The sequence below is a fragment of the Streptomyces lichenis genome (genome assembly GCF_023218175.1).
GTDB classification, from domain to species: domain Bacteria; phylum Actinomycetota; class Actinomycetes; order Streptomycetales; family Streptomycetaceae; genus Streptomyces; species Streptomyces lichenis.
This window is the reverse complement of record NZ_JALPTH010000010.1, coordinates 1-114,585: the sequence shown is the minus strand read 5'-3', so window position 1 is coordinate 114,585 and position 114,585 is coordinate 1. Positions and strand designations below refer to the sequence as shown.

General features: G+C 75.8%; 95 protein-coding genes (1 of these 95 only partly in view). 59 read left to right on the top strand and 36 right to left on the bottom strand.

What is annotated here, in order from left to right; genetic code table 11:
* Positions 1-1,178, bottom strand: the 5' portion of a protein-coding gene (locus M1O15_RS12775) for an aldehyde dehydrogenase (NADP(+)) (RefSeq protein WP_248633844.1). The gene continues 391 nt to the left of window position 1, outside the view; only the first 1,178 of its 1,569 coding nucleotides appear in the window; the start codon lies at positions 1,176-1,178; its stop codon lies off the left edge, out of view.
* 136 nt (positions 1,179-1,314) lie between these two features.
* Between M1O15_RS12775 and M1O15_RS12770 the strand changes: the two genes are divergently transcribed.
* From M1O15_RS12770 to M1O15_RS12750, 5 genes are read left to right on the top strand one after another with little or no spacing between them, the layout of a single operon-like run.
* On the top strand, positions 1,315-2,475 hold the full coding sequence (locus M1O15_RS12770; protein ID WP_248633919.1) for an NAD(P)/FAD-dependent oxidoreductase: 1,161 nt from the start codon (positions 1,315-1,317) through the stop codon (positions 2,473-2,475).
* Positions 2,476-2,480: 5 nt separating this feature from the next.
* Complete coding sequence (locus tag M1O15_RS12765) at positions 2,481-2,735, top strand: (2Fe-2S)-binding protein (protein WP_248633918.1); 255 nt, start codon at positions 2,481-2,483, stop codon at positions 2,733-2,735.
* On the top strand, positions 2,728-4,185 hold the full coding sequence (locus M1O15_RS12760; protein ID WP_248633843.1) for an NAD(P)/FAD-dependent oxidoreductase: 1,458 nt from the start codon (positions 2,728-2,730) through the stop codon (positions 4,183-4,185). The genes M1O15_RS12765 and M1O15_RS12760 overlap by 8 nt, the downstream gene beginning before the upstream one ends.
* Before the next feature lie 33 nt (positions 4,186-4,218).
* Positions 4,219-5,124, top strand: a complete 906-nt coding sequence (locus tag M1O15_RS12755; RefSeq protein ID WP_248633842.1) for a dihydrodipicolinate synthase family protein — start codon at positions 4,219-4,221, stop codon at positions 5,122-5,124.
* Between the two features lie 2 nt (positions 5,125-5,126).
* A complete protein-coding gene (locus tag M1O15_RS12750; protein WP_248633916.1) occupies positions 5,127-6,128 on the top strand; it encodes a proline racemase family protein in 1,002 nt (333 codons plus the stop codon).
* Positions 6,129-6,206: 78 nt separating this feature from the next.
* Here M1O15_RS12750 and M1O15_RS12745 read toward each other — a convergent pair whose 3' ends face one another.
* The 3 genes from M1O15_RS12745 to M1O15_RS12735 all read right to left on the bottom strand — a co-directional run bounded on the left by M1O15_RS12745 (position 6,207) and on the right by M1O15_RS12735 (position 11,114).
* Positions 6,207-8,516 carry a M9 family metallopeptidase gene (locus M1O15_RS12745; protein WP_248633841.1) on the bottom strand — a complete coding sequence of 770 codons (2,310 nt, stop codon included), beginning with the start codon at positions 8,514-8,516 and terminating at the stop codon, positions 6,207-6,209.
* Between the two features lie 347 nt (positions 8,517-8,863).
* A complete protein-coding gene (locus M1O15_RS12740; RefSeq protein ID WP_248633840.1) occupies positions 8,864-9,535 on the bottom strand; it encodes a GntR family transcriptional regulator in 672 nt (223 codons plus the stop codon).
* Positions 9,536-9,677: 142 nt separating this feature from the next.
* The gene (locus tag M1O15_RS12735) at positions 9,678-11,114 is read right to left on the bottom strand and encodes an aminopeptidase P family protein (RefSeq protein WP_248633839.1); all 1,437 of its coding nucleotides are present in this window, start codon (positions 11,112-11,114) and stop codon (positions 9,678-9,680) included.
* Positions 11,115-11,327: 213 nt separating this feature from the next.
* Between M1O15_RS12735 and M1O15_RS12730 the strand changes: the two genes are divergently transcribed.
* Positions 11,328-12,281 carry a LysR family transcriptional regulator gene (locus M1O15_RS12730; protein ID WP_248633838.1) on the top strand — a complete coding sequence of 318 codons (954 nt, stop codon included), beginning with the start codon at positions 11,328-11,330 and terminating at the stop codon, positions 12,279-12,281.
* Positions 12,282-12,294: 13 nt separating this feature from the next.
* Here the strand turns inward: M1O15_RS12730 and M1O15_RS12725 are convergent, their stop codons facing one another.
* Positions 12,295-12,867: an NUDIX domain-containing protein gene (locus tag M1O15_RS12725; RefSeq protein ID WP_248633837.1), complete on the bottom strand. Its 573-nt coding sequence runs from the start codon at positions 12,865-12,867 to the stop codon at positions 12,295-12,297.
* A 530-nt stretch (positions 12,868-13,397) separates the two neighbouring features.
* Here M1O15_RS12725 and M1O15_RS12720 point away from each other — a divergent pair.
* Complete coding sequence (locus M1O15_RS12720) at positions 13,398-14,045, top strand: RNA polymerase sigma factor (protein WP_372499464.1); 648 nt, start codon at positions 13,398-13,400, stop codon at positions 14,043-14,045.
* Positions 14,042-14,407, top strand: a complete 366-nt coding sequence (locus tag M1O15_RS12715; RefSeq protein WP_248633836.1) for a hypothetical protein — start codon at positions 14,042-14,044, stop codon at positions 14,405-14,407. Before M1O15_RS12720 ends, M1O15_RS12715 begins: the two co-directional genes overlap by 4 nt.
* Here the strand turns inward: M1O15_RS12715 and M1O15_RS12710 are convergent.
* Both M1O15_RS12710 and M1O15_RS12705 read right to left on the bottom strand, forming a co-directional pair.
* Positions 14,394-14,726 carry an STAS domain-containing protein gene (locus M1O15_RS12710; RefSeq protein WP_248633835.1) on the bottom strand — a complete coding sequence of 111 codons (333 nt, stop codon included), beginning with the start codon at positions 14,724-14,726 and terminating at the stop codon, positions 14,394-14,396. The genes M1O15_RS12715 and M1O15_RS12710 overlap by 14 nt on opposite strands.
* Positions 14,726-15,994: a PP2C family protein-serine/threonine phosphatase gene (locus M1O15_RS12705; protein WP_248633912.1), complete on the bottom strand. Its 1,269-nt coding sequence runs from the start codon at positions 15,992-15,994 to the stop codon at positions 14,726-14,728. The genes M1O15_RS12710 and M1O15_RS12705 overlap by 1 nt, the downstream gene beginning before the upstream one ends.
* A gap of 260 nt (positions 15,995-16,254) precedes the next feature.
* On the opposite strand from M1O15_RS12705, the gene M1O15_RS12700 reads away from it, so the two are divergent.
* Both M1O15_RS12700 and M1O15_RS12695 read left to right on the top strand, forming a co-directional pair.
* The gene (locus M1O15_RS12700) at positions 16,255-17,577 is read left to right on the top strand and encodes a PP2C family protein-serine/threonine phosphatase (protein ID WP_248633834.1); all 1,323 of its coding nucleotides are present in this window, start codon (positions 16,255-16,257) and stop codon (positions 17,575-17,577) included.
* 88 nt (positions 17,578-17,665) lie between these two features.
* The gene (locus M1O15_RS12695; protein ID WP_248633833.1) at positions 17,666-19,057 is read left to right on the top strand and encodes a M20/M25/M40 family metallo-hydrolase; all 1,392 of its coding nucleotides are present in this window, start codon (positions 17,666-17,668) and stop codon (positions 19,055-19,057) included.
* 22 nt (positions 19,058-19,079) lie between these two features.
* Here M1O15_RS12695 and M1O15_RS12690 read toward each other — a convergent pair whose 3' ends face one another.
* The 5 genes from M1O15_RS12690 to M1O15_RS12670 all read right to left on the bottom strand — a co-directional run bounded on the left by M1O15_RS12690 (position 19,080) and on the right by M1O15_RS12670 (position 23,177).
* Complete coding sequence (locus M1O15_RS12690; protein ID WP_248633832.1) at positions 19,080-20,360, bottom strand: preATP grasp domain-containing protein; 1,281 nt, start codon at positions 20,358-20,360, stop codon at positions 19,080-19,082.
* A 65-nt stretch (positions 20,361-20,425) separates the two neighbouring features.
* A complete protein-coding gene (locus M1O15_RS12685; protein WP_248633831.1) occupies positions 20,426-20,944 on the bottom strand; it encodes a DUF1360 domain-containing protein in 519 nt (172 codons plus the stop codon).
* A 38-nt stretch (positions 20,945-20,982) separates the two neighbouring features.
* Positions 20,983-21,135: a hypothetical protein gene (locus tag M1O15_RS12680; protein ID WP_248633830.1), complete on the bottom strand. Its 153-nt coding sequence runs from the start codon at positions 21,133-21,135 to the stop codon at positions 20,983-20,985.
* 163 nt (positions 21,136-21,298) lie between these two features.
* On the bottom strand, positions 21,299-22,210 hold the full coding sequence (locus tag M1O15_RS12675; RefSeq protein WP_248633829.1) for a Rieske (2Fe-2S) protein: 912 nt from the start codon (positions 22,208-22,210) through the stop codon (positions 21,299-21,301).
* A 130-nt stretch (positions 22,211-22,340) separates the two neighbouring features.
* Positions 22,341-23,177 (bottom strand): MBL fold metallo-hydrolase, encoded by an 837-nt coding sequence (locus tag M1O15_RS12670; protein WP_248633828.1) that lies wholly within the window; start codon positions 23,175-23,177, stop codon positions 22,341-22,343.
* 438 nt (positions 23,178-23,615) lie between these two features.
* On the opposite strand from M1O15_RS12670, the gene M1O15_RS12665 reads away from it, so the two are divergent.
* From M1O15_RS12665 to M1O15_RS12635, 7 genes are all read left to right on the top strand, one after another.
* Positions 23,616-23,789, top strand: a complete 174-nt coding sequence (locus M1O15_RS12665) for a hypothetical protein (protein WP_248633827.1) — start codon at positions 23,616-23,618, stop codon at positions 23,787-23,789.
* Between the two features lie 170 nt (positions 23,790-23,959).
* A complete protein-coding gene (locus M1O15_RS12660; RefSeq protein ID WP_248633826.1) occupies positions 23,960-24,670 on the top strand; it encodes a HemK2/MTQ2 family protein methyltransferase in 711 nt (236 codons plus the stop codon).
* 203 nt (positions 24,671-24,873) lie between these two features.
* Positions 24,874-25,146, top strand: a complete 273-nt coding sequence (locus tag M1O15_RS12655; protein ID WP_372499463.1) for a CBS domain-containing protein — start codon at positions 24,874-24,876, stop codon at positions 25,144-25,146.
* Positions 25,147-25,278: 132 nt separating this feature from the next.
* Complete coding sequence (locus M1O15_RS12650) at positions 25,279-26,391, top strand: glycosyltransferase (RefSeq protein ID WP_248633825.1); 1,113 nt, start codon at positions 25,279-25,281, stop codon at positions 26,389-26,391.
* Positions 26,388-27,458 (top strand): glycosyltransferase, encoded by a 1,071-nt coding sequence (locus M1O15_RS12645; protein ID WP_248633824.1) that lies wholly within the window; start codon positions 26,388-26,390, stop codon positions 27,456-27,458. Before M1O15_RS12650 ends, M1O15_RS12645 begins: the two co-directional genes overlap by 4 nt.
* Positions 27,455-28,507 (top strand): glycosyltransferase, encoded by a 1,053-nt coding sequence (locus M1O15_RS12640; RefSeq protein ID WP_248633823.1) that lies wholly within the window; start codon positions 27,455-27,457, stop codon positions 28,505-28,507. Before M1O15_RS12645 ends, M1O15_RS12640 begins: the two co-directional genes overlap by 4 nt.
* On the top strand, positions 28,492-29,334 hold the full coding sequence (locus M1O15_RS12635) for a glycosyltransferase family 2 protein (RefSeq protein ID WP_248633822.1): 843 nt from the start codon (positions 28,492-28,494) through the stop codon (positions 29,332-29,334). Before M1O15_RS12640 ends, M1O15_RS12635 begins: the two co-directional genes overlap by 16 nt.
* A gap of 456 nt (positions 29,335-29,790) precedes the next feature.
* On the opposite strand, the gene M1O15_RS12630 is transcribed toward M1O15_RS12635, so the two are convergent.
* The 6 genes from M1O15_RS12630 to M1O15_RS12600 all read right to left on the bottom strand — a co-directional run bounded on the left by M1O15_RS12630 (position 29,791) and on the right by M1O15_RS12600 (position 35,596).
* The gene (locus tag M1O15_RS12630; protein ID WP_248633821.1) at positions 29,791-30,291 is read right to left on the bottom strand and encodes a peptidase inhibitor family I36 protein; all 501 of its coding nucleotides are present in this window, start codon (positions 30,289-30,291) and stop codon (positions 29,791-29,793) included.
* A gap of 174 nt (positions 30,292-30,465) precedes the next feature.
* Positions 30,466-31,494: an SCO0930 family lipoprotein gene (locus M1O15_RS12625; RefSeq protein ID WP_248633820.1), complete on the bottom strand. Its 1,029-nt coding sequence runs from the start codon at positions 31,492-31,494 to the stop codon at positions 30,466-30,468.
* Positions 31,495-31,827: 333 nt separating this feature from the next.
* The gene (locus tag M1O15_RS12620) at positions 31,828-32,355 is read right to left on the bottom strand and encodes a hypothetical protein (RefSeq protein WP_248633819.1); all 528 of its coding nucleotides are present in this window, start codon (positions 32,353-32,355) and stop codon (positions 31,828-31,830) included.
* Between the two features lie 86 nt (positions 32,356-32,441).
* A complete protein-coding gene (locus M1O15_RS12615; protein WP_248633818.1) occupies positions 32,442-33,500 on the bottom strand; it encodes a hypothetical protein in 1,059 nt (352 codons plus the stop codon).
* A gap of 67 nt (positions 33,501-33,567) precedes the next feature.
* Positions 33,568-34,623 carry a M23 family metallopeptidase gene (locus tag M1O15_RS31375; RefSeq protein WP_282576672.1) on the bottom strand — a complete coding sequence of 352 codons (1,056 nt, stop codon included), beginning with the start codon at positions 34,621-34,623 and terminating at the stop codon, positions 33,568-33,570.
* Positions 34,624-34,729: 106 nt separating this feature from the next.
* Complete coding sequence (locus M1O15_RS12600) at positions 34,730-35,596, bottom strand: lytic transglycosylase domain-containing protein (RefSeq protein ID WP_248633817.1); 867 nt, start codon at positions 35,594-35,596, stop codon at positions 34,730-34,732.
* Positions 35,597-35,826: 230 nt separating this feature from the next.
* On the opposite strand from M1O15_RS12600, the gene M1O15_RS12595 reads away from it, so the two are divergent.
* From M1O15_RS12595 to M1O15_RS12515, 16 genes are all read left to right on the top strand, one after another.
* Positions 35,827-36,543: a hypothetical protein gene (locus tag M1O15_RS12595; RefSeq protein ID WP_248633816.1), complete on the top strand. Its 717-nt coding sequence runs from the start codon at positions 35,827-35,829 to the stop codon at positions 36,541-36,543.
* 136 nt (positions 36,544-36,679) lie between these two features.
* On the top strand, positions 36,680-39,622 hold the full coding sequence (locus M1O15_RS12590) for an AfsR/SARP family transcriptional regulator (RefSeq protein ID WP_248633815.1): 2,943 nt from the start codon (positions 36,680-36,682) through the stop codon (positions 39,620-39,622).
* 199 nt (positions 39,623-39,821) lie between these two features.
* Positions 39,822-41,090 carry a DUF6668 family protein gene (locus M1O15_RS12585; protein WP_248633814.1) on the top strand — a complete coding sequence of 423 codons (1,269 nt, stop codon included), beginning with the start codon at positions 39,822-39,824 and terminating at the stop codon, positions 41,088-41,090.
* A 4-nt stretch (positions 41,091-41,094) separates the two neighbouring features.
* Positions 41,095-41,370 carry a hypothetical protein gene (locus M1O15_RS12580; RefSeq protein WP_248633813.1) on the top strand — a complete coding sequence of 92 codons (276 nt, stop codon included), beginning with the start codon at positions 41,095-41,097 and terminating at the stop codon, positions 41,368-41,370.
* Between the two features lie 110 nt (positions 41,371-41,480).
* Positions 41,481-41,774 carry a hypothetical protein gene (locus M1O15_RS12575; RefSeq protein ID WP_248633812.1) on the top strand — a complete coding sequence of 98 codons (294 nt, stop codon included), beginning with the start codon at positions 41,481-41,483 and terminating at the stop codon, positions 41,772-41,774.
* Positions 41,771-42,559: a DUF8175 domain-containg protein gene (locus M1O15_RS12570; protein ID WP_248633811.1), complete on the top strand. Its 789-nt coding sequence runs from the start codon at positions 41,771-41,773 to the stop codon at positions 42,557-42,559. The genes M1O15_RS12575 and M1O15_RS12570 overlap by 4 nt, the downstream gene beginning before the upstream one ends.
* A gap of 1 nt (position 42,560) precedes the next feature.
* On the top strand, positions 42,561-43,709 hold the full coding sequence (locus M1O15_RS12565) for a hypothetical protein (RefSeq protein ID WP_248633810.1): 1,149 nt from the start codon (positions 42,561-42,563) through the stop codon (positions 43,707-43,709).
* Positions 43,710-43,797: 88 nt separating this feature from the next.
* On the top strand, positions 43,798-45,297 hold the full coding sequence (locus M1O15_RS12560) for an SCO6880 family protein (RefSeq protein WP_248633809.1): 1,500 nt from the start codon (positions 43,798-43,800) through the stop codon (positions 45,295-45,297).
* A gap of 101 nt (positions 45,298-45,398) precedes the next feature.
* On the top strand, positions 45,399-46,790 hold the full coding sequence (locus M1O15_RS12555; protein WP_248633909.1) for a putative type IV secretion/conjugal transfer ATPase: 1,392 nt from the start codon (positions 45,399-45,401) through the stop codon (positions 46,788-46,790).
* 10 nt (positions 46,791-46,800) lie between these two features.
* Positions 46,801-48,612 carry a type IV secretory system conjugative DNA transfer family protein gene (locus M1O15_RS12550; RefSeq protein WP_248633808.1) on the top strand — a complete coding sequence of 604 codons (1,812 nt, stop codon included), beginning with the start codon at positions 46,801-46,803 and terminating at the stop codon, positions 48,610-48,612.
* Between the two features lie 52 nt (positions 48,613-48,664).
* A complete protein-coding gene (locus M1O15_RS12545) occupies positions 48,665-49,192 on the top strand; it encodes a DUF4913 domain-containing protein (RefSeq protein WP_372499462.1) in 528 nt (175 codons plus the stop codon).
* A gap of 614 nt (positions 49,193-49,806) precedes the next feature.
* On the top strand, positions 49,807-52,914 hold the full coding sequence (locus M1O15_RS31370; RefSeq protein WP_282576671.1) for an AfsR/SARP family transcriptional regulator: 3,108 nt from the start codon (positions 49,807-49,809) through the stop codon (positions 52,912-52,914).
* Between the two features lie 131 nt (positions 52,915-53,045).
* Positions 53,046-53,963 carry a TIGR03619 family F420-dependent LLM class oxidoreductase gene (locus tag M1O15_RS12530; protein ID WP_248633807.1) on the top strand — a complete coding sequence of 306 codons (918 nt, stop codon included), beginning with the start codon at positions 53,046-53,048 and terminating at the stop codon, positions 53,961-53,963.
* Between the two features lie 131 nt (positions 53,964-54,094).
* Entirely contained in the window at positions 54,095-54,763 is a 669-nt protein-coding gene (locus tag M1O15_RS12525) for a COG4315 family predicted lipoprotein (protein ID WP_248633806.1), read from the top strand.
* Entirely contained in the window at positions 54,760-55,848 is a 1,089-nt protein-coding gene (locus M1O15_RS12520; RefSeq protein ID WP_248633805.1) for a trypsin-like serine peptidase, read from the top strand. Before M1O15_RS12525 ends, M1O15_RS12520 begins: the two co-directional genes overlap by 4 nt.
* Positions 55,849-56,911: 1,063 nt before the next feature.
* On the top strand, positions 56,912-60,022 hold the full coding sequence (locus M1O15_RS12515) for an ATP-binding protein (RefSeq protein WP_248633804.1): 3,111 nt from the start codon (positions 56,912-56,914) through the stop codon (positions 60,020-60,022).
* 94 nt (positions 60,023-60,116) lie between these two features.
* Here M1O15_RS12515 and M1O15_RS12510 read toward each other — a convergent pair whose 3' ends face one another.
* Positions 60,117-61,121 (bottom strand): hypothetical protein, encoded by a 1,005-nt coding sequence (locus tag M1O15_RS12510; protein ID WP_248633803.1) that lies wholly within the window; start codon positions 61,119-61,121, stop codon positions 60,117-60,119.
* A gap of 359 nt (positions 61,122-61,480) precedes the next feature.
* Here M1O15_RS12510 and M1O15_RS12505 point away from each other — a divergent pair, with 359 nt between their 5' ends.
* The 7 genes from M1O15_RS12505 to panD all read left to right on the top strand — a co-directional run bounded on the left by M1O15_RS12505 (position 61,481) and on the right by panD (position 68,986).
* On the top strand, positions 61,481-62,884 hold the full coding sequence (locus M1O15_RS12505; protein ID WP_248633802.1) for an FAD-binding oxidoreductase: 1,404 nt from the start codon (positions 61,481-61,483) through the stop codon (positions 62,882-62,884).
* Between the two features lie 381 nt (positions 62,885-63,265).
* Positions 63,266-64,096, top strand: a complete 831-nt coding sequence (locus M1O15_RS12500; protein ID WP_248633801.1) for an anti-sigma factor — start codon at positions 63,266-63,268, stop codon at positions 64,094-64,096.
* Positions 64,097-64,381: 285 nt separating this feature from the next.
* Positions 64,382-64,954, top strand: coding sequence for a sigma-70 family RNA polymerase sigma factor (locus M1O15_RS12495; RefSeq protein ID WP_248633800.1), 573 nt, complete (start codon positions 64,382-64,384; stop codon positions 64,952-64,954).
* Positions 64,951-66,105, top strand: coding sequence for a peptidoglycan recognition protein family protein (locus M1O15_RS12490; protein WP_248633799.1), 1,155 nt, complete (start codon positions 64,951-64,953; stop codon positions 66,103-66,105). The genes M1O15_RS12495 and M1O15_RS12490 overlap by 4 nt, the downstream gene beginning before the upstream one ends.
* A gap of 80 nt (positions 66,106-66,185) precedes the next feature.
* Positions 66,186-67,382, top strand: a complete 1,197-nt coding sequence (locus M1O15_RS31635; protein ID WP_248633798.1) for a DUF418 domain-containing protein — start codon at positions 66,186-66,188, stop codon at positions 67,380-67,382.
* Between the two features lie 72 nt (positions 67,383-67,454).
* Positions 67,455-68,270: a hypothetical protein gene (locus tag M1O15_RS12480; protein ID WP_248633797.1), complete on the top strand. Its 816-nt coding sequence runs from the start codon at positions 67,455-67,457 to the stop codon at positions 68,268-68,270.
* A 287-nt stretch (positions 68,271-68,557) separates the two neighbouring features.
* Positions 68,558-68,986 (top strand): aspartate 1-decarboxylase, encoded by a 429-nt coding sequence (gene panD, locus M1O15_RS12475; RefSeq protein WP_248633796.1) that lies wholly within the window; start codon positions 68,558-68,560, stop codon positions 68,984-68,986.
* Between the two features lie 592 nt (positions 68,987-69,578).
* Here the strand turns inward: panD and gnd are convergent.
* Complete coding sequence (gene gnd, locus M1O15_RS12470) at positions 69,579-71,021, bottom strand: NADP-dependent phosphogluconate dehydrogenase (protein ID WP_248633795.1); 1,443 nt, start codon at positions 71,019-71,021, stop codon at positions 69,579-69,581.
* Positions 71,022-71,361: 340 nt separating this feature from the next.
* Here gnd and M1O15_RS12465 point away from each other — a divergent pair, with 340 nt between their 5' ends.
* Entirely contained in the window at positions 71,362-72,693 is a 1,332-nt protein-coding gene (locus tag M1O15_RS12465) for a transglycosylase family protein (RefSeq protein WP_248633794.1), read from the top strand.
* 63 nt (positions 72,694-72,756) lie between these two features.
* Here M1O15_RS12465 and M1O15_RS12460 read toward each other — a convergent pair whose 3' ends face one another.
* Positions 72,757-74,577 carry an amidohydrolase gene (locus tag M1O15_RS12460; RefSeq protein ID WP_248633793.1) on the bottom strand — a complete coding sequence of 607 codons (1,821 nt, stop codon included), beginning with the start codon at positions 74,575-74,577 and terminating at the stop codon, positions 72,757-72,759.
* A gap of 439 nt (positions 74,578-75,016) precedes the next feature.
* Between M1O15_RS12460 and M1O15_RS12455 the strand changes: the two genes are divergently transcribed.
* Positions 75,017-76,498 carry an SDR family NAD(P)-dependent oxidoreductase gene (locus M1O15_RS12455; protein WP_248633792.1) on the top strand — a complete coding sequence of 494 codons (1,482 nt, stop codon included), beginning with the start codon at positions 75,017-75,019 and terminating at the stop codon, positions 76,496-76,498.
* A 368-nt stretch (positions 76,499-76,866) separates the two neighbouring features.
* Positions 76,867-77,031, top strand: coding sequence for a hypothetical protein (locus tag M1O15_RS12450; protein WP_248633791.1), 165 nt, complete (start codon positions 76,867-76,869; stop codon positions 77,029-77,031).
* Between the two features lie 129 nt (positions 77,032-77,160).
* Here the strand turns inward: M1O15_RS12450 and M1O15_RS12445 are convergent, their stop codons facing one another.
* From M1O15_RS12445 to M1O15_RS12435, 3 genes are all read right to left on the bottom strand, one after another.
* The gene (locus M1O15_RS12445) at positions 77,161-78,573 is read right to left on the bottom strand and encodes a lipase maturation factor family protein (protein ID WP_248633790.1); all 1,413 of its coding nucleotides are present in this window, start codon (positions 78,571-78,573) and stop codon (positions 77,161-77,163) included.
* 84 nt (positions 78,574-78,657) lie between these two features.
* Positions 78,658-79,164 (bottom strand): DUF1990 domain-containing protein, encoded by a 507-nt coding sequence (locus M1O15_RS12440; protein WP_248633905.1) that lies wholly within the window; start codon positions 79,162-79,164, stop codon positions 78,658-78,660.
* Positions 79,165-79,317: 153 nt separating this feature from the next.
* Positions 79,318-80,238, bottom strand: a complete 921-nt coding sequence (locus tag M1O15_RS12435) for a YndJ family protein (RefSeq protein WP_248633903.1) — start codon at positions 80,236-80,238, stop codon at positions 79,318-79,320.
* A gap of 243 nt (positions 80,239-80,481) precedes the next feature.
* Between M1O15_RS12435 and M1O15_RS12430 the strand changes: the two genes are divergently transcribed.
* The 3 genes from M1O15_RS12430 to M1O15_RS12420 all read left to right on the top strand — a co-directional run bounded on the left by M1O15_RS12430 (position 80,482) and on the right by M1O15_RS12420 (position 85,078).
* Positions 80,482-81,819, top strand: coding sequence for a DUF6777 domain-containing protein (locus tag M1O15_RS12430; RefSeq protein ID WP_248633789.1), 1,338 nt, complete (start codon positions 80,482-80,484; stop codon positions 81,817-81,819).
* Positions 81,820-81,968: 149 nt separating this feature from the next.
* Positions 81,969-84,146 carry a SpoIIE family protein phosphatase gene (locus M1O15_RS12425; protein ID WP_248633788.1) on the top strand — a complete coding sequence of 726 codons (2,178 nt, stop codon included), beginning with the start codon at positions 81,969-81,971 and terminating at the stop codon, positions 84,144-84,146.
* A 47-nt stretch (positions 84,147-84,193) separates the two neighbouring features.
* Entirely contained in the window at positions 84,194-85,078 is an 885-nt protein-coding gene (locus M1O15_RS12420; protein ID WP_248633787.1) for an Fpg/Nei family DNA glycosylase, read from the top strand.
* Positions 85,079-85,092: 14 nt separating this feature from the next.
* Here M1O15_RS12420 and M1O15_RS12415 read toward each other — a convergent pair whose 3' ends face one another.
* Positions 85,093-85,767, bottom strand: coding sequence for an anti-sigma factor family protein (locus tag M1O15_RS12415; protein WP_248633786.1), 675 nt, complete (start codon positions 85,765-85,767; stop codon positions 85,093-85,095).
* A 217-nt stretch (positions 85,768-85,984) separates the two neighbouring features.
* On the opposite strand from M1O15_RS12415, the gene M1O15_RS12410 reads away from it, so the two are divergent.
* Together M1O15_RS12410 and M1O15_RS12405 are read left to right on the top strand one after the other, a co-directional pair.
* Positions 85,985-86,746 (top strand): LytR/AlgR family response regulator transcription factor, encoded by a 762-nt coding sequence (locus M1O15_RS12410; RefSeq protein ID WP_248633785.1) that lies wholly within the window; start codon positions 85,985-85,987, stop codon positions 86,744-86,746.
* Between the two features lie 403 nt (positions 86,747-87,149).
* Positions 87,150-88,907, top strand: coding sequence for an NAD+ synthase (locus M1O15_RS12405; protein WP_248633784.1), 1,758 nt, complete (start codon positions 87,150-87,152; stop codon positions 88,905-88,907).
* Positions 88,908-89,043: 136 nt separating this feature from the next.
* On the opposite strand, the gene M1O15_RS12400 is transcribed toward M1O15_RS12405, so the two are convergent.
* Positions 89,044-90,273 carry an MFS transporter gene (locus tag M1O15_RS12400; RefSeq protein WP_248633783.1) on the bottom strand — a complete coding sequence of 410 codons (1,230 nt, stop codon included), beginning with the start codon at positions 90,271-90,273 and terminating at the stop codon, positions 89,044-89,046.
* 103 nt (positions 90,274-90,376) lie between these two features.
* Positions 90,377-91,399 carry an endonuclease/exonuclease/phosphatase family protein gene (locus M1O15_RS12395; RefSeq protein ID WP_248633782.1) on the bottom strand — a complete coding sequence of 341 codons (1,023 nt, stop codon included), beginning with the start codon at positions 91,397-91,399 and terminating at the stop codon, positions 90,377-90,379.
* A 272-nt stretch (positions 91,400-91,671) separates the two neighbouring features.
* Here M1O15_RS12395 and panB point away from each other — a divergent pair, with 272 nt between their 5' ends.
* The 3 genes from panB to M1O15_RS12380 all read left to right on the top strand — a co-directional run bounded on the left by panB (position 91,672) and on the right by M1O15_RS12380 (position 94,565).
* Positions 91,672-92,535: a 3-methyl-2-oxobutanoate hydroxymethyltransferase gene (panB, locus tag M1O15_RS12390; protein ID WP_248633781.1), complete on the top strand. Its 864-nt coding sequence runs from the start codon at positions 91,672-91,674 to the stop codon at positions 92,533-92,535.
* Between the two features lie 171 nt (positions 92,536-92,706).
* Positions 92,707-93,723 (top strand): ATP-binding cassette domain-containing protein, encoded by a 1,017-nt coding sequence (locus M1O15_RS12385; RefSeq protein ID WP_248633780.1) that lies wholly within the window; start codon positions 92,707-92,709, stop codon positions 93,721-93,723.
* The gene (locus M1O15_RS12380) at positions 93,720-94,565 is read left to right on the top strand and encodes an ABC transporter permease (RefSeq protein ID WP_248633779.1); all 846 of its coding nucleotides are present in this window, start codon (positions 93,720-93,722) and stop codon (positions 94,563-94,565) included. Before M1O15_RS12385 ends, M1O15_RS12380 begins: the two co-directional genes overlap by 4 nt.
* Here the strand turns inward: M1O15_RS12380 and M1O15_RS12375 are convergent.
* Positions 94,513-98,400, bottom strand: coding sequence for an AfsR/SARP family transcriptional regulator (locus M1O15_RS12375; RefSeq protein WP_248633778.1), 3,888 nt, complete (start codon positions 98,398-98,400; stop codon positions 94,513-94,515). The genes M1O15_RS12380 and M1O15_RS12375 overlap by 53 nt on opposite strands.
* A gap of 206 nt (positions 98,401-98,606) precedes the next feature.
* On the opposite strand from M1O15_RS12375, the gene M1O15_RS12370 reads away from it, so the two are divergent.
* On the top strand, positions 98,607-99,410 hold the full coding sequence (locus M1O15_RS12370) for a site-2 protease family protein (RefSeq protein WP_248633777.1): 804 nt from the start codon (positions 98,607-98,609) through the stop codon (positions 99,408-99,410).
* Between the two features lie 6 nt (positions 99,411-99,416).
* Here M1O15_RS12370 and M1O15_RS12365 read toward each other — a convergent pair whose 3' ends face one another.
* Together M1O15_RS12365 and npdG are read right to left on the bottom strand one after the other, a co-directional pair.
* Positions 99,417-99,596: a hypothetical protein gene (locus M1O15_RS12365; protein ID WP_248633776.1), complete on the bottom strand. Its 180-nt coding sequence runs from the start codon at positions 99,594-99,596 to the stop codon at positions 99,417-99,419.
* Positions 99,597-99,742: 146 nt separating this feature from the next.
* Positions 99,743-100,438, bottom strand: coding sequence for an NADPH-dependent F420 reductase (gene npdG / locus M1O15_RS12360; RefSeq protein ID WP_248633775.1), 696 nt, complete (start codon positions 100,436-100,438; stop codon positions 99,743-99,745).
* Between the two features lie 172 nt (positions 100,439-100,610).
* Here npdG and M1O15_RS12355 point away from each other — a divergent pair, with 172 nt between their 5' ends.
* Positions 100,611-101,942 carry an MFS transporter gene (locus tag M1O15_RS12355; protein ID WP_248633774.1) on the top strand — a complete coding sequence of 444 codons (1,332 nt, stop codon included), beginning with the start codon at positions 100,611-100,613 and terminating at the stop codon, positions 101,940-101,942.
* A 17-nt stretch (positions 101,943-101,959) separates the two neighbouring features.
* Here M1O15_RS12355 and M1O15_RS12350 read toward each other — a convergent pair whose 3' ends face one another.
* A complete protein-coding gene (locus M1O15_RS12350) occupies positions 101,960-103,165 on the bottom strand; it encodes an FAD-dependent monooxygenase (protein WP_308282289.1) in 1,206 nt (401 codons plus the stop codon).
* A gap of 245 nt (positions 103,166-103,410) precedes the next feature.
* Positions 103,411-103,662: a hypothetical protein gene (locus M1O15_RS12345; RefSeq protein WP_248633773.1), complete on the bottom strand. Its 252-nt coding sequence runs from the start codon at positions 103,660-103,662 to the stop codon at positions 103,411-103,413.
* Between the two features lie 106 nt (positions 103,663-103,768).
* Here M1O15_RS12345 and map point away from each other — a divergent pair, with 106 nt between their 5' ends.
* Positions 103,769-104,626 carry a type I methionyl aminopeptidase gene (map, locus tag M1O15_RS12340; protein WP_248633772.1) on the top strand — a complete coding sequence of 286 codons (858 nt, stop codon included), beginning with the start codon at positions 103,769-103,771 and terminating at the stop codon, positions 104,624-104,626.
* A gap of 211 nt (positions 104,627-104,837) precedes the next feature.
* Positions 104,838-105,506: a biliverdin-producing heme oxygenase gene (locus M1O15_RS12335; protein WP_248633771.1), complete on the top strand. Its 669-nt coding sequence runs from the start codon at positions 104,838-104,840 to the stop codon at positions 105,504-105,506.
* A gap of 23 nt (positions 105,507-105,529) precedes the next feature.
* On the opposite strand, the gene M1O15_RS12330 is transcribed toward M1O15_RS12335, so the two are convergent.
* The gene (locus tag M1O15_RS12330; RefSeq protein WP_248633770.1) at positions 105,530-106,216 is read right to left on the bottom strand and encodes a PhzF family phenazine biosynthesis protein; all 687 of its coding nucleotides are present in this window, start codon (positions 106,214-106,216) and stop codon (positions 105,530-105,532) included.
* Between the two features lie 204 nt (positions 106,217-106,420).
* Between M1O15_RS12330 and M1O15_RS12325 the strand changes: the two genes are divergently transcribed.
* The 3 genes from M1O15_RS12325 to M1O15_RS12315 all read left to right on the top strand — a co-directional run bounded on the left by M1O15_RS12325 (position 106,421) and on the right by M1O15_RS12315 (position 110,139).
* Positions 106,421-107,539, top strand: a complete 1,119-nt coding sequence (locus tag M1O15_RS12325; protein ID WP_248633769.1) for a FecCD family ABC transporter permease — start codon at positions 106,421-106,423, stop codon at positions 107,537-107,539.
* Complete coding sequence (locus tag M1O15_RS12320; RefSeq protein WP_248633768.1) at positions 107,536-108,528, top strand: heme ABC transporter ATP-binding protein; 993 nt, start codon at positions 107,536-107,538, stop codon at positions 108,526-108,528. The genes M1O15_RS12325 and M1O15_RS12320 overlap by 4 nt, the downstream gene beginning before the upstream one ends.
* Positions 108,529-109,140: 612 nt before the next feature.
* On the top strand, positions 109,141-110,139 hold the full coding sequence (locus M1O15_RS12315) for an SCO2278 family lipoprotein (protein ID WP_248633767.1): 999 nt from the start codon (positions 109,141-109,143) through the stop codon (positions 110,137-110,139).
* A gap of 87 nt (positions 110,140-110,226) precedes the next feature.
* Here M1O15_RS12315 and M1O15_RS12310 read toward each other — a convergent pair whose 3' ends face one another.
* Both M1O15_RS12310 and M1O15_RS12305 read right to left on the bottom strand, forming a co-directional pair.
* Positions 110,227-110,967, bottom strand: coding sequence for a bifunctional DNA primase/polymerase (locus M1O15_RS12310; protein ID WP_248633766.1), 741 nt, complete (start codon positions 110,965-110,967; stop codon positions 110,227-110,229).
* A gap of 272 nt (positions 110,968-111,239) precedes the next feature.
* A complete protein-coding gene (locus M1O15_RS12305; RefSeq protein WP_248633765.1) occupies positions 111,240-111,941 on the bottom strand; it encodes a TetR/AcrR family transcriptional regulator in 702 nt (233 codons plus the stop codon).
* Positions 111,942-112,183: 242 nt separating this feature from the next.
* Between M1O15_RS12305 and ddaH the strand changes: the two genes are divergently transcribed.
* Positions 112,184-113,014: a dimethylargininase gene (gene ddaH, locus M1O15_RS12300; RefSeq protein WP_248633764.1), complete on the top strand. Its 831-nt coding sequence runs from the start codon at positions 112,184-112,186 to the stop codon at positions 113,012-113,014.
* 29 nt (positions 113,015-113,043) lie between these two features.
* Here ddaH and M1O15_RS12295 read toward each other — a convergent pair whose 3' ends face one another.
* Positions 113,044-114,075 carry a small ribosomal subunit Rsm22 family protein gene (locus M1O15_RS12295; protein ID WP_248633763.1) on the bottom strand — a complete coding sequence of 344 codons (1,032 nt, stop codon included), beginning with the start codon at positions 114,073-114,075 and terminating at the stop codon, positions 113,044-113,046.
* Positions 114,076-114,585: the final 510 nt, after the last annotated feature.

Genomic DNA, 114,585 nt, shown 5'->3' with positions numbered 1-114,585 from the left:
GCCGCGTAGCTCCCTGCCTCGCACTCCAGCACCACCGGCTCCGGAGCGTACGGGCCCGGGCCGGGCAGACCCCGGCCCACCACCGCGACCCCGTCGGCGGCCGCCCACCGCCGTACCCCCTCGGTGAAGGCGCCGGTGATGTCCGGGGTGAGCATCACCTGCCCGGTCGCACCGGCGAGCGCCTTCGCCAGTGAGGTGCGGAAGGCGTCCCCCTCGGGTCCGGCCGGCACCAGCAGCAGCCCGGGACTGGTGCACAACTGGCCCGCGCCGGTGGTGAGGGAGGCCGTGTACGCCTCGGCCAGCGCCACCGGATCGGCCAGTGCCCCGGGCAGCAGCACCACCGGGTTGACGGCCGACATCTCCGCGTACACCGGGATCGGCACCGGCCGTTCGGCGGCGGCCGCCAGCAGGGCCAGCCCGCCGGAACGGGAGCCGGTGAACCCCACGGCCGTGATCCGCGGATCGCGCACCAGGGCCTGACCGGTCTCCGTACCCCGGCCCACCAGCAGGGAGAAGACCCCCGCGGGCATCCCGGTCCGCCGGGCCGCGGCGGTGACCGCGCGGGCCACCAGCTCACCGGTGCCGGGGTGTGCCGGATGCGCCTTGAACACCACCGGGCACCCCGCCGCCAGGGCGGACGCCGTGTCACCGCCCGCCACCGAGAAGGCCAGCGGGAAGTTGCCCGCCCCGAAGACGGCGACCGGACCGACGGGCACCCGGCGCAGCCGCAGATCGGGCCGGGGGAGTGGCCGCCGCTCGGGGAGCGCCGAGGTGAACCGGGCCCCGGCCACCTCCCCGCTCCGCACCAGGTCGGCGAACATCCGCAACTGGGCGCAGGTACGGGCCCGTTCGCCGGTCAGCCGGGGCAGGGGCAGCCCGGTCTCGACCGCCGCCGGCTCCAGCAGCCCGTCCCCGAGTGCCTCGATCTCCTCCGCGCAGGCGTCCAGGAAGGCGGCCCGCCGCTCCGGCGGCAGGGCGCGGTACGGGCGCGCGGCCGAGGCGGCCAGGGCGGCGGCCTCCGCGACCTGCTCCGCCGAGGCGTCCCGCAGCTGCGGGCCCCAGGCCTCCCCGGTGGCCGCCCTGACACCCCGCCAGACCGGGCCGGTGCCGGGCGCGTCCCGCCCGGCCAGGATCGAGTGACCGGTGTGCGGGGCGACGGTTCCGCCGGGCATCTCCATCACAGGTGCTCCGCTCTCTTGTCGATGGTCTCTCGTTGCCGCGCTCTTGTGAGCACCGGAGGACGGCTATAGCGTACGCACTGGCATGTGACATTGCACAGAGGTCGTGAAAGCGCGGAGAGAGGGGGCGGTGGTCCTGAAGGTCGTCATCGTGGGCGCCGGAATCATCGGCGCCGCCTGCGCCTTCCACGCCGCCTCGGCGGGGCTGGACGTCACCGTCCTGGACCGCGGCCCGGTCGGCGCGGGCACCACCAGCCGCGGTGAGGGCAATGTCCTGCTCTCCGACAAGGAGCCGGGTCCCGAGCTGGAACTCGCCCGGCTGAGCCGGACCCTCTGGGACGAGGCGGGCGCGGAGCTCGGGCCGGAGACCTTCGAACTCCAGGCCAAGGGCGGCCTGGTCGTGGCGAGCACCCTCGAAGGCCTCACCGCGCTCGGCGCCTTCGCCGCCCGGCAGAGGGCGGCCGGGGTACGGGCCGAACCGGTCGACGAGGTCGCGGAGTGGGAGCCGCATATCGCGCCCGGGCTGCCCGGTGGCGTCTCCTACCCGCAGGACGCCCAGGTGCAGCCGGTCCTCGCCGCGGCCGCGCTGCTGCGGGCCGCCGTACGGCACGGGGCGCGGCTGCTCACCGGGGAGGCCGCCGCCGCGGTCACCGGCCGGGGCGGACGGCTCACCGGGGTGCGCACGGCGGACGGGCGGGTACTGCCCGCCGAGGCCGTCGTCAACGCCGCCGGGACCTGGGGCGGCGAGTTGGGCCGCCGGCTCGGCGCACCCCTCACCGTCCTCCCGCGCCGGGGCTTCGTCCTGGTCACCCAACCCCTGCCGCGGATGATCCGGCACAAGGTCTACTCGGCCGACTACGTCGCCAATGTGGCCTCCTCCGGCGCGGGCCTGGAGACCTCCTGCGTGGTGGAGGGCACCCCCGGCGGGACCGTCCTCATCGGCGCCAGCCGCGAACGCGTCGGCTTCGACCCGGCGTTGGACCCGGCGGTGGTCGCCCGGCTCGCCGCCGGGGCCTGCGGGCTCTTCCCCTTCCTCCGGGACGTCCAGCTGATCCGCGCCTACCGCGGCTTCCGCCCGTACTGCCCGGACCATCTGCCGGTCATCGGCCCGGACCCGCGCGCCCCGGGGGTGGTGCACGCCTGCGGCCACGAGGGCGCCGGCATCGGGCTCGCCCCCGCCACCGGCGCCCTGGTGACGGCCCAGCTGCTCGGCCGCCCCTGGCGGGGCGCCGACCCCGCCGGGTACCCCGCACTGCTGCCCGACCGCTTCCTCACCTCCGGAGGTGCACCCCGGTGAACCCGGTGAACCGCATCCTCGTCGACGGCGAACCCCTGGGCTTCGCCGAGGGCCAGACCGTCGCCGCCGCCCTGGTGGCCGCCGGCCGGGTCGCCTGGCGCACCACCCGCACCGGCGGCCGCCCACGCGGGATCTTCTGCGGGATCGGCGTCTGCTTCGACTGCCTGGTCACCGTCGACGGAGCCACCGGCCGGCGCGCCTGCCTGGTGCCCGCCCGCCCCGGGATGACCGTCACCACCCGGGAGGACGGCGATGGGTGAGAGCGTGGACCTGATCGTGGTGGGGGCGGGCCCGGCCGGGATGGCCGCGGGCGCCACCGCGCTCGCCGGAGGGCTGCGGGTGGCGCTGGTGGACGCGGGCACCACCGTCGGCGGCCAGTTCTGGCGGCCCCCGCCCGAGCACGCCCGGACCCCGATCCCGGACGCGGACCCGCACCAGGGGGCGCGTGCCCACCGCGCGCTGCGCCGGGCCCTGGCGGAGGGCCGCGAGCGGGGCCGGCTCCTCCTCCACCTGGCGCATCCGGTGTGGTCGGTGACCCGGGACGGCGAGGGCTTCGCGGTGCACGCCGTGGACCGGAGCCGGGACGGGGCGGAGCGCGCGGTCACCCTGCGCGCGCCGCGGCTGCTGGTGGCGACCGGGGCGTACGACCGCCAGCTGCCGTTCCCCGGCTGGGAGCTGCCCGGAGTGCTCACCGCCGGTGGGCTCCAGGCGCTGCTGAAGGGCGGCGGGGTGGCGGCGGGCAGCCGGGTGGTGCTGGGCGGCACCGGACCGTTCCTGCTGCCGGTCGCCACCGGCCTGGCGGCCCATGGCGTCAAGGTCGTCGCGGTCTGCGAGGCCGCCGGTCCGCTCGGCTGGCTGCGGCACCCCGGGCCACTGCTGCGCAACCCCGCCAAACTGGCCGAAGGCGTCCGCTACGGCGCCGCGCTCGCCCGGCACCGTATCCCCGTCCACCCGCGCACCGCGATCACCGCCGCCGAGGGCGCCGACCGCGTCACCTCGGTCACCCTCGCCGCCCTGGCACCCGACGGCAGCCCCCGCCCGGGCACCGAACGGCGGATCGAGGCCGACGCCGTGGGCGTGGGCTGGGGCTTCGCCCCCCAGCTCGACCTGCTGATCCCGCTCGGCTGCGACCTGGTCCCCGCCCCGGACGGCAACGCGGTCGCCGCCGTGGACGAGGGCCAGCGCACCAGCGTCCCCGGGCTCTACGCGGCCGGTGAGGTGTGCGGCGTCGGCGGGGCCCCGCTCGCGGTGGCCGAGGGCCACCTCGCCGCCGCCTCCGTCCTCACCGACATCGCCAAGGCCACCGGGCGTCCGGCGGCCCCCGCCCCCGCCGCCCGCCGCCTCGCCGCCCTGCGGGCCCGGGTGCGGGCCCACCGCGGCTTCGCCCGGGCGATGGCCCTCGTCCACCCCCTCCCGCCCGCCTGGGGGTCCTGGCTCACCGACCGGACCGTGGTGTGCCGCTGCGAGGAGGTGACGGCCGGTCAGGTGCTCGCCGCCCGCACCGAGCACGGCGCGCACGACCACCGGCAGGTCAAGCAGCTCACCCGGGCCGGCATGGGGTGGTGCCAGGGCCGGATCTGCGGGCCCGCGGTGCACTGCCTGGCCGCCGCCCCCGGCCCGTACACCCCGGCGGAGCGGCTGATCGCCACCCCCGTCACCCTCGGCGCGCTCGCCGACCTGGACACGGACCGCGAGGCAGCGGACCGCTGAGAAACGACCCTCATCCGACACAAGGAGCCGTATATGCCGCCCACGAGCGACAGCCGCAAGCCCTGGCACGGGGTCGTCGTCGCGACCAGCCTGCCGTTCCACGCCGACCTGAGCATCGACTACGCCGCCTACGGGGAGAACGTGGCCCGGCTCGCCGAGCAGGGGGTGGACGGCGTCGCCCCGAACGGCTCGCTCGGCGAGTACCAGACCCTGACCTACGAGGAGCGCGACCGGGTCGTGGAGACGGCCGTCGCCCACGCGCCCGAGGGCTTCTCCGTGATGCCGGGCGTCGGGGCGTACGGGGCGCGGGAGGCCAGGCGGCATGCCGAGTTCGCCCGGGACGCGGGCTGCGGGGCGGTGATGTGCCTGCCGCCCACCGCCTACCGGGCCGACGACCGCGCGGTGCTGGAGCACTACGAGCTGGTCGCCTCGGCGGGCCTGCCGGTCACCGCGTACAACAACCCCGTCGACACCAAGGTGGACCTGCGCCCGGAGCTGCTGGCCAAGCTGCACGCCGAGGGTTTCATCGTCGGCGTCAAGGAGTTCTCCGGCGACGTCCGGCGGGCGTACGAGATCGCCGAACGGGCGCCCGGGCTCGACCTGTTGGTCGGCACCGACGACACCGTCCTGGAGGTCGGCCTGGCCGGCGCCAAGGGCTGGGTCGCGGGCTACCCCCAGGTCTTCCCCCGCGCCTGCCGCGCCCTGTTCGACGCGGTGCTCGCCGGGGACCTGGCCACCGCCCTGCCGCTCTACCGCCGGCTCCATCCGGTGCTGCGCTGGGACAGCAGGACCGAGTTCGTCCAGGCCGTCAAGCTCGGCCAGGACATGACCGGCCGGCACGGCGGACGCTGCCGCCCGCCCAGGCAGTCCCTCCACCCGGAGACCGAGGCCGCCGTGCGCAGCGCCACTCAGGCCCTCGTCGACGCCGGGACCGAGTGACCGTGCGCTCCACCGTCTGCTACCACGCCGTCGACTCGCACACCGAGGGGATGCCCACCCGGGTGATCACCGGCGGGGTCGGGGTGCTGCCCGGGGCGACCATGTCCGAGCGGCGGCAGCGCTTCGTGGCCGAACGCGACGACCTGCGCACCCTGCTGGTGTGCGAGCCGCGCGGGCACGCCTCGATGTCCGGGGCGATCCTCCAGCCCCCGACCCGCCCGGACGCCGACTACGGGGTGCTGTTCATCGAGGTGTCCGGCTGCCTGCCGATGTGCGGGCACGGCACCATCGGGGTCGCCACGGTCCTGGTCGAGACCGGGATGGTGCCGGCCGCCGAACCGGAGACCGTGGTCCGGCTGGACACCCCGGCGGGCCTGGTCACCGCCCGGGTACGGGTCTCCGGGGGCCGCGCCGAGTCGGTCACCCTGGAGAACGTCCCCTCCTACTGCCACGCGCTCGACCAGGTGGTGGAGGTCGACGGGTACGGGCCGGTCCGCTACGACCTCGCCTACGGGGGCAACTTCGTGGCCTTCGTCCGGCTGGCGGACCTGGGCATCCCCTTCGCCCGGTCCGAGAAGCAGCGGATGCTGGACGCGGGGCTGGCGATCATGGAGGCCATCAACGGCAAGAACCCGGTGGTGCACCCCGAGGACCCCGCCATCGACGTCTGCCACCACGTCTATCTGGAGGCGCCCGGGTCCACCCCCGAGCACTCCCGGCACGCGATGGCCATCCACCCGGGCTGGTTCGACCGCTCGCCGTGCGGCACCGGCACCAGCGCACGGCTGGCCCAACTGCACGCCCAGGGGCTGCTGCCGGTCGGCCGCGAGATGGTCAACGAGTCGTTCATCGGCTCCCGGTTCACCGCGCGGATCCTCGGCGAGACCGAGGTCGGCGGCCGTCCGGCGATCCGGCCCTCGGTCACCGGACGCGCCTGGATCACCGGGACCGCGCAGTACCTGCTGGACCCGGCCGACCCCTATCCGGCGGGCTTCGCCCTCTGACCGAGGCCGACCGCACACCGGGGCCGCTCGCCGTCTTCACGGTGAGCGGCCCCGGTTCGCGTGGCGCGCGCGGGGCGGTCAGTACCGCGCGGTCACGCCGACCCCGGCGAAGTCCCGCACCCCGTGCAGGGTGACGAAGTGGACGCCGGCCGGGGGGTCGGTGACGGTCAGGGTGTGGACATTGCCCGCGCCGGTCGCCCGCTGGCTGTGGCGGGTGCTGGTGGCCCACTCGGTGGCGCTGTAGTAGAGGTCGGCGTCACCGGTGCCGCCGGAGGTGGTGAGCGTCAGCCGGGACACCCCGGGCGGCACCACCAGATAGAGGTGGTCATGCGCCCCGGCGGCCCCGGAGCGGCCGGAGCGCCGGCAGTCCCGGTCCAGCTGCCGGGTGTCCGCCCCGGTGCAATCGGGCGCCCCGGCGCCCTCGCAGTCACCGGCCGCGCAACCGGCCAGCCAGCCGTACCAGTCGGCGTCGTAGCGGTTGCCGATGGTGCCGGTGAGCAGGGCCCGGGCGGCGTTCCACTCGCCCGCGCGGTAGTGGCCCAGCACCCGCGCCACGTCCTCGGGGTGCCGCTCCACCATGTACCGGACGGCGAGATAGCCCCAGCGGTAGACCCGGGTGGTGTCATGGTCGTACGTCGTGTCGAACAGGGTGCTCAGGGCGTAGGTCCGCTTCCCGGCCTCGGCCGTCGCCTCCGGGTAGGGGAGTGCGCGGTAGGAGTAGGAGACGTACTCGGCCAGGCCCTCGATCCACCAGACCGTCGGGGTGGTCATCCCCGCCTCGAAGTCGCCGTACAGGTCGAACCGGCCGTCGAGGTAGTGGGTGTACTCGTGGTGGAGGTTCCAGATCTGGAAGGCGGGACGCAGCCACTCGGCCTCGTAGGCGATGAACCGGGCCTGGTTGCCGGCGGCCGCCGGATCGCCCTCCAGATACATCCCGCCGTTGTCGGTGCTGATGCCGTACATGGCCCCGGCGTAGGTCCGGTAGTCGTTGCCGGAGTCGAAGACCACCACCTCCAGGGTCTCGTTGCGGTCGTCGGCCACCGGGCCGCCGTCCCCGGCGATCCGGTGGAAGTGGGCGTCCTGCCCGCGCAGCCCGGTGCAGGTGGCGGCGAGCTGCCCGGCGTCCACCGCCTGCGCCCGGATGGTGAGGCCCGGGCCGCAGGAGTGGGTCACCGGCAGTACGGCGGCCGCCAGTCTGGCCTGGAGGTCGCAGATGCCGTACGAGGAGCAGGCGGCCCGGTCGTAGGAGTCGGCCATCTCGGCGACCCCCACCCACAGCGGTGCGGTGGGGCCGGTGATGGAGCTCGCCTTCAGCAGCCCGGCCGCCAGCGGGCGCACCGTGGGCCGCAGGGCCGGGTGCTGGAGGAAGCGGCCGAGTTCGCGTCCGGCGTTGGCGGTGAGGTAGGACCGCTCGGTGCCGAGCAGTGCCCGGTTCCGTACGGCGAAGGAGTGCAGCGACTCGACCAGCCCCGGGTCCGACCGCACGGCGGCGACGAACGCGGTCAGCTGGTGGCCGCGGAAGGTCACGGTGTAGACGTTGTTGACCGCGTTCACCATCCACCAGGAGGTGTTCCACGCGGGGGTGTAGTCGGCCAGCAGCCGCCGCAGCACCGGTATGTAGCGGGCGTTCTCCTCGGCGCTGTCGATCAGCGTCACGGCCTCGGCGAGCGTCTGGCCGTTGGCGTCGCTGACGTCCCGTGAGCGCGGGCTGGCGAAGAAGGCGTCCAGCCCGGAGCGGATCGCGGTCCGCAGGGCACTGCCGTAGGACCCCACGGTGTCCGGGGCGTAGAACCGCACGTAGTAGCCGGCGCGCAGATAGAGCACCAACTGCGGCATCCCGGTGCCGGGATGCCCGGGGTAGGCCGCCGACCCGTCCCGCAGCGCCTGGGCGACCGTGACCATCTGGGCTTCCCGGAACGCCAGTCGGGCGTGGTCACCGGTGAGGCCGAAGAGCGTGTTGACGCAGTCGATCGGGGACGCCTTGATCTGGCGGACCAGCTCGGCGCCGGTCCGGCCGCTGAAGTCGCCCGGGTCGCAGGCGCCCGCCGCCCCCTTCGCGGCCGGGGGCCGGGCGGTGGCGGTGCCTCCGTACGTCTGCCGGAGCGCGTCCGTGCTCGCCGTCAACGGCGGTATCCGGGACGGGTCCAGCCGCTCCCGGCCCGTGTGCGCGGTGTCGGCGGCGCCGGTCCGCCCGGTGGGCGCGGGGTCGGCGGTCGCCGGATCGGCCGGCTCGGCGGCGGGCGCGGCCGGCCGGGTGTCCGGGGCGTCGGCCGCCCGCGCGGGGCCGCCCGCGCCCAGGGACCAGGCCAGCGCCAGGGGCAGCACCAGCCCCAGACCTCTCCGTGCCGGTCCTCTTCGGACCAGTGGGTTTCTCACTGCGCCTCCCATGAGGGGGTGGGGTCACGCGGCGCGTGACCGATGGGATGTGCGGGACCGTGCGAACCGTCATGTCGGGGGATCGGCCGTGCCCTTGAGCGGACGGGCACGCGGGCGGAGAGAGCACGCCCAGCGGTCCGCCGATACCGTCATTGGCATGACCACGACCTGACCAGTGACATGTACCATTGCACACGTGACATGGCTTGGGAAGCCATCGGACACCGCCGCCGCGCAGACCGCTGTCACGCAGACCGCCGTCACGCACGACGACCGTCACGCATGAAGGCCGTGGGGCACCAGAGAAGGCCGCCACCCCACCGGGGTAGCGGCCTCAACTCACCGAAGCGGCCTGGGAGTCAGCGGTCCTCCGTCCCGCCCGCCCAGAGCGTGCGGATATGCGCGAGATGGCGGCGCATGCACTCCTCCGCCTCCGCGCCCCGGCCGGCCACCAGCAGGTCCAGCAGCTCGACATGCTCCCGGGCCGAGGCGACCAGCTGTCCGGACACGTTGAGATGGCCCAGCCCGTACAGCCGCGACCGCTTGCGCAGATCGGCCACCACCTCCACCAGATGGCGGTTGCCGCCCAGCGCCAGCAGCTCCAGATGGAAGCGGTGGTCGGCCTCCAGATAGGCCAGGATGTCGCGCTCCTGCGCCGCCGTCACGATCCGCTCGGCCAGCGGGCGCAGGGCCTGAAGCTCCTCGGTGGACGCCGTCCCCGCCACCCGGCCCACCGTGGGCACCTCGATCAGGGTGCGCAGCTCGGTGAACTCGTCCAGATCGCGGTCGGTCAGCTCGGTGATCCGGAAGCCCTTGTTGCGCACCGCCTCGACCAGGCCCTCCCGGGCCAGGTCGAGCATCGCCTCCCGTACCGGAGTGGCCGAGACACCGAGCTCCGCCGCCAGGGTGGGGGCCGAGTAGACGGTGCCGGGGCGCAGTTCACCGGCGATCAGCGCGGCCCGGAGCGCGTCCGCCACCTGGTCGCGCAGATGCGTCTGCACCGAGATGGCCCGCGATTGGAGATGGGGCATCCGTGCTCCTCCGAGCCGTCGTCCGGGTCGGCCCCACCATACAATGTCACGTTGTCTCACCAGGCGGACGGCCCCGCGACCGGCGGCCGGACGCCCCGTGGTCCGCCGCAGGCAGCCGCGGTCCCGGCCGCCGTACCCGCCCTCACCCACGCAGCCGCGCCATCCACGCCTCCACCTCGTCGGCCCGCCGGGGCAGAGCGGCCGACAGGTTCTCGTTCCCGTCCTCGGTGACCAGCAGGTCGTCCTCGATCCGTACGCCGATCCCGCGCAGCTCCTCGGGCACGGTCACGTCGTCGGGCTGGAAGTAGAGGCCCGGCTCGACGGTGAGGACCATGCCCGCCTCCAGGGTGCCGTCCACATAGGTGTCGGTACGGGCCTTGGCGCAGTCGTGCACATCCAGCCCGAGCATGTGCCCGGTGCCCGACAGCGTCCAGCGCCGTTGCAGCCCCAGCCGGTACGCCTCCTCGGCCGACCGCTCGCCGAACAGCCCCCAGGCGGCCAGGTGTTCGGCCAGCACCCACTGGGCGGCATCATGGAAGTCCCGGTACGCGGCCCCGGCCTTCACCGCGGCGATCCCGGCCTCCTGCGCCGCGTACACCGCCTCGTACACCCGGCGCTGCACCGGGGTGAAGCGGCCGTCGACCGGCAGGGTGCGGGTGATGTCGGCGGTGTAGAGCCGACGGGTTTCCACCCCGGCGTCCAGCAGCAGCAGTTCACCGGGGCGGGCCTCGCCGTCGTTGCGCACCCAGTGCAGCGTGGTGGCGTGCGGGCCGGCGGCGCAGATCGACGCGTACCCCACGTCGTTCCCCTCCACCCGGGCGCGGGTGAAGAACGTCCCCTCGACCAGGCGCTCCGAGGTCGGTTCGCCCCCCGCCAGGATCCGCACCACGTCCTCGAACCCCCGCGCCGTGGCCTCGCAGGCGAAACGCAGCTCGGCGATCTCGAAGGAGTCCTTGACCAGGCGCAGTTCCGCCAGCGCGGTACGGAAGTCCTCGTCCCCCTCCTCCGTCGCCCGCCCGTCCAGCGCGGTGTCCACCTCCGGGTCGTGGCCGCGCAGCAGCCGGACCGGACCGCCCACCGCGCCGAGCCGTTCGGCCAGCGTCCGCACGTCGCGGCAGGCCAGGGCGAGCAGCCGCTCGTTCTCGGTGAGGCTGTTGCGCCGGCCGTCCCACAGCTCCCCGTGGTAGTCGAGCCAGAACTCGCCGTTCTCCCGGTCGGAGCGCGGACGCAGATACAGCACCGCCCGGTGCCCGCCCCGCTCCTCCGGCTCCAGCACCAGCACTCCGCCCTCGGACTGGTCACCGGTCAGATAGGCGTAGTCCGAGGAGGGCCGGAACGGGTACGAGGTGTCGTTGGCGCGCACCTTCGGCAGCCCCGAGGGGACCACCAGCAGCTCCCCGGGGAAGCGCGCGGACAGCTCCGCCCGCCGCCGCGCGGTGTACGCCGACTGCGCTGCGGGCGCCAGATCGCGGCGCTCGGTGTCGGCCCAGCCCTGCCGCATGTTCTCGGCGAGCTCGGGGCTCACCTCCCGGTACAGGCCGTTCCTCCGCTGCCTGTTCTCGTCCGGCTCCTCGGCCACGGCTGTCTCCTCTGCGACGGGTACGGGTTCCTGGCGGCGCGCGCGAGCCGCGGCGGCGCCCCGCGAAGCGCAGGGCCGGGCCGGCGGCCCTCGGAGACTTCCATGCCGCCCAAGACCGCCACAACGGCCCAGGCCATAAGAGAAGCCGTGCCGGGGCCATAACGCCGGCCCGGCGCATAATGGTCCGGTTTCCCGACCAGCGAGGGGTGTGCCGTGGAACTGGAGCTGCGCCATCTGCGGGTGCTGTGCGCCATCGCGGACTGCGGCAGCGTCGGACGGGCCGCCGCCGCGCTGGGCTACACCCAGCCCGCCCTGAGCACCCAGCTGCGCCGGATCGAGAAGCTGCTCGGCGAGGGGCTGTTCCTGCGCGGCAGCACCGGAGTGGAGCTGACCGCCTACGGAGTCGAGGTGGTCAGCCGGGCCCGGGACGTGCTGGCCCGCGCCGACGCCCTCGCCCGGCGGCCCCACGAGGCCCCGTCGCCCGGGCGCACCCTGCGCCTGGGGGCCACCAACACCCCCGTACTGCCGTCCCTGCTGGACCGGCTCCGCGAGGGCCGCCCGGACCTGACGGTCGCCGTCTCCGGGGTGTACGCCACCGGGGAGCTCCTCGCCCTCGTCGAGAGCGGGGCGCTCGACGCGGCGCTCGCCGTCGACTACCCCGGTCTTCCCCTGCGCCACTCCCCGGCCCTGGCCCACCGGGCGATCAACACCGTGCCGGTCTTCGTGGCCATGCCCGCCGCCCATCCGCTGGCCCACCGGGTCGAGGTCCCGCTGGAGGAGCTGTCCGAGGACCGCTGGTTCGTCGCCGCCGACGACGGGGCGGGCTGGCCCGGCGCCTTCTACGACGCCTGCGAGGCGGCCGGCTTCCACCCCACCGGCGTCCATGAGTTCCACCTGCTGGAACAGCTCCAGTCGATGATCGCTCTGGGCCTGGGGGTGACCCTGGTGCAGCCCACCCTCCGCCCGGTGGATGGCGTCCTGGTCAAACCCCTGGCCGGCGACCCCCTCTGGCAGCGCCATCTGCTCCTGTGGCGCCGCGACACCGTCGAGCCCCCGGTGGCCGAGGCCCTGCACCACCACGCCGTCCGCGTCCACCGCCACCTCCTGGCCCAGGCCCCGCACATGCGGAACTGGGTGACCCGGGCCTACACCACCCACGGCCGCTGAACCGGGCGCACCGTCAGCCGCCCCCGCCGCCCACCACCGTGTCCGCCCAGTCCCAGCTGTCGAAGTAGCCGGCCACCCCGGTACGGCGGGCCTCCGCCACCACCCGCAGCCGCACGAAGTCCGTACGCGGCATCAGCGGCTCCCACGCGTCCAGCGGCAGCACCCGGGCCTCGTCGTGCTCCAGGGGATCCAGCACGATGCCCCGGAGCTGCGCCCCGCTGAGCCGGCCGCCGTCGAACACCAGGCCCGTGGTGCTGTACGGCCATCCGGCCCCCGGCTGCCCGAACACCGCCGCCAGCAGCCGGGGCGGCCCGGCCGGCACCAGCCCGGTCTCCTCGCGGCACTCGCGCACGGCCGTCTGCCAGGGGCGCTCACCCGGGTCCATGGTGCCGCCGGCCAACTGCCAGGGATGCTCGGAAGAGTAGACCGAGCGCAACTGGAGCGGCCGATCGTCCTCGTCGGTGAAGTACACACAGGCGAAGGCCGTCGCCTTCAGCACCGTCTCGGCGTACTGCTCGGGCGGCAGCCAGCCCGGCCGGTCCGCCTCGGGCGCACTCGTCGGGCCGGGCAGCGGGGCACGGTTCATTCCAGGTCTCCCTGTGGACGCGTCGGGTGGTCACCCGCGTGGGGTGTCACCCGGCCCAACGAGCCACCGGGCCGTGCGCACACGTCACTTTCGGACGGCGTACGAGATGGCCGAGGCTCCTCGACCGGTCGCGCATTCATCCGCGAACCGCTCACCGCCACCTGCAACCTCGGCGCGGGCCATGCGTCTGTCAGGGCGAAGGGCCGAGTGCGGAGCGCCGCCTCCGGGCCTGCCCGATCGACCGAGAGACACGAGGAAGAGATGCCAGACAGCAGGAACCCGGCCGCGTCCCGGCCGTCGCGCGCACGGACCCGGATGACCGTGCCCCTCTCCGCCGCCGCGGCGGCCCTCGCCCTCGGCGGGACCGCGGCCGTCTCCCACGCCGGCAGCCCCACCCCCGTACCGTCGCTGTCCGCCGCGCCGGTGCCCGCCCCCGCTAGCGCGTCGCCCTCCCCGCCCGCGCCCGGCACGGGCGACCCGCGGCCCGTGCCGGCGTCCCCCGCTCCCGCCGGCCGCTGACGGCCGCCTGAGTGTTCGCGATACCCGCCGGCACCCCCGTACACCTCCCGCACGGCGTACGGGGGCTGCTGCGACGCCTCCGCGACGGCGATCCGGGCCTCCTCCCCGGGCCCGCCGTGACGGACCGCACCGGTCCCGCCCGCCCCGCCGGCCGCGGCCACCGCACCGGTCCCGCGCCGGACATCGACCTGCTCTACCACCACCGCAGGCTGGCACTCGTGCGGCTGGCCGTCCTGCTGGTGGACGACGTGCCCACCGCCGAGGACGTGGTGCAGGACGCCTTCACCGCCCTCTACCGGCGCCACGGAGCCGGTCTCTCGGGCCTGGACGACCCGGAGGCGTACGTACGGCGCAGCGTGGTCAACGGGGCCCGGTCGGTGCTGCGCCGACGCCGCACCGTACGCGCCTACGTCCCACCGCGGGTGTCACCCGCCCCGCCGCCGGAGGAGGACGTCCTGCTGCGCGAGGAGCACCGGGAGGTGCTGCGCGCCCTGCGCCGGCTCACCCCACGTCAACGGGAGGTCCTTGTGCTCCGATACTGGTCGGACATGTCGGAGGTCGAGATCGCGGGCACCCTCGGCCTGTCCCGCGGCGCGGTGAAGTCCACCGCGAGCCGCGCGCTGGCCGCCCTGGCCCGGCGACTGGAGGAGGCTTCGTGACCGGCCCGGAGGACCGGCTGCGCGAGGCGCTGGGCGCCAAGGCCGCCTCGATCGCCGCCGAGGACCTGTCCCGCCCCCGCCCGCCGTCCGCCGCCCCGCGACCCGGCCGGATACTCCGCCACGCCCCCCGCACCGGTGCGCTCCTCGCCCTGGCCGCGGTGCTCGCCGCCGTACTGCTCCTGCTCCCCGAGACCCCGGCGCGCCCCCCGTCCCCCGTCCCCGCCGGCCCCTCGCGCCCCACTCTCCCGGGTGCGTCCCCCTCGCCTGACCCGTCGAGGCCGTCGAGCCCGTCCACACCGGCAGACACCGTCGTCCCGAGCCCGGGGCAGGATCGGTCCCCGGCGGGGCTCAGAGCTCGGTGAGGTTGTCGCGGAGGGTCAGTACGGTGTCCGTGCCGGTGATCCTCAGCAGCCGTCGCAGCTGGTCGGGGACGGCCACCAGGGTGAGCGCGGTGCCGTCGGCCCCGGTGTGGCGGTTCAGCCGCAGCAGGGCGTTGAGGCCGGAGGAGTCGCAGAAGGTGATCCCGGACAGGTCCAGCGCCAGGCTGCGGTGGGTGCTCGTGGCGGTGGCGGCCTGTTCGAGCAGGGCGCCGGAGGTTCCATAGTCCAGGGCGCCGGCGGCGGTGATCACCACCAGGCGGTCGTCCCGGTCGTGGACGGTGACCGTGAGGTCGGTGCTCATCAGAGGGTGCTCCCGCTGTCGTGGGGCGGAGGGACGGGCTCCTCGGGCGGCAGGCCGGCCAGCTGGGCGGCCCGGTCGCCGGGGGCCGCCTCGGGGCCGATCCATTCGCAGAACAGGACGGTGGCGTCGTCCTGCAGACGGCCGTCATGGTGGTCCAGGACGGCGTGGATGAGGCGGCGCAGGGTCTCGGGGACCGGCAGGTCCTCGGCGTGCTGGCGGTCCAGGAAGTCGGTGAAGCGCTCCAGGCCGAACTCCTGGTCGTCGGCGCCGCGGGCCTCGATGATGCCGTCGGTGTACAGGACGATCCGGTCGCCGGGTTCGAGCTGCTCGCGGCAGACGGTGGTGGGCAGGCCCAGGCCGGTGCCCATCGGATGCGTGGGCCGGCAGTCCAGATGGCTGTGCCAGCGGCCCCGGCGCATCAGGACCGGCGGGTGGTGGCCCCGGTTGACCCAGCTCAGCAGGCCGGTGCGGGTGTCGAGCTCGGCGATGACGCCGGTGGCGTAGCGGCTGTGCCCGTACTGCTCGATCAGCGCCGCCTCCACCCGCTCGCTGGTCTCGGCCAGGCCCCTGCCCTGGCGGCGGGAGTTGCGGCAGGCCGCGACGGCGAGGTTGGCGGTCAGCCCGGCGGCGGTGTCATGGCCCATGGCGTCGAAGAGCGACAGGTGCACGAAGGGGCCGGCGGTGGCGTAGTCGTAGGCGTCCCCGCTGATGGTGTAGGCCGGTTCCATCGTCGCGGAGATCATCACCCGCCCGTCGGCGTAGCTGCGCGGCGGCATCAGGTTCCACTGCATCTCGGCCGCGATGTTCAGCGGCTGGGCCCGGGTCAGCCGGGCGAGCGCGTCGCTGCTGTCCTCCTTGCTGTGGAGGATCAGCGCGATCAGGGCGGCGAGCAGGGTCATCTCCTCGCGGGCCCGCAGGTCGTCGTCGGCCGTGGTGATCCGCAGGACGCCCAGGCGCTCGGTGCCGTCCAGCAGGGGCACCCACCAGGTCCTCTCCTCCGCGTCCCGCGGACCTTCGGGGAGGACCCGGCCGTACTGGTAGGCGAGCCCCGCCAGGCTGCCCTCGATCTTCAGCTCGGCCTCCTCGCCCGCCCCGTCCTGCCCGGCGTCCAGGCCCCGGCCGGTCAGCAGCCGCAGCACATCGCGCTGGAGGTCGCCCAGATAGATCAGCACCTGGGTGAAGCCGACGGCCCTGGCGTGCTCGGCCACGGTGGACGGCAGCAGCTCCAGCGGCAGCAGATGGCTCGCGGCCAGCAGCCCCGCCAGCATCCGCCGTCCGCCCGCGTCCCGGTCGTGATCAGCCACAGCAGCCGTCCCGTCCTCGTCAGGGGCCCACCCGCCGCTCGCGCGGGGAGTGCTCCCGGTTCCAGTGTCCCTCCTCGTCCACCCCTACCCCGGGACGCGGCGACCTCCCGTACGGGCGCCGCCGGGCCGCGGGCGGAGTATCCGGCGCGGTGCGCTTGTTGACACGGGTACGGGTGCAGGTGTTCCCGGTGGGCGGCGGAAGGGCGGTCGGACAGGTGGCGAGCATGGATTTCCCCGGCGGGCTGCGGGCGGACGGCCTGCCGGCCGCGCTGTCCGACCCCGCGCGCCTGGCCGCGGTGGAGGCCTCCGCCCTGCTGGACACCGGGCCCGAGGAGGTCTTCGAGGACCTCGCCGCCCTGGCCGCCAGGATCACCGGTACGGGGCGGGCGTTCGTCACCCTGGTCGACGCGGACCGCTCGTTCTGGAAGGCGTGCGTCGGGGTGGAGGCCGACGCGGTCGCCGACCGGCAGAACCCGGTGGAGCAGAGCTTCTGCTACTTCCTGGTCGGGCTGGAGGGCCAGCCGTTCATCGTGGACGACGCCGCCGCCGACCCGCGCACCGCCGACCACCCCTCGGTGGGCCCGATGGACATCGGCGCCTGGGCCGGCTACCCCCTGCTCGACCCCGACGGGCGGGTCCTGGGCAGCTTCTGCGTCATCGACGACGCGCCCCGCGCCTGGTCCCCGGCCGACCTGACGACCCTGGCCACCCTGGCCCGGTCGGTGGCGGCGGAGATCCATCTGCGCCAGAGCCTGACCGCCGCCCGGGCGGCGCACCAGCGCTCCGCCGACCTCGCCCGGAGCCTGCAGGCCGGACTGCTGCCGCCGCGGCTGCGCACGGTGCCCGGTGCGGAGGCGGCCGCCTCCTATCTGCCGGCCTCCCACCGCCACCGCACCGACATCGAGGTCGGCGGCGACTTCTACGACCTGTTCCACACCCGCGGCCCCCAGTACGCCGCCGTCCTGGGCGATGTGTGCGGCAAGGGGGTCGAGGCCGCCCAGGTCAGCTCGATGGCCCGCTACACCGTCCGCGCCGACGCCGGCGGGGCCGACTCCCCGGCCGAACTGCTCGGCCGCCTCAACACCGCCCTGCTCGCCCAGCACGCCCCCCGCTTCCTCACCGCCGTCTACGCCGCCTTCCACTCCACCCCCGACGGCCTGACCGGCACCCTCGCCCTGGCCGGGCACCCCCCGCCGCTGGTCCGCCGCGCCGACGGGCACGTCGAACGGCTCGGTGCCCCCGGCACCCTGCTGGGGATCATGGACACCGTCGACCTGACCGATGTGCCCTTCCACCTGGCCCCCGGCGATGTGCTGCTGCTCTACACCGACGGCGCCATCGAGGCCCGCCCCCGCCCCGGGACCGCACCCGAGGACGCCGGCGCCCTCTTCGGCGAGCGGGACCTCGCCGCCGCCCTGGCCGCCGGCCACGGCATGGACGCCGCCGCCACCATCGAGCACCTCACCGGCGTCCTCGACGCCCACCACGGCGGCTGGAACAGCGACGACACCGCGCTGCTCGCCCTGCGCGCCACCCCGCCGGCCTGACCGCGCGCACCCCGGCCGGGTGCACCGCGCCCCCTCCTGGGTACCCCGCAGGGCGGGCGGACCGGGCGGCACACGTGGAGGTGACCGGGTGGACGCGGACGGCGGAGTGCGTACGGCGGTGGCGGCGCTCGGCGACGGCATGCTCGAGGCACTGGCCGACTGGGTGCGCGTCCCCTCGGTGTCCGGCGACCCGGACCGCGCGGACGACGTGCGCCGCTCGGCCCACTGGCTGGCCCGCTTCCTGCGCGCCTCCGGCTGCCGGGAGGCGGATGTGTGGCCGACGGGCGGACTGCCCGCCGTCTACGGATGCGCCCCCGCCGGCGACCCCGGCGCGCCGACAGTGCTGGTCTACAGCCACCACGACGTCAACGCGGTCGTCCCCGGCGAGTGGCGCCGCGCCGCGCCGTTCTCCGGCCACCGGCGCGGCGGTCTGCTGTACGGCAGGGGCTCCTCCGACGCGAAGGGCCAGGTGGTGAGCCAGCTGTGGGCCCTGCGGGCGCATCTGGCGGCCACCGGGCGCACGGCCCCCGCGGTGACCGTGAAGTACCTGGTGGAGGGCGAGGAGGAGATCGGCTCCCCGCACCTCGGCGGGCTCCTGCGGCGGTACGGCCCCAGGCTGCGCGCCGACGTGGTGGTGCTCTCCGACACCATGGCCTGGGCCACGGACACCCCCGCCGTCTGCACCGGCTGCCGCGGCTCGGTCAGCGCGGCACTCACCCTGCGGGCCGCCCACCGGGACATCCACAACGGGGCCGTCTCCGGGGCGGCCGGCAATCCGCTGAACGAACTGTGCCGGCTGCTCGGCTCACTGCACGACGAGGACGGGCGGATCACCGTACCCGGCCTCTACGACGGGGTGGCCGAGCCCACCGAGGGGGAGCGGGCCCGGCTCGCCGCCCTCGAACCGCGGCTGTCCGACTGGCTGGACCGCACCGGGACCTTCGCCGCGCCCGGCGAAACGGGGCGCTCCCTCCTGGAGCGGATCTGGCTGCGCCCCGCGGCGGAGGTGACCAGCCTGCGGGGAGGCCGCCCCGACCTGCCCGGACTGGGCGTCATCCCGGCCACCGCCTCGGCCGGACTGGTCTTCCGCCTGGCCCCCGGCCAACGGGCCGACGACATCGCGCGGCAGGTACAGCAATGGGCGGAGCAAGGCGTCGGACCCGGCTACCGCCTCCACCTCGACCTGCCGCCGACCCGGTCCGACCCGTACACCACGCCCACCGGCCATCCGGCCTTCACCGCCCTGGAGCAGGCCGTGTCCGGCACCTTCGGGGCGCCCGCCGCCCGGATGCGCAACGGCGGCGCCGCACCGGCGGCCCAGCTCGCCCGGGAGACCGGGGCCCCGGTGCTCTTCCACGGCACCGGCCTGCTGGAGGACCGCTGGCACGCCGCCGACGAGCGGGCCGACCCGCGCGCCCTGGCCCAGGGGGCGCAGACCATGGCCCGCTGGCTCTCCCTGCTGCCCCAGGCCATCGCCTGAGGACCCTCCGTGCGGACCGCGCTCACCCCTCGAAGGCCAGGGCCGACGCCAGCCGCGCCTCCAGCTCGGCCGTCCGCTCCCGGGAGCCGCCGGCGACGGCGTACCGCCAGGAGCGGCCGTCCGCCGGCCCGCCCATGTACAGGACCACCCCCTCACCCCGCCCGGGGTCCCAGGCCAGACCGCGTTCCTCCAGCAGGCGCACCACCTCGCCGAAGGCATACGGCCGGGCCGACCGGTGCCGCCCCACCAGCCAGTCCGTCTCCTCCCGCCCGGCCTCTCGGACCAGCCGGGCGATCATGGCGTGCGGGGTCGTGGTGGCCGTGCGCCGCACATTGCTCTCGTTGGCGAAGAGGGTGCCGTCCCGGGTGACCACCGCGTCCACGCTGAACGGCCCGGCGTACCCCTCCCGGGCCAGCAGACCGCCCAGCCGCAGTCCCCACTCCTCCAGCTCGGCCCGCGCCGCGGCGGTGGGCCCGTGCAGCGGGGACTCATAGCCGGTGAACGCGCCGTGCTCGACCCGCATCTCGCCGCTGTAGACCACCGCGCACCCGCGCGGCCCGGTGTCGAGCTGCACGCTCACCGAGTGCGCGACGTCCACCCGCTCCTCGACCACCCACCCGCCCTCCAGACCGGGACCGGCGGCCGGCAGCGCCGGCGAGGCGGCCGAATGGAACACCAGCCCGTGGCCGCCGGCCGACCGGTCCGGCTTCACCACGACCTCGCCGTACGCGGCCACCATCCGCGCCGCCAGCGAGCGCAGCCCCGCCTGGTCGCACACCCCGCCCTCTGGCACCCGGATGCCGAGCTCCCGCGCCGCCTCGCGGAAACCCGACTTGGTGTTGAGCACGGAGGTCGCGCGCAGCGCCCGCGCCGTGGGGCCCGGCTCCCCGTACGGGATCACCGGCAGCCCCAGCTCACGGGCGAGGAGCACCGAGGACTCGTCCAGCGCGGTCGGCAGCAGCCCCAGACCCGGACGGTGGCGCACCAGCTCCCGTACCGTCCCCAGCAGTCCGGCCGCGCGCACCGCGTCGGCCATCGACGCCCCGGCCAGCGGCGGGACGACCACGGCGGCCAGCTCCTCCAGCGGCAGGCCCAGCAGCCGGGCCGCGTACTCCCGGAACTCCCGGTCCACCGGGACCGGGGTCAGCAGGACGTCGCCCGGCCGCAGCAGCCACACCTTGCGCGGCGCCTGCTCCGCCCACCGCTCCAGCACCTCGCCCGCTCCCAGGCCCACCGCCAGGTCGGAGACGAAGTTCGCGTAGACCAGCGCGGGCCCGCGGTCCTCCACCGTCCGGTCCGTCATCCCGCTCCTCCACCGTGCTGTGTCCCGCGCGGCAGCGCCCACCGGCCCACCGCCCTCCGCCGTCCCTACCCGCTGTTCCGCCGCACCAGGCAGTCGTACCCCAGCTGCATCGCGTCGGCGGCGGCCAGTGCGGTGAGCCCGCCGGTGACCGCGCGCGTGGCACGCGGCCACAGCAGGCCCGCGCCGACCAGCGTGGTCGTCAGCCACACGCTGAGGCAGAACGGGCAGGTCACCAACTCGCCCACGGTGTGGCGCACCGGACCGCCCCGGGGGCTCTCGTTCACCTCCGACGGCCCGCCCGCCGACTCGTATCGGGTGAACGGCGCCCGCAGCGGCCCGGTGACGGACCCCTTGGCGAGCAGCCGGCTCAGCCGGAAGACCGCCGCGCCGGTGAACACCGCGTCCCACGGCTCGGGGCGCTCGGGCAGGGCGCCCCGGCGCCGGCTCAGCACGGCCCCCCAGGCGCCCGCGTAGGCGCCGTACACCGCGATCGCCGCGGCGTGCCCGGTGAGTTCGCCCTCCCGCTGCTCCCGATGGCCCGCCAGCTGCCGGCGCAGCGCCCAGCCGCAGCAGCCCGTCGCCACCCGCCGCCCGCCGGGCGGACGGAAGCCGGGCCCGTGCCTCAGACATCCGTGTCGTCCTCCGGGTCGCGCTCGCCCTCGACCTGCGACGGCGTCGTCCGCTCCGGCTGCTCGTCCCGGTCCCGCGGCCCGTCCCCGCCGGGCTCCTCCTCGGGACGCTCACCCTCGGCCTGGGAGGGAGTGTTCTCCTGCATGGGGTCGCCTGCCTTCCGCGCTCGGTGTCGATGATCGGCGCACGCACCGCGCTCACGGCACGCCGTCCGGCCCGGAGTACCCATCCTCCGGAGTCGCAGGCACGGCGGGGGCCGCCTTCCGGCGGGGGAGTGGCGGCCAGGTCGGGCCGTGCCGCGCGCCCCGCTACCGGATCCGCGCCTGGACCCGCCCGTCGACGGTCCGGGTGTCGAAGGCGGGCTGCGGCGCGGTCGCCGGACCGCGCACGTTCCAGCCGTCGTCGAGGCGGAAGCGGCTGCCGTGCCAAGGGCACCGCACGCACCCGTCCGACAGGGTGCCCTCCGACAGCGGGCCGCCGAGATGGCTGCACCAGTCCGCCAGCACGTGCACGGTGCCGTCCGGTCGGCGTACGGCCGCCACCGGCACCTCCCCGACATGCCGCCGCACCGGCTGGTCCACCGGCAGGGCGGCGAGGTCGCCGACGTCCTGCCACCCCTCGGGTACGAGATGGGGCACCGCCTCCGCGTGGTTGGCGCCCAGCGCCTGGCGGTAGGCCAGGTGGCCGCCGATCGCACCCCCCACACCGACCACGGTCATCCCGGCGAAGCCGAGGACCTTGCCCCGCGCGGTACGGCCCCGCACCCGGGCCAGGAAGGACCCCGCGTACAGCGCGACCCCGATCAGGTTCGCCGCCGCGTGCACCAACCCGACCCGCAGCTGCGGCCGCTGCGACTCGGCCCAGTCGGCCCAGCCCGCGGCGGCCGCCGGGGCGGCCGCGGCCAGCCCGACGCCGACCAGGGCCCGCGCCGAGCGGTGCCGGTCGCCGGGCAGCAGGTCCAGCACCCCGGCGGACAGCCAGCTGCCGATCGGCACCTGCACCAGCAGGGGGTGGACGGGGTGCCCGAGCCATCGCCCGTGCAGCACGTCCCGCACCGGGCCCAACGGCAGCGCCCGCACCGCCCGCCGCACGGTGTCCACGGCACTGTCCAGCCTCTCCGACCGCTCCAGCCGGTCCATGGCGGCCAGTACCCTGCCGGGCCCCTCCGAGCGGACGGCGCGGCGGGCGGCGGTGACGGCGGTGGAACGGAGTGTGTCCATGGCGGCCGAGTAGCCCGGCCGCCGCGGGCGAAACGGATCGGGCCCGACCGGTACCGCCCGCCGCCGACCAGGCCCCGGGCCGCCCCGGGGCGTCCGGTGATCCGCTGCTCCGGCTTCCCGCCCGGGGCCATCACCCCGACGCGGCTCCGCCTGCCGTCACCGTCACCTGCTCGCCCCGGGCGCAGTGCACCAGCGAACCCGCCCATCCCCGCTCCTCCGCGCGGCGCAGGAAGTCCTCCAGCGGGGAGCGGAACACGGTGTAGTCGTCGTAGTGCACCGGCAGGGCTCGCCGGGGGCGGACGGTCTCCAGCAGTTCGACGCCCTGCCACCCGTCCATGGTGACCATCAGCCCGCCGGGCAGGGTGGTCCCGCCCAGATGCACGACGGCCAGGTCCAGGTCCGGGCAGCGCCGGGCGATCTCCCGGACGCCGTCGAAGAGGAGGGTGTCCCCGGTCAGGTAGATCCGCAGCCGCACCGGGCCGCCCAGGTCGCCGAACTCCAGCAGGCTCCCCATCACCGGCGGCAGCAGCGCGGCCGCCGGCCCCCGGGCGTGCGCACCCGGCAGCGAGGTGACCCGCACCTGCTGGCGCTCGCCCGAGACGAGGGTGTCCTCCCAGGTGCGCAGCCCCATCGCGCGGCGGAAGCCGTGCAGTCCCTGCAGGCGCCGGGCCGCGTGCGGGGTGGTCACCACGGGCAGCGAGCGGTCCAGATGGCGGCGGGTGACCCGGTCCCAGTGGTCCCCGTGCAGATGTGACAGCACCACCGCGTCCAGGTCCGGCGGCAGGTCCCGTACGTCCAGGGCCGGTTCCGTCAGCCGCTTGGAGACCAGACCGTGCCCGAGGTAGGCCCGTTGCCCGCGGTGCAGGAAGTTCGGGTCGGTGAGCAGGGTCAGATCGCCGTACCGGATCAGCAGGGTGGCGTTGCCGACGAAGTGCAGCTCGGCGGCACCGGAGGGGAGCACGGCCATGTCAGACCTCCTACGGGAGGGGAAGCGGCGGGCAGGTGCCCGGAGCCGGTACGGCAGTCGATGAACGGCACGCGACCCCGGCGGCGTACCCCGGCCGGGCCGACCGAGCCCGCGCACGCGATCGTCCCTGCGCGGTGGCCGTCTCACGCCCCGTCGCCCGCCATGGCGGGCAGCCTTCGCCGCTCCCCGCCCACGCGCGGGAGGGGACGGTCGCCAGGAGCTTCCGTGCCCCGCCCCCAGCGCGCAGGCGGCCGGGCAGCGCTGCTCCCTCCACCGTGACCGGCACCGCCCCACCCGTCAACCGGTCGGCGCACGCCCCACCCGGAGCCCCGGCCACCCCACCCGCGCTCACGTTTGACCACTGATCACCGGGCTACCCGTCGCCATCGGCGGCAGCACCCGGTGCCGCGCCGAGACGAACGCGAGGAGTGGGCGGACATGACCGTGCCCGAGGACAGGCCCAAGACCGACACCACCGACCAGGTCGTCGACCCCCGGGACGACCGCGACACCACCGAACCGGCGGCACCGCGCGGCGCCACCGGGCGCACCATGGGCGAAGCCCTGGAGGAAGCCGGCCTGCGCCCCGAGGACGTCGAGCGGGACGAGTGACACACCCCGCTCCGTCACCGACGGCCTCGGCCGCGTCCGCTCCACCCGCACGGGCGGCCGACCCGCCGCCGCTCGCCGCCCCACGCGGTAGGGCACCGGCCGCGACCGCGAACCCGAGCACCACCCCCGGCGGCGCGCCCGCCCGCCGGATGCCTCCGGAGGGCCCCGACATGGCCGTACCCGCCACCGACCCCTACCCGCCGGTCGGCCGGACCCTGGTCCTCCCCGGCGTCTACGCCCCCCAGCACGACACCCGCCTGCTGGCCGCGGCACTACGGCGCCACGGTGTCGGCCAGGGCCACGAGCTGCTGGACATCGGCACCGGCAGCGGGGCCGTCGCCCTGTACGCGGCCGCGCTCGGGGCCCGGGTGACGGCGGTCGACATCGCCCGCCGCGCCGTGCTGACGGCCCGGCTGAACGCGCTGCTCACCGGCCGCCCTCTCACCGTCCGCCGCTGCGACCCGACCGCCCCCGGCGCGCGCCTGCCCACCCGCTACGACGTGGTGGTCAGCAACCCTCCGTACGTGCCCGCCCCGGCGGCCCACCCGCCGCGCTCCGGCGCCGCCCGCGCCTGGGACGCCGGCTGGGACGGCCGCGCCGTGGTGGACCGGATCTGCGCGGCCGCCCCCCGGCTGCTGCGGCCCACCGGCCTGCTGCTCATGGTCCACTCCGCACTCTGCGGCACCGACCGCACCCTGGACCTCCTCCACCGCTCCGGGATGCGGGCCGCGGTGGACGACCGCGCCGCCATCCCCTTCGGCCCCGTGCTGGGCTCCCGACTGCCCTGGCTGCGCGCCCGCGGTCTGCTCTCCGAGGGGGCCGAGCGCGAGGAGCTGGTCGTCATCCGCGCGGTACCCGAGGACTCCGGACTCCACGTCTGACGGTGCGACCCGGCCCCCGCCCTCCCGGCCGCGAAACGAAGACCGGGGCTGCCGGGACGAAACATCGCATACGGCGCCGCGCGGATCGTTTTGCGGCCCCCCGGAAGGGGCACTCCGGTGCCTCGGAGCGGCCCCGGCATCTCACGGAGCGAAGGGCGCGGTGGCGCAGGGCCGGTTCTCACGAGCGGAAGAGGCGGAGGGCGATGACCACGGCACGCGGGATCATGACCGGTGGCGCCCAGTGCGTACAGGCCGACGAGACGGTCCTGGACGCGGCGCGGAAGCTGAAGGACCTCGGGGTCGGCGCGCTGCCGATCCGCGGGACGGACAACCGGCTCATGGGCTTGCTGACCGACCGCGACATCGTGGTGAGGGTGCTGGGCGATGGCAAGGACCCCGCCTCCTGCGCCGTCGGCGAGCCGGCGCAGGGCGCCCCGCGCGCCGGCGAGCTGCTGGAAGCCCTCTCCACCGACTGACCGGCCCGGCGCGAGAAACCAGACGAACGGAAGGAAGGGCGTACTGATGCTGAGGGCGCACCCGGCGATGCTGCGGAACCCGGTCGAGCGGTACGAGGCGCTGCGCAGGCCGAGCCGGGGGATACGGTCGCGATGACCGACCAGGTTGTCCTGCCGCCGCTGTGCAGGAACGTGGCGTCCCGCGAGTCGGTGCGGGTGGCGTCCGTGCCCGCCGGACACGTCTACGTACGCCACTGTGCCGACCCACAGGGCGCGGACGGGGTGGTACGGCTCACCGACCCGCGCCCGAACGGCGCGCCCAGCACCTCGCAGCGCTGGTGGCCGCCGGTGATGCTGGATCCGGCGTGGGTGGACGCGCACCATGACGAGTTCGACGTCTTCCATCTGCACTTCGGCTTCGACGCCCAGGGGCCGGCCGCGCTGCACCGGCTGGTGGAGGCCCTGCGCCGGCACGGCAAGCCGCTCGTGTACACCGTGCACGACCTGCGCAACCCGCACCAAGCCGACCCCGGCCCCCACCGGGACGCCCTGGATGTGCTGGTCCCGGCGGCGGACGCGCTGATCACCCTCACCCCCGGGGCGGCCGACGAGATCGCCGCCCGCTGGAACCGCACCCCGACGGTGCTGCCGCATCCGCATGTGGTCGGAGCGCCGCTGATCGACCGGCCCCGGGCACCCCGCGACGGCTTCCGGGTCGGGGTGCACGCCAAGAGCCTGCGGCCCAACATGGCCGTGCTGCCGGTGGTGCGGGCACTCGCGGAGAGCCTGACCGACCTGCCGGACGCCGAGTTGGCCGTGAACATCCACCGGGAGGTCGGCGACCCGGACGCGCACGCCCATGACCCCTCGACCATGGCCGCCCTGGAGGACCTGGCCGGACGGGGACTGCTGACCCTGCGAGTGCACGACTACTTCGACGACGAGCAGCTGTGGGAGTACCTCGGGGGGCTCGACCTGTCCGTGCTGCCGTACACCTTCGGCACCCACTCCGGCTGGCTGGAGGCCTGCCACGACCTGGGCACCCTGGTCGCCGCGCCGGACTGCGGCTACTACGCCCAGCAGCGCCCCTGCCTGAGCTACGGCCACTCCCAGCGGCACGGCCTGGACGCGGACTCGCTGCACGAGGTCGTGGAGTGGGCGTATCGCACCCGGCCCCGATGGCGGGCCACGGCCGAGGGACGGGCGGCGGAGCGGACCCGGATCGCCGCCGCGCACCGGCAGCTCTACACCGAGCTGCTGGGATGAGTGACCCGCTGCGGATCGCCCTCCTCGCCTCCGCCCGCTTCCCTGTCCGCGAGCCGTTCGCCGGCGGTCTGGAGGCGCACACCTGGACCCTGGCACGGGCGCTGACCGACCGCGGGCACCGGGTGGAGCTGTTCGCCGCGCCCGGCTGCGACCCGGCACTCGGGCTGCGGGAGCTGCCCGTGCACCGGCCGGTGCTGACCGAGGCCGCCCGGGCGGACGTGAGCATGCCGGGCGCGGACTGGATGGCCGAGCACCACGCCTACCTCCGGCTGATGCTGGACCTGGCCCGGGACGGCGAGCACCACTACGACGTGGTGCACAACAACAGCCTGCACCACCTGCCGGTGGCGATGGCCCCGGCGCTGCGGCTGCCGCTGGTGACCACCCTGCACACCCCGCCCACGCCCTGGCTGGAGTCGGCCGTGCAGGCGGTGGACCCCTGCCCGGTCACCTTCACCGCCGTCAGCGCCCATACCGCGGCGGCCTGGCGGGCCACGGTCCCGGCGGCCCGAGTGGTGCGCAACGGCGTCGACACCCGCCTGTGGTCCCCGGGGACCGGTGGCCCCTACCTGGTGTGGACGGGCCGGCTGGTTCCCGAGAAGGGCCCGCACCTGGCGGCCGAGGCGGCCTGCAAGGCCGGGCTGCCGCTGCTGATGGCGGGGCCGGTGGGGGACCGGCGGTATGTCACCGACTACGTCGAGCCGCTGCTCGGCGACGGCATCGACTACGTCGGCCACCTGGGCCGTGGCGAGCTGGCGGCGCTGGTGGGCGGGGCGGCGGCCGCGCTCGTCACCCCGTGCTGGGACGAGCCGTACGGGCTGGTCGTCGCCGAGGCACTGGCCTGCGGCACCCCGGTGTGCGGCTTCGACCGCGGCGCGCTCGGCGAGATCCTCACCCCCGAGTGCGGCCGGCTCGCCCCGCCGGACGACACCGCCGTCCTCGCCGAACTCATCCACGAGACCGTGCGGTTGGACCGCCGGGCCGCCCGGGAGCGCGCGGAGCGCTTCTGCTCGCTCACGGCCATGGCCGACGGCTACACCGCCCTGTACGAGGAGCTGGCCGCGTGATCGGCTACTACGTCCACCACCAGGGCAAGGGCCATCTGCACCGCGCCCGGTGCGTGGCCCGGCACACCCGCACCCCGGTCACCGGGCTGTCCTCGCTGCCCCGTCCCGCCGACTGGACCGGCGACTGGGTCCGGCTGCCATCGGACACCGGGACGGGGGCGGGCACGGCCCCGGCCGACCCCACGGCGCGGGGACGGCTGCACTGGGTGCCCCGCCACCACCCCGGACTGCGCGCCCGGATGGCGGCGGTGGCCGCCTGGATCGAACGCACCGCCCCCGCGCTGCTGGTCAGCGACGTCTCGGTGGAGGTCGCCACGCTGGCCCGGCTGATGGGCGTGCCCGTCGCCGTCTCCGCGATGCGCGGCGACCGCTCCGACCCGGCCCACCGGCTCGCCTACGACCTGGCCGACGCCCTGCTCGCCCCCTGGCCGGCCGAGTTGCCGGAGCCCGGCTGGCCGGCGGCCTGGCGGGCCAAGACCGAGTACACCGGCGCGTTCTCCCGCCATGACGGCCGCCCCCGCCCGGAGGGGCGGCCGGCAAGGCCGCCGGAGGCGCGGGAGGTGGTGGTGCTGCTGGGCGCCGGCGGCACCGAACTCACCGCGGCCCGACTGAGCGCGGCGGCCGAGGCCACCCCCGGATGGCGGTGGACCGTGCTCGGCGGCCCCGGCGAGTGGACCGACGACCCCTGGCCGCTGCTCTGCCGGGCCGACGCGGTGGTCACCCACGCCGGGCAGAACGCCGTGGCCGAGTGCGCCGCCGCCCGTACCCCCGCCGTCGTCGTCCCGCAGACCCGCCCGCACGGCGAGCAGCTCGCCACCGCCCGCGCCCTGGCCGCCGGGGAGCTGGCCACCGTACGCACCCACTGGCCGCGACCGCACGAGTGGCCCGGACTGCTCGACGCCGCGGCCCGGCGCGGTGGCGACCGCTGGCGGCTCTGGGCGCCCGGTGACGGGGCCGCCCGGGCGGCCCGGCTGCTCGACACCCTGGCCGCGCCCGCGCCCGCGCTCGCGGACCCGCGCCGAGAGGGCACCGTATGCGCGTCGCCGTGATCACCCTGGTCGCGGGCCGCCACCGGCACCTCGCCCTCCAGCAGCGCGGCCTCGCCGCCTCCCACCGCCGCCCGGACCTCTACCTGGTGGTCGCCCTCGACGACCCGGCCGCCGCCGGGGTGGTCCGCGGCCGCGCCCCGCGGGCCGACCTCATCGGCCACCGGCGGGACGCCGGACGGCTGCCGCTGGCCGCCGCCCGCAACGCCGGCGCCCGGCGGGCTCTGGACGCCGGGGCCGACCTGCTGGTGTTCCTGGACGTCGACTGCGTGCCCGGCCCCAGCCTGCTCGGCCGCTACGCCGAGACCGCCGAGGACGGTGCCCTGCTCTGCGGCACTGTGGCCTATCTGCCGCCCCCGCCGCCCGGTGGGTACCGGCTGGACGCCCTGCCCCGCCTGGCGCCCCCGCACCCGGCGCGCCCGGTGCCGGCGGACGGGCAGGTGATCACCGGCGGCGACCACCGGCTGTTCTGGTCGCTCTCCTTCGCGGTCACCGCGGCCACCTGGCGGCGGATCGGCGGCTTCTGCGAGCGGTACACCGGATACGGGGGCGAGGACACCGACTTCGGCCGTGCGGCGGCGGCCCGCGGCGTGGACCTGCGCTGGGTCGGCGGCGCCCCCGCGTACCACCAGCACCACCCGGTGAGCCGCCCGCCCGTGGAGCACCTGGACGACATCCTGCGCAACGGCGCGGTGTTCCGGGACCGGTGGGGCAGTTGGCCGATGGAGGGCTGGCTGCGCGACTTCGCCCGCCTCGGACTCGCCCGCCACGACCCTGCCACCGGGACCTGGACGAAGACGGAGAAGACGGCGCTCCCGGACGGCGTATGAGAGCCCGTACGCGTACCGCCCGAGACCCGGGCCGGAGCCTCCACCGACGCCGGCCGCCGAGGCGCCCGTCCAGATCAGGCCGCGTCGCGCGCACCGCACCGGCGGCCGTCTCGCCGCCCGGGAACAGCAGGGACGGGGCGGGGCCGAGAGTGTGCGGATGAGTGCGTCGACGCCCGGCAACCGCTCCGGCGAGGATTCCCGGCCGGCGCCGGACACGGACCTGAGCTGGACGATCCGCATGGTCTCCTCGGCCTTCCGCCGGGTCGCCACCGAATCGGTCGCCGACCTGCTCGGCGGTGCGCGTGCCTCCCTCGTCCTGGTCGCCCTCGCCGACGGCGAGGCCTCTTCGCAGCTCGCTCATCGCCCGCGCCCGCGGAATCCGGCTGCTGATCCGGCCGCCGTGCGTCGCCCCCGCCGCTGGCCGGAGGTTGTCCGCCGGCGGGCGGCCGACTCGCCTCAGCAGGCGCGGATCGAGGAGATGGAGTCGTTGAACTTCCGGAACTCGGGGTCCATGAAGGCGAACTGGTACTGCTCCTGATCGTTGATCCTGAGCTCGTCACCGCGGAAGCCGGAATCGGTGTACACGCACATGGGGCGGCCGGTGTCGTTCTTCACCGAGGAGATCTGGTCGTTGATGAACAGGATGCTCGCGCCTGCCGGGCCCGCGGTGTTCAGGTTGGCGATCCGGCCGGCGGCGTCCAGGCAGAGGGTGCTTTCGAAGGGCGAGGTGAAGTTGTTGCCGATGTGGACCTGGAAAAGGCCCTCCAGGTCCTTTCCGTTGCAGTCGAATATCTCCGTCGTGAATCCCGTGTCCTTCTTCTCCACGGTGCCCTTTCCGGCTGCCGCGGTCGTGCCCGCGCTGTCCGGCGCCGTCGCGGAATAGGCGTAGACACCGGTGGCGGACGCGGCCAGGGCAAGCGCCGAGACCACCAGAGCGGTCTTCTTCTTCATCTTCATGACTGCTGTTCCTCCACGGTGACGTGTTGTCCTTTCACAACGGATTACGGGGGTGTCCAGCGTCCGGTTCACGAGGGGGAACGCGCGACCACATGCCGGTGGGGTGCGCGTATCCGGATGGATACGCGCACCCCACCGGTGCCGTTCGAATATGCCGAAGGAGAGCGGCGCGCCCTACTTCTTGATGAGTGATCCGTCGGGAGCGACGGCGAACCAGGTGCCGCCGACGCCCTGGCCGTTGATCTCACCGGGCTTGTCGCCGGTGAACCAGTACAGCGGCCAGCAGTCCAGGGTCTGCTGCTTCTTGCCGTCGGGACGGTCGAACGGGATCACCAGCTTGGGATCGATGCCCTTGACGTCGTTCTTGGCGACGAGCGCGGCCGGCTTCCACTTCTCCAGGCACGCGCCCGTGCACGCGGTGGTCATCGGCCAGTCGGTGTCCTTGGTGAAGCGGTAGAGCGTACGGCCCTTGGCGTCCACCACGATCTCGCCGAGCTCCGGGTCCTGGACCGTCGACAGGCCGGGCAGCGCGCCGCCGCCTTCCGGCGCGGGCGTCTTGCCCTCCGCCGCCCCGTCGTCCGCACCGGTTTCCGCGTCGCCTCCGGTCTCCGGCCCCGCTCCGCCCGGTGCGGTTCCGCCCGGTGCGGCGCCGAGCGCCGCGTCCAGGCCCGGCACCTTGTCCTTCGGCAGCCCGGCGAACCAGACACCGCCCACCCCGTCACCGCTGACCTGGCCGGGCTTGGCGTCCTTGGCGAAGCGGTACAGCGGCATCCCGGCGAGGGCGAGCTGCTTGCTGCCGTCCGCGCGAGTCACGCTGCCCATCAGCGAGGCGTCCAGCCCGGCCGGCAGCACGGCTCCGTCGGCCGGCACCGGCGGCCAGGCGGCGGCGCAGTCGCCCTCGCAGGCCGACTTGGTGGGACTGGGGCCGTCCGTGGTGAAGCGGTAGAGCGTGAAACCGGTGCTGTCCGTCACGATGGGGCCCAGATTCGGGTCGTTGGCCAGTGCGAGCTGGCCGGCCGGGCCGTTGCGCGAGTCCCCGCCGGGAGCGGGCGGTGCGGCCGCCAGGCTCTCCTGCCCGGTCGGGGCGGACGGCGCCGTACTCGCCGCCGCGCCCTCCTCCTTCGCGCCGGAACCGCTGCAGCCGGCCGTCAGCAGGACGGTGGCGGTGGCGAGCGCCACCGCCATGGAGCGCCAAGTCGCCATGGGGTGCCTTCCTCTTGTGATGTTGCTGGGTGGTCGTGCGCACCGCCGGGGCGGTGGCGTTCAAGAGGTTGCTACGGGGCGGTCGCGGAACCGGTTCACCACCGGGACCTGGGAAAACCCGGCGGTTCTCCGGTGAACCCGCACCGGAGAACCGCCGTAACCCCCAGTGCGGCGCGGGAAGACCGGTGCTCCGTTCTCCGGGCCGCTCCGGGCCCTGTCCGTCCCTCCCCCGGTGCGACAGGGCCCGGACCCGACCGCGTTCCCGGCTCGCCCGAGGCGCATAGGGCGAGGGCCCCACCACATGCCGTGGTGGGGCCCTCGCCGTTCAGGAGGTCAGTGTCCGCGACCGGCTCCCCGTTGGGAGGGTCCGGGCCGGTGGGCGGGCTGCTGGTCGCGCGCCCGGCGGTTGCGCTCCCCGGCCGCCGCGGCGGCGGCGAGGTTGCCGAAGGGCGGCAGGGAGATCCGGGCCGCCTGACTGGGTGCCGGTGCCGGTGCCGGTGCCGGTGCGGGTGGGGCAGCCGGCGGTGCGGGTGGGGCGTGGTGGGCGGGTGCCGGCGGGGCCGACCGCGCCGGACCGCCGAACTGGCCGGAGGGGGGAGTCAGCCCGAAGTAGCTCCAGTTGGTCGGTTGGCCGCCTCCGCCACCGGTCCGCTGGACCGGCTGGGGGGCGGGGGCCGCCCGGGAGGTGGAGGCGGCTGGCGCGGAGGGGCCCGGGTCGAACGCGAACTGCTGCCAGAACGGATCGGTCCTGGGCTGGGCCGGTGCGGGGCTGTCGGGGGCGAGCGACGGGGTGCCGCCGCCGGGGGAGAAGTCCTCGGGCCGGGGCCGGCGGGGTTGTTCCGGGGGAGGTGGTGTGGACATGGGAATCCGCCTTTCGGGTGGGTGTGCTCCCTGTGCGGCTGCCGGGGGGCCGAGGGCGGTCGGGTCCGCCGCCGCCCGGCAGCGGGTCAGTGGGCGCCCGGGCGTGTTCGGGGCGCGGTGCGGTGCGGCTGGGGGGCCGGGGCCGTGGGGGATCGCGAAGCCGTGGGTGCGGGCGTGGAGGCCGGCGCGGTCCGGCCGGGGGAGGGGCGCAGGCGGGCGGCGCCGGAGCGTGACAGGCCGCGATCGCCGGGGCGTGGGCGGGACAGGACGGTGACGGTCTCCATCTCCCGCCTCAGCAGACCGGCGACGGCGGCGGCCTCCGTGAGGGAAGCCGGCCGGCCGCGTTCCGCCTCCGCCTGCCCGGTCGGCATCCGGTCCCTCGTCCTGGCCTCGGCCGCCACCGTCCGGGCGAAGACCTGGACCAGTCCGGGCGTGCCGGGTGAGGCGGCGGCCCGCTCGGCGGCGGCGCGCAGCCAGGTGCCGGCGGGTTCACCGCGCCGGGTCGAGAGGGCGTAGGCCCTGGCGTACACCTCCATCGCGCGGTCCGGACGCGGCGAGACGTCCGGGGACGCCGCCCGGTCGAGGGCGCCGGAGGCGGTGGCCGGGCCCCGCACCGGCGGGCTCGCCGGCAGGGGAGGAAAGGGGGCCGCCTGTCCCCGCGCGGCGGATCGGGGCAGGGCTGCGGGAGCGGTCGCGGTACGGGGTGGGGGACCGGCCCTCCACTCGGCCGGAGCCACCGGGCGCGGGGCGGGAGCCGGTGGTCCGATGACCGGGGCGCCCGCCTCCCGGACCCCCCTGAGGTACGCCTCGCGCGCTTCGGGAGTGAGGTCCCGGTGCCCGGGGACGTCCTCGATCCGGCGGCCCGCCAGCCCGTGTGCGTAGGCCGCGTCCAGGGGGTGCTCCACCGGGCGGCCGGGTGGGGCGGCCGGCTGGTCCCGCAGCGACGCGCCCATCGCGTACCGCAGCTGGTACTCCTCCGTGTGCGCGGGGGAGGCGGCCACCCAGGCCGGCAACCGGCCGAGGGGCACGCCCGCCAGGCCCTTGGCCATCGCCTCGTCGAAACGGGTGTCCGGTCCGGTCGGCTGTGCCGCGTACCACCGGTCCGGCGGCACGTCGAAGGGGGGCTCGGGCAGGAGCATGGTCATCCTCTCCGCTCGCCGCGGTGCCGGGGGCGTCGCTTCGGTCGTCGGTCCGGTTTGGCCGGGCGCCGCGTCACAGGGCCACGCCCCGGTCGGCCAGCCAGGCGACCGGGTCGATCAGAGCGCCGCCCGGGGTCCTCACCTCCAGGTGCAGATGCGGGCCGGTGGTGTTGCCGGTGGCGCCGACGGCCCCGATCTCCTGGCCCGCGCGCACCCGGTCGCCCCGTTTGACGGCGACGGACTGCTGGTGGCTGAAGCCGACTTCGGTGCCGTCGGCGAGGGTGAGCACCGTGTGGTTGCCCAGCGGCCCCCGGGTGGAGACGGTGGTGACCGTCCCGTCGGCCACCGCCCGGATCGGGGTGCCCGCCGGGGCCGCCAGGTCCACACCGGTGTGGCTGCCGCTCGACCAGAGATCGCCCCCCTGGCCGAAGCCCGCGGTCATCGTGGCGCCGGACACGGGCAGGACGAAGTCGCCGTCCGGCGCCGGGGCCCGCCCGCCCGTGTCCTGCTCGCCCTCGGCGGGCCGGTCCGGGCGGTCGGCCCGCGCCCTGCGGGCCTCCTCCGCCGCCCGCAGCGCCTCGGCCCGCTCCTGCTCGGCCAGGCGGGCGGCTCGTTCAGCCCGGGCCTCCTCGGCCGCCCGGGCCGACTCCCGCGCGGCGGCGGCCTCCTGGGCCAGCCGGCGTTCCTCGGCCCGTTCCCTCAGCCGCTCGTCGAGGCTCGGCAGGGAGCCCGCCGCGTCCACGGGCGGCGGGGTGGATGCCGCGCCGCCGGGCGCGGGGAACGCGGTGCCGGGCGCGGTCGGCGGAGGGACGGACGGCGGGGCCGGCCGCTCGGGCGCGGCGACCGGCGGCGGCGCGGCGGAGGCCCGGGCCGGTGTCTCGGGCACCGCGACGGCCAAGGCCACTCCGGCGGACACCGCCACGGCGGCCGTGCCGGCCAGGATCAGCCGGTGGCGCGGCCGGGCGCCGGACCGGCGGACGCGGGCGGGACGTTCCGGCCGGGGCGGGACCGTCATATAGCGGAGGGTCAACTGCTGCTCGCCCCACGGTCGTTCCCGGGTGGCGGTGGCGAAGGGGTCACCGCTCGGTGCCCGCGTCCCGCCCTGCCGTGGCACTCGGACGTCGTTCATCTCACCCACGCAATCGGATCGGTGTCGGTCGCCGGCCTGCCCGGCGAACAGGCTCCGCTGTCAGCTACGGCCGCCCGCCGAGGGCGGTTCACACCCGCGGTGCGGCTCAGCTGTCCCGCAGGCCCGGCTGGGAGGGGAGGGTGCGCGGCGGCGGCCCGATGCCCTGCATCGGCGCGAACCAGGTGCGCACGCCCACGACATAGCTCTGGGCCTGCTCGGTGGCCGGCACGCCGCCGGCCTCGCGGACGGCGTCCAGCCCGGTCTTGTAGGCGCTCAACGTCAGATCCAGTACCGGGCCGGCCGCCTGCCCGGCGTCCACCAGGGCCTGCGTCTGCTCGGCCAGGTCGCACAGATAGGCGCCCTGGGCGGCGATCGACTCCTCGGGATCGAGAGGGTCGGCCTCCTCCCCGCGCAGTGCGGTGAAGACCTCGGGGGGCACCTGGGAGATTCCCCGGGCGCCGTCGGGGCCGGTGAAGTCGGCGGTGAATCCGGACTCGTACTGGATCTGGGCGGCGATGACCACCGGGCCGATCACGTCGCACACCTGCCCGGCCGCCTCGATCGGCTCCAGCAGGTCCGCGGGGACGGTGCACGGTTCGCCGGCGTCGCTCGGGTCCCTCTCCAGCCGGCCCTTCCCGTCGCCGAGGACCACCTGCCGGGTCCGCTCGGCCACGGCCCCCGGGTCGGAGTCCCCGAACAACCGCTCCACGTCCTCGCATCTCTGCTCGGCCGCCGTCAGATCGCCGCCGCCTCCGCCGCCGAGATCGCCCAGGGGCAGCCCGTTGAAGAGGAGGAAGAGCACCACCACGGGCAGCAGCAGCACGCCGAGCCCACCGACCACGAGCAGGACGACCACCAGCATCCCCACGCCCACCGGCAGCGCCAGGCAGCCGCAGCCGCCGGCCGCCGCGGTGGCCGCGACGGCGGCGCTTCCGCCCGATCCCGTACCGCCGCTCTCCGCCGCATCCGTCATCGGGGGACTCCTCTCGACTCGTCGCGCCGGGGCCGGCGACCGCCGCGCCCGGGGATCCCGGCGCGGCCGAAGGCTCTACGGCCCGGCGGAAGAAGCGGTTCAACCCCGGACAGCGCCGGGACAGCGCCAGGACAGCGGCCGGCTGTCCCGTAGGGCAGGGGCGGCAACCGCCCGGGGGCGGGGCCGGACACGGCGACCGCCGCGGCTCGCAGAACAGAGGAAGAAGCCCGATGACCGACGACGAGACAGCACCGCGGGAGACGCCCGGGGCGCAGCCGGCGCCCGAGCCCGCGGGAGCGGTGTTCACCCCGCTGGTGAACCGCCGCTATCTGCGGGAGCTGGCCCGCTACCGGATGCTGCTGTCCGGCGGTGAGCAGGTGCCGGGCGAGCGCGCCGCGGTGCTGGTGCGGTGGTGGGAGACGCTCGACGAGGTGGTGGCCGCGCACCACCGGGCCATGGTGGAGGTGGTCTGGGCGCTGCTGAGGGAGCGGGACCCGGAGGCCGGGACGGTGGTCGCCACCATGAACACCCGCTACGAACTGCTGGGCGCCGCACGGGCCGAGGCCGGCGCCGCCCTGACCGGGTTCCTGCTCGGCGGCGCTCCGCCGAGCAGTGCCCGGCTGGCCTTCATCCGCTACCACGAGGAGATGTCGGCGACCGCCTTCTGGGAGGAGCGGGAGATCATCTCGCGCGCCCGGCGGCTGTTCACCGCGGCCGACTGGCAGCGGGTGGAGTCCTACGTCCTCGCGGTGCAGGCCGCCGGGGACCGCCTGGAGCAGGTGCTGCCCTGGCTGTGCGAAGGGCTCTCCTCCGACCAGGCCGCGCGGGTGCTGGAGGCCCTGCCGCCGTTCCTGCGGGAGACGTACCTGGTCGTGTGGCTGCCGGCGCACCGCCAGTTCACCTCCCGGGCCTGGCCGAGGCGGCCGGCTCCGGGCTCCCCGGCGTGAGCCGGCCCGTCCGGCCGCCCGTACAGCGGGCGAGGAGGGCCGAGGGCGCTGCGACGCGCCCGGGGGAGAGGAGCGGACGGCGGGGGCACCGGCGGGTGCCGGGCCGTCCCGGGCGTGCGGGCGATCGAGGAGCGGGATGAACGGCGGCGAGGACAGGTTCAGCGTGCTGGGTCCGGTCAGGGCGTGGCACGGCGGTACGGAGGTGGGCCTCGGCAGCCCGCAGCAGCGGGTGGTGGTGGCCGTCCTGCTGCTGCGCGCGCCCCATCCCGTACCGGCCGAGGAACTGGTGGAGGCCGTGTGGGGCGAGGACCCGCCGCGGTCGGCCGTCAACCAGCTGCGCATCTACGCGCACCGGCTGCGCCGGGCCAGGGCGCGCGCCGCCGCCCCGGGGACGGCGCCGCTGATCGAGTCGGCGGGCAGCGGCTACCGGCTGCCACTGCCGCCCGGGGCCCTGGACGCGACCGCGTTCGAGACCGCGGTGGCCACAGCGCACCGGCTGCGCCGGGCGGAGCCGCAGCGCGCGGTCGCGGAGCTGGAGGAGGCGCTGGCGCTGTGGCGGGGCACCGCGCTCGGCGACCTCCCGGGCGACTGGGCGCGGGCGCAGCGCACCCGCCTGGAGCAGGCGCGGCTGGACGCCGTGGAGGCCCGGCTGCGGCTGCGGCTGGAGCTCGGACGGGACGAGGGCGCGGCGGCCGAGCTGGCCGCCCTGGCCGCCGGTCATCCGCTGGACGAGCGCTTTCCCGAGCTGCTGATGCTGGCGCTCTACCGGTCCGGCCGGCAGGCGTCCGCGCTGGAGGTGTACGCCCGCACCCGGGCCCTGCTCTCCCGGGAGCTGGGCGTGGACCCCGGCCCCGAGCTGCGGCGGATGCACCAGCGCATCCTGCACGCGGACGACGGCCTGCTGGACGCGGGCGGCCCCGAGGACCGGGCGGCGGGGGCGGCCGCGACCACCCCCGGGAGCCGACCGGGACCGGCGGAGGGGCGCCCGTCCCCGGCGGCTGCCGCATCCGCCACCGCCCCGGCCCTCCCCGTACCGGCGCAACTGCCCTTCGACCTTCCGGTGTTCTCAGGCCGCCACCGGGAGCTGGCGGAGCTGACCGCGTTCGCCGAAGAGGGGCGGGCGGCCCGGGCCGGGACGGTGCTCTGCGTCGTCGCCGGATCGGCCGGGGTGGGCAAGACGACCTTCGCCGTGCACGCCGCCCACCGGCTCGCCGCCCACTATCCGGACGGGCGGATCCACCTCGACCTGCACGGGTTCGACGGCCAGGAGAGCCCGCTCTCCCCGCGCCGGGCCCTGCGTGCGGTGCTCGACGCCTTCGGGGTGGCCGCCGACCGCGTCCCCGGTGACCTGGACGCGCAGGCGGCCCTCTACCGCAGCCTGCTCGCCGACCGCCGGGTGCTGCTCCTGCTCGACAACGCGCGCGACGCCCGGCAGGTCCGCCCCCTGCTGCCGTCCGCCCCGGGCAGTCTGGTGCTGGTGACCAGCCGGAACCAGCTCTCCGGGCTGATCGTGCGCGACGGCGCCCGGCCGCTGCGCCTGGAGGCCCTGACCGGCACCGAGGCCCGCGCCCTGCTGGTACGCCGGTTGGGCGCGGCCCGGGTGGACGCCGACCCCGAGGCGACCGCCGCCGTCGTCGCGCGCGGTGCCGGACTGCCGTTGGCACTGGCGCTGATCGCCGCCCGCGCGGCGGCCCGCAGGCTGGCCTCACTGGCGCCGATCGCCACCGAGCTGCGCGAACTGCCCACCATGCTGGACGCGTTGAGCGACACCGACACCAGCCTCGACATGCGCTCGGTGATCTCCTGGTCCTACGAGGCACTGCCGCCCGGTACCGCGAGGATGTTCCGGCTGTTCTCGCTCACCCCCGCTCCGGGATGCGACCCGGCCGCGCTGGCGGCCCTGGCCGCTCTGCCGGTGGCGGCCGTACGGCCGCTGCTGGCCGAACTGGCCGGCGCCCACCTGCTGGACGAGCCGGAGCCGGGCCGGCACACCGCGCACGACCTGCTGCGGGAGTACGCGGCGGAGCAGCTGGCCGCGCACGAGGGCGAGCCCGAACGGACCGCCGCCTTCCGGCGGTTGCTGGCCCACTACCTGGGCACGGCCTACACCGCGGCGCGCACGGTGGCCGTGAACCTCCCGGCCCTGAGCCTGCATCCGGAGGCGGCCGGCGCCCCGGTCGGGGACGTCGGGGACCCGCGGCGGGCCGCGGCCTGGCTGGCGCGCGAGTGCGAGGCGCTGCTGGGCCTGGTGGAGCGGGCCGGGGCCACCCCGGGCTGCGAACGGCAGACCTGGCAGCTGGCCTGGTCGCTGATGGACCACCTCCAGCGGGCCGGGCGCTGGGACGACCAGATGGCCGTCCAGCGCACCGCCCTGGCGGCGGCCCTGCGCAGCGCGGACCGCACCGGGCAGGCGCACGCCCACCGCGACCTGGCCCGGGCCTGCACCCAGGCCGGCCGGCTGGACGAGGCGACCGGCCACCTCCAGCGGGCCCTGGGGGCGTTCGAGGAACTCGGCGACCTCACCGGCCAGGCCCGCAGCCACGGCAACCTCGCCCTGGTGCTGACCCGGCGGGGCGAGCACGCCAAGGCGCTGCCGCACGTCCACCGGGCGGTGGAGCTGTTCGAGGCGGCCGGGGATGTGCTGGGGCAGGCCAGCGCGCTGAACAACCTGGGCTGGACCTACGCCAACACCGGCGGCCCGCGTGAGGCCCTGCGGTACTGCCGGCAAGCGCTGGAGCTGCTCCAGGACGCCGGGGACCGGGTCGCCGAGGCGGCCACCTGGGACAGCCTCGGCTATATCCACCACGGGCTGGGCGACCTCTCCGAGGCGGTGCGCTGCTACCACCGCGCCCTCGCCCTCGACCGGGCCCTCGGCGACGGGTTCAACGAGGCCGAGACGCTGACCCACCTGGGCGAGACCCGCGCGGCCATGGGCGACGAGGCGGGCGCCCGCGAGGCGTGGCGCAGGGCGGTCGGCCTCTTCGACGAACTCGATCCCGGGGCCGCCACCCGCGTCCGCGAGCGGATCGCCGCCCTCGGGCCCGTCCCGGCCGCCGTGGCGGAGGCCCGGACCGGCTGACCGTTCGCCGCGGAACGCCGCCGGGTGGGAGGAGGGTCGCCCGGCGGTACGAGGGGAGGGCGGCGCCCGTGAACCGGACCGGTGCCACCCCCGTAACGACGAGTGGGAAGCCGGGACCGGCCGCCCGGACGGACACCGACCGGGCAGGCCCCGCCTCTCCCACCCCCGACTCCGCAACCTCTCCGAAGGGAGGCCGAGCATGCCCATGCCCTCGGCGCCGCCCGAAGCGCCCCCGGACCCCTCCCCGGGCACCCCAGCGGCCGAGGACCAGCAGGGCCCGCCGCCCCGGCAGCAAGTCCCCACCGCCACCCCCACGGGGGCCCCCGTCCCCGCCGGCACCCCCGCGCGGGGCACCGCACCGGTGGGCGGTGCTACGGATCTGGCGTCCGTTCCGGTGGGCACCTCCGCGCCGGGCGCCGTCCCGGTCGGGGTTCCCGTACCCGTCGGCACCCCGGCGCCGGGCCCCGCCCCGGTCGAGGCTCCCGTCCCCACCAGCACCCCCGCACCGGGCACCGCCCCGGTCGCCGGTCCCGCGGATACGGCGCCCGCTCCCGTCGGCACCTCCGCACCGGGCACCGCCCCGGCCGGGGTTCCCGTACCCGTCGGCACCCCGGCGCCGGGTGCTGTCCCGGTCAGCGGTGCTACGGATCTGACGTCCGTTCCGGTGGGCACCTCCGCACCGGGCACCGCCCCGGTCGGGGTTCCCGTACCCGTCGGCACCCCGGCGCCGGGCCCCGCCCCGGTCGAGGCTCCCGTCCCCACCAGCACCTCCGCACCGGGCACCGCCCCGCTCGGCGGTGCCGCGGATGCGGCGTCCGTTCCGGTCGGCGCCCCGGCACCGGGCGCCGCCCCGGTCGCCGGTCCCGCGGACACGGCGCCCGCTCCCGTCGGCACCCCCGCACCGGGCACCGCCCCGGCCGACAGTGCCACGCACCTGGCGCCCGCCCCGGCCGACGGTGCCACGCACCTGGCGCCCGCCCCACCCCAAGCACCGACCCCGGACCGCGCCCTCACCGGCGCGGCGCCGGCGCCGCCGGGGATCACCGTGAGCTGGGTGGCCGCTCATGGCGGAGCGGGCGCGACCAGCCTGGCCGCCGCGCTCGGGGGCGCGGACACCGGGATGCGCTGGCCCCGTCCGGACCGGGGCGAGGCGGGCCGGATGCTGGTCGTCGCGCGGACGCACGCCGCCGGCATCCAGGCGGCCTCCGCGGTGCTGGACGCGCTGCGCACCGGCGAGCACCCGGACGGCCTCGAACTGCTCGGGGTGGTCCTGGTGGCGGACGCCCCCGGCCGGCTGCCCCTGGCGCTCGCCCGGCGGGTGCAGGTGCTGCGCTCGGCCGCGACCGTCCACCGGGTGCCCTGGATCCCCTCCTGGCGGCTGGGGGCCCGGACCGCCCACCTGCCCCGGCAGGTGCTGGCGCTCGGTCAGGCCGTGGGCCTGCCCCTCCCGCACGGTGCGAAGGGCTGAGCCGGTGTCCACTCGCGCCACCGGGCCCCTCGCCCTGGCCGCCGTCTTCGACCCCGGCCCGGAAGCGGCCTCCCTGCTCGACCTGATCGCCTGGTGCGGCACCGCGGCAGGCGTCGCCGGCCTCATCACCACCGGCACTCTGATGGCCCTGCAACTGCGCCGGGGCGTGCCCGGCGCCGACTCCGACCACCTCCGTTCGCTCTTCTTCGTGCTGCTGGCCTGCGTCGTCATCGGTTCGGCCGGCCCGGTCGTGGCCTTTCTCGGCCCGCTCGGCCTCTGAACCACCGGAGTACGCCGCGGCACCGGCCGGTACGCGGCGAGCAGGACTCCGCCCCGGAGCCGGGGCGGCCTTCACCCCACCCTCCCCTCTCCCACCCCTAGGACACCGCCATGGCAAGCAAGCTCTCCCTCCTCGCCACCGTCGTGCAGCCCCCGACCGTGACCCCGCAGGCTCCCGGCGAGCTGTCGAACCTCGTCGGCACGGTCCTCAACCTGGCCGCCTGGGCGGGCACCGCCGCCGGCGTGGCCGGAGTCCTGGTCACCGGGGCGATGATGGCCATCTCGTTCAAGCGGGGCGAGGGCTCGGAGCACATGGGCCGGCTCGGCCTGATCCTCGGCGGCTGCGTGCTGGTCGCCTCGGCCGGACCGCTGGTCAACTTCGTGTTCACCCCGGCCGCCGCGTGATCCCCGCCCTGATCCGGCCGAGGGGAGCCGCCCGCCGGGCATCCGGCGGCCCCGCCGTCCCGTACTGGCGGCAACGCGGCTGGCGCCTGTCGGCGGGGTTCACGGCACTGGTCGCCGGCACCGGTCTGCTCACCCTCGCGGTACGCGGACCCGGCGGCCCCGCCGCCGCACTGGACCGCGCCGACCTGGACGCGTCGACGCCGCTGGTGAAGACGGCGGCCGCTCCTGTGCGGGCACCGGCCGCCGGGCGGGCCGCCGGCTGCCGCACCGACGACCGGGCCACCGCCGTACCCCCGGCCGCGCCCGCCGACACCACCTGGCGGGAGGTGGCCGGTGCCCGGGTGCCCACCTCCGCCTCCGCCGGGCCCCTGCTGGCCGGCGGGCCCCTGTGGTGGTGCTTCGCCCGCACCCCGGCCGGTGCCGCGATGGCCGCGCACGTCATCCCGCTGAAGCTGAGCGACACGGGCTGGCGGACGGTCGCCGAGCGGCAGGTCGTGCCGGGCCGGGCCCGGGACTTCCTGGTCGCCAAGCGCGCCCGGCTGCCGGAACGCGCGGTGCTCCGCGGCCCCGCGGCGCTCGCCGGCTTCACCGTCCCCTCCTACTCGCCCGCCGCCGCCGAGGTGGACCTGCTGGTACGCGGCGGGCAGGGCGCGCTGTTCACCACCTCGGTGTCCCTCGTCTGGAGCGAGGGCGATTGGAAGGCGGTACCGCGGTCCGACGGGACGCTCAGCGCCTCCCCCCGCCCGGCGGAGGGCAGCCGGGGCTTTGTGATGTGGAGGGACTGACATGGCGTGCGCGCCCGCCGGGGGCCTGCTCAATCCCGTCGGCTTCTTCTCCTTCCTCGGCGACCCCATCGGCACCATCCTCTCGGGCATCGCCAACGCCGTGCTGTCGGCGGCCATCAACGTCTTCGGTGCCCTGACCACCGGTATCCCCACCCTGTCCGTGGACGGGGCGGCCCGGGACGTCGGCGACCAGACCCAGTGGATCGTGGTCTACACGGCGGTCGCCTCGCTCCTGGTGGCCGCCGCCCGGATGGCGCTGGAACGGCGCGCGGAGGCCGGGCAGACCGCACTGCGCGGGCTCATCCGGGTCGTGCTGGTGGCCGGAGCCGCGACGGCCGTGGCCGGCACCCTGGCGAGCCTGTCCGACCGGTTCGCCGACCACCTGTTCGCCGCCGGCGCCCAGGAGCAGGTGGCCTCCATCGGCTGCGACACCGGCAACGCCATCGAGGCGTTCCTGCTGCTCGTCCTCGCCTTCCTGCTGCTCATCGCCGGCATCGTGCACACGATCCTGCTGTTCGTGCGGCTGGGGGTGATGATCCTGCTGCTGGGCACCCTGCCGCTGGCCGCCGCCGCCTCGATGACCGACTGGGGCGGCGGCTGGTGGCGCAAGCACCTCGGCTGGATGATCGCCTGGCTGCTGTACAAGCCCGCCGCCGCGCTGGTGCTGTTCGCCGGCTCGGCGATGATCTCCCCGCAGGGGAACAGCGGCGTGAGCGAACGCATCGCCGGCATCGGCGTGATGCTGCTGTCCGCCATCGCCCTGCCCGCCCTGCTCAAACTGGTCGTACCGGCCACGGCCGCGCTCGGCACCGGCGGCGCCATGGGCGGCATGTCCGGCGCCGCCGGCGCGACGGCCTCCGGTGCCAAGGCGGTGGCGTCCGCGGCGCTCCCAGGGCAGGGCGCCCAGGCCGCCCCGGGGCCGATGGGCGCGGCCGGTGCGGGCGGTGCCGCCGGTACCAGCGGCGTGGGCGGCGGGCAGGGGGCCGCCGCCGCGGCCGGGCCTGCCGGAGCCGCCGGCGGTGGCTCGGCCGCCGCCCTCAAGGCGGCCGGCGGCGTGCTCGGCGCGGTCGCCGGGGTCGCCCAGGGCGCCGCGCGGAACGCCTCGGGCGCCGTGCGGGGCGCCGACGGCGAGGCCGGGCACAACCGGTAGACCCCGCCGACCGCCCCCCGAACCGGCCCCACCCGCACCCGCCTCCGACCCACCGCCTCCTCCCGCTCTCATCGAGAAAGGAACCGCCATGCCGGCCTCCGACGCCGGGGCGACACACCCCACCTACGGAAACTGGCGGCGCCCGCGCCGAGCCGGTCTCGGACCGCTGGGACTGGTGGGGACGGTCGCCGTCTTCGCCGCGCTCGTCCTGGCCCTGCTCGTCTCGCTCGCCTCCCTGGTGGCGGCGATCGGCCTGCTGGTGCCGGTCGCCGTGCTCCTGCTGCCGCTGATCGTCCGGACCCAGGACGGCCGCAACCTCTACCAGTTGGCCGCCCTGCGGATCGGCTGGCGCCGCCGCAAGGCCAGGGGGGAGCACCTGTACGCCTCCGGGCCGCTCTCCCGCCGGCCCGGTGGCCGGTTCCGCCCGCCGGGGCTGCTGAGCCGGGTGCGGATGGCGGAGGGCCGCGACGCCTACGGCCGGCCCTTCGGTGTGCTGCACCACCCCGACCGCAACCTCTACACCATCGTCCTGGGCTGCGAGCCGGACGGCGGCTCCCTGGTCGATCCCGACCAGATCGACGTCTGGGTCGCCTCCTGGGGCGACTGGCTCGCCCGGCTGTCGCACGAACCGCAGCTCAGGGGCGCCGGCGTGGTGGTGGAGACCGCGCCGGACCCCGGGACCCGGCTGGCCCTGGAGGTGCTGCCGCAGATCAGGGAGGACGCCCCGCCGGTGGCCCGCGCCGTGATGGAGGAGGTCGTGCAGCGCTACCCGGCCGCCTCCTCCGAGATGCACACCTATATCGCGCTCACCTACGGCTTCCCCGACGGCCGCAGGCGCGGCACCGAGGAGATCGTCACCGATCTGGCCCTGCGCGTCCCCGGCCTGCTCGCCGGACTGGTCGGAGCGGGCGGCGGTTCGGCGGCCCCGCTGTCGGCCGAGCAGATCGCCGAACTCACCCGCGTCGCCTACGACCCGGCCGTCGCCCCCGACGTGCTCACCGCCCGCGCCGGCGCCGGCGGCACCGGGCTGGAGTGGGAGGACGCCGGGCCCGCCGCCGCCGTGGAGACCGCCGGTGCCTACCACCACGACTCCGGCGTCTCCCGTACCTGGCTGCTGACCCTGGCGCCGCGCGGCACCGTACGCTCCAACGTGCTGCGCGGGATGCTGGAACCGGCCCCCGGGACCCGCCGCAAGCGGGTCGCCCTGCTCTACCGGCCCATCGACCCGGCCACCTCCGCCCGTATCGTCGAGGCCGACCGGCGGGCCGCCCAGTTCACCGCGACCTCCGGCAAGGGCATGGTCCAGGCCCGGGCCGCCTCCGAGATGCGGGCCGCCGAGCAGACCGCGGCCGAGGAGGCCGCCGGAGCCGGGCTCGTGGAGTTCTCCCTGATGCTCACCGCCACCGTGGACTCCGCCGACCAGCTGGCCGACGCCACCACCACCCTGCGCAACCTCCAGGCGTCGGCCCGGGTGTCGATGCGCCCCGCCGACCGGATGCAGGCCGCCGCCTTCACCTGCACCCTGCCGCTGGGCATCCTGCCCTGGGAGCACGTGCTGCTGCCGCGCCAGCTCCAGGAGGCGCTGTGAGCCCGCGCCGCGCGAAGCCCGCCCCCGCACCCCGCCCGGCACGTGAGAACGGGCCGACCGCGCGCGGCTGGGCCGGACCGGGCGGCGGCCGGGTCGGCAACCTGGACGCCCCCACCATGTGGCGGGCCACCACCGTCCAGGCCTGCGGACTCTGGCCGTTCGCGGCCGGCTCCGGCTCACCGCTGACCGGAGTGCCGCTGGGCCAGCACCTGTTCACCGGCGCCACCGTCTGCGGCGACCCGCTGTCCTGGTTCACCCGCGCCCGCTACATCTCCAACCCCTCGCTGTTCATGCTCGGTATGCCGGGACTGGGCAAGTCCACCCTGGTCAACCGGATGCTCATCGGGCTGGCCGCCACCGGCACCGTCCCGCTGGTCCTCGGCGACCTGAAACCGGACTACGCCGACACGGTGCGCGCCCTGGGCGGCCAGGTCATCGCCGTCGGCCGGGGCGTGGGCGGCATCAACGTCCTGGACCCGGGCGCCATGGGGGAGGCCGCGCTGCGGATCGGCGGCGAGGCGGGCCGCTCCCTGCTCGCCGAGGCGCACGGCCGGGTCCTCAACATGGTCGCCGCGCTCGTCACCATCGTGCGCGGACGCCCCATGGACGACCACGAGCAGTCCGTCCTGTCCACCGCCCTGCACCTGCTGCGGGAGCGCACCCCCGGCCGGGTCGCGGTCCTGCCCGACCTGCTGGCACTGATCGGTGAGGGCCCGGACCGGCTGCGCGCGGTCACCCTCGACCGCGGCGACACCGCCCGTTACCGGGACGCCGTGGACCCGCTGCACCGCTCCCTGATGGGGCTGCTCGACGGACCGCTCGGCTCCACCTTCGCCTCGGCGACCTCCACCCGTATCGACCCGGGCGCCCCGGCGGTCTGCGTGGACATCTCCCGTATCGGCGAGGCCGACACCCAGCTGACCGCCGCCGCCATGCTCGCCGCCTGGTCCGACGGCCTCGGCACGGTGGCCGCCTCGCACGCCCTCGCCGACGCCGGACTGGCGCCGCGCCGCTGGTTCTTCACCGTCCTGGACGAGCTGTGGCGCCCGCTGCGCTCGGCCACCGGCATCGTGGACCGGATCGACGCCCTCACCCGGCTCAACCGCTCCCTCGGCCTGGGCGACGCCAAGATCACCCACACCCTCAAGGACGCCGAGGCCCTGGGCAGCGACGCCGACCGGGCCAAGGCCCGCGGCTTCGTGGAACGCGCCGGGATGGTGGTCTGCGCCGGTCTGCCCCGTACCGAGATGGAGGAGCTGGGCAAGATCGTCGGACTCTCCGAGCGGGAGATCTCCCTGGTCTCCTCCTGGTCCTCGCCACCGGGCTGGGCCACCGGCGGCGTCCACGACGAACCGCCCGGCCGGGGCCGCTTCCTCATCAAGGTCGGCGGCCGCCCCGGCATCCCGATCCGGGTGGCCATCACCGACGCCGAGCGCGACCTGCACAACACCAACACCCGCTGGACACCGAGCACTCCGGCGACCGGGACCTGAGGAGGCGGCCATGAGCGCAGCACCACGCGGCGGCGGAGACCTCGCCCCCTGGGCGGTACCGGCCGTCGCGGCGGCGGCCTTCGCCCTGTTCTCCGCCGTCTGGCTCGGCGGCACCCTCGGCGCCGCCGCCACCGGAGCCGGCTGGCGGCCCCCGCCGTTCGCCCTGCACACCTTCCTCACCCTCACCGCCGACGGCCCCACCGCCGTCTGGCCCGGCGCCCCCGCGGCCGGCCCGGCCGCGGGTATCACCCTCGTCCTGCTGGTCCCCGCCGCCCTCGCGGCGGCCGTCGCCCGCCGGCTGCTGAAGGCCGCCGCCGGGAAGCCCAAGGGCGGGCTGGCCTCGGCCAGGGACCTGGCCTCGCTGCTGCCCGCCGAGGCGGAGGCCAAGGCCCGCTCACTGCGCCCCTCGCTGACCGGCCGGGCGCCCCTCGCGCCGGACGACCGGGGCAACCTCCTCGGCGACCTCGAACCGGCCGGACCCGAACTGCGCTCCTCCTTCGAGGACGTGGAACTGGACCTGATGGCACCCCGGGCGGGCAAGTCCACCGGGATCGCCATCCCCCGGGTGCTGCGGGCCCGCGGCTGCGTCCTGCTCACCTCCAACAAGTCCGACGTCTACGCCGTCACCCGCGCCGAGCGCGCCGCCGCCGGCACCGTGTGGACCTTCGACCCCCAGGGCATCGCCCACGCCCCGCGCGAGATGTGGTGGGACCTCCTGGCCGACTGCGGCACCATCGAGGGCGCCCGCCGGCTGGCCGGGCACTTCGTCGCCTCCGTCAACGATGACACCGCCAAGAAGGACTTCTGGATCTCCGCCGCCCAGAACACCCTCACCGCCCTCTTCCTGGCCGCCGCGCGCGGCCGGTGCTCCGTCCTCGACCTGCTCGGCTGGCTCGCCGACCCCGCCGACCGCACCCCGGTGGACCTGCTGCGCGACATCGGACTGACCGCCATGGCCGAGCAGTTGCAGGGCACCGTCAACGGCGCGGTGGAAACCCGCGACGGCATCTACGAGACCGCCCGCCAGTGCGTCTCCTGCCTGCTGGACCCCGACATCGCCGCCTGGGTGACGCCCGACCCGCGGCTGCCGCGCTTCGACCCCCACCACCACGTCCTCGGCAAGGACACCCTGTACCTGCTGTCCAAGGACGGCGGCGGCTCGGCCGCCGGGGTCATCGCCGGACTCGCCGACTCGGTCATGCGCGCGGGCGTGGTCGCCGCCGAACGCATGGGCGGGCGGCTGGACCCGCCGATGACCGCCGTACTGGACGAGGCGGCCAACGTCTGCCGCATCTCCGACCTGCCCGACCTCTACAGCCACCTCGGCTCACGCGGCGTCAACGTCGTCACCCTGCTCCAGAGCTACCGGCAGGGCGCCCGGGTCTGGGGCGAGGCGGGCATGGACGCCCTGTGGAGCGCGGCCACCATCAAGCTCCTCGGCGCCGGACTCGACGACGCCGACTTCGTCGACAAGGTCTCCCGCCTCGTCGGCCAGCACGACGTGCGGACGGCCAGCGTCTCCCGGGGCAGGGACGGCTCCTCCCGCTCGTACTCCTACCGGCAGGAGAGCGTCATGCCCGCCGACCGCATCCGCGCCCTGCCCAAGGGCACCGCGCTGCTGCTGGCCACCGGCGTCCGCCCGGCCCTGATCCGGCTGCGCCCCTGGTTCAAGGAGCCGGACGCGGCACGCATCTCGGCGGCGGCGCGGGCCGAGGTGAAGGCGATCACCGACCGGGCCGCCGGGAAGTGGGCCGCCGCCCACCCGGACGGCGACCCGGAGGAGACGTCCATGGAGGAGACGCCCATGGAGGAGGCCCGATGACCGCGTACGCGCGCCACGGCGCGAGCCGCACCGACCCGATGAGGAGCAGCCGATGAGCACACACGCCCCACCGGACGGGGACGCCGAGCCGTACGCGGAGGCGGTACCCGGCGCGGAGCCGTCCGGCCCCCTGCCGCCGCCCCCGGCCCACCAGGCGAAGGCGCCCGCCCATCCGCCGGAGGAGGAGCCCTCGGAAGCGGACGGCGGACACGACCCGGACGAACCGCTGTTCATCCTCTACCTGGACGGCGAACGCCACGCCCAGGCGCTGCGCGCCCTGACGCTATGGGTGCACTACCTGCTGCTGCCGGTGTACGGCCGGGAGACCGTCTCCGCGCGGCCCTGGTGCCCGCGGTGGTGGGAGCACCCCGAGGCGGTCGCCCAGCTGTACGGCCTGTGGATGGCCTGGCAGCACCACACCGGGCCCGGCGCCGACCTGCTCGGCCCGGCGGTCTGGCACCGCGACTTCGCGGGCCCGGTGCTGCTCTCCCTGCGCGACCCGGCCGGCCCCTTCGCGGGCTGCAAGCCCGGCAGCCACCGGGCGAAGGCCGTCCCCGAGGTGGACACCCCCGGCGCCTGACCCGGGCGGGCGGTGGCCGGTGAACCGGGGCGCGGCTCCGCGCGTACCACCGCCCGGAACCACCTGGCAGAAGGAGCCGACCGCAGATGAGTGAACAACCGCAGCATCCACCGCGACCGGCCGCCGCCGGCGAGGGCACCGGGGTGAGGAAGGCCGACGGGGTCGCCCGGGTACGGGACTTCCTGCTCCGCCAGGGCCGCAGGATGCGGCGGGCGCCGGCCGGCGACCGGGGCACGACACTCGGCGAGGCCGCCCCCGTTCCCGCCCCCGCCCCCGTTCCCGGGACGGCCCCGGAGGTGCCCGGGAGAACGCGGCCACCCGCCCGCCCGACCAACACGCTCACGACCGCGGAACCGGACCTCCACGCGGAGCCGGACTTCGGCCCGGCCCCTGCGCGGCACTCCGTACAGCCCCCCAAGCCGTCCCTCCCCCCGCCGCCCCGCCCGAGGGTGGCCAGGGCGGCCCTGGCCCGGGTACCGGGATCGTCGGCGGGCACCCGTAGCGGGCGCACGGCGGCGCTCCCGCCGGAGGTGGCCAGGGCCGCGGAGGCCGCCCGCGCGCGAAGGACGCGGGTCTGAGTGATCAAGTGGGCAGGCGGCGGGGGACAATGGAGCATGCGTTTCGCACTGCTGGGCCGCCTGGACGTACAGTCCGGTGCCGGGGCCCCCGTACGCCTGCCCGGCGAGGTGGCGCGGGCCCTCGTCGCCCGGCTGCTGCTCGCCGGGGGAGCGGTCGTCCAACGGGACGCCCTGATCGACGAGCTGTGGTGGGAGCGGCAGGCCAGGAACCCGGTCAACGCCCTCCAAGTGCAGGTGGCCAAGGTGCGCGCGGCCTTCGCCGCCGCCGGCGAACCGGACCGTCTGCACGGCGGCGACGGGGGCTACCGCCTGCTGCTCACCGATGACGACACCCTGGACGCCACCGCGTTCGAGGAGGCGCTGCGGCGCGGGCGCGAGGAGGCGGCCGCCGGGCGGCATGCCCCGGCCGCACGGACTCTGCGCGAGGGGCTGGCGCTGTGGCGGGGCCCGGCCCTGGACGGTCTGGCGGGGCGGCCCTTCGAGGTGGCACGGGTCAGACTGGAGACGCTGCGGCTGTCGGCCGTCGTCGAGGCCGCCGAGGCGGAACTCGCCCTGGACCGGCCCCGGGAGGTGCTGGCCGAGCTGCTCGGGGTGGTGCGCGAGGCACCGCTGCACGAGGACGCCCGCCGGCTGCTGATGCTGGCGCTGTACCGCTCCGGGCGCCCGGCGGAGGCGTTGGAGGTGTACGACGAGGGCCGCCGGCTGCTCGCCGGGGAGCTGGGCGCCGATCCCTCGCCCCGGATCAGGGCCCTGCACACCGCGATCCTCCGCCACGACCCCGGACTGACGACCGCCCCGGCGGAGCCGGACACCGCGCCCGCGCCTGCCGCGCCCCACCCCGCGGCCGAGCCGGAGGGCAATCTGCCGCGTCCGCTCGGCCCGTTCGTCGGCCGGCGGGAGGAACTGGCCGCGCTGCGCGCCCGGCTGGCCGCCGGCCGGCTGGTCACCGTCGTCGGGCCCGGCGGGGTCGGCAAAACCCGGCTGGCGACCGAGGCCTGCGGACTGCCGGAGCCGCACCGGGACGCCGTCTGGTGGGTGGATCTCGCCACCACCGACGCCCAGGGGGTGCCGGCCGCCGTGGCCGCCGCGCTCGGGCTGGCCGACGCGAGCGTCCGCCCCGGCGAGGCCGGTGGCCACCTCGGCCGGTTGACCGCCTTCCTCACCGGCCGCCGGGTGCTGCTCGCCCTCGACAACTGCGAGCACGTCCTCGACGCGATCGCCCCGCTGGCCGGAGCACTGCTGGGGCGGTGCCCGGGACTGCGGGTGGTCGCCACCAGCCGCGAACCCCTCCAGATCGCCGGCGAGGTACTGCACCCCCTCGCTCCGATGCGGGAGGAGGAGGCCGCCGAGCTGTTCGGTGTCCGGGCGGCCATGATCGCCCCCGCCTTCGGCGCCGACCGGGCCACCCGCGACGACGTGCGGGAGCTGGTACGGCGACTGGACGGCCTGCCGCTGGCGGTGGAGCTGGCCGTACCGCACGTCCGGATGCTCACCCCCCGGCAGATAGCCGACCGGCTGGACGACAGGTTCGCCCTGCTCACCCGGGGGGACCGGACCGCGCCCGCCCGGCACCAGACCCTGCGGGCCGTACTGGACTGGGGCTACGCGCTGCTCGATCCGGCCGAGCGGCAGGCACTGACCCGCTTCGCCCTGTACCCCGGCGGCCTCTCCCTCGCCGACGCCGAGGAGGCGGGGCTGCTGCCCGGCGCCGACGGGACCGAGCTGGTCCATGTCCTGACCCGGCTGGTGGACAAGTCGCTGCTCCATCCCGTCCCCGACGGCGACGGGATGCGGCTGCGGATGCTGGAGACCGTCCGCGCCCACGCCCGGGACCGGCTGTACGAGGAAGGCCACGGGCCGGACGCCGAGCGGCGCTTCACCGGCTGGGCGCTGGCCTTCGCCGAGGGGGCCGTCGGCGGTCTGCGCTCCGCGGACCAGACGGCCTGGGCGGCGCGCACCGCCCGGGAGGCCGCCAACCTGCGGGCGGCCTCCACCCTGCTCGCCGAGCGGGGCAGGACGGCGGACTCGCTGCTGCTGGAGGCCCGGCTCGGCTACTTCTGGTACATCAGCGGCCGCGAGGTGGAGGGCGTCGAACGGCTGGCACGGAGCCTGGACGCCTACGACGCCGACCACACGGGCCGGGCCGGGCCTGCCTCCCCCGACGAGGAGTGGGGCTTCTACCATGCCGTCGCCTGGCTGTCCTGGCTCAGCCATGTCGCCGGGCGGTACGCCGACGCGCGCGGCTACGGGGCACGCAACCGCGGCTACTGGCAGCGGGCCGCCCACCCGGACCTCGCCGTGCTGGGGCCCTGCTACGACGCCGTGTACGCGCTGCTCAACGCCGACGAGCAGGTGGAGGAGCTGTTCGCCCGGGCGGACGCGGGCATAGCGGTGACCCGGCACCACTGGGACCGGGCGAACCTCCAGGCGGCCTGGTCCATGTACTGCCTGAACCGGGGGGACGTGGCCGGGGCCCGGGAGCACGGACTGGCCGGGGTGGCGGCGGCGGAACGGGGCCAGGACGCCTTCTCCCGGGCCGCCTGCCTGGTGCTGTGCGCCGACGCGGACGAGAGCGGCGGAGCGCCCGGGCGCGCGCGGGAGCGGTGGGGCGAGGCCGCCGCGTCCTTCCGGGCCGGCGGCGCCCGGGGGCGGCTGGCGTCGGTGCTGCTGCGGCTCGCCTGCCTCGACCTGGGCGCGGACCACCTGGACGCCGCCGCGTCCCGGCTGGCCGAGGCGGACGCCCTGGCGCGAGGGCTGGCCTCCGCCGACCTCACCACCGCGGTGGGCAATCTGCGCGCCCTGCTGGCGGCGCGCCGGGGCCGCCGGCAGGAGGCCCGGGAGGGCTTCGCCCGGGTGTGGGCGCGCGCGGACGCGCCCCCCGCCCGCCGGGCGGTCGCCGGACTCGGCCTGGCGGCGACGGGCGGGCCGGAGGGCGAGCAGCCGCCGGCGGCACTCCTGGACCAGGTGGCGGCGGTGCGGGAGCGGGTGCTGGAGCCGCTGACCCGGCGGGCGGTCGAGGAGCTGGCGGAGGCGTGGACGGGACACCGCGCCGAGGACGCCGACCGCGGTGGGGACGGCCGCCGGGACGCGCCGTTGACCGAGCGGTTGTCCGGGCGCCCCTCGGTCCTGGCGGCGTTCGGCTGAGCCGCGGGCACGGTCGCCGGGGTGAACCGGTCCGCGGGGAGCCCCGTAGTACGCATGTCGGCACCGGTTCCCGATGAGAGCGCGAACCGGCGGCCGGCGGGCACACGACGACCGGCGAACGGATGAGGGACATGCTCAAGATCGGCCTCGGCGCACCGCAGTACGGGCTCTTCGCGGACCCGGCCGCGCTCTCCGCCTGCGCGGTCGCGGCGGAGGGCATCGGCTACGACAGCCTGTGGGTGGGCGACCGCGCCCTGGTGCCGCGCAGCCCGCGCGACGCCTACCCGGGCGGCGGGCCGGTCCCGGAGGGCTACCGGCGCTTCCTGGACCCCGTCGCCACCCTCGCCGTCCTCGCCCACGCCACCGACCGGGTCCGCCTCGGCACCAGCACCCTCAACGGCCCGTTCTACTCGCCCGTCCTGCTCGCCAGATCGCTGGCCAGCCTCGACATCCTGAGCGGCGGACGGCTAGACGTCGGTCTGGGGCTCGGCTGGTCCTCGGACGAGTACCAGGCCGTCGGCGTCCCCTGGGCGGGCCGCGGGGCGCGGCTGGAGGAGATCCTCGACGTCCTCGAACAGGCCTGGTCCGACGGGCCGTTCCACCACGAGGGCACGCGGTGGACGGTCGGCGACTCCTTCATGGACGCCGTCCCGGTCCAGCGCCCCCGGCCGCCGCTGCTGCTGGGCGGTTTCAGCCCGGCCACCTTCGAGCGGATCGCCCGGCGCGCGGACGGCTGGGTCGGCGTCGGGCTTCCGGTGCCGATGCTCACCCAGGTGGTGGCCGGGATCCGGCAGGGCGCCGAGGCACAGGGACGCGACCCGGAGCGGCTGCGGATCGTCGTCCGGGTCAACCCGGAGGTGACCCCCGACCCCGCCCCGGACGAGCGGGTGCCGGGCCGGGGGACCGTACGGCAGGTGGCCGGCTACCTCCTCGCCGCGCACCGGGCAGGCGCCGACGAGGTGCTGGTGGACCTCCAGCAGACCGCCCGGAGCACCGCCGAACTGATCGACCTCGCCCACCGGTTCCACGAGGAACTGCGCAAGGGCTGAGCCGGCCGAGGGCGCTTCGCCGCGGACCTCGCCCCCCGCTCCCCACCAGACGGCCCCGCACCGGGCCGTGACCCTCCCGCCCCGGCGGGAACCGCCATGCCCCGGCCCATCCGGACGGAGAAACGGACATCGTGTTCGGCAACCGCCTCACCAGGGTGCTCGCCACGGCCACCGCCGCCCTGGCCCTCAGCTCGTGCGCCGCCGGGAGCGGTGGCGCACCACCCGCTCAGGCCGCGCCGCCGCAGGCCAACTCCAACGCCGACTTCGACGGCACCTTCCTCGCGGGCACCGCCGCCGGAAACGGCGCCGCACCCGGCACGGGCGACCTCGCCCCGCCCCGGGAGCAGCGGAGCCCGGTGGCGCGCCGCTGGGTCCAGATCAGCGCCGATCCCGCCGACCGCGCGTCCGGGCCCCTCCGCAACGGCGCCGGCCGCGCCCTGTACTTCTTCACCGGCGACACCCCGTCGGCCGGTGCCTCCGCCTGCGCGGGTGCCTGTGCGGAGACCTGGCCGCCGGTGGTCGTCGACCCGCGCGGCACGGTCTTCCTCGACCGGGTCCCCGAGCAGGCCGTCGGCCACTTCGTCCGTACGGACGGGCTCACCCAGCTCACCGTCGCGGGCCGCCCGGTCTACCGGTACGCCGGGGACACCGGTGACGGGCGGGCCCGGGGCCACGGCCTGGACGGCGCCTGGTTCGCCGCGGCCCCCTCCGGGCAGGCCGCCCGCCTGGACCCGGACGGCCGGGACACCGCGACCGCCGACGCGTCCCAGGGTACGTACCCGAGCGGAGGAGCCCGATGAGCCGGGGCAGGATCGCCGTACTCGCCGCGCTGGCCTGTGCCGTCGCGGCGGTGGCCGCCCTGGCCCTGACCGGCCTCCCCGACCGGCTGCGCGGCTCCACGGAGGGCGGAAGCCCGGCGAGCGGCCCGGCCGGGGACTGGCGGGACTGGGACCCGGACACCTGGGCGCGGCAGAACGACGCGTTCCGCAACCCGGTGGTCGACGGCCTGTGGACCCCGGAGCGGATGCGCGACTCGGCGAGCTCCGACCGCCCGGTGGCAGCCGATGTCGGGGTGCGGGACCAGGGTGTCACCGACCCGGAGCCGGCCCCGGTGGCCGCCGAGCCGGTGCCCCGGCCCTACCGGTCGAACGCCCCGGTCGTGGGCAAGCTGTTCTTCGACACCCCGGACGGGCCCTCGGTCTGCTCGGCGACGGTGGTGGCCGACCCCTCCCGGCCCGGCGCCTCCGACCTGGTGTGGACGGCCGGGCACTGCGTCCACGCCGGGGCGGGCGGCGGCTGGTTCCGCAACATCGTCTTCGTCCCCTCGTACAACGACCAGGGGACCGGCCGCGGCGGTACGCCCGAGTCCGCCGCGCCCCTGGGCACCTGGTGGGCGGACGAGGCCCGCACCGCGCAGCAGTGGATCGACCAGGGAGCCCCGACCGGCGGCGCCGGCGCGCCGTTCGACTTCGCCGTGCTCCATGTGCGGCGGACCGACGGCGGGGGAGCGGCCTCGCTGGAGCGGACGGTCGGCGCGGCGGCCCGGATCGGCTTCCGCCCGCCGCGCGCCCAGGACATCTCCACCATCGGGATCTGGGGCTACCCGGCGGCGGCGCCTTTCGACGGCGAGCAGATGTTCACCTGCCGCTCGAAACCGGGGCGGCTGTCCATCCGCGCCGACCAGCCCTCCCTCTACCGGATCGGGTGCACCATGACCGGCGGCTCCTCGGGCGGCGGCTGGTTCGTGGAGGACACCGACGGCAAGCCCCTGCTGGTGAGCAACACCTCCATCGGCCCGGCCGAGCAGATCTGGCTGGCCGGGCCCCCACTCGGACCCGAGGCCCGTGAGGTCTACGACGCCCTGCGCCGGGCCTCGGCCGACTGACCCCGCTCCTCCTCCGACGCACACCCCCCCCGTGTCCGCCCGGCGGACCGGCACACCCACGGGAGAACCGTCATGCCCACGCCCCCCGGCACTCCGACGTCGGACGCCGGATACGCGGCCGGGTCCGAGGCCGGACCGGACTCGCCCGGTCTGCCCTCCGGTCCCCCCAGCCCGATGTCGCCCGGCTCCGGGTACCTCGGCGGGCCCGAGGCCGAACCGGCGGCGATCGGGCGGCAGGCGGCCCGGCCCACCGGGCCGACCCCCGCCCAGGCCATCGCCGCGCACTGGTACCGGGAGCAGGCCCGAGCAGCCCCCGTTCCCTCGGAGCCCGGGCCCGCACCCTCCCCGGCCGCGACACCCTCCTGGGCCGCCGGGCTGCATCCGATGAGCCGTTCGGCCCCCGCCCAGCGCCGCTCGCGCGGGGACGCGGCCCCGGCGGCACAGCCGCAACCGACTGCGACCCGCGCGAACGGTCCGGGCCACCGCCGCCCGTGACCGGCCCACCCCGCGACCGAACGGACCCGGGCGGTAGCGGCCGGCCCGGGCCGTCTGGAGGAGTACGCCGCCCTGGTCGAGGTGGCGCCCGACGGTTCCAGCGGGCTGGGCTGCTGGAGACGGCCGCCCTCTCGGCCTGCGGCGGCCCGCCGCCGGTTCCCGGGCACCCGGCCGGCCCGGTCGCGGGGATCAACGCGGCCCGTACCGCGCACGGCCCGTACCGCGTACGACCCGTACCGCGCACGGCGCAACCGGCCGCCCGGCTCCGCGCGGACGCGGCGCGGGGACACGGGCCGGAGCACCTCCACGGTCTGGAGGCGCGTGCCCCGGAGGCATCCGCCCGGTTCCGCCGGCGGCGGCATCCACCGCACCGCGCCACCCGCCGGCACCGGAGGCGCCGATCCGACCACCCGCCGGCACCGGGGACGCCGATCCGACCACCCCGCCGGCACCGGAGGCGCCGCACCGCGCCACCCGCCGGCACCGGAGACGCCGATCCGACCACCCGTGGGCCCGACGCGCGGGGGAACCTGTCGGCGCCTGCTCACCCGAACGGCAGAATGCCGCCATGCACATGCAATTGCTGGGCCCGCTGCGGCTGTCCAACGACCGCGGCGACCTCGCCCTCTCGGGAGCCGTCCCCCGGGGAATCGTCGGCCGGCTGCTGCTGGCCCGGGGCGCCACCATCGGACGCGACGCACTGATCGACGGGGTCTGGGGCGGCCGGCAGGCCCGGCACCCCGTCAACGCCCTCCAGGTGCAGATGTCCAAGCTCCGGACCGCCCTGGCGGCACTGGGCGAGGGGGGCCGCCTGGTCTCCGCGCACGGCGGCTACCGGCTGGTCCTGGAACCCGGGGACCGGGTGGACGCCTGGCTCTTCGAGGACGCCGTCCGGGAGGGCCGGTCGCACCTGGCGGCCGGGGCGTGGGAGCCGGCGGAGCGCCGCTTCCGCGACGGGCTGGCGCTGTGGCGGGGGAGGGCGCTGGACGGCCTGGACGAGGCGGTCTTCGAGGCGGAGCGGACCCGGCTGGAGGAACTGCGGCTCTCCGCCCTGGAGGACGCCGCGGCGGCTGCACTGGAGCGCGGCGGTGCGGGCCATCTCGTACCCGACCTCAAGGCGCTGGTCGCCGCCGAGCCGCTGCGCGAGCGCTCGCGGGCCCGGCTCATGCTGGCCCTGCACCGCTCCGGCCGGCACGCCGAGGCCCTGGAGGTCTACGACGAGGGGCGCCGACTGCTCGACGCGGAACTGGGCGCCATCCCCTCCGCCGAACTGCGCGACCTGCACACCGCGATGCTGCGCGACGACCCCTCCCTCCGTGCCCCGGCAAGCGGTATCCGGCCCGGGGGCGCGGCACCCGCCGCCGGTGGTGCCGCCCCGGACCGCGACCAAGCGCCGCCCCGGACCGAGGGCAACCTGGCCCGTCCGCTCGGCCCCTTCGTCGGCCGGCACGGCGAACTGGCCGCCCTGCGCACGCTGGCGGCCCGGGAACGGCTGGTCACGGTGGTCGGCCCGGGCGGCGTCGGCAAGACCCGGCTGGTGCTGGAGGCCTGCGCGCTGCTCCAGCCCTCCGTCGACGCGGTGTGGTGGGTGGACCTCACCTCGGTGGACCAGGCCGGAGTGCTCACCTCCCTCGCCTCCACACTGGGCCTCCTGGACGCCTCCGTACGCCCGGACGAACCGCCGAACGACTACGTGCGGCGGCTGGTCTCCCTGCTGTCGGGGCGCCGGGTGGTGCTCGCCCTGGACAACTGCGAGCACCTCCTCGACGCGATCGCCCCCCTGGTGGTGACCCTGCTCGGCGGCTGCCCCGCCCTCACGGTGCTGGCCACCAGCAGGGAGCCGCTGGCGGCCACCGGGGAGGTGCTCCACCCGCTGGCGCCGATGCCGGAGGAGGAGGCGGCCGACCTGTTCAGCGCCCGGGCCGTGATGATCGACCCCGGATTCGCCACCGACGAGACCTCCATGGGCCAGGTGCGCGCCCTGTGCCGCAGACTCGACGGACTGCCCCTCGCGGTCGAACTCGCCGCCGCGCACGTTCGGTTGCTTCCCGTCCCGGAGATCACCGACCGGCTGGACGACCGCTTCTCTCTGCTCACCCGGGGCGGACGCACCGCACCCGCCCGGCACCGCACCCTCCGGGCCGTCCTCGACTGGAGCTACGCCCTCCTCGACGCCTCCGAGCAGCGGGTGCTGAGGGAGCTCTCGCTGTACGTCGGCGGGTTCTCCCTCCAGGAGACCAGCGCCGCGCGCCTCGATGGCGGGGAGCTGCTGAGGGTGCTGGGCCAGCTGGTCGACAAGTCCCTGCTGTTCCCGGTGGCCACGGCACAGGGAAGCCGGCTGCGGATGCTGGACACGGTCCGCGAGTACGCGCTGAGCAGGCTCCGCGAGAGCGAGGAGGCCGCGGAGGCCGAGGAGCGCTTCACCGGCTGGGCCGTCGCCCTGGTGCGGGAGGGGACCGAGGCGATGTCGTCCCGCGAGCAGACGCGGTGGGCCAGACGGCTGACGGAGGAGTCGGCGAACCTCCGCTCCGCCTCGGCCGTCCTGGCCGAGCACGGCCGGCACGCCGAGTCGCTGCTGCTGGAGGCGCGGCTCGGCTACTACTGGTTCTTCAGCGGTCGCGAGGAGGAGGGCATCCGGCGCCTCGAACGGAGCCTGGCCGCCTACGACGCGGCGGCGGCCGACCGGACGTCCTCCGCCGCACCGGCCCCGACGGCCGAGGAGGAATGGGCGGTCTTCTACACCTTCGCCTGGCTCGGCTGGCTGAACCATGTGGCCGGCCGGCACGCCGACGCGGCCTCCTACCTCTCCCGGCACGAGGCGGCGTGGCGGGGCGCCCGCAATCCGGACCTGGCCGTCCTCGGCCCCTGCTACGACACCCTGCACGCGATGCTCAACGGGCGCCAGGACCTGGCCGGCCTGTTCGAGACCGCCGAGTCGAAGGTGGTGGGGACCGCCTCCCACTGGGATCGCGCGGTGCTGCAGACCAACTGGTCCACCTACTGCCTCCAGCACGGCGACGTGGCCGGGGCCCGGCTCCACGGCCGGATCGCGGTGGCGGCCTCCCAGGCCGCCGAGGACGACTTCGCGCGGGCCTTCTCCCTCACCCTGTGCGGGGACGCCGACGAGAGCGACGGGCTGCGGGAGCGGGCCCGCGAGCAGTGGACGGAGGCGGCCCGCATCCTGCGGCCCATGGGGGCGCGGCCCCGCTGGGCGTACGCGATGCTGCGGCTGGTCTGCCTGGACATCGCGGAGGGCGGCGCCGAGGCGGCCGACGACCGGCTCACCGAGGTGGCCGCGGTGGCGGACGAGCTGAGTTCGGAGGATCTGCGGGCCGCCGTGGGCAACCTGCGCGCGGTGCTGGCGGCGGCGCGCCGCGACGCGGAGGCGGCCCACCGGGCCTTCCGCTCGGTGTGGGACGACCCGGCAGCGCCGCTGGACCGCCGCGCGGTGGCCGCCCTCGGAATGGCGGCCCTGGCGGCGGACCCCGGGGCGGCCCGGGACTGGCTCGACCGGGTGCGCGAGGCGCACGAGCGGCTGATGGAGCCCCTGGCCCGGCGCGCCGTGGGGGTCCTGCTGGCCGAACTCGGCGCCCGCACGTCCCGGTGCGAGGCGGCCACCACCCGGTGGCTCCCCGAACGCCTCGCCGCCACCCCCTCCGCGCTGGCCGCGTTCTGCTGACACGGCATACGGCGAAGGCCGACCGGGCGGTGCGCCCGGTCGGCCGGCTCAGCAGGGAAGCGGTGCGGCCGGCCCCCGCCTCACGACCCGAGGGTCACAGGAAGCGGACGGAGCCGATGCCGGTGAGTCCGCGCTTGCGGACGTCGTCGAGGTTGGAGCTGATGGTCTGGACCTTGCCGGTGCAGTTTTCGCCTTCCCAGATCTTGACGGGTCCGGTGGTCTGGATGGAGAGGCGTCCGAAGCGGGTGTTCTGGCAGGTCTGGTTGCCTTGGGGGGCGAGTCCTTCGGTGGGGTCGCCGAAGTTGGTGTCGGCGGAGACCTGGACGTTCTTGGCGGGGGCGGCGTTGGGGTTGCCGTTGCCGGGGGTGGGCTGGGGGGCGGGCTGCTGTCCGCTGTTGCCGCCGGTCAGGAAGCGGACGGAGCCGATGCCGGTGAGTCCGCGCTTGCGGACGTCGTCGAGGTTGGAGCTGATGGTCTGGACCTTGCCGGTGCAGTTTTCGCCTTCCCAGATCTTGACGGGTCCGGTGGTCTGGATGGAGAGGCGTCCGAAGCGGGTGTTCTGGCAGGTCTGGTTGCCTTGGGGGGCGAGTCCTTCGGTGGGGTCGCCGAAGTTGGTGTCGGCGGAGACCTGGACGTTCTTGGCGGGGGCGGCGTTGGGGTTGCCGTTGCCCGGAGTGGGCTGGGGGGCGGGCTGCTGTCCGCCGTTGCCGCCGGTCAGGAAGCGGACGGAGCCGATGCCGGTGAGTCCGCGCTTGCGGACATCGGCGACATCGGCCTTGATCTCCTCCACCTTGCCGGTGCAGTTCCTGCCCTGCCAGATCTTGACGGGTCCGGTGGTCTGGATGGACAGCCGTCCGAACCGGGTGTTCTGGCAGGTCTCGCCGTTGCGGGGGGACAGCCCCTCGGACGGGTCACCGAAGTTCGCGTCCTGGGACACGATCACGTTGGCCGCCGGGGCGGTCCTGGCGCCCTGGGCCTGGGCGGCCACCTCGCCCTTGGCGTCGGCCGGACCGTCCTGGTCCCCACCGCCACAGGCGGTCAGCAGGAGCCCGCCCATCACCACGGCGGAGGCCAGCGAAAGGGTACGCGTACGCAGCATCAATCCCACATCCGAAGGAATCCTGTCGCATCCGGTCGTTCCGGAGGCGCTTCATCGGCCGACTACGGGGCGGGCGGCGCCGGTGTCCACCGGTCGCCGTGTCGGAACTCCCCGAACGGCCGGCCCGTGGGGCCGCGTCCGTCGGCGGCCTCTCATCGGGCTTGCACAACGCACTTACGCGGGGTCCGAGGCAGTGGTTCACCACCTCCGCGGCCCATCGACGCCCGGCTCCCGACGCGTCGCGCCGGGCGGTGCCCCCGGCCTTCCGGGGAGGTGAACCGGCTCTGCCCACGCCCCGTAGGACACCCGAGGGGCGCACGCACCCGGCCTGCGCCCGGCACCAGGAAAGGCACCGCACCATGACCCCTCCCACCGCCATCCCCGTCGGCGCCCCGCCGGGACAGGACGCCGTCGGCGAGCTGGCCGCCCACGTCACCGGGGCGGTGCTCACCCCCGGGGACGAGGGCTTCGCGGCCGAGGCCGCCGGCTTCAACCTCCGCTCCCGGCACCGGCCGGCCCTGATCGTCGCCGCGGAGTCCGCCGCCGACGTACAGGCCGCGGTCCGCTTCGCCGCCGCCCACGGCATGCCGCTTGGCGTGCTGGCCACCGGCCACCAGCCCTTCCCCGCGCGGGACGGCTTCCTGCTGCTGACCACCCGGGCCATGCGGGGCGTGCGGATCGACGCCGGACGGCGCGTCGCCCGCGTCGCCGCCGGCGCCGTCTGGTCGGACGTCGTGGGCCCCGCCCAGGCGGCCGGCCTGGCACCGCTCAACGGCTCGTCACCCCGGGTGGGCGTCGTCGGCTTCACCCTGGGCGGCGGGCACAGCCCCTTCCTCGGCCGGTCCGTCGGCTGGGCGGCCGACCACGTCGTCTCCATCGAGGCGGTCACCGCGGACGGGACGCTGCACCAGGTCACCGCGGAGAGCGACCCCGAGCTGTTCTGGGGGCTGCGCGGCGGCCGCAGCAACTTCGGCGTCGTCACCGCGCTGGAGATCGAGCTGTTCCCGCTGACCTCCTTCTACGGCGGGGGCATCTACCACCCCGCCGAGCGGACCGAGGAGGTGCTGCGCGCCTTCACCGAGGTGGTGCCCGGCGCCCCGGACGACTTCACCTGCTCGGTGGCGCTGCTCAACATGCCGCCCCTGCCGGAGATCCCCGAGCCGTTCCGCGGCCGCGCGCTGGTGCATCTGCGGGTGGCCGGGCTCGGGACGGACGAGGAGACCGAGCGGCTGATCGCCCCGTTCCGGGCCATCGGCCCCGGGCTCGTGGACACGGTCGCGCGCCACCCCTACGAGGCGTTCGCCGCGGTGCACGCCGACCCGGACCAGCCCGCCCCCTACGAGGAACGCAGCACCCTGCTGGCCGAACTGCCCGCCGAGGCCGTGGAGCGCCTGCTGGAGTGCGCCCGGCGGGGCGCCGGAGGCCCGGTCACCGTCCTGGAGCTGCGCCACTTCGGCGGCGCGCTGAACCGGACCCCCGCCCACGCCGCCCCGGTCGCCGCCCGCGAGGCCGCCTTCAGCCTCTGGGGGGCCACCGTCGGCCCGCCGGAGGCCGTGGCGGCCGGCTACGACTCGCTGTCCGAGGTGATGGAGCGGCTGTCGCCGTGGTCCACCGGCCGCACCTACACCAACTTCACCGCCCGCGAGGACCGGGCCGAGGACGTGTTCACCCCGGCGGAGCTGGACCGGCTCCGGGCGCTCAAGCGGCTCCACGACCCGGCCAACCTGTTCCGGGTCAACAACCACACCATCGCCCCCCGATAGCGGCGCACCGGCCCCGCCGGCGGCGGGCGGGCGCGGTGCGTCCGGGAGAGGAGGAGAGCGGGCGGAATGACCGGGGACCCGCGGTTCACTCTGCCCGGACCGGTCCGGGCACGGCCCGGCGGCCGGCTCCACGCCGAGCCGGCGGCCACCGCCCGCACCCCGTCCGACACCGCTCCGCACCGGATCGCCCGGTGCCCGGCCCCGGGGCCGCTTCCGGCGCCCGAGGCCCGCGAACGGCCCGCCCGGCACCCCGGACGCCGACCCGCGTCCTCACCGGCCCACCCCCGGGTGCCGCCCTGAAGCGCCGGGGCTCCCCGTGAACCTTTCGGGCCGGGCCCCCGTACAGCAAGCGAGTCGCCGGGGGACAGAGACCTTTCAGGAGTGCGCACGGTGGAATGCGAGCAGGAGAAGTCGGAGCTGGCCGTCTACGCCATGGCAGCGCTCGAACCGGCCGAAGCGGACCGGGTCGCCGCCCATGTGGCCGACTGCCCGTCCTGCGAGGCGGACACGGACGGCCTGCTGGCCGTGGTGACCGGCCTCCGGCTGGTTCCGGCGGAGGACATGGTGGGCGGCGACTGGGACGAGTGGTTGCCGGAACTGCGGGAAGCGGCGGTCCGGGCCGCCTTGGCGGAGAACAGGTCCGCCGGCCCGGCGCCCGGAGCGGCGGAACGTCCGCTGCCGGATCCGGTGCCGGACCCGGCGGCGCCGACCGCTCATCCGCCGGCGGCGACCACCCCGCTCCAAGGACACCGGCCCGCCCGCCGCTGGAACTGGGCGCTGGCCGCGGCGGTGGCCGGGATCGCCCTCGGCATCGGCGGCTCGCTGCTGCTGACCCAGGGGGACGAGCCCGCCGCCCTGGTCCTGGCCCGCCCGTCCGGGCCGGACACCGTGCGCTCCGCCGGAGCCGGCGCGGTCAGCGGGGCCGTCGAACCCAGGAGCCTGGGCTGGGGTACGGAGGTACTGCTCGAACTGAGCGGTGTGGACGGCCCCCGGCGGTGCTCCCTGGTGGCCGTCGCCCTCGACGGCAGCGAGGAGACCGCGCTGACCTGGCAGGTGCCCGAAGGCGGCTACGGACTGCCCGGGTCGCCCAGGGAACGGCTGCTGGCCGTCGGCGGCGTCGGCATCCCCGCGGACCGGATCACCCGGTACGCCGTCCGCACCGCCGAGGGGGCCGAACTGCTCAGCATCCCCGCCCGCCCACGCCCTGCCTGACCGGCAGGCACCTCCCTCGAGGGCCGCTCCCGACGCGCACGCGCGTGGGGGCGGCCCTCGTCGCCGTGGACCCGCCGACACCCCGCCGGCACCCTGACCCGCCGACACCCTGCGGCACGGCTCCGGCCACCGCCTTTCCACCCCCTTTCCCGATCCTGTCCTCGCAGGTCAGAGGCGATAAGCGGCCGTTAAGCGAGGAGCAAGCGGGCCCCTCCAGAGTGACTGCGTTCAGTCATCGAGGAGCCCGCGCCCGACCGAGGCGCGGGTGTCTGGGGGAGCACCAGCATGGGGCAGCGCACGGCGGACCGGACCGGGGAACCGCTTCGGCGAAGAGGGGAGACACCGGATCCGGCACGCGACGAGGCGTTCATCCGGGCCGTCTACGACAAGCACGGCGTCGTCCTGCTGAGGACGGCCACCGGGCTGCTCTTCGGCGACAGCCACCGGGCCCAGGACCTGGTCCAGGAGGCCGTATTGCGCGCCTGGCGGCACGCCGAGATCCTCGACCCGGAAGCGGAGGGTGTCCGTCCCTGGCTGATCACCGTCATCCGCAACCTCGTCATCGACGGCCACCGGGCGCGGCAGGCGAGGCCGCCGGAAACGACCGACACCGTGCTGGTCGACATGCCGGGCCCGGAGCACGTGGAGCGCGCGCTCACCCGCAAGGTCGTCCGGGAGGCACTGGGCGACCTGTCACTCCAGCACCGCGAGATCCTGATCCACGTCCAGTTCCTCGACCAGTCCGTGGCCCAGACCGCCACGGCCCTGGGCATCCCTCCCGGCACCGTCAAGTCCCGCACCCACCTGGCGCTCAAGGCCCTCCGGGAGGCCCTGGAGCGGCGGGGGTACACCCCGTGAGCCCGCAGCCCGCCCACCCGGCCCGCCGGAGCCTGCTCGGGGCCGGCCTCGCGCTCCCCCTCCTGCCGGCCCTGACCGGCTGCGGACAGCCGGCTCGCCCCACCCCGCCTCCCTCCGCCACCACCGGGCCCACCGGCCGGCTCGGCATCCCGGTGACCCGCTCCGTGGCCGCGCGCGGCGAGCTGACGGCGGTCCAGCGCTCACCGTTCCCGCTCGTCTTCGTCGCGCTGAGCTGGCGAGGTCCGGAACGCGGCCCGCGCATCCGCTTCGACGGCCGCCCGGACAGGACCTCCGGCTGGCTGCCGGTACGCGCCGGCTGCCCCTGCGGCGGGGACACCGCCCCGGACGGGGTACGGCACGCCCTGGTTCCGGCCGGTGGCGCACGCTCCTACCAGGTGGGCCATCCACCCGGCGTCGACCTGCTGACCGCGGTCGGGGTGGACACCGTGCACGGCCCCCTGCCCGCGCCGACCGCCCCGTCCACCGCCCCGCCGCCACCCCGCCGCGCGGCCCCGGACGCCTCCCGGCGCCCCGCCGGCCCATCCGGCGGCGACCTCGACGCGCTCGGCGTCATCACCCGCGCCGACTGGGGGGCCGACGAGACGAAGGCGGTGGCGACCCGCGTCTTCGCCCCGGCGCGGGCGGTGACCGTCCACCACACCGTCACCGCCAACCGCGACCCCGACCCCGCCGCGACCATCCGCGCGATCTTCGAACTGCACGCGGTACGCAACGGCTGGGGGGACATCGGCTACCACTTCCTGGTGGACGGCGAGGGCCGGGTGTACGAGGGCCGGGCCTCCGGGGACGACGGACCGCCGGGCCACAACTCCGCGAACGAGGTCGTGACCGCCTTCCACACCGGCGGCTTCAACACCGGGAACATCGGTGTCGCCCTGCTCGGCGACCTGGACAAGGCGCCGCCCACTCCCGCGGCCCGCCGCGCGCTGACCCGGCTGGCGGCAGCGCTGACGGACCGCCACACCCTCGACCCGCTGCGGCCACTGGCCTACACCGCGTCCTCCGGACGGGTCCGCCGGCTGCCCTCCGCCGTCAACGGGCACGGTCTGTGGACACCGACGGCCTGCCCCGGCGCCCGGCTGGACATCCCGGCCCTCCGCCGGGACCTGGCCCGCCTCCCCGCCCGATGAACGGGCCGGCATCCCCAGGTGGGCGGGACCGCCGGCCCCGCCCACTCCGCGTACCGGAGACCGCCGGCCCGCACTCCGCCGTGGCCGAGCCGCCCGGCCCGGCGGTGCGCGCCGGATCACCGGACGTCCTGCGGGGCTTCGCCCTGCTCGGCATCCTGGTGGTGAACGCCCGCGTCCTGGGCGGCGTCCCGGCCCCCCGGCCGGAGGGCATGTCCCCCGACCGGCTGGCGGCCCTGGCGGTCGGCACCCTCGCCGAGGCGAAGTTCTACCTGCTGTTCTGCTTCCTGTTCGGGTACAGCACCGCCCTGCTGACCCGCCGGGCCGCACCCCCTCCGTACCGCTCCCACACCGCCCGCTACCTCAGACGTCTCGGAGCCCTGTCCGTGCTGGGCGCCGGGCACGCCGTGCTGCTCTTCGCCGGTGACATCCTCACGCTCTACGCGGTACTGGGCCTGCTGCTGTATCCGCTGCACCGGCTGCGCCCCCGCACCCTGTGTTTGCTCGGATGCGGCCTGCTGGCGTCGTTCTCGCTGCTGATGCTGGCCTACGGCCAGGCGGCGCTGGCCACCGGCCCCGTCACCGCCGACCCGCCGGCGGGCGCGGCGCTTGCCGAACTGGCCGCCCGCCACCGCGACGGTCCGGCCGGCGCCATCGGAGCCCGGCTGGAGCAGCTCCCGCTGTTCGCGGCGGGCAACGCGATGTACGCCCCCCAGGTGCTGGCCGGCATGCTCCTGGGACTGGCGGCGGGCAAGGCCGGATGGCTGGAGCGCACATGGCCCCGGGCCAGGCTGTACCGGCTCGCTGCCGCCGGGCTCCTGGTCGGGCTGCCCGGCAGCGGCTTCATGGCCCTCTGCTCCTACGGGCCACTGCCGCCCCACTGGGCCGTACTCGGCAGGGCGGTGGGCGTCTGCACCGCTTCCGCCCTCACCGGGGCCTACATCTGCCTGCTGCTCGCCAGGGAGAGATCCGGGGTTGGCCGCCGCGTCGACGGACTGCTCACGCCGGCCGGCCGGATGGCGCTGACCCACTACCTGACCCAGTCCCTGGTGCTCGCCCTGGTGTTCACCGGGTACGGCCTGGGCTGGTACGGCCGGATCGGCGGGGCGCCCGTGCTGGCGGGATGCCTTCTGCTGTTCGCCGCCCAACTCCGCCTCGGCGAGGCCTACCTGAGGCGGTTCGACCGCGGCCCGGCCGAAGCCCTGGTGCGCCGGATCTCGCTGGGGCCGCTCCACCGCCGCCGTCCGGCGGATGCCAAGGGCGCGGTAAGCCACCGCTGATCGGCGGTTGGGAACGTACCCGCACGGCACGGAATCCCGTGCCGGCGACCCCTCGAACAGGGAGACCCGTCCATGCGTGACCACTCACCCCACTCCTCGTCGAGCGAGACGGAGTACTACAGCGCGCAGGAGGAGACGCCTCTCGCCTCCAGCGCCCCCCGGACCTCCAGCGCGCCCGGCCTCCACCAGCAGCCGCAGGGCCCCGCGTCCCCCGTCCCGTCGACGCCGGCTCCTCCGAGCCCCGCGGCACCCGCGGTCGCCCCGGCGCCCGCCGCTCCCCCTGTGCGCGGCGCGGCGAGCGAGGACCCCTACAGCCTGGCCGAACGGGGCGGCGTGCCCCGGGCGGAATCCGGCCCGGCCCGTACCAGCGGTGCCCGGAAGACCGTCAACTCCCTGCTCGACGTGACGCCCTCGGTGGTCTCGGCGACGGCGGAGTGGACCCGCAACCCGCACGCCCGCGCGGCCGGCACCTGGGCGGGCATCGCGCGACCGGCCTACAACATCGCCGAACAGGTCGGGTACGCGCGAGGCGTCAGGAACGAACCCGACAAGCCGCAGCCGGCCTTCACCCCCAGCAAGGTGGCAGCGAACACCATCACCGGTGTCGGCCTGGGTGTCTGGGGCAGGGGCGTGCAGACCGACAGCCCGACCCTGCAGGGCATGGGAGCCGGACTGGTCGCCGCGGGCGTGCTCGTCAACAGCACCACCGACCAGAAGCACCACGAGGGCAACCCCCAGGCGGCCGCGGCCGGCACCAGGCTGCCGGGGACCCCGCTACGGGACCTCCGGGCATCCTCCCCGCAGCCCTCCCCGCAGCCCCCGGCCGACCGGCCGGCGCACCACCCGGCGACCCCCGGTACCTCCGGCGGCGGCAACCGGCTCCGGTAGCACCACGCCCCGCAGCCCCCGGGCCACCACCCGATGGCGGGGGCATCCCCGTCCGGAGTCCTTCGCCGGGGCCCGATCCGGTGCCCCGGCGAAAGCGGTCCGGCCACCCGGGCGACTGCCGAGCAGCTTCTCCGGGGTGCCCATGAGGGCCGAAGGACCTCGCTCCCGTGGCCGTCCGGTCAGCGGTGGAGGGGGCTGCCTCGTCACGCGAGCCCCGCTGTAGGCTGACCGGACCGCCCTTGACCTGCACGTACGCAGGCAGGGAGCCGAGTCACAGGAGCACTCAGATGCAGCGCACCATGTTCAAGTCCAAGATCCATCGCGCCACCGTCACCCAGGCCGACCTGCACTATGTCGGGTCCGTCACCGTGGACGCCGACCTCATGGAGGCGGCCGACCTGCTCCCGGGGGAGCTCGTCCACATCGTCGACATCGACAACGGGGCCCGGCTGGAGACCTACGTCATCGAGGGGGAGCGAGGCTCCGGCGTGATCGGGATCAACGGCGCCGCCGCACACCTCGTCCACCCCGGGGACCTGGTGATCCTCATCAGCTACGCCCAGGTGGACGACGCCGAGGCGCGGGCGCTGGTGCCGCGGGTGGTGCACGTCGACGGGGCGAACCGGATCGTGGAGCTGGGGACGGACGCCTCGGCCCCGGTGCCCGGCAGCGGCACGGTTCGCGCCCCGCACGCCGTACCCGGGCCGCGCGGCTGACACCCGCGTATCCGGCCCTGGCCGCGCGGCTGACACCGCGTATCCGGCCCGGAGGCGCGGCTGACACCGGCGTACCCCGCCCGAAGGGGGTCCGGCGGGTGGACGAGTGATCCCCTCGCGGGCGGGAACGCGGCGGGGGAGAGCCGGTACGGGTGGCGGGGCCGCCGCCCGTAGCGGGTCCGTGCGGGCCAAGGCCCGTACCGCCACGGCCGAACCACCAGGGGAGTCGCCATGACCAACCCGTACCCCGACCCCGTCCCGCCCGCGCCCACGCCGGGCCCGGGTCCGGACCCGGCGCCGCCGACACCGGTGCCGAGCCCGGGACCGGGACCCGAGCCGGGCCCCGCTCCCAGCCCGGTCCCCGGCCCCACCCCCACCCCTCCGCCGCACCCCGGCCCCCCGCCCGGCCCTGAGCCGGACCCGGTGCCCAAGCCCCCCGGCCCCGAGCCCGTGCCCGGCCCCGAACCGGAGCCCGGTCCGGCCAGCTAGGCAGCCGGACAAGGCCGGACAAGGACGGTCGCACACGGGCCCCCGCCGCGGACAGCGGCGGGGGCCCGTGTCCGTACCCGCCCGCAGACGGCGGGATCCAGGGTCAGTCCGCGCTGACCTCGGAGCGGTCGCCGCCCCAGAGGGTGTGGAACACCCCGTCCCGGTCGGTGCGCCGGTAGGTGTGCGCGCCGAAGTAGTCCCGCTGGCCCTGGGTGAGCGCGGCAGGGAGCCGGTCGGCGCGCAGGGCGTCGTAGTAGGAGAGCGCCGCCGCGAAGCCGGGGGCCGGGACGCCCTGGCGCGCCGAGGTGGCGACCACCTCGCGCCAGTCGTCCTGCGCCGCGCCGATCTCCGCGGCGAACTCCTTGTCGCCCAGCAGGCTGGGCAGCCCCGGCTGGGCGTCGTACGCGGCGCGGATGCGGTCCAGGAAGGCCGCCCGGATGATGCAGCCGGCCCGCCACAGCGAGGCCACCGCGCCGAGGTCCACGTCCCAGTCGTACGCCTCGCTGCCGGCCCGGATCATATGGAAGCCCTGGGTGTACGAGACGATCTTCGACGCGTAGAGGGCCTGCTCCACCCGGTCGGCGAACCGCGCCGCCTCCGCCTCGTCCAGTGGCTGGGCGGTGGGCCCGGGCAGCGACCGGGAGGCCTCCCGCAGCCCGGCGTGGCCGGACAGCGAGCGGGCGAACACCGCTTCCGCGATGCCCGACACCGGCACCCCGAGGTCCAGCGCGATCTGCACCGTCCAGCGGCCGGTGCCCTTCTGCTCCGCCTGGTCGGCCACCACGTCCACGAACGGCTCGCCGGTGGCGGCGTCGGTGTGCGCGAGCACCTGCGCGGTGATCTCGATCAGATACGAGTCCAACCGGCCCTCGTTCCAGCCGCGGAAGGTCTCGGCGATCTTGGCCGGCGAGTAGCCCGCGACCGACCGCAGCAGGTGGTACGCCTCGCCGATCAGCTGCATGTCCGCGTACTCGATGCCGTTGTGCACCATCTTGACGAAGTGCCCGGCCCCGTCGGGGCCGACATGGCTCACGCACGGGGTGCCATCCGGCGCCTTGGCCGCGATCCGCTCCAGCAGCGGGCCGAGCGACTCGTACGACTCGGCCGAGCCGCCCGGCATGATGCTGGGCCCGTTCAGCGCCCCCTCCTCACCGCCGGAGATGCCCGCGCCCACGAAGTGGATGCCGCGCTCGCGCAGCTCCCGCTCCCGGCGCCGGGTGTCCTCGAAGTGGGCGTTGCCGCCGTCGATGATGACGTCGCCGTCCTCCAGCAGCGGGGCGAACTCCTCGATGACCGCGTCGGTCGGCTCACCCGCCTTCACCATGACCACCAGCCGCCGGGGCCGCTCCAGCGCGGCCACGAACTCCTCCGCGCTGCCGGTGGGAACGAAGGCGCCCTCCTCGCCGAACTCCTCGACCAGCGCGTCGGTACGGGCCTGGGTCCGGTTGTGCAGGGCGACGGTGAGGCCGTTGCGGGCGAAGTTCCGGGCCAGATTGCGGCCCATCACCGCGAGCCCGGTGACACCGATCTGGGCTGTGCCGCTCATATGCGTGCTCCTGTGTCGTTCGGTGGTGGTTCATGGCGTCCCGGCGGACGGACCGGGCCGGCGGGCCGGCCGGTGGACGGGTGCGCGCCGACGCGCTGCCGCGCGCCCCGCGTACGCCCCGGTCACCTGCGGTTGCCTTCCCCGGTCCCGTACCCGTACGCACCACCTGAGCGGGTCATTCACCGCAACACCGCCCCGGCCGCCCGCACCGCCCCCGTGCCCCGTCCATCCCGCCGGTCCCGCTCTCACCGAAGGTGACATCGGGACCGCCCCTTGTCACCGGCCGCCCCACCCTCTAGCTTGGGCCGCCGCTGACCTGTGCAAGGGGGGAGACCCACCCATGGCCTTACGCGGACGACACCGGCGGTACCAGCCGAGCCGCCTCAACCGGGCTTCGCTGACCGTCACCGCGAGCGGCGCCGGCATGGCCCTGCCGCTGATGGCGGCCGGAGCGGCCGAGGCGGCCTCGGTGGACACCTGGGACAAGGTCGCGGCCTGCGAGTCCACCCACGACTGGGACATCAACACCGGCAACGGCTACTACGGCGGCCTGCAGTTCACCCAGTCCACCTGGGAGGCCTTCGGCGGGACGCGGTACGCGCCCCGCGCCGACCTCGCCACCAAGGACCAGCAGATAGCCGTCGCCGAGAAGGTCCTGGACGGCCAGGGCCCGCGCGCCTGGCCCGCCTGCTCGGTCAAGGCCGGACTCACCCGCGGCGGCGACGCCCCCGCCATCTCCCCGAACGGCGGCCGCGGCGAGCAGGTCCGCACCACCGGGGAGAACACCGGCCGGGAAAGCGCCTCTCCGCGGAATCCGCAGAAGCGGAGTGCCAAGGGGCAGCCGAAGCAGCCGGCCGCCACGCCCACCACCGTGCCCGGCAAGCGCGAGAGCTACACCGTGGCGCGCGGCGACTCGCTCTCGGGCATCGCCCGCGCCGAGCGGGTCAGCGGCGGCTGGCAGCGCCTCTACGCGGAGAACCGCACCGTGATCGGCTCCGACCCGGACCTGATCCTCCCCGGCCAGCGGCTCGCGCTGCGCGGCACCGCGGCCGGCCCGGTGACCGGGAAGCCGCGCACGGAACGCCCGCGTCCGCAGACCTCCAGGCCGAAGACCACGGCGAAGCCGCCGAACGAGACCAGACCGGCCGCCAAGCCCCAGGCGAGACCCGACACGGCCAAGCCGAAGCCCCGCCAGGAGGCGGCCAAGCCGAAGCCCCGGCAGCAGCAGGCCAAGCCGCAGCAGGCGACCGCCAAGCCGCGGACCGCCGCCGGGTTCAGCGCCCCGGTGGAGGCCGGCCCGAGCACCGCCTACCGCAAGGCGGGCTCCTCCTGGGCCAGCGGCTACCACACCGGTGTGGACTTCGCCGTCCCCACCGGCACCTCCGTCAAGGCGGTGGCGCCCGGCCGGGTCGTCTCGGCGGGCTGGGCCGGCTCCTACGGCTACCAGATCGTCATCCGCCACCACGACGGCCGCTACAGCCAGTACGCCCATCTCTCCGCCCTCAGTGTGCGGGCCGGGCAGCAGGTGGGCGGCGGTCAGCGGATCGCCCGCTCGGGCTCCACCGGCAACAGCACCGGCCCGCACCTGCACTTCGAGATCCGCACCGGCCCCGGCTACGGCTCCGACATCGACCCGCTCGCCTATCTGAGGTCCGTCGGGGTCCGCGTCTGACACGCGCCCCCCGTGCCCGTCCGTGCCCGGCGGGCTCCGCCGGGCACGGGGCCCTGCCGGGGCCTACTCCAGGTCCAGGGAGCCGTGCACGACCCGGCCGCCGACCATGGTCAGCAGGACCTTGGTCCCGGCGATCTCCTCCTCGGGGACCTTCATCACATTGCGGTCCAGCACGATCAGGTCGGCGAACTTGCCCGCCTCCAGTGAACCGGTGTGGTCCTGCTGCCGCAGCTGGTAGGCGCCGTTGAGGGTGGCCGCGCGCAGGGCGGCCGCGCGGCTGATGCGCTGATGGGGCGTCATCGGCCCCTGCTTGGCGTACTCGCTGCCGGGCGCGGCGGTCCGGGTGATCGCCGTCTTGATGGCGGTCCACTCGTCCAGCGGGTCGACCGGCCAGTCGCTGCCCAGGGATATCCGGCCGCCGCCTGCGAGGATGTCCCCCTCCGGTTCGTAGTTCGACCACCGCTTGGCGCCCAGGTAGGGCTTGACCGACTCGACGGAGTCGGGGGCGGGCTTGGCCCAGTGGAACCCCATCGCGGCGACCACGTCGAGCCGGGCGAAGCGCTTGATGTCGGCGGGGTCCACCAGTTCGGCGTGGGCGACGGTCAGCCGGCTGCGCCGGTCGCCGCGCTCGCGGACGCGGGCGAAGGCGTTGAGGGCGGTGCGGACCGACCGGTCGCCGATGGCGTGCACATGCGGGTCGAAGCCCGCCTTGGTCAGCTCCGCCACGATGGAGTCGAGCTGCTCCTGCTTCCAGTATTGGGCGCCGGTCCGCTTGCCGGGGCGGCACTCGCCGTGGCCGCACTCCAGATAGGGCTGGAGCAGGCCGGCGGTCTGCGCGGGGTACTGCAGGACGCCGTCGAGGAAGAGCTTGGTGTTGCGTACGGCGATCCCCGCCGCGGCCTTGACGGCGCCCCCGTCGTACCGGTCGCGCAGGGCGCGCACCTTGCCCACCGGGTCCTTGTCGCCGACGTTGACCAGCGGGGCGAAAGAGGCCCGGGCGGTGAGCGCGCCCTCCTCGGCGAGGGCGGTGAAGGCCTTGAGCCCCTCCTCGGACGCCAGCGCGTCCATGAAGGTGGTCACCCCCTGCTCCGCGAGCGCGGCCAGGGCGGTGCGGGCGATCCGCAGGTTCTCCGCGGCGGTCGGCTGCGGGATCTTCGCCGTGACCAGGTCGGTCGCCCCGTCCTCCAGGACGCCGGTGGGCTCGCCCTGGGCGTCCCGCCCGATGGCACCGCCTGCCGGGTCCTTCGTCGCGGCGGTGATACCGGCGATCTCCAGGGCGCGGCTGCTGACCAGCACGGTGTGCCCGTCGGTGGACTTGACCACGATCGGCCGCCGGGTGTCCAGGGCGTCCAGATCGGCCTTGGTGAGCTTGGTCCCGGCCGGCCGCATGGCCTGCGCGTACCAGTGCTCGACCTGGACCCAGGAGTCGGGCTCCTCGTCCTTCGTCCGCTTCAGATAGGCCCTGACGCGGTCCTGGAACTGCCGGACCGTGAGCGGTTCGTACTCCAGGTCGCAGCCGAGCAACCCCTGCCCGCCGGACATGGGGTGCAGATGCCCGTCATGCAGTCCGGGCATCACCATCCGGCCGCCCAGGTCCACGACCCGGGTGCCCTTGCCGACGTGGCGGCGGGCCTCCCGATCGGTGCCGACGAAGGTGATACGGCCGGCGGTGACCGCCAGCGCCTGGTGCACGCTGTCCTCGTCGTCCACGGTGTGGACATGGCCGCCGGTCAGCACGAGGTCGGCCGCCCGTCCGGCCCGGTCCTCCCCGGAGCGGTCCCGCTCGTCTTCCGGTCCGCAGCCGTCGAGCGCGACCGCGGTGACGGTGACCGCGCCGGCGGCCAGCACCGCCCGGCGACCCGGCGTACCCCGCATACCCCTCATGAGGCCTCCCTCGTCCCTGCCTGAGCCGTGCCGGTGCACGGTGCGTTCTGCGTCACACCGGGGACGGTAAAGGGTGCGGTATCCGTAGGCAGCGGTCTTCGCAACCGGATCACGGCCTGTCTATCGAATGTGAAGAGGGGAAATCGGCTGGGAATCGAAGGGGTGGAGGCGGAGGCTGGCTATTGAGCATGTGCCCAACAGGGGTGGCGCCGGCCGAGGGAAACCGCAGCACCGTCCGTTTCGCCCCTTTCCGAAAATTCCCGTCCCGGTCGCGGGCGACCCGCTGGCCTCGCCCCGGCCCCCTGCCCCGTGACCGAGAGCACGGGCCTCCGCTTGGCCCTCGCGCCCCCGCCTCCCGTAGAGTTCGGCTTTTGACAAGCACCCGCCGCCCGCGTGTCGCGGCGGCGCGATGAACGAGCGAGCGAGGAACGGCAGCGCCATGACGGTGACCGAAGAGACCCAGGCGTACGAGCCGGAGGTGTACGGGCCGGGGATCGCCCCCGAGCGGCTGGCCGTCTGCCTGAGCGTCCTCGCCGAGCTCGACCGGATCGAGGTCGACCACCCGGACGCCATCGCGGTCCGCCGGGCCACCTCCGGCATCTACCGCACCGTCAAGCAGCGCCGCCGCCAGGAGCGCCGTGCCGCCAAGACCGCCAACGACCGGGCCGTCACCGAGGCCACCGCCACCGGCTCCGCCGACCGCATCGACGACGAGACCCAGGGCCTGCTGCCCTCCTCCTCGGTCGCCGGCGAGATCGCCGGCATCCTCCAGCGCCCCCGCTCCTGCTACGTCTGCAAGCAGCGGTACGTCGAGGTCGACGCCTTCTACCACCAGCTCTGCCAGAAGTGCGCCGCCGAGAACCGCGCCAGGCGCGACGCCCGTACCGACCTGACCGGCCGGCGGGCCCTGCTCACCGGCGGCCGCGCCAAGATCGGCATGTACATCGCGCTGCGGCTGCTCCGGGACGGCGCCCACACCACCATCACCACCCGCTTCCCGAACGACGCCATCCGCCGCTTCAAGGCCATGCCGGACAGCGACGAGTGGATCGGCCGGCTGAAGATCGTCGGCATCGACCTGCGCGACCCCGCCCAGGTGGTGGCCCTCGCCGACTCGGTCGCCGCCGCCGGGCCGCTGGACATCCTGATCAACAACGCCGCCCAGACCGTGCGCCGCTCGCCCGGCGCCTACCGCGAGCTGGTGGCCGCCGAGTCCGCCCCGCTGCCCGCCGGCGAACTGCCGCCCGCCGAGGTCATCGGCACCTTCGGCAGCGGAACGGTCGACTCCGTGGCCGCGCTGCCCGGACCGCGCGGCGGGGACCAGCTCACCGCCCAGGACATCACCGACCTGGCCCTGGTCAGCGGCTCCGCCTCGCTGGAGCGGATCGTGGCCGGCACCGCCATCGACGCCGGCGGGCTCGTACCCGACCTGCACGACAGCAACAGCTGGGTGCAGACGGTCTCCGAGGTGGACCCGGTCGAGCTGCTGGAAGTGCAGCTGTGCAACTCCACCGCCCCGTTCATCCTGATCAGCCGGCTCCGGGCGGCCATGGCCGCCTCCCCGGCCCGCCGCACCTACGTCGTCAACGTCTCCGCCATGGAGGGCGTGTTCGCCCGCGGCTACAAGGGCGCCGGGCACCCGCACACCAACATGGCCAAAGCCGCGCTGAACATGCTGACCCGCACCAGCGCCCAGGAGATGTTCGACTCCGACCGCATCCTGATGACGGCCGTGGACACCGGCTGGATCACCGACGAGCGCCCGCACCCGGACAAGGTGCGGCTCGCGGAGGCCGGCTTCCACGCCCCGCTGGACCTGGTGGACGGCGCGGCCCGGGTCTATGACCCGATCGTGCGCGGCGAGGCGGGCGAGGACCTGTACGGCTGCTTCCTCAAGGACTACGCCCCCGGCCAGTGGTGAGCTGACCTCACCCCGTGGGGTGAACGCCAGGGCGCGGGTGCGCCAAACGGAAACCGCTTGCCGAGCGTCCCGCTCTCCCCGCCCGCCCCATCCGTCGGAGGGCTCGCAGGACGCTTTCCGGCGCCCGGGTCTGCCCGCGCGCTCCCGGCGTGTCCGGATTCCCACCCTGTGACGCGTTCCATCGAGCGGAACCACGCTCATTTGGTTAACCTGGGGCGAACGGCCGACCGACCGGGGGCCACGAAACCCCTCGGGTCGGCCTGGGGACAAGCCTGCCACCAAGCTTGCGGTCCCGCCCGATGACCGGCGCCACCGCGACCGAACGGCAGTACATGTCCCATAGGTTCGCGACACGACAGGAGTGCGCGGTGACACCAGAAACGATCATTCAGGAGCCTGCGGAACCGGGCGAACGCCTCGCCCGTTCCGAGACCCTCGGCAGCCTTGAGGTGTGGGCCCGCTCGGCGCCCATCCGGCTCGCGGGCTACGAGGACGACCTCGCCGAGCCGCACATCCTGCCCGGTATCGACTGAGCCGTACGCTTCGGCCGGACCCGCACCCGCGCATGCGGCACCCGCTCCGTGCCCTCCGCCCCGCGACGCGCCCCGCGCGCCCGCCGGCGGAGGGCACGCGGCTGTCCGGGGGTCCGCCGGGTGCCGTCATCAGCGCAGCCGGGTCGGTGGCAGGAAGTCGCGCTCCGGGGTCCGGTGCCACCAGGCGCCCGTCGCCCGCCGCTCCGCCCCGGTGGTGAACCGGTACCGGTAGAGCCGGGCCCGGATCTGCGCCGGCGGGCCGTCCGGGAAGGGGTTGTGCCCCAGCAGCCGCAGGGTGTCCCGGTCGCCCTCCAGCAGTCGCTCGACGAACGGGGTGAACCAGGACCGGGCGTACGCGGGGGAGAGGGCGGCGAACCACATCATCCAGTCCAGCCGCAGATGGTACGGCGCGAACTGGCGCGGCAGCCGCCGCACGTCCCCCGGCTTGCCCCGGAAGCCGTACTCCCGCCAGACCGTCCCCGGGTGGGCCGTCGCCTCCTCGGTGCCCTCGATGACGATCTCGCGCCGGACCCGCCCCACCGTGCCGAAGGCCCCGTAGGTGTTGACCAGGTGCAGCGGGTCGAAGGACCGGTTCATCGCCTGGTGGCGGGAGAGCAGATTGCGGGCCGGCCGCACGCTCAGGACCAGCACCAGCGCGGTGACGGCGAGCACCAGCACCCCGAACCACAGCGGGGGAGCGGGCAGCACGGGCGGGGCGGCCACCAGCGAGCCGTCCACCGCGGACAGCGCGAGCACGATGGTCAGCCAGTTCAGCCAGGCGAAGTTGCCCGACGCCACCAGCCACAGCTGGGTCACCACGATCAGCCCGGCGGCGGCGCTCGCCACCGGCTGCGGGGTGAACAGCAGCACCGGCACCGCCAGCTGGGCGACATGGTTGGCCGCCGTCTCCACCCGGTGCAGCGGCCTCGGCAGCCGGTGGAAGAACCAGCTCAGCGGGCCGGGCATCGGCTGGGTCTCATGGTGGTAGTACAGGCAGGTCAGATCGCGCCAGCAGGAGTCGCCGCGAAGCTTGATCAACCCGGCGCCGAACTCCACCCGGAACAGCAGCCAGCGCAGCAGGAACAGCACCAGCACCGGCGGGGCGGTCTCCTCGTTGCCGAGGAAGACCGCCAGGAACCCGGTCTCCAGCAGCAGCGACTCCCAGCCGAAGCCGTACCAGGTCTGCCCCACGTTCACGATCGACAGGTAGAGCGCCCAGAGCACGGCCCACAGCACCATGGAGACGGCCAGCGGCACCGCGTCACCCGCGCCCGCGAGCAGGGCGAGGGCCAGCGCCGCGCCGCCCCAGGCGCAGAGCGCGAAGAACCGGTCCGAGTAGTGCCAGTGGAACACGCTGGGCGCGGCCCGGAACGGCACCCGCTCCACATACCGGGGCACCGGCAGCATGCCCCGGCTCCCGATCAGCGCGCGGAACTGCAGCGCGGCCGCGAGGAAGGCGACCAGGTAGACGGCGGCCAGCGCCCGCTGGAAGACCAGCCGGCTCAGCCAGTAGTCGGAGGAGGCGAACCAGAACCATTCCATCGGTCCCGAGTATCCGCGTCCGCCCTCTCGACGCCGGCGCGACACCGCCGTGCGGCACCCGCCGCACATCGGGCTGACGGCGACTCAGGTGGCGATCCGGCGCAGGGTACGGCCCAGATGGCGGGCGTAGGCCCGTTGCAGCAGCGGCACCACCGGCCCGGCCAGCCGGGTGTACCAGCAGCCCGGCCGGCTGAACGCGGTGACCGTGAACCACACCGAACCGTCCGGGCGCAGGTCCACCACGAAGGACTCCTCACCCGTCTCGGGGTGCCCCGGCAGGGTGCCGTAGGCGAAGCCGGTCCGGCTGGTGTCGTCCACGGTCCAGATCACCGCGCACGGGACGGTGATCCCCAGCCGCGCCGTGCCGAACCCGACCGACACACGGGTGCCCGGCTCGGCGCGCGGGGTGTCCGCCACCACCCGTACCCCCGTCCGCCGGTGCATCCGCCAGGTCACGACGGCCGTCCCGGCGCGCTGGAACACTTCCCGCCCGTGCCCGATCGGCGCGGTGTGGTGCAGATGGTGGTAGCCGGCCGGCAGCGGCCGCTCCAGGGTGGCGCCGGTCTCCGGGTAGGTGAGGTCGGTCGGCACAGGGTCCTCCGGGCGGGCGGTCTGCGGGTGGGTGGGATCGAGCGGGGTGCGGCCGAGGTGGTCGTGGCGGGTGCCGTCGGCCCGACCGTGATCATGGTCGCCGAGTGCGCGGATCAGTCGGCTCATGGGGTGCGTCCCTCGGGTCGGCGCCGGTCATGGCCGGCGGATGGGCGTCGAGTGGTCCCGGCCTGGCCTGCTCCGGGCCCAGGTGGCGGGAAGCGCTCCGGTACCGGGCCCCTTGTCCTCGCTCCTGCCGCCGGGGGTGGCGAGCCGCCGCCAGGCCAGCACCGAGCAGAGGGCGAAGCCCAGTGCGTTGCCCAGTCCATGGGTGGCCGCCATCCAGGCCAGGTCGGGATGGGGCAGTCCGGTCGCCTGGCCGACCGCCCAGCTGAGGGCCAGCAGCATCGTCGCCACCAGGACGGCGGCCGAGACGGCCAGAAGGACCCGGGTGGCCCGGTCGGGCGCGGTGGGCCGCACCTCGCGCCAGGTGAGCCAGGCGACCGTCCACATCCCGGCGGTCAGCACCAGCGCGCCGAGCAGTTCGGCCCAGTCGTCCACGAAGTAGCCGGCCAGCACCAGCAGGGTCCCCGAGGGCACGCTGTACCCGGCGAACCGGGCCGCCGGGCGGTCGGCGGTACGGCAGACCAGCCCGGCCACCAGGGCGGCGGCGAACCCGGCGAAGTGGAAGTGCGGCACGGTCAGCGCCAGGATGTCGAGGTCGAAGCCGAGGAGCCGGTGCCCCGCCCGCTCGGCGACCAGGGCCGAGGCGGCCACGGCGGGACAGGCCAGCGCGGTGAGGGCGGCCACCTCGGCCGGGGCGGGCACGGCCCGGCCGCCGCGTACCAGCCGGCCGGCCGCGTGTCCGGCCAGCAGCACCGTGCCGAGCGCGTACCCGCAGGCCAGTGTGGTGGCGAGGGCACCTCGGGGCAGCCAGAGGCAGACCGCCCCGGGCACCGCGAAGAGCGGCCACAGCCGCCGTACCGTCCGCAGCCCCGCCGGGTCCAGCAGGGCCAGCCCCAGCGGCAGGACCACCAGCATGCCCAGGGGCACGATCAGGTTCACCAGCGGCCACATCGGTCCCACCTCTCCCCGTACCGGCGTCTTGAACGCGTTCAAGTCCGTTCTCCCGCTCACTGTAGAAGGGTTGTTGAACGCGTTCAAGTCGATCTGGGGTGAGGCATCCCGTGGCTCCGTCCCCCGGTCGGACCACCCGGCTTGCGGGGCGGTCCGGGGTCCGGCAGACAGGAGCGCAGAGCCCTCAGTCCCCGGGCGGCGCAGCCGGGCCGGGGACGCCCCGGAGGACAGGAGGCCCCCCGCGTGCCCACACCCACGCGCCGCCGTCGCGTCGCGCCCCAGGTGCCCGCCGCGTACACGCTGGCCGTCGCGCTGCTCGTCGCGGGCTGCGGTGACGGAGAGGGAGGTGGGGACGCCGGGCCGCAGATGTCCGCCGGCGCCCAGAAGGTGCGGCTGCTGCCCGCCGGCGACCCGGGCTCGGACCCGTTCACCGCCTCCACCGCCCGCCCGGCGCCCGGACTGCCCGCCTCCGCGGCCTCACCCGCGGCGGGCGCCCGCGGACAGAGCGCGCGCAGTGTGCCCGGCTCCACGCCCGGTCTGTACGGCGGCACCCGCTCGGTGCCCAGCTGCGACATCGAGCGCCAGGCGTCCCTGCTCACCGAGGACGCCACCAAGGCGCGCGCCTTCGCCCAGGCCGCCGGTGTCACCCCGGCGGGCCTCGCGCCCTGGGTGCGCGGCCTCACCCCGGTGCTGCTGCGCGCCGACGTCAGGGTCACCGGCCATGGCTACCGCGACGGCGCCGCCGACCCGTACCAGGCGGTGCTCCAGACCGGCACCGCCGTCATGGTCGACCGCTACGGCACGCCCAGGGTGCGCTGCGCCGGGGGCAATCCGCTGCGGACCGCGGTGGACGCCCGGGGCGCGGCCGAGCACGAGGGCGAGGCCTGGCCCGGCTTCGACCCCGGACGCACCCTGATGATCACCCCGACCCGGCGGCCGGTGGAGAGCCTGGTCATCGTCAACGTCCTCAGCAGCACCTGGGTGGAGCGCCCCATGGGCACCAGCGGCGCGCAGGACGCGGCGCCCGCCTCCCCGCCGCCGTACGCGCCGGGGGAGCGAGACCTGGCCGAGGCGGCCGTACCGGAGGCCGAGCCCTCGCGGGACCCCGGCTCCGGCCCCGCCACCCCGCCCGGGCAGCAGCCCGAGGGCACCGGCCCGGCCCCCCGGCCGGACCAGCCGGAGGGGGAGGGGGCGGGCCCGAGCGTCCCGGACAGCGGAACGGCGGTGCCGGACGGCCCCGGCACCGGCGAGCCCGAGCGGCCGGGCCGGCCGGACACCGCGGAGCCCGAGGGGGCGGCCCCGGAGACCGTCGAGCCGGAGGACTGCCCGACCGATCCGGGTGAAGGCCTCGCCGTACCGCCCGGCTGCCCCACCCCGCCCCCGCCGCCCGAGCCCCCGGTGATGGCCGAACCGGAGGACCTGTACGGGCCGGACGCGGGCCCCTACGCGGGCGGAGCGGGTGAGGGCGGCGGCGACGGCGACGGCGACGGCGGCCCGGAGGGCTCGGGTCCGGGCTCCGGTCCGGGCTCGGGTCCGGACGGCGCCGGTCCGGACGAGGAGCCGGTCTTCGACATGGAGTGAGCCCCGCCGGAGGGGCGGTGGGTCCGCCCGCCGGGAGCGTGCGCCGGGTCCCGTCCGGCGCCGTACCGGCTCCCACCCGCCCCGGCCCCTGGGTCCCATAAGGTACATATCGGGTCGAAAAACCCGACGGATGATGGCAGAGTGGCCCCATGGTTGATCCGGCAGCGGATGCCCTGTCGCCTCCCGAGGACTGGCCCGCCCCTCCGGATCTGAGCCTGTCCCTCAACAGCATGGGCACCTTCGACTGGGACCTCGACACCGGGCTGATGCACCTGGACGCGCCCGCCCTCGGCGTCTTCGAGCTGGAAGCCGGCGGCTACGACGGGCGTCCCGAGACGCTCATCGCGCGGTTGCCGCCCACCGAGGCCATCCGGCTGGACACCCTGATCGCCCAGGCCCTCAAGGGCGGCTCCACCCACTGCGGCGCCTACTTCCGCATACGCTCGCGCGACGGCGCGCTGCGCTGGACCCACACCCAGGGCGTCATCCGCCGGGACGAGACCGGCCGGCCGCGCCGCATCATCGGCGTGGTCCGCGACGCCACCGACGAACTCGCCCAGTCCACCGCCCGCCGTGAGGTCGACGAGGAGCGCCGCCGCCAGACCAGCGTGGTCGAGTCGGCCACCGCGGCCCTCGCGCACGCCCGTACCGTCCAGGACGTCATCGACGTGCTCAAGGACTCCCAGGGACTGGCGAACCTCGGCGCCGCCAGCATGGTGATGGGCCTGCTGGAGTCCGGCCGCATCCACCTGGTGGCCGACGGGCCGCGGAACGCGTACGTCCCCGGCACCCGCTACACCCGGGTGGACGAGCAGTACCCGATGAGCGAGGTGGTGCGCACCCTGCGCCCCCGGTTCATCGAGTCCCCCGAGGACTTCGCCGACTCGTACCCCATCCTCTGGCCGCACCTCGACAGGCTCGGCATCACCTCCGCCGCCTATCTGCCGCTGATCGCCCAGGCCCGCCCGATCGGCGCGCTCGGCCTGCTCTACAGCGACAAGATCGGCTTCAGCTCCGAGGACCGCAACGTCCTGGTGGCACTCGGCAGCAGCCTCGGGCAGAGCCTGCAGCGGGCCATGCTCTACGAGCAGGAGCACGACCTCGCCGAAGGACTCCAGCAGGCGATGCTGCCCCGGCGCATCCCCGAGGTGCCCGGCGCCCGGATCGCCGTCCGCTACCGGGCCGCCCGGCTCGGCCGGGACATCGGCGGCGACTGGTACGACGTCATCCCGCTGCCCGGCGGCCGGCTCGGCGCGGTCATCGGCGACGTCCAGGGCCATGACACCCACGCCGCCGCCGTCATGGGCCAGCTCCGGATCGTGCTGCGCGCCTACGCCACCGAGGGGCACACCCCGGCCACCGTGATGGCCCGGGCCTCCTCCTTCCTCCATGAACTGGACACCGACCGCTTCGCCACCTGCACCTATGTGGAGGCCGACCTCGCCACCGGCGTGGTGCAGGTGGTGCGCGCCGGGCACATCGACCCGCTGCTGGTGGAGGCTGACGGCACCTGCCGACGGCTGCCCGTGGTGGGCGGGATGCCGCTCGGCCTCTCCGCGGAGTTCGGCCGCCTGGACTACCCCGTCGGCACCCTGGAACTGGACCCCGGCCAGACCCTGCTGCTCTACACCGACGGCCTGGTGGAGCTGCCCGGCGCCGACCTCGACGAGGGCCTGCAGTGGCTCACCTCCCAGATCCGCGGCGGCCCCCGCGAGCTCCAGCTGCTCGCCGACCACCTGTGCGGGGCGGCCGACGAGCGCGGCGGTGACGACGACGTCGCCCTGCTGCTGCTGCGCCGGGTCGGCGGCCACACCCCCCGGACCGGCGGCCGGCTCCAGCAGCATGTGGCCCAGAGCGACCCGGAGGCGCTGACCTCCGCCCGCCATATGATCCGGGCGGCGGTACGGGCCTGGGGCGCCGGAACCCGCGCGGACGAGATCGAGCTGGTCGCCGACGAACTGATCACCAACGCGCTGCTGCACACCGACGGCGGGGCCATCGTCACCCTGCGGATGCTCACCGGATCGCGCCGCCGCCTCAGGGTCGAGGTCGAGGACCGCTCCAGCGTCCTGCCCCGCCGCCGCGAGGCCGGGCTGTCGGGTGTGTCGGGCCGCGGGCTGCTGCTGGTGGACCGGCTGGCCGAGGCGTGGGGCGTGGAGTCGCGCGGCACCGGCAAGTGCGTGTGGTGCGAGTTCCCCATGGCCGACCGGCCCGGGCCCTCCGCCCTGCCGGACGGCGCCGCCGCCCGCCCCGCCCCCGTCCGTGCCGCCGGCCCCGCCTGGGGCGGTACGCCGACCGGGCGACCGGCCGCGCCGCCGGGGCCGTAGGCCGTGCGCCCCTCGCGTCGCGTACGGGACTCGGGCAGTCTGGAGCCATGCCCGAACTGCCCGAGGTCGAAGCGCTGCGCGAGTTCCTGGACGAGCATCTCGTCGGCAAGGAGATCGCCCGCGCCCTGCCCGTCGCCATCAGCGTCCTCAAGACCTACGACCCGCCCCTGTCCGCGCTGGACGGCACGGCCGTCACCGCGGTGGGGCGGCACGGCAAGTTCCTCGACATCACCGCGGACCGGTCCGCGGACGGCTCCTCCGACGGGCTCCATCTCGTCGTCCATCTCGCCCGGGCGGGCTGGCTCCAGTGGCGGGACGTGCTGCCCTCCGGCCCGCCGCGCCCCGGCAAGGGGCCGCTCGCCCTGCGGGTGGCGCTGACCGGCGGCGACGGCTTCGACCTCACCGAGGCCGGCACCACCAAACGGCTCGCCGTCCACCTGGTCCGCGACCCCGCTCAGGTCCCCGGCGTGGCGCGGCTCGGCCCCGACCCGCTCACCGACGCGTTCACCCGGGACGCCTTCGCCGCCCTGCTCGCCGGGGAGCGCCGCCAGATCAAGGGCGCCCTGCGCGATCAGAGCCTCATCGCCGGTATCGGCAACGCCTACAGCGACGAGATCCTGCACGTGGCGAGGATGTCGCCGTTCAAGCCGGTGCAGAACCTCGACGAGGCCGAGACCACCGCCCTGTACGAAGCGCTGCGCACCACCCTCACCGACGCCGTGGCCCGCTCCCGGGGGGTCGCCGCCGGGCGGCTGAAGGCCGAGAAGAAGAGCGGGCTGCGGGTCCACGGCCGCGCCGGGGAGCCCTGCCCGGTCTGCGGCGACACCATCCGCGAGGTGTCCTACCGGGACTCCTCGCTCCAGTACTGCCCCACCTGCCAGACCGGCGGCAAACCGCTGGCCGACCGCCGGCTGTCCCGCCTGCTGAAGTGACCCACCCGGCCCCCTCAGGGTCGTAGCGCCAGCAGCCGACCGCCGTCGGCGGTCCGCACCTCCAACCGGTCGATGTCGCCCAGCCGCATCGCGGTCCCGGCCTCCACCAGCGGGTCGTAGCCGGCCGCCGCGGACCAGCTGGTCACCGGCCAGGCCTCGCCGTCCGTGCGCACCGCGAACAGCTCACACACCCCGGGCTTCCGCACCCCGGTGACCCGCAGCGCCAGATCCGTACCCCACTCCCGGTCCCACAGCGACACCTCCGCCGCCACCCCGGTCGCCGCGTCCGCCGCCGAGGCCCGGCGCGGCCCGGCCGGGCCGCCGTCCGGGCTGAGCAGCGCGGCGCCCGGCACCGCCAGCGCCAGCACCGCGGCGGCCCCCGCCACGCCCACCGCCCAGGGCCGCGCCCCCCGCGGCCGCCGCCCGGAGCCCACCCGGCGCCCACCGGTCCGGCCCCCGCGCCGCTTCCCCCGCGCCGGGCCGTGCCGGACGGCCTCCGGGCCCGGCGGGACCAGCGCTTCACGGCCCGCGAGCTGCGCCAGCGCCGAGACGGTGACGGCGAACCCGGCCAGCCCCTCCGCGCACGGCCCGCAGCCGCGCAGATGCTCCTCGCAGGCCAGCGCGTCCCCGGGCTCCAGCACACCCAGCGCATAGGCGGCGACATCGTGATGCCGCTCCCGCAGACTCATGGGGGGCCTCTCTCCTCAGGGTTGACCGCGTGACGCGCGCTCGACGGCGACGCTCGGTGGTGACGGTCCGGGGAGGGCCGTTCGCCGAGGAGTACGCAGGAAGCACGCCTCCGGCTCAATCGGCACCCGGCCGATCCCCGCCGCCGGCCGCCCCCGGGAGCCGACCGACAGGCCGGGCCCGGCACCGCCCGCGAGGGAGCGCCTAGACTTCCCGGCCATGGTGCGCGCACTGGCGGTCGACGACGAGCAGCCGGCCCTGGAGGAGCTGCTGTACCTGCTCCGTGCCGACCCCCGGGTCCGCAGCGCCGAGGGCGTCACCGACCCGGACGCGGCGCTGCGCCGCATCGGGCGGGCGCTGGAGGCCGGGCCGGGCGGCGCGGACGCCATCGACGTGGTCTTCCTGGACATCCACATGGCCGGGCCCACCGGGCTGGAGGTCGCCCGGCTGATCGCCCACTTCGACCGGCCGCCGCTCATCGTCTTCGTCACCGCCCACGAGGGCTTCGCCCTCCAGGCGTTCGACCTCAAGGCCATCGACTACGTCCTCAAACCGGTGCGCCGGGAGCGCCTGGCGGAGGCGGTGCGCCGGGTCCGCGAACTGACCGAGCCGGCACCGGCGGGCGCCGCGCCCGAGCAACTGGCGGTGGAGCTCGGCGGGGTCACCCGGTTCGTCGCGGTCGAGGACATCGCCTTCGTCGAGGCGCAGGGCGACTACGCCCGGCTGCACACCCGCGACGGCAGCCATCTGGTGCGCATCCCCCTGTCCACGCTGGAGGAACGCTGGGCGGACCGGGGTTTCGTACGGGTGCACCGCAGCCACCTGGTCGCGCTCCACCGCGTCGAGGAACTGCGGCTGGACGCCGGGGCGACCACCGTCCGGGTGGCCGGCACCGACCTCCCGGTCAGCCGCCGCCACAGCCGCCAGCTGCGCGACCTCCTCACCCGCCACGCCGCCCGCGACACCCCACCCCCCGGCTGAGCCCCCCACCTGCGTCCGCCCGGCCACCGCCTCCGCCCACCGTCCCCGCCCGCCCCTGGCCACGCGTCACCGCACCGGCACCACCCGGGCTCCGGGCCACCGCACCGGCGGGACCGGGCCGCCGCTCCCGGCTAGCGCCCCGGCGCGCCCCCCGCCCCCCCCCCCCCCCCCCCCCCCCCCCCCCCGCGCCGGCCCCCCCGCCCCCCCCCCCCCCCCCCCCCCCCCCCCCCCCCCCCCCAACCCCCCCCCCCCCCCCCCCCCCCCCCCCCCCCCCACCCCCCCCCCCCCCCCCCCCCCCCCCCCCCCCCCCCCCCCCCCCCCCCCCCCCGCCTCACCCCGGCCACAGCCCCAGCCACAGCCCCGGCCCGGGCATCGTGTCCATCTGACGATTACACTGGTCCTCGTGCCTCAACTACGCCTCGCTCTGAATCAGATCGACTCGACCGTCGGCGACCTCGCGGGAAACGCCGAGGCCGTCGTGCACTGGACCCGGCACGCCGCCGGGCAGGGCGCGCACCTGGTGGCGTTCCCGGAGATGGTGCTGACCGGCTATCCCGTGGAGGACCTGGCGCTGCGCTCGTCCTTCGTGGAGGCCTCCCGGGAGGCCCTGCGGGCGCTCGCGCGGCGGCTGGCCGACGAGGGGTTCGGTGAGCTGCCGGTCGTCGTCGGCTACCTGGACCGCTCCGAGAAGGCCCAGCCGCGCTACGGCCAGCCGGCCGGCGCCCCGCGCAACGCGGCCGCCGTGCTGTACGGCGGGGAGGTGGCGCTCTCCTTCGCCAAGCACCATCTGCCGAACTACGGCGTCTTCGACGAGTTCCGCTACTTCGTGCCGGGCGACACCCTGCCGGTGGTGCGGGTGCGCGGGATCGATGTGGCGCTCGCCATCTGCGAGGACCTGTGGCAGGAGGGCGGCCGGGTGCCGGCGGCGCGTTCGGCGGGCGCCGGGCTGCTGCTGTCGATCAACGCCTCGCCGTACGAGCAGAACAAGGACGACACCCGGCTGGAGCTGGTGCGCAAGCGGGCCCAGGAGGCCGGCTGCACCACCGCGTACCTGGCGATGATCGGCGGCCAGGACGAGCTGGTCTTCGACGGCGACTCGATCGTGGTGGACGAGCGCGGCGAGGTGATCGCCCGGGCCCCGCAGTTCTCCGAGGGCAGCGTGATCGTGGACCTGGAGCTGCCGGCGGCGGCCGCCGAGCCGGTGACCGGCACGGTGGACGACGGGCTGCGGGTGGAGCGGGTGGTGCTGTCGGAGGAGCCGGTGCCCGCGTACGAGCCGGAGCTGACCGGCGGGTACGCGGAGCGGCTGGACGACGACGAGGAGGTGTACTCGGCGCTGGTGGTGGGGCTGCGCGCGTACGCCGCGAAGAACGGTTTCCGCTCGGTGCTGATCGGCCTCTCCGGGGGTATCGACTCGGCGCTGGTGGCGGCGATCGCCTGCGACGCGCTGGGCGCGCAGAACGTGTACGGCGTGTCCATGCCGTCGAAGTACAGCTCGGACCACTCCAGGAGCGACGCGGCCGAGCTGGCCCGGCGCACCGGGCTGAACTTCCGCACGGTGCCGATCGCGCCGATGTTCGACGCCTATATGGGGTCGGTGGAGCTGACCGGGCTGGCGGAGGAGAACCTCCAGTCCCGGCTGCGCGGCACGCTGCTGATGGCGCTCTCCAACCAGGAGGGCCACATCGTGCTGGCGCCGGGCAACAAGTCCGAACTGGCGGTGGGGTACTCCACGCTCTACGGCGACTCGGTGGGCGCGTACGGGCCGATCAAGGACGTGTACAAGACCTCGGTGTTCCGGCTGGCCAAGTGGCGCAACCGGGCCGCCGAGGAGCGGGGGCAGACCCCGCCGATCCCGGAGGCCTCGATCACCAAGCCGCCCAGCGCCGAGCTGCGCCCGGGCCAGGTGGACACGGACTCGCTGCCCGACTACGAGGTGCTGGACCGGGTCCTGGAGCTGTACGTCGACCGCGACCAGGGCAAGGACGCCATCGTGGCGGCCGGCTTCGACGAGGAGACGGTGGCGCGGACGCTGCGGATGGTGGACGTGGCCGAGTACAAGCGGCGCCAGTACCCGCCGGGCACCAAGATCTCGGCCAAGGGCTTCGGCAAGGACCGGCGGCTGCCGATCACCAACCGGTGGCGGGAGAACGTGGGCTAGGGCCGGGGCGCCGGCGAGCGGCGCGGGGGCCGGGGGTCGCGCGTTCGCCCTCGGTGGCCCGCGTCGGGCATCGGGACCGGTACGGCACTCGGGCCCGGTACGCCTTTCGGGGGCGTACCGGGCCCGGCCCGTACCGCTACTCGGCTCGCGCCGGTTCGGCGGAGGGCGCGGGCTCGTCGGTGCGGGGGCTGCCGGTGACGACGCGGGTGGCGGCGCCGTTCCGGGGCGTGCGGTCCAGGAGGCCGGCGGTCACCGCGATGGCGAGGCCGACCAGGGCGAGGGCGGCGCCGACCAGGGCGGGTGAGGACCAGCCCCAGCCCGCGGCGATCGCGGCGCCGCCCAGCCAGGCGCCGCCCGCGTTGGCCAGGTTGAACGCCGAGTGGTTGGAGGCGGAGGCCAGGGTCGGGGCGGTTTTGGCCTTGTTCATGACCAGCATCTGGAGCGGGGTGGTCGTCATGAAGCCGACCGCGCCCAGGACCACCACGGCCACCAGGGCGAGCGCGGGGACGGTCAGGGCGTAGCGGAAGCCGACCAGGACGAACGCGAGGGCGGCGAGCGAGCCGTAGAGGGTGGGCCGCAGGGCCCGGTCGGTGAGCGGGCCCGCGACCAGCGCGCCCAGGGTCATCCCGATGCCGAACAGGGCCAGGACCAGGGTCACGGACGACTCGCCGAAGCCCATGACCTCGGTGGTCATGGAGGAGAGGTAGCTGTACACCGCGAAGACCCCGGCGAAGCCGAAGACCGCGGTGAGCAGTCCCAGCAGCACCTGGCGGTTGCCCAGCGCGCGCAGTTCGCGGCCGAGGCCCTGGTGGCCGTCGACCGGGACCTGCGGGACGAGCCGGGCGAGCGCGGCCATGGCGACCAGGCCGATGGCGGCGACCACCAGGAAGGTGGCGCGCCAGCCGAGGTGCTGGCCGAGCAGGGTGGCGGCGGGGACGCCGACGATGTTGGCGACGGTCAGCCCGAGGAACATGGTGGCCACCGCGCGGGCCTGGCGGCCCTCCCGTACCAGCCGGGCGGCGACCACCGCGCCGACGCCGAAGAAGGCGCCGTGCGGCAGCCCGGCCAGGATCCGGGCGCCGACCAGGGTGCCGAAGCCGGGGGCCAGCGCGGAGGCGAGGTTGCCCACGGTGAAGAGGCCCATCAGCAGCAGGAGCATCCGCTTGCGCGGGACGCGGGAACCGAGGGCGGTGAGCAGCGGGGCGCCGATGACGACGCCGATCGCGTACGCCGAGACCAGGTACCCGGCGGTGGGGACGGAGGTGTGCAGGTCGTCCGCGACATTGGGCAGCAGGCCCATCATCACGAACTCGGTGGTGCCGATGCCGAAGGCGGAGACGGCGAGGGCGAGCAGCGCCAGGGGCATGGAGAAGCGGGCCTTCCGGTGTGACTGCGTAAGTTCCCTAGCGGAACAAACGCGGTCGGCGGGATTGTTCCCGGGCGCCCGCACTCATTCTCGGGAAGGCCGCTCAGAAGCGGACGCGGGCGGCCAGCGGGAGGTGGTCGCTGGTGGTCTTGGACAGCGACCAGGAGGCCGTCGGCTCCACGCCCCGCACCATGATCTGGTCGATCCGCGCCATCGGGAACGACGCCGGCCAGCTGAAGCCCATGCCGTCCCCGGCCGCGCCCTGGGTGGAGCGCATCTGCGAGGTCACCGCCTTCAGCGCGCGGTCGTTCATCGTGCCGTTCAGGTCGCCGAGCAGCACCACCCGCTCCAGCGGCTCCCGGGAGATGGCCTCGCCCAGCGCGTCGGCGCTGCGGTCCCGCTGGGAGGCGGTGAACCCGGCGTTCAGCTTGACCCGCACCGAGGGCAGGTGGGCCACGTACACGGCGACGTCCCCGGACGGCGCGGCGACGGTGGCCCGCATGGCGCGGGTCCAGCCCAGCCGGATGTCCACCGGGGAGGCCCGGTCGATGGGGTACTTGCTCCACAGGCCGACGGTGCCCTGCACCGAGTGGTGCGGATACGTCCCGGCCAGCGCCTTCTCGTACACCGGGACCATCCCCGGGCTCAGCTCCTCCAGGGCGAGCACGTCCGCGCCCTCCCCGGCGACCTGGCGGGCCGTCCCCGCCGCGTCCGGGTTGTCGGCGTTGACGTTGTGGGTGACGACCGTCAGGTCCCCGCCCTCGCCCGACTTGTCGGTGATCAGCCCGGCGAACAGGTTGACCCACACCACCGCGGGCAGCAGGACCGCGACCAGCGCCGTCGCCGAGCGGCGCCAGAGCGCGGCCAGCGCGATCAGCGGGACCGCCAGCCCGAACCAGGGCAGGAAGGTCTCGGTGAGGCTGCCGAGGTTGCCGATCCGGTTGGGGATCTGCGCGTGGAAGATCATCACCAGTGCGGTGAGCACCGCGCAGACCGCGAGCAGCACCCCCCGGCGCCAGACGCCGCGGTCGCCGCGCCAGCGGTCGACCACCGACCGGATGCGGGACTCGGGGCGCCGGTCCTGTGCGCCGCCGCTGCCCGTCTCCGCCACGTCCACCCGCGCCATACCGCCGTCCTCACTGCCTTGCCTGCCCTGCCGTGCCGTACACGCCGCCCCCGACCCTAGGGGATTCCCGGGGGCTGAGGGGACGGCCGCACTGCCACGAGGACGAGCCGGGAAGCCCGCGGGGTTCCTGGCGGGCACGGCCGGAGCGCGGGCTGTGACACAACGCGCACAAAAGGGCGCCCACTTCCCCCCACACGGCACGTGGTGCCACCATGGACGTGATCCGGGGACGCCGTCAGGGCGCCTCGAGATGACGAAGGAGCCGTTCCACCATGACGCTTCAGGCTGCCTCCACGCAGCCCGCCGGCGGTGCGAAAGCGCTGTACGGCGGCACGGGCACACGTCGCATCACCGTCCACGACATCGCCGCCGCCAAGGAGCGCGGCGAGAAGTGGCCGATGCTCACCGCCTACGACGCGATGACCGCGTCCGTCTTCGACGAGTCCGGCATCCCGGTGCTGCTGGTCGGCGACTCCATGGGCAACTGCCACCTCGGCTACGAGACCACCGTCCCCGTCACCCTCGACGAGGTCGCCATCCTCTCCGCCGCCGTGGTACGCGGCACCCGGCGGGCCATGGTCGTCGGCGACCTGCCGTTCGGCTCCTACCAGGAGGGCCCGGTGCAGGCGCTGCGCTCGGCGACCCGGCTGGTGAAGGAGTCCGGGGTCGGCGCGATCAAGCTGGAGGGCGGCGAGCGCTCGCTGCCCCAGACCGAGCTGCTGGTCCAGGCCGGCATCCCGGTCATGTCCCACCTGGGCCTGACCCCGCAGTCCGTCAACACCCTCGGCTACCGGGTGCAGGGCCGCGGTGACGAGGCCGCGCACCGGCTGCTGCGGGACGCCAAGGCCGCGCAGGACGCGGGGGCGTTCGCGGTGGTGCTGGAGCTCGTCCCGGCCGAGCTGGCCGCCGAGGTGACCCGCTCGCTGCACATCCCCACCATCGGCATCGGCGCCGGGCCCGACACCGACGCCCAGGTGCTGGTGTGGACCGACATGGCCGGGCTCACCGGCGGCAAGGTCCCGCGCTTCACCAAGCAGTACGCCGACCTGCGCCGCACCCTCGGCGACGCGGCCCGCGCCTTCGCGGGCGATGTGGCAGGCGGAACGTTCCCGCAGGAGGAGCACACCTTCCACTAGCCCTTCAAAGCCACTGCGGCACACCGCGACGGCCCGCCGACATCCCCCATCGGCGGGCCGTCGTGTGTCCCGGCCCCGTGTCGGTGGTCTGTCGGCGCTGTGTCGGTGGTCTGTCGGTGGAGCCGACCCGCCCGTCGGTGGATTGTCAGTGGCGGGCGATGGAATGGGGCCATGACACGATCCGACACCAACGCCGTCGAGGTCCGGGGCCTCGTGAAGCACTACGGCGAGACCAAAGCCCTGGACGGGGTGGACCTGGAGGTCCGCGAAGGCACCGTCCTCGGGGTGCTGGGGCCCAACGGGGCCGGGAAGACCACCCTGGTCCGCTGCCTGTCCACCCTGGTCGTCCCGGACGCCGGGACCGCGACCGTCGCCGGGTACGACGTGGTCCGCCAGCCGCGCGAACTGCGCCGGGCCATCGGGCTCACCGGCCAGTACGCCTCGGTGGACGAGAAGCTGTCCGGCTGGGAGAACCTCTACATGATCGGGCGGCTGCTCGACCTCTCCCGCCGGGACGCCCGCCGCCGCGCGGACGAGCTGCTGGAGCGGTTCTCGCTGACCGAGGCGGCGCGCCGGGTGGCCGCCGGGTACTCCGGCGGTATGCGGCGCCGGCTCGACCTGGCCGCCTCCATGATCGGCCGGCCCGCCGTGCTCTACCTGGACGAGCCGACCACCGGCCTGGACCCGCGCACCCGCAACGAGGTCTGGGACGAGGTGCGCGCCATGGTGGCCGAGGGGGCCACCGTGCTGCTCACCACCCAGTACATGGAGGAGGCCGAGCAGTTGGCCTCCGAGCTGACCGTGGTGGACCGGGGCCGGGTCATCGCGCGCGGCGGGATCGACGAGCTGAAGGCGCGGGTGGGCGGGCGCACCCTCCAGATCCGCCCGGTCGACCCGGCCGTGGTGCCCGCCATGGTGCGGGCGCTGGACGAGACCGGGCTCGGCGGGGTGGCCGGGGCGACCGCCGTCCCCGACGAGGGCCAGCTCTACGTACCCATCCTCAGCGACACACAACTCACCGCCGTCGTCGGGCTGCTGGCCGAGCGCGGCTTCGCCGTCGCCCATCTGGCGACCCAGCTTCCCACCCTGGACGAGGTGTTCCTCGCGGTCACCGGCTCCAAGGCGCCGATCGCCGACGGCACGGCGAACCCCGAGTCCGACCCGGTCGCCGAGGAGGTCACCGTATGAGCACCGCCACCACCACCCGTCCCACCGCCGGCACCACGAGCGCGTCCACCGTTGCGGGCGGCGGGGAGCGGATCGGGCTCCGCTCCCATCTGCGGCACATCGGCGCCCTGGCCCGGCGGAACGTCCTCCAGATCAAGCAGGACCCGGAGTCGATGTTCGACGTCCTGCTGATGCCGATCATCTTCGTGCTGCTCTTCGTCTATGTCTTCGGCGGCGCGATCGCCGGTCAGGGCCGGCAGGAGGACTACGTCAACTACCTGGTGCCCGGACTGATGGCCATGATGGGGATGAACGTCGCCATGGGCATCGGCACCGGTATCAACGACGACTTCCGCAAGGGCGTGATGGACCGGTTCCGGACCATGCCGATCGCCCGCTCCTCGGTGCTCGTCGCCAAGATCGTGGTCGAGCTCGGCCGGATGCTGGTGGCGACCGCCATCCTGCTGGGCATGGGCTTCCTGCTCGGCATGGAGATCAAGACCTCGGTCGGCGGGCTGCTGGCGGCGGTCGCGCTGTCGGCCGCCTTCGGCTCCGCGCTGATGTGGGTGTTCATGCTGCTCGGGCTGGCGCTGCCGACGGCCCAGGCGGTGCAGGGCATGGCCATGCTGGTGCTGATGCCGCTCCAGTTCGGCTCCTCGATCTTCGCCCCGCCGAGCACCATGCCCGGCTGGCTCCAGGCCTTCACCGACTACAACCCGCTCTCCAACCTGGCCGACGCGGCCCGCGGGCTGATGGGCGGGGGCGCGGTCGCCCACCCGGTGTGGATGACGCTGGCCTGGTCGGCGGGGATCACCCTGATCGCGGCCCCGCTGGCGGTCGCGCGGTTCCGGAAGAAGACCTGAGGCCGGCGAACGGCTCCGGGCCGGGGGCCGTGTCCGGGCGGGGGTCCGGTACGGGGACGAGGGCGGCGGCCTGCTCCAGGGTGAGCCCGCCGCCCTCGGCGTACGCGGCCTCGAAGGCCTCCGCGCCCAGCGCCGCCCGGGCCGCCGCCGCCGCGTCCGCCCGGCTCTCGCGCTCCATCGGGGAGCCCCGGTACCCCGGCGGCCGCAGCGCGTCGGCGGCCCCGATCAGCACGGCGCCGGTACGGGCGTGCGGCCCGCCGAGACCGGTGGCCGCCCGGCTGGCGGTGATCAGATGGACCGCCAGCATGTTGGGGGCCAGGCTCAGCGCCAGCGGCTCCCGGGCCCGGTCCATGGCCTGCCGCACCAGGGCCAGGGCCTCGGCGTACCGCCCGTCCAGGGTGTCCAGCCAGGCGAGGGTGCCGATCACGAAGCCGTGGAACAGCGCCATCGACTCCGTACCGGACTCCCTGTTCAGCTCGGCCAGTTGGTCCCGCGCCTCAGCGGTGCGGCCGGTGTGCCCGAGCAGCAGGGCGAGGAAGACCCGGGCCGGGGCGACGGCCTCGTGGGCCTCCGCCCGTCCGGCGGCCAGCACCTCGCGGAGGATGGCCTCCCCCTCGGCCCGCCGCCCGCGCTGGACGAGCGTCTGGGCGTACCGCACCCGCAGCAGCGACCGCTGCCCCTGGGCGCCGAGCAGCTCGGCGTGGCCGACGGCGGCGGCGTAGTCGCGTCCGGCCCCCTCGTAGTCGTCCAGCAGCTCCCGGGCCTCACCGCGCGCCGACAGCGCCTCGGCGGTCCCCCAGGAGTCCCCCACCCGCTCGAAGACCTCCAGGCTCTCCTCGGCGTCGCGGGCCGCGTCGATCGCCGTCTCCGCGACATTGGCGAGCAACTGGGCCCGGACACCGAGGGCGTTGGCCAGCTCCCACGCGTAGCCGAGTTCGCGGCAGGTCCGCACGGTGGCGTCCAGCACCTCCCGCAGCAGCGCGGCATCGCCCAGGCCCAGCAGCGCGTAGATCCACAGGCCTCCGGGCATCCGGCAGGTCTGGGGCAGCCCGGGCCGGTAGGCGGCCCGGATGGCACTCATCCGGGCCTGGCCGTCCGGGTCGATCCAGTTGGCGGCGTAGTGGTCCATGAAGACCATGTGCATCAGCGCGTTGCCGCGCCGCGCCTCCCACAGCAGCTCCTCGCTCATCGGGGGCGGGGCGTCGGTGCAGGAGGCGGTCAGCGGGGGCGCGGGCCGCACCGGCTCGGCGTACGGGTCGGGGCCGAGCGCGGCGGTGGCGCCGCTGAAGTGCTGGGCGTCGGCGCGCAGGTCCCGCATCTGCCAGTAGCGGGCCAGGCTGTGCACCAGGCAGAGCGCCTCCTGCTCGTCCCGGGCGGCGACGGCCCGGCGCAGGGCGCCGCGCAGGTTCTCGTACTCCCGCTGGAACCGGTCCAGGGCGGCGCGCTGGCGCGGCCCGCGCAGCTCGGGGTCGGTGGTGCGGGCCAGCTCCCGGTAGTGGACGAGGTGGCGCCGTTCGGTGGCGGCCCGGTCGCCGGCCTCGTCCAGGCGCTCGGCGCCGTACTCGGCGACGGTCTCCAGCAGCCGGTAGCGCATCTGCCCGTCGGCCGCCGGCACGGCGAGCACCAGCGACTTGTCGACCAGCGAGCCGAGCAGGTCCATGGCGCCGGCGGTGGCGCAGACCGCCTCGGCGGCCTCCAGGTCGCAGCCGCCGGAGAAGACGGAGAGCCGGCGCAGCACCGTCCGCTCCGCCTCGTCCAGCAGGTCCCAGGACCAGTCGACCACCGCGCGCAGGGTCTGCTGGCGGGGCAGCACGGTGCGGCTGCCGCCGGTGAGCAGTCGGAACCGGTCGTCCAGCCGGGCCGCGATCTGCGCCGGGGTCAGGGCGCGCAGCCGGGCGGCGGCCAGCTCGATGGCGAGCGGCAGGCCGTCCAGCCGGCGGCAGATCTCGGCGCAGGCCTCCGGCGCGTCGGCGGGGTCGAAGCCGGGCCGGGCGGCGGCGCCCCGGTGGCCGAGCAGTTCCAGGGCGCTCGGCCCGGGCAGCGGGTCGACCGGGCGGACCTGCTCACCGGGGACGCCCAGCGGCTCCCGGCTGGTGGCGAGGACGGTGAGCCCGGGGCAGGCCGCCAGCAGCCGCTCGGCCAGCTCGGCGGCGGCGCCGACGACGTGTTCGCAGTTGTCCAGCAGAAGCAGCATGCGGCGGTCCGCGCAGTGCTCGACCAGCCGGGCGAGGGCCGCGCCGGCGCCCGCGCGCCCACCCCCGTGCCGCTCCACGGCCCGCAGCTCCTCCGCCCCGGCGCCGTGCAGCACCGTGCCGCGCGCCCCGATGGCGGTGACCACCGCGTCCGGTACGGCCTCGGGGTCGTCCACCGGGGCGAGCTCGGCCAGCCACACCCCGTCCGGCCACGCCCCGGCGCCCCGCTCGGCGGCCTCCTGCGACAGCCGGGTCTTGCCGGAGCCGCCCGGCCCCAGCAGGGTCACCAGCCGGGAGCGCCCCAGGTCGGCCAGGACGGTGGCGATATCGGCCTCCCGCCCCACGAAGCTGGTGAGCCGAGCCCGAAGGTTGCCAGGGACGGCGGGAGCCGGGCGAGGCCCGGGGGATACGGGGGCGGGGGCCGGGGATGCGGGGGCGGGGTGCTGCTCCTGGCGTACCGGACCGGTCTCGGGGCGTACCGCCGGTGCCCCCGGGGGTGCCACCTCGGCCTCCGGGTGTACGGGAGGCGCCACCTGGGGCTGTACCCCCACGGCCCTCGGACGCCCGGCCTCCGGGTGTACGGGCGCCGCCGCCCCGGGCCGTACCTCCCCGGCCTCCGAACGCCCGGCCTCCGGGTGTACGGAAGGCGCCGCCCCGGGCTGGCCCTCCCCGGCCTCCGGGTGTACGGGCGCCGCCGCCCCGGGCCGCACCTCCCCGGCCTCCGGGGGCCCGCCCTCCGGGTGTACGGGCGCCGCCGCCCCAGTCTGTCCCTCCCCACCCTCCGGGCCCACGGCGGAACCGGCCCCCGGGCGCACCGGCGCGGCGGCCTCCGGCCGCACCGGCCCGACCGGCACTCCCGGAGCTACCGGCCGTACCGGCCCTACCGGAGCTGCCGCAGCTACCGGCGCGGGGGCCGGCTCTGTCGGAGGGGTCAGCAGTTCGGCGTGGAGGGCGCGCAGTTCGGGTCCGGGGTCGGTGCCGAGGCCGTCGGCGAGGCGGCGGCGCACCTCCTCGTAGCCGGCGAGCGCCTCGGCCCGCCGCCCGGTGTCCCGCAGCGCGCGCAGCCGCAGGGCGTGCAGCGGCTCGTCGTAGGGGTGCTCGCGGCAGAGCGCGGACAGCTCCGGCAGCGCCTCCTCCGCCCGGCCGGCCGGCAGCAGCGCGGCCGCTCTGGCCCGTTGCGCGTCGGTGCGGCGGGCCTCCCAGCGGGCCGCCTCGGCCGTGCGGTCGGGCAGGTCGGCGAGGGGGTCGCCGTGCCAGAGGGCGAGCGCCCGGTCCAGCGCGGTGAGCGCCGCCTCGGTGTCGCCCGCGCCCAGCGCCCGTACCCCCTCGGCGGTCAGCCGCTCGAAGCGGTGCAGGTCCACGGCGTCCGGGCCGGGCCCCAGCCGGTAGCCGCCGTCCACCGAGACCACCGCGTCCGGGCCGAGGGCGCGGCGCAGCCGGCCGATCAGGGCCTGGAGGGCGCCAGCCGCGTCGGCGGGCGGGTCGCCCGCCCAGACCTCGTCCACCAGGGTCCCCGGCGGTACGGTGCGCCCGGCCCGCAGCGCCAGCACGGTCAGCACCGCGCGCAGCCGCGCCCCGCCGACCGGCACGGGGGTGCCGTCGGCACGGTGGACCTGGGTGGGGCCGAGGACGTTGACGCGCATGGGCACGAGGTTATTCGGGCCCGGGCGGCCCCGGCGAACGGGTTCCGCGGCGGGGCGCGGAACCGGATCGGCGGGCCTGGGCGTTGCCGGGGCGTCCGGTACGGTCGGTCGTCCACGGCCCCCGCCCGTCCGCCCGCCTCCCGGGGCCGCCGCCCCGCCCCCGTACCGCCCGCGTCCCCGTCCCCGTACCGTCAGGAGCCCCGCCCATGACCACCGCCGCCTCCCGCTCCAGCGACCGGAGGGTCAGTCCCGTCTTCCTCGGCATCGCCGCCGTCATGGCGGTCACCGGGTGGGCGGTGTGGACCGAGTTCTCCGCGAACCTGGGCCTCGCGGTGTTCCTCTTCGTCACCTCCGGGTGGATCGTCTCGCTCTGCCTGCACGAGTACGCGCACGCGCGGACCGCGCTGCACGGCGGCGACCTGACCATCGGGGCGAAGGGCTATCTGACGCTCAACCCCCTGAAGTACACCCATGCCCTGCTCAGCGTGGTGCTGCCGGTGGTGTTCGTGATCCTGGGCGGCATCGGCCTGCCCGGCGGGGCGGTGTTCATCGAGCGGCACCGCATCCAGGGGCGCTGGAAGCACAGTCTGATCTCGGCGGCCGGTCCGCTGACCAATGTGCTGTTCGCGGTCGTGTGCACCGCGCCGTTCTGGCTGGGCGCGCTGGACGGGGTGCCGGTCGGCTTCCGCTTCGCGCTGGCGTTCCTGGCGCTGCTCCAGGTGACGGCGGCGATCCTCAACTTCCTGCCGGTGCCGGGGCTGGACGGCTACGGGGTGGTCGAGCCCTGGCTGTCGCACCGGATCCGCCGCCAGATCGAGCCGTTCGCCCCGTTCGGGCTGCTCGCGGTGTTCGTCTTCCTCTTCATCCCCGAGGTGAACCAGGCGTTCTTCGGGATGATCGACGCCATCCTGGACGCGCTCGGCGTCCACCGGGTGGAGACGTACTGCGGGCAGGACCTGTACCGGTTCTGGCAGACCGGCGACGTCTGCGGGCAGCTGGTCGACCGCTGACGGGGGCTAGGCGGCGCGGCGGCCGGCCCTGCCCCGGCGGTGGTAGTACCAGGCCATGTTGGAGGTGACCCCGATCAGCAGCACCCAGACGATGCCGCCGATCCAGGCGCCCTGGACGAAGGAGACCACGGCCGCCGCGACGGCGAGGACGCAGGCGGCGAGGGCGTAGAGGGCGAGGCGGGGCATGGGGGGCGGCTCCTGACGGCGTACGGGGTGCGTGCCCGTCCAGTGTCCCGCACGGCCGGGGTGCCCCGGGTGCCGGGCCGGTCCCGCACCCCTCCCCCCGAGGTCCGGGTGCCGGGCCCCGCGCCCCGCCTCTCTCCGCGAGCGGGTCAGACGTCGGTGACGCGCAGCCCGGCGTGGGCCTTGTAGCGGCGGTTGACCGAGATCAGGTTGGCGACCAGGGACTCCACCTGGTGGGCGTTGCGCAGCCGGCCGGCGAAGACGCCGCGCATCCCGGGGATGAGCCCGGCGAGGGCCTGGACGGTGTCGGTGTCGGCGCGCTTCTCGCCGAGGACCATCACATCGGTGTCGATCCGCTCGACCGAGGGGTCCTGGAGGAGGACCGCGGACAGGTGGTGGAAGGCGGCGGTGACCCGGGAGCCGGGCAGCAGCGCGGCGGCCTGTTCGGCGGCGCTGCCCTCCTCGGGGACGAGGGCGTAGGCGCCCTTCTTGTCGAAGCCGAGCGGGTTGACGCAGTCCACCACCAGCTTGCCGGCGAGCTCCTCGCGCAGGGCGGAGAGGGTGGGGCCGTGGCCGTCCCACGGCACGGCGATGATCACCACGTCGCTGCGGCGGGCGCACTCGGCGTTGTCGGCGCCCTCGACGCTGTGGCCCAGCTCCTCGGCGGCGGCCCGGGCGCGCTCGGCGGAGCGGGAGCCGATGACCACCTTCTGCCCGGCGCGGGCGAACCGGTAGGCGAGGCCGCGGCCCTGGTCGCCGGTGCCGCCGAGGACGCCGACCACGAGGCCGGAGACGTCGGGGAGGTCGTGCGGGTCCTTCGGCTGGTCCGTGCTGTTGTCAGTCATGGGCTCGACATTAGAGCCAGCCCGCCCCCGGACGCGGCGCGGGCCGCCGTCACCACCACGGGACGGTGAGGTGGTGCGGCCGGGCCGGGTGATCGCCCGAAGTAAGGTCTACCTCACTTCGGGCGGCAAAGAGGTTGCCCGGAGCACCCGGGCCGACGGAGGATGGTCCCTCGTGACCTCGAAGCTCTCCGCAGTCCTCCCCGACCTCTCGCCCTGGCGTTCCTCCCGTGACTTCCGGCTGCTGTGGTTGCAGGGGCTGATCACCAACTTCGGCAGCTTCATGGCGCTGGTCGCGCTGCCGCTCCAGATCAAGGACCTGACCGGCTCGCCGCTCGCGGTGGGCGCGATGGGCGCGGTCGAGCTGGTGCCGCTGGTGGTGTTCGGACTGTACGGCGGGGCGCTGGCGGACGCGGTGGACCGGCGCAAGGTCATTCTGCTGACCGAGGCCGGACTGGGGTTGTCGGCGGTCGTCCTGCTGGTCAACGCGCTGCTGCCGGAGCCGATGCTGTGGCCGCTGTATGTGGTCGCGGCGGTGGTGGCGGCGCTGGCCGGGCTCCAGCGGCCCGCGCTGGACTCGCTGCTGGCCCGGATCGTGCCGCACGACCAGCTGCCCGCGGCGGCCGCGTTGAACGCGCTGCGCTGGCAGGTCGGGGCGATCGCCGGACCGGCGGTGGCGGGTCTGGTGGTGGCCTACGCGGGCAACGCCCCGGCGTACGGCACCACGGTGGTCTGCTTCGCGGTGTCGGTGCTGATGTGCGTACGCCTCAGCCCGGCACCGCCCGCGAAGGACGCGGACAAGCCCTCGCTGCGGGGCATCGCGGAGGGGGCGCGGTACGCCTGGTCGCGGCCGGTGCTGCTGGGCACCTACGCGGTGGACCTGGCGGCGATGTTCTTCGCCTTCCCCAACACGATCTTCCCCTTCCTCGCCGACGAGCTGGACGCGGACTGGTCGCTGGGGCTGATGTACGCGGCGGGTTCGGTGGGCTCGGTGCTGGTGAGCCTGACCAGCGGCTGGGTCTCCCGGGTGCGGCGGCACGGGCTGCTGGTGGTGTTCGGCGCGGCGGGCTGGGGGCTGGCCGTCGCGGCGGCGGGCTGGTTCTCGAACGTGTGGGTGGTGCTGGTCTGCCTGGGGCTCGCGGGCGCCGGGGACATGCTGAGCGGGCTGGGCCGCTCGACCATCTGGAACCAGACCATCCCGGAGGGGCTGCGCGGCCGGCTGGCGGGCATCGAGGTGCTGTCGTACAGCGTCGGCCCGCAGCTGGGCCAGGTCCGCGCGGGCGCGATGGCCGGCTGGACCGGCACCCGCCCGGCGTTCTGGACCGGCGGCCTGGCCTGTGTGGCCTCGGTCGGCCTGCTGGCGGCCGCCCTGCCCAAGCTGCTGACCTATGACGCCCAGACCGACGAGGACGCCCAGCGCCGCCGCGCCGCCCACACCGTGATCGGTGGCGGGGACGGGACGGCTGCGGCGGACACAGCGGCTCCCCGGCCCGCGGAGGCCGGGTGACGGAGGCCCGGCGGCCGTCAGGGCTCCGGGTAGTCGGGCAGGGTGATGGCGTCGGCGGGCGGGGAGACCAGCCGGGCGGCGAGGGCGGGCAGCGGGGGCCGGGTGGCGGCCCGTACGGCGGTGTGCAGCAGCCGGATGCCGGTACGGGTACGGGGGTTGGCCAGCCGCGGGGCACCGGGCGGCAGTCGCTGGGCCCGGTCGGCGTACGGGCGCATCCGCACCTCGTAGCGGGCGAAGGCGGCGGCGTGGTCGCCGGGGTGCGCGGCCAGCTCACCGGCCAGCACGTAGGCGCCGACCAGGGCGAGGCTGGTGCCCATACCGGAGATGGGTGAGGGGCAGTACGCGGCGTCGCCCAGGAGCACGCTCCGCCCGCGCGAGTAGGTGTCCATCCGCACCTGGCCGACGTCCTCGGCGTAGAACTCCGCGGCGCTGTCCAGCTCCGCCAGCACCCGGGGCGCGGCACCGCCCACGTCGGCGAAGCGCTCCCGCAGCAGGGCCCGCCGGCCGGCCGGGTCGCGCTCGCGCAGACAGGGCGGGCCGAGGAAGGAGAGCAGGGCGCGGGTGGTGCCCGCGTTGTCCGGGCGCAGCACCACGGAGCGGCCGCCGGGGGCGTTCTGCCACACCGCCCAGGGGCCGTCCCCGGGGCGGCGCTCGACGGTGAGGTAGGCCAGCGAGAGGCCCAGCGGGTGGAGGCGGGGCCGGCCTGCCGCGTCGCGGGGGCCGAAGACCAGGTCGCGGGTGGCCGAGCCGATGCCGTCGGCGATGACCACGGCGTCGGCCTCGTAGACCGCGCCGCCGGTGAGCCGCACCCGGGCCCGGCCGTCCCGCCCGGCGCCGTCCTCGACCTCCGCGATCCGCTCGCCGAAGCGGTACTCGACGGTGTCCCGGGTGGCCTCGTAGAGCAGCCCGGCGAGCCGGCCGCGCAGGATCTCCAGCTCGGCGGTGGGCCCCTCGCCGCCGAAGCGGGCGAAGGCCTCCAGGGGGATGGCGGCCCGGCGCCGCCCGGTCGCGTCGGTGAAGAGCACCCCGCGCTCGCCGGTGCCCTCCCGGCGTACCGCGTCCTCCAGGCCCATCCGGGCGATCACGGTCCGTCCGGCGCCGCGCAGGTCCACGCTCTGCCCGCCGTCCCGGGGCCCGGCCGCGGCCTCCACCACCACCGGCCGCAGCCCGCGCCGCCGGGCCCACCAGGCGAAGGCGGGCCCGGCGACCCCGGCCCCGGACACCAGGACCAGGGGGGCCGGGGGCTTCGCGCGGCCCCCCTGGTCCGGGGGCTCCGCGCGGCCCGACACCGGGGCCGGGGGCTCCGCGCGGCCTGACACCGGGGCCGGGGGCTCCGCGCGGCCTGACACCGGGTCCTGGGGCTCCACGCGGCCTGACACCGGGTCCTGGGTCTCCGCTCGGCGTGACACCGGGTCCAAAGGCTCCGCGCGGCCCGACACCGGGGCCGGGCGCTCCGCTCGGCTCTCGCTCACGCGCTGTCGCGGTCGCCGGAGGCGTCCCCGGTGGCTCCGCCGGACTTGTCGTGCCAGCGGGGGTCGTTCTCCCACTCCAGGTTCCGCTCGCGGGCGGTCTCCATGGCGTGCTCGGCCTCCTGGCGGGTGGTGTACGGGCCGAAGCGGTCCGCGGCCCGGCACTGGGGGCCCTCCTCCACGATTCCGTGCTTCAGGCAGTAGTACCACTCACCGGGCTTGCCGGTCGTCCGCTTCTTGAACAGGGCCATCAGGCGCTCCTTCGCTCCGAGGGCCGGGCGGCCCTTTCGGTCCGCCGGGGTCCTCCGCGGTCCTCGGGGCCATGGTGCCCCGCACGGCCCTGGTTAGACTCGCGGCATGTCTGGCCAGTCGCTTCTCGCCCCGGGGACGCTCTCCCCCGCCCGCTCCGTACCCGGCGCCATCCGCCGCCCCGAGTACGTGGGCAAACCCGCTCCGACCCCTTACACCGGTCCCGAGGTGCAGGACGCCGAGACCGTGGAGCGGATGCGGACCGCGGGGCGTATCGCGGCGCGGGCGATGGAGGAGGCGGCGAAGCACATCGCGCCCGGCGTCACCACCGACGAGCTGGACCGGATCGCCCACGCGTACATGTGCGACCACGGCGCATACCCGTCCACGCTGGGCTACCGGGGCTTCCCCAAGTCGCTGTGCACCTCGGTCAACGAGGTCATCTGCCACGGCATCCCGGACTCCACGGTGCTGCGCGACGGCGACATCGTGAACCTGGACGTGACCGCGTACATCGGCGGGGTGCACGGCGACAACAACGCCACCTACCTCTGCGGGGAGGTGGACGAGGAGTCGCGGCTACTGGTGGAGCGCACCCGGGAGGCGCTGAACCGGGCGATCAAGGCGGTCCGCCCGGGCCGGCAGGTCAACATCATCGGCCGGGTCATCGAGTCCTACGCCAAGCGGTTCGGATACGGGGTGGTCCGCGACTTCACCGGGCACGGGATCAACTCCTCGTTCCACTCCGGCCTGATCATCCCGCACTACGACTCCCCCCACCACACCACGGTGATGCAGCCGGGGATGACCTTCACCATCGAGCCGATGCTGACCCTGGGCACCCATGAGTACGACATGTGGGACGACGGCTGGACCGTGGTGACCAAGGACCGCAAGCGGACCGCGCAGTTCGAGCACACCCTGGTGGTGACGGAGGACGGGGCGGACATCCTGACCCTGCCCTGAGGCACGCCGCCCCCGAGGCGCCCTGCGTCGCCTTGCGTCGCGTCGCCTCGCGTCGCGGGGCCGGTTGCCCGCCCCCCGCGAGGGGTACTGCCTTACCGACAGTCCGTCGGAAAGCAGTTGACTTAGGTAAGCCTAAGTAGGAGGATCGGTGCGGCGGCGACGGCTGTCCGCCGCCGCCACGCCCGCCTTCCCAGGCCCCCGGAGGCCCGCCTTGGACGCAAGCGCCACCACCGCCACCCCGTTCTCCACGCTGATCCGCACCGCCTCGCACGCCCAGCACACCGAGGCCGAGAACGCCGGCTTCATGGGCGACCTGCTCGGCGGTCGGCTCGGGGTGGCGGCCTACGCCCGCTACACCGAGCAGCTCTGGTTCGTCTACCGGGCCCTGGAGGGCGCCGCCGAGGCGCTGCGCGAGGACCCGGTCGCCGGGCCGTTCATCCGGCCCGAGCTGATGCGCACCGCGGCCCTGGAGCGTGACCTCGCCCATCTGCGCGGCCCGGACTGGCGCGCGGGCCTGGTGCCGCTGCCCGCCACCGAGGCGTACGCGGCCCGGGTCGAGGAGTGCGCCCGGGAGTGGCCGGGCGGGTATGTGGCGCACCACTACACCCGCTACCTGGGCGACCTCTCCGGCGGCCAGATCATCCGCGACCGGGCCGAGCGGGCCTGGGGCTTCGCCCGCAAGGGCGACGGGGTGCGGTTCTACGTCTTCGAGGAGATCGGCAACCCGGCGGCGTTCAAGCGGGACTACCGCGAGCTGCTGGACCGGGTCGCCGCGGACGACCTGGAGAAGCAGCGGATCATCGACGAGTGCAAGCGCGCCTTCGACCACAACGGCGCGGTCTTCCGCGAGCTGGGCCGGGAGTTCCCGCTCAGCGCCTGATTTCCGGACGGGGAAGGGCCGAGTCAGCGGGAGAGCGGGCGGACCCGGCCGCCGAGCTCGATCAGGCCGTCCGGGCCGGGGGCGGTGAGCAGTTGCGACCCCCGGCCCTGGGTGATGTTCAGGGCCCGGCCGAGCCGCGCGGTGAGCAGCAGTGCCGCCGCCCCGGTCGCCTCGTCCTCCTCGATGCCGTCGCCGCGTCCGGGGAACGCCCGGGCGCGCACCCGCCCCGCCGCCTCGTCCGACCACGCCCAGGCATAGAGCCCCACACCCGGCGGCGGCACGTCCAGCCCCTCCACCTCCTCCGCGGAGGCGTACTGGCGGAGGGTGCGCGGCGGCGCCCACTCGGCGCGGGCCTCGATCCAGGTGAACTCCCCGTCGTGGCGCGCCCACACCTCCCCCGCGGGCGGGTTGACGACCTCCAGGTCCAGCAGCCAGGCGGCGCCGACCAGCGGGTGCCCGGCGAACGGCAGCCGGACGGTGGGGGTGTGGATGTCCACGATGCCGCGCTCGGGGTCGTCCACGAACACCGTCTCGCTGAAGCCCAGTCGGGCGGCGACCGCCCGGCGCGCCTCCTCGCCCCGGCAGGTGCGGCCGTCCCGGACCACGCCCAGCGGATTGCCGTGGCGGCCGTCGCCGCCGCAGAAGACGGCCAGCACGTCATGGGGCGGGAGGGGGAGGGGTGCGGCGGCGGGCTGCGGTGCGGTGGTCATCGCGGCATTCAAACACGGCCGCCGGGAGGCTTGGACCGGCCCCGTGGATGACCGGAAGCCGGGCTGGCAACTCAGGTAAGGCTAACCTAAACTGTCTCAGCTCCGGGTTCAGCGGGGGATCCACAGGCCCCGGCACGACCCATGAAGACAGGACGGTGCACAGGTGATCGGCTCGCTGGTGGACCAGGCGTACGGAGGCGGCGCATGACGGCCGCCGGCACTCGGGCCCCGGAAGCCGACGCGGTCGGAGAGGACTTTCCGGTCAAGTGCGTCCGCCCGCCCCGGAGTTCCGCGCGCGGACGGGCGGCCTGGGTGCTGACGGCGGGGATGGCGGCCGCCCTGGTGGCGCTGGCGCTGCTGTCGGCCGGGCTCGGGGCGTACGACATCCCGCTGGGGGATGTGCTCGCCGCCGTCCGGCACCGGGTCGGGCTGGGCGGGCACGGGCTGGACCGCACCGCCGAGAGCGTGTTGTTCGACATCCGGCTGCCCCGGGTGGTGCTGGCGGTCCTGGTCGGGGCCTCGCTGGGCTGCGCGGGCACCCTGATGCAGGGGGTGTTCGGCAACCCGCTGGCCGAGCCGGGGGTCATCGGCATCTCGGCGGGCGCGGCCGTCGGGGCGGTCGGGGCGATCGCGCTCGGACTGTCCTTCGCCGGCAACTGGACCGTCACCGTCTGCGCGTTCGCCGCGGGGCTGGCCACGGTGCTGCTGGTGTACGCGATGTCCCGGGACGGCGGCCGCACCGAGGTGGTGACGCTGATCCTCACCGGGATCGCGGTCAACGCCTTCGCGGGCGCCCTGATCGGGCTGTTCATCTTCTTCGCGGACAACGCGCAGATCACCCAGATCGCCTTCTGGCAGCTGGGCTCGCTGTCCCAGGCGACCTGGCCGAAGGTGCTGGCGGTGCTGCCGTGCGCGCTGGCCGGGCTGCTGGCCGCGCCGCTGTACGCGCGCCGGCTGGATCTGCTGGCGCTCGGCGAACGCCCGGCCCGCCATCTGGGCGTGGAGGTGGAGCGGCTGCGGAGGGCGCTGATCCTGGTGGTGGCGCTGCTGACGGCCTCCGCGGTGGCGGTCGCCGGGATCATCACCTTCGTGGGGCTGTTGGTCCCGCATCTGCTGCGGATGGCGGCCGGCCCCGGCCACCGGTTCCTGGTGCCGGGCAGCGCGCTCGGCGGGGCGCTGGTGCTGGTCGCCGGGGACCTGGCGGCGCGTACCGTCGCGATCCCGGCGGAGCTGCCGCTCGGGGTGCTGACCGCGCTGATCGGCTCCCCGTTCTTCTTCTGGCTGCTGCGCCGAACCCGGCGCCGGCAGGGAGGCTGGGCATGAGGGCGCAGTGCGTGAGGTGCGTGACCCGGGCGGAGTGCAGGCTGCGGGCCTGGACGGCGGGGCTGGTACGGGGGGTCCCGTTCCCCCGGCCGGGGGCGCCGCGGGCCCGGCGCCGCGTGGTGCCCGTTCCGGTCGCCCCGGGCGCGGTGCTCGCCGAGGCGCGCGGGGTACGGGTCCGGCTCGGCGGGCGGGAGGTGCTGGCCGGGGTGGATGTGACCGTACGCGCCGGGGAGGTGCTGGCCCTGGTGGGCCCCAACGGGGCCGGGAAGTCGACCCTGTTGGCGGCGCTCGCCGGGGACGCCGACCGCACGGGCGGCGAGGTGCGGATCGCCGGCCGCCCGGTCGGGGCCTGGAGCGCCCCGGAGCTGGCGCTGCGCCGGGCGGTGCTGCCGCAGTCCGCCTCGCTGGCGTTCCCGTTCCCGGTGGCCGAGGTGGTGCGGATGGGCCGCGCCCCGTGGGCGGGTACGGAGCGGGAGGAGCGGGACGACGCCGAGGTGGCCGCCGCGCTGGCCGCGACCGAGGTGTCCGCGATGGCCGACCGCCCGTTCTCGGCGCTCTCCGGCGGGGAGCGGGCCCGGGTGGCGCTGGCCCGGGTGCTGGCCCAGCGCGCGCCGCTGCTGCTCCTGGACGAGCCCACGGCCGCGCTGGACCTGCGCCACCAGGAGCTGGTGCTGCGGCTCTGCCGCGAACGCGCGGCCGCCGGGGACGCCGTGGTGGTGGTGCTGCACGACCTGGGCCTGGCCGCCGCCTATGCCGACCGGGTCGCGGTGCTCGCCCAGGGCCGCCTCGCGGCGGACGGCCCCCCGGCCGAGGTCCTGCGGGACGAGCTGCTGAGCGAGGTGTACCGCCACCCCGTGGAGGTCCTCCCCCACCCGGCGGGCGGCGCGCCCCTGGTCGTACCGGTACGGGGGTTGGCGGCCATGCGGAAGACCGAGGCGGGCCCGTCGACTGCGGGCGCCATCAAGGCGGCGGCACTGCCCCGCCGTTAGCCCCAGGGCCCCGGTGGCGGCGGCGCTGCCTCGCCGGTAGCCGGGGCCGGTGGCGGCCCGTGGGCGGTGGCCGTTCGAGGGCCGGTCGGCCGGCCTGTACGCGGACGCCTCCACCGTACGGACCGAGGCCGGAGCACACGGGTGCGGCGCCCCCTCGCCGTACCGGCGCCCCTGGCCGTGCCGGCGCCCCTGGCCGTGCCGGCGCCCCTGGCCGTGCCCGGCCCCCCGGGCCGTACCGGTCCACGGGGTGCGGACCCAAGCCCCCCGGGTGCGGACCCAGGCACCCCAGGTGCGGACCCGGGCACCCCGGGTGCGGACCCGGGCACCCCGGGTGCGGACCCAGGCACCCCAGGTGCGGACCCAGGCACCCCAGGTGCGGACCCAGGCACCCCAGGTGCGGACCCAGGCACCCCGGGTGCGGACCCAGGCACCCCGGGGCCCCGGCGTCCCGAGCGCGGCCGAGGTCGCGCGCCGCCCCGACCATGGCCCGGCCCTGCCCCCCGCCCATGGCCCGGCCCCAGGCCCCCGCCCGGGGCCCGCGACCCCGCCTGGGCCCCGGTAGGGTTCGCACGGTCAGGCGGGGTGGCGGGTCGAGGAGTGTGAAGGCGGCCGATGAGCGGGGCGGGGCGGGCGGCGAGGCGACTCGCGGGGTGCGCGGCGGCGGTGGTGCTGGCGCTGACGGCGAGCGGGTGCGTGACGGTGCACGGCGAGCGCGAGGTGCTGCCGGGGGCCTCCCGGGCCGAGGCGGCGAAGGCCCTGAAGGACTTCACCGACGCCTACAACGCGGCCGACAAGACCTACGACCCGGGGCGCGACGCGGGCCGGGTGACCGGGGTGTTCGCCGCGATCAACCAGGCCGGTCTGAAGGCCCGGGGCGCCAACAGCCCCGGCGGCAACCCGGAGCACCGGCCGCTGGAGCTGACCGACGCCCGCTTCGTGATACCGAAGAAGGCGGGCTGGCCGCGCTGGTTCGTCGCCGACACCGACTCCAACCGGGACACCGAGGGCGGCGCCGACGACTCCCGCTGGCTGCTGGTCTTCGTCCGGGGCGGCGGCGACCAGCTCTGGGAGGTGGCGTATCTGGCGATCCTGGAGGAGGACGGCGTACCCCGGTTCCGGCTCGACCGGGACGGCCTCGCCGAGCCCGCCGCGCCCGACACCGCCGCGCTGGCCGTGGCCCCGCGCGATCTGAGCCGCGCCTACGCCGACTATCTGCACTCCGGGCGGCCGGAGTCCTTCGCGCCCGGGCCGAACACCTCCGAGTGGCGGACGCGCCGCGCCGAGTCGGCCCGGCGGCCGGGGATGACCACCCAGTACGTGGACCGGGCGTGGGACACCGGCGCGTACGCCCCGCTGGGGCTGCGCACCGAGGACGGCGGCGCGCTGGTCTTCTTCGCCAGCCGCTTCTACGACCGGCAGACGGCGGCCGAGGGCTACCGGCCGAAGGTCAGCCCGGACGTCCAGGCGCTGCTGACCGGCGAGGTGCGCTCCACCCTCACCCGGGAGTGGGCCTCCAGCCAGGCCGCGCTGGTCAAGCCGGCCGGGGCGGGGAAGGACCAGGTGGCGGTGGTGAGCCGCCTCCAGGGCGTGACCTCGGCCAAGGGCTCGTGAGCGGACAGCCAAGGGCTCGTGAGCGCGGACGGCCAAGGGCTCGTGACCGGGCAGCGGTGCGGCTCAGCGACTCAGCGGTTCAGCGGTTCAGCGACTCAGCGGCCAGGCCACCGAGTGGTGCTCGTGCTCGTGCTCGCCCAGCTGGTCCGCGTGCCGGGCGCAGGCGTCGGTGAGCGTCTCCAGCAGGGTCAGCGGGTCGGGCAGCGGGTGCTCGGGCCCGCGCAGCCAGCCGACGCCCAGCTCACCGGGGAGCCGGGCGGGCGGCACGAGGACATAGGAGCCGCGGCAGTGCCAGCGCAGCCCCGGGTGCTCGTCCATGGTCTCGGGATGGCAGTCCAGCTCGCAGGGCCACCACTCGTCCTCGTCCTCCGGGGTGCCGCGGGTGGCGGTGAAGAACAGCATCCGGCCGTCCCCCGACTCGGCGACCGGGCCGACCTCCACCCCCTCGGCGAGCAGCCGCTCCAACGCGGCGCGACCGGCCTCCAACGGAACGTCCAGGACGTCGTGGACCATGCCGGTCGCGGTGATGAAGTTGGCCTGCGGATGGCTCTCCGTCCAGCGCAGGAGCTGCGCCCGGTCGGTGGTCGACTGGGTCTGCCAGGCGAACGAGAGCGGATGGCGGGCGGGGGTGGGACAGCCGATGCGCTCGCAGGAGCAGCGGTATCCGACGGGGTGGGCGGCGGGGGCGAGCGGCATTCCCGCGGCGGCGACGGCCAGGAGCAGTTCCTCGCGGCTGGGGCCCTCGGCCTCGATCCGCTTGGGACGCCGGCGCAGCCACTGCGCGAGTTTGCCCTCCGTGCCGCGGTAGCGGCCAGTACCGTCGCCCATCTATCCCCTCACACCCCTGCGAAGCCTTAATGGTCCCTGCCATCGTCCCACCATCCGGTGCGTGGAGTGACCGGAGTTCTCGCGCGGGGCCGCGGCGGACGGGCGCACACCCCCGCGCGGGCGGGTCGATTGCCGGATTATGGGGTGATTCACCCCCCGTCCCACCGGCCCGGGAGTGAGCAGGTCCACGCGGTCCCGCGCATCCGTTCCCGGGGGTACGGGCCCGGGGGCGCACCCGGAGCGCACGGGGAGCGGGCCGCCGAACCGGCCGCTCAGCGCGGGGCGATGCCGCCGAGCGCGTACTCCACCAGGCGGTCGGCGTAGTCATGGCCCAGCGGCTGGGTGCGCAGCAGCCAGCGCACGGTGAGCGGCGCGGTGAACAGCTCCAGCGCGATCCGCGGATCGACCTCGGGCCGGACCTGCCCGGCCGCGCGGGCGGCGTCCAGCCGCCGCACGTACAGCTGGAGCTGCGGCTCCAGGAGCTGCCCGACGAAGCGGGCGGCGATCTCCGGGTTGACCACGCCCTCGGCGGCCAGGGCGCGGTACGGCGCCTCGAACACCGGGTCGTTGAGCTCGTCCACGGTGGCCCGCAGCACCAGCTTGAGGTCCGCCTCCAGGTCGCCGGTGTCGGGGATCTCGCTGTCGGCCTCGGCGCCCATCGCCTCGTTGGCCTGGCGGGCGAGGTCCATGAAGGCCTCCAGCAGGACGTCCGCCTTGGAGGGCCACCAGCGGTAGATGGTCTGCTTGCCCACGCCCGCGCGGGCGGCGATGCCCTCGATGGTGGTCTTCGGGTAGCCGATCTCGGCGACCAGGGCGAGCGCGGCGTCGTAGATGGCCCGCCGGGACCGCTCGCTGCGCCGGGTGGCGTCCGGCGCCCTGCCCCTGCCCGCCGGCCCCGCGCCCGCCCCCTCGGCCGATGCGGCCTTCCCGTCGCCGGTGTCCGCCACACGCCCCGCTCTGCTGCTCTCTGCCATGCCGTCACTCTACAAGATGACCTAGGCGAGACGTCTCGTCTCTTAGCGATACGTCATGACTCGCTGCGCGGGTCTGCGGGAAGGGCGGGAGGGAGACCGGGGAGGACAGGGAGAGCTGGGGCGCACGGCGCGGTGAGTCGGCGAAGTCACCCGTGCGACCCCCTGCCCGAAGGGCTCCGCACGTCGGATCATGTGGGAGCGCGGAGACACCGCGCGACCCGCCCGTCCGTGAGGAGCTCTTCGTGCACCGTGACGCCTCACCCCGCCGCTACCTGATGTGCCCACCCGCGCACTTCAGGGTGACCTACTCCATCAACCCCTGGATGGATCCGGCGAAACCGGTCGACCTGCCGCTCGCCCTCACCCAGTGGGAGGACCTGCGCGACCGGTACCTCTCCCTCGGCCACACCGTCGAACTGCTGGAGCCCGACGCCACCCTGCCCGACATGGTCTACGCCGCCAACGGCGCCACCGTGGTGGACGGCCGGGTCCTCGGGGCGCGGTTCGCCTTCCCGGAGCGCACCGGCGAGGCGGCGCTGCACCGCGACTGGTTCCGCGCGCACGGCTTCACCGACGTCCGCGAACCCGACCATGTCAACGAGGGCGAGGGCGACTTCGCGGTCACCTCCACCTATCTGCTGGCCGGGCGCGGCTTCCGGTCCAGTCCGCTGTCCCACCCCGAGGCGCAGGAGTTCTTCGGCCGCCCGGTGATCGGCCTGGACCTGATCGACCCCCGCTTCTACCACCTGGACACCGCGCTGTGCGTGCTGGACGAGGCGGCGGACGAGGTCATGTACTACCCCGGCGCCTTCTCCCCGGGCAGCCGGGGCGTGCTCGCCCGGCTCTTCCCGGGCGCGCTGATCGCCACCGAGAAGGACGCGCTGGCGCTGGGGATGAACGCGGTGAGCGACGGACGCCATGTGCTGCTGCCGCAGGCGGCGGTGGGGCTGTTCGGCCCGCTGCGGGAGCGGGGGTACGAGCCGATCGGCATCGATCTCAGCGAGCTGCTCAAGGGCGGCGGCAGCGTGAAGTGCTGCACCCAGGAGCTGCGCCCGGCCCCCGCCGCCCCCTGACGGACGCCGCCCGCGCCCCGGGGACGCGCTCAGGGCGCGGGCGGCCAGGGGTCGCCCCAGTGGGCGTCCCGGGCCGCCTTGTAGTGGTCGCCGTGCCGCTTGGTCACGGTCTGCCGGGCCAGGCCCTCGTCCGCCGTGCACAGCTCCAGCAGCACCTGGCCCTTGCGGATCTGCGGCCGCCGCACCACCCGGGCGGGGGCCGGGGTGACCGGGGCCACCGGGGCCACCGGGGCCACCGGGGCCACCGGAAGGCGTACGGCGGCGATGTACGCGTACTTCTCGTCCTCGTACGCCAGCGAACCGCCCTTGACCCGGCGGTGCAGCGAGGAGCGGCTGACCCGGGCGGCGAAGTGGCACCAGTCGCTGCCCGGCACGATCGGGCAGGCGGCGCTGTGCGGGCAGGGCGCGGCGACCGTGAACCCGGCGCCGATCAGCTGGTCGCGGGCGGCGATGATCCGCTCGTAGCCGTCGGGGGTGCCCGGCTCCACGACCACCACCGCGCGTGCTGCCCGGGCCGCCTCGGCGACCAGGGCGGTCCGGTCGGCCGGGGTCAGCTCCTTGAGCACATAGGAGACGGTCACCAGGTCGGCCGGGTCCAGGGTGAGCGCCGCGCCGATCCGGGCCCGCCGCCAGTCGGCGGCGCGCAGTTCGGGGATGCCGGAGGCGGCGGCCAGCTCGCGGCCCAGGGCGAGCGCGGGCTCGGCCCAGTCCAGTACGGCGGTACGGGGGGCCTCGGCCTCCCAGACGTCGGCCACCGCCCAGGTGGCGGCGCCGGTGCCGCCGCCGACGTCGGTGTGGGTGGCCGGCACCCAGTCGGGCGCCGCGTCCCGGAGCGCGCCCAGGGCCTCCCGTACCGCCTCGAAGGTGGCGGGCATCCGGTAGGCGGCGTAGGCGACGACGTCCGAGCGGTCCCGGAGCACCGGGGCGTCGGTGGGCGTGGTGCCCCGGTAGCTGGCGATCAGCCGGTCGACGGCCTGCGCGGCGCGGGTCGTCGGCAGCCCGTCGAGCAGCCCGGCAAGGGCGGCGCGCAGAGCGTCCGAGGCGGAGGAGGAGGCGTTCACCAACCCATCGTAGGCGGCCCGCAAGGCCCCTTGGGACCGGCGCCCGGGGGCCTCGGGGGCTGGGGCTGGGGACTCCTGGGGCTGGCGCCCGGGGCCTCCTGGACGGGCACAGGAGACCCCCGGGACTGACGCCTGTGGCCCCCCGGGACGGGCGCCGGGCATCCCCCGTCCGGACCGGCGCCGGGCCCCGGATCGACGCCGGGGACTCCCGGACTGGCGCCGGGGACCCCTGGACGGGCGCGGGGCACGTTCCGGACCTGCGCCGGGACCTTCCGGTCGGCGCCAGGGCCTTCCGGACCGGCGGCCGGGGACCTCGGATCGGCGCCGGGCACCCCCGGACCGGCGGCTCCGGGCCCCCAGTTCGGCGCCAGGACCCCCGGACCGGCGCCGGGCATGCCCTCCGCTCGGCGCCGGGGGCCTCCCGATCCGGCACCGGAGGTCTCCCGGACCGCCGGTTACGCCGGGTCGGCGGTTACGCCGGGTCGGCGGTTACGCCGGGTCGGCGGTTAC

Coding starts and splice junctions, on each gene's coding strand:
- M1O15_RS12760 (WP_248633843.1), top strand. CDS start 2,728: ATGGGTGAGAGCGTGGACCTGATCGTGGTGGGGGCGGGCCCGGCCGGG.
- M1O15_RS12755 (WP_248633842.1), top strand. CDS start 4,219: ATGCCGCCCACGAGCGACAGCCGCAAGCCCTGGCACGGGGTCGTCGTC.
- M1O15_RS12745 (WP_248633841.1), bottom strand. CDS start 8,516: ATGGGAGGCGCAGTGAGAAACCCACTGGTCCGAAGAGGACCGGCACGG.
- M1O15_RS12740 (WP_248633840.1), bottom strand. CDS start 9,535: ATGCCCCATCTCCAATCGCGGGCCATCTCGGTGCAGACGCATCTGCGC.
- M1O15_RS12725 (WP_248633837.1), bottom strand. CDS start 12,867: ATGAACCGTGCCCCGCTGCCCGGCCCGACGAGTGCGCCCGAGGCGGAC.
- M1O15_RS12710 (WP_248633835.1), bottom strand. CDS start 14,726: ATGAGCACCGACCTCACGGTCACCGTCCACGACCGGGACGACCGCCTG.
- M1O15_RS12705 (WP_248633912.1), bottom strand. CDS start 15,994: ATGCTGGCGGGGCTGCTGGCCGCGAGCCATCTGCTGCCGCTGGAGCTG.
- M1O15_RS12700 (WP_248633834.1), top strand. CDS start 16,255: ATGGATTTCCCCGGCGGGCTGCGGGCGGACGGCCTGCCGGCCGCGCTG.
- M1O15_RS12690 (WP_248633832.1), bottom strand. CDS start 20,360: ATGACGGACCGGACGGTGGAGGACCGCGGGCCCGCGCTGGTCTACGCG.
- M1O15_RS12680 (WP_248633830.1), bottom strand. CDS start 21,135: ATGCAGGAGAACACTCCCTCCCAGGCCGAGGGTGAGCGTCCCGAGGAG.
- M1O15_RS12675 (WP_248633829.1), bottom strand. CDS start 22,210: ATGGACACACTCCGTTCCACCGCCGTCACCGCCGCCCGCCGCGCCGTC.
- M1O15_RS12670 (WP_248633828.1), bottom strand. CDS start 23,177: ATGGCCGTGCTCCCCTCCGGTGCCGCCGAGCTGCACTTCGTCGGCAAC.
- M1O15_RS12665 (WP_248633827.1), top strand. CDS start 23,616: ATGACCGTGCCCGAGGACAGGCCCAAGACCGACACCACCGACCAGGTC.
- M1O15_RS12660 (WP_248633826.1), top strand. CDS start 23,960: ATGGCCGTACCCGCCACCGACCCCTACCCGCCGGTCGGCCGGACCCTG.
- M1O15_RS12655 (WP_372499463.1), top strand. CDS start 24,874: ATGACCACGGCACGCGGGATCATGACCGGTGGCGCCCAGTGCGTACAG.
- M1O15_RS12650 (WP_248633825.1), top strand. CDS start 25,279: ATGACCGACCAGGTTGTCCTGCCGCCGCTGTGCAGGAACGTGGCGTCC.
- M1O15_RS12645 (WP_248633824.1), top strand. CDS start 26,388: ATGAGTGACCCGCTGCGGATCGCCCTCCTCGCCTCCGCCCGCTTCCCT.
- M1O15_RS12635 (WP_248633822.1), top strand. CDS start 28,492: ATGCGCGTCGCCGTGATCACCCTGGTCGCGGGCCGCCACCGGCACCTC.
- M1O15_RS12630 (WP_248633821.1), bottom strand. CDS start 30,291: ATGAAGATGAAGAAGAAGACCGCTCTGGTGGTCTCGGCGCTTGCCCTG.
- M1O15_RS12625 (WP_248633820.1), bottom strand. CDS start 31,494: ATGGCGACTTGGCGCTCCATGGCGGTGGCGCTCGCCACCGCCACCGTC.
- M1O15_RS12620 (WP_248633819.1), bottom strand. CDS start 32,355: ATGTCCACACCACCTCCCCCGGAACAACCCCGCCGGCCCCGGCCCGAG.
- M1O15_RS12615 (WP_248633818.1), bottom strand. CDS start 33,500: ATGACCATGCTCCTGCCCGAGCCCCCCTTCGACGTGCCGCCGGACCGG.
- M1O15_RS31375 (WP_282576672.1), bottom strand. CDS start 34,623: ATGAACGACGTCCGAGTGCCACGGCAGGGCGGGACGCGGGCACCGAGC.
- M1O15_RS12600 (WP_248633817.1), bottom strand. CDS start 35,596: ATGACGGATGCGGCGGAGAGCGGCGGTACGGGATCGGGCGGAAGCGCC.
- M1O15_RS12595 (WP_248633816.1), top strand. CDS start 35,827: ATGACCGACGACGAGACAGCACCGCGGGAGACGCCCGGGGCGCAGCCG.
- M1O15_RS12590 (WP_248633815.1), top strand. CDS start 36,680: ATGAACGGCGGCGAGGACAGGTTCAGCGTGCTGGGTCCGGTCAGGGCG.
- M1O15_RS12585 (WP_248633814.1), top strand. CDS start 39,822: ATGCCCATGCCCTCGGCGCCGCCCGAAGCGCCCCCGGACCCCTCCCCG.
- M1O15_RS12575 (WP_248633812.1), top strand. CDS start 41,481: ATGGCAAGCAAGCTCTCCCTCCTCGCCACCGTCGTGCAGCCCCCGACC.
- M1O15_RS12565 (WP_248633810.1), top strand. CDS start 42,561: ATGGCGTGCGCGCCCGCCGGGGGCCTGCTCAATCCCGTCGGCTTCTTC.
- M1O15_RS12560 (WP_248633809.1), top strand. CDS start 43,798: ATGCCGGCCTCCGACGCCGGGGCGACACACCCCACCTACGGAAACTGG.
- M1O15_RS12550 (WP_248633808.1), top strand. CDS start 46,801: ATGAGCGCAGCACCACGCGGCGGCGGAGACCTCGCCCCCTGGGCGGTA.
- M1O15_RS12545 (WP_372499462.1), top strand. CDS start 48,665: ATGAGCACACACGCCCCACCGGACGGGGACGCCGAGCCGTACGCGGAG.
- M1O15_RS31370 (WP_282576671.1), top strand. CDS start 49,807: ATGCGTTTCGCACTGCTGGGCCGCCTGGACGTACAGTCCGGTGCCGGG.
- M1O15_RS12530 (WP_248633807.1), top strand. CDS start 53,046: ATGCTCAAGATCGGCCTCGGCGCACCGCAGTACGGGCTCTTCGCGGAC.
- M1O15_RS12520 (WP_248633805.1), top strand. CDS start 54,760: ATGAGCCGGGGCAGGATCGCCGTACTCGCCGCGCTGGCCTGTGCCGTC.
- M1O15_RS12515 (WP_248633804.1), top strand. CDS start 56,912: ATGCACATGCAATTGCTGGGCCCGCTGCGGCTGTCCAACGACCGCGGC.
- M1O15_RS12510 (WP_248633803.1), bottom strand. CDS start 61,121: ATGCTGCGTACGCGTACCCTTTCGCTGGCCTCCGCCGTGGTGATGGGC.
- M1O15_RS12505 (WP_248633802.1), top strand. CDS start 61,481: ATGACCCCTCCCACCGCCATCCCCGTCGGCGCCCCGCCGGGACAGGAC.
- M1O15_RS12495 (WP_248633800.1), top strand. CDS start 64,382: ATGGGGCAGCGCACGGCGGACCGGACCGGGGAACCGCTTCGGCGAAGA.
- M1O15_RS12480 (WP_248633797.1), top strand. CDS start 67,455: ATGCGTGACCACTCACCCCACTCCTCGTCGAGCGAGACGGAGTACTAC.
- panD (WP_248633796.1), top strand. CDS start 68,558: ATGCAGCGCACCATGTTCAAGTCCAAGATCCATCGCGCCACCGTCACC.
- gnd (WP_248633795.1), bottom strand. CDS start 71,021: ATGAGCGGCACAGCCCAGATCGGTGTCACCGGGCTCGCGGTGATGGGC.
- M1O15_RS12465 (WP_248633794.1), top strand. CDS start 71,362: ATGGCCTTACGCGGACGACACCGGCGGTACCAGCCGAGCCGCCTCAAC.
- M1O15_RS12460 (WP_248633793.1), bottom strand. CDS start 74,577: ATGAGGGGTATGCGGGGTACGCCGGGTCGCCGGGCGGTGCTGGCCGCC.
- M1O15_RS12455 (WP_248633792.1), top strand. CDS start 75,017: ATGACGGTGACCGAAGAGACCCAGGCGTACGAGCCGGAGGTGTACGGG.
- M1O15_RS12445 (WP_248633790.1), bottom strand. CDS start 78,573: ATGGAATGGTTCTGGTTCGCCTCCTCCGACTACTGGCTGAGCCGGCTG.
- M1O15_RS12435 (WP_248633903.1), bottom strand. CDS start 80,238: ATGTGGCCGCTGGTGAACCTGATCGTGCCCCTGGGCATGCTGGTGGTC.
- M1O15_RS12425 (WP_248633788.1), top strand. CDS start 81,969: ATGGTTGATCCGGCAGCGGATGCCCTGTCGCCTCCCGAGGACTGGCCC.
- M1O15_RS12420 (WP_248633787.1), top strand. CDS start 84,194: ATGCCCGAACTGCCCGAGGTCGAAGCGCTGCGCGAGTTCCTGGACGAG.
- M1O15_RS12415 (WP_248633786.1), bottom strand. CDS start 85,767: ATGAGTCTGCGGGAGCGGCATCACGATGTCGCCGCCTATGCGCTGGGT.
- M1O15_RS12410 (WP_248633785.1), top strand. CDS start 85,985: ATGGTGCGCGCACTGGCGGTCGACGACGAGCAGCCGGCCCTGGAGGAG.
- M1O15_RS12400 (WP_248633783.1), bottom strand. CDS start 90,273: ATGCCCCTGGCGCTGCTCGCCCTCGCCGTCTCCGCCTTCGGCATCGGC.
- M1O15_RS12395 (WP_248633782.1), bottom strand. CDS start 91,399: ATGGCGCGGGTGGACGTGGCGGAGACGGGCAGCGGCGGCGCACAGGAC.
- panB (WP_248633781.1), top strand. CDS start 91,672: ATGACGCTTCAGGCTGCCTCCACGCAGCCCGCCGGCGGTGCGAAAGCG.
- M1O15_RS12385 (WP_248633780.1), top strand. CDS start 92,707: ATGACACGATCCGACACCAACGCCGTCGAGGTCCGGGGCCTCGTGAAG.
- M1O15_RS12380 (WP_248633779.1), top strand. CDS start 93,720: ATGAGCACCGCCACCACCACCCGTCCCACCGCCGGCACCACGAGCGCG.
- M1O15_RS12375 (WP_248633778.1), bottom strand. CDS start 98,400: ATGCGCGTCAACGTCCTCGGCCCCACCCAGGTCCACCGTGCCGACGGC.
- M1O15_RS12370 (WP_248633777.1), top strand. CDS start 98,607: ATGACCACCGCCGCCTCCCGCTCCAGCGACCGGAGGGTCAGTCCCGTC.
- M1O15_RS12365 (WP_248633776.1), bottom strand. CDS start 99,596: ATGCCCCGCCTCGCCCTCTACGCCCTCGCCGCCTGCGTCCTCGCCGTC.
- npdG (WP_248633775.1), bottom strand. CDS start 100,438: ATGACTGACAACAGCACGGACCAGCCGAAGGACCCGCACGACCTCCCC.
- M1O15_RS12345 (WP_248633773.1), bottom strand. CDS start 103,662: ATGGCCCTGTTCAAGAAGCGGACGACCGGCAAGCCCGGTGAGTGGTAC.
- map (WP_248633772.1), top strand. CDS start 103,769: ATGTCTGGCCAGTCGCTTCTCGCCCCGGGGACGCTCTCCCCCGCCCGC.
- M1O15_RS12330 (WP_248633770.1), bottom strand. CDS start 106,216: ATGACCACCGCACCGCAGCCCGCCGCCGCACCCCTCCCCCTCCCGCCC.
- M1O15_RS12325 (WP_248633769.1), top strand. CDS start 106,421: ATGACGGCCGCCGGCACTCGGGCCCCGGAAGCCGACGCGGTCGGAGAG.
- M1O15_RS12320 (WP_248633768.1), top strand. CDS start 107,536: ATGAGGGCGCAGTGCGTGAGGTGCGTGACCCGGGCGGAGTGCAGGCTG.
- M1O15_RS12315 (WP_248633767.1), top strand. CDS start 109,141: ATGAGCGGGGCGGGGCGGGCGGCGAGGCGACTCGCGGGGTGCGCGGCG.
- M1O15_RS12310 (WP_248633766.1), bottom strand. CDS start 110,967: ATGGGCGACGGTACTGGCCGCTACCGCGGCACGGAGGGCAAACTCGCG.
- M1O15_RS12305 (WP_248633765.1), bottom strand. CDS start 111,941: ATGGCAGAGAGCAGCAGAGCGGGGCGTGTGGCGGACACCGGCGACGGG.